The sequence below is a fragment of the Paenibacillus sp. P46E genome (assembly GCF_001909095.1).
In the GTDB taxonomy this organism is placed as follows: Bacteria; Bacillota; Bacilli; order Paenibacillales; family Paenibacillaceae; genus Paenibacillus_AQ; species Paenibacillus_AQ helianthi.
The window spans coordinates 1-115,343 of the sequence record NZ_LVYZ01000055.1 but is presented as its reverse complement, the minus strand read 5'-3'; the positions used below and the strand labels follow the sequence as shown (position 1 = coordinate 115,343).

Below are 115,343 nucleotides of genomic sequence, written 5' to 3'. Positions count from 1 at the left end.
TACTGTAGCAGGGATATTCTCTTTACGCAGTTGGTTCAAGAACGTATCTTGGATGTTAATGGACTTGTTCATATGACGTACCCCCAATGGTTCAATTAGATTGTTCAGAAGTATATTCGAGACCTTAGAGAAACTTTCCTGCTATTATAGCACGTATTCAGCCATTACATCAATGAAGTTAAATCGAAGCTATTCTCCACTCTATTTTGTTCTAACCTTGATGCTTTTGGCCTTTTCTAAAAAAACCTCTTTAAGCTATTTTAAGCACAAATGTGATTTTTACGTGATTTCCCACGGCTCCTTCTCTATCTGATTATAGGTGGAATCTAAATCTCTTCTATATAGTTCTCTCACATATATGTTAAATCTAAGGCACCCTTCCCGTCAATCTCATTGCTTCGAGCAGGGAACACTGGAGAAGGCATTGCAATAAATAAAAGATAAATAAGCCTAGTCAATACAATAAATATGTAATTGATATGTATCTTGCATTAACCCACGCTGGATGGCTTGACCTGCCTTCAAATATTCCCGTTAAGGATGTTCTGGAGTTCTCGATCTCCTTTAGGATCTACATGGTGGAGTTGCTGCTTCTCATACTGCTCAACATGCTCGTTTATGATCATAAGAATACGCGCTGCGTGCCAGTGTTCAGACAAGTGGCCCGAATGCGCCCGTCATGGATGCCGTTCACTTCGATTTTCCGCTGCGTAATCTCCAAGCTTTGTCCCAATATATAATTTCGATGGTTTGGCCGATGCTCATTTTCATGATTGATCGCCTCCGATAAAAAAAGAACGTTTGTTCGCATAAAAACAAACATACGTTCTTTAAATAATGAGTAAGATATTCTTTGATTGGGAGAATAAAGAATTTAATCGTATTCACTCACTTTATTGCAGATATAGACATATATGTTTAGACATTCCTCATATCCACTTGTAGAATACATTAATAAATCAATTTGAAAGCGTGGTATTATTATGAAAAAAACTTTATTTCCTGTTCTCCTTTCGTTTTTATTGATTTTTTGCGTGTCATCAAGTATTTTTGCTGAAGGAGAACCCACCCCCACAAACCTCATTCCCATAATGACATCGAACGATGCCCCTTTAGGTCATGCAACTGCAAGCAGTGTTTGGATCAGTGGTGATGGCGTAGCTCACCACCAACCATTTAAACTTTTTGATGGAGATATGAGCGATGTTATTGGGTGGGCGAGTAGTGTAAATAATAATTCTGGATGGATCGCATATGAATTTAATAAGCCGGTTGTAGTCAACCAATATGCATTATTGCCTCGTCCAGGTATTGCACAAGGTGATTATAAAGGTGAAACACCTAAAGATTTCACTTTCGAAGCATGGAATGGAAGCAACTGGATTACACTCGACTCTGAAACAAACATAACGGACTGGAAGCCAAACGTAAAAAAAGTGTTTACTTTTACGAATGAAAAGCCTTATACAAAATTCAGACTAAATATTATCAAAAATAATGGTTTAAATTCATTTACTGCATTAGGCGCACTGGAAATGTACAATATTGCCACAGTGACTCCCTCACCAACTGCAACGCCTGTTCCATCAACAACACCAGTGCCAACTGCTACTCCTGCACCAACATCAAGCCCTTCACCAACTGCTACACCGACTCCGAAACCAACAGTAGCGCCTGAACAACCAACCGGTGATAGAGCTATCCTTACAATTACATTCGTAAATGGATCTGAAAAAGAATATGAACTCCCAATTGCTGAAGTTGATGCCTTTTTAACCTGGTACGATAACCGAGATGCAGGCAGAGGCCCAGGTATGTATGCAATTGACAAGCACACAAACAATAAAGGGCCCTTTAAAAAGCGTAAAGATTATGTTGTCTTTGATAAAATCCTTACCTATGAAGTAAGTGAGTATACCGTAGCTGAATAATCCTTCCCAACACTTACCTCCTCTATCCAATTATAGCCAAACGCTATAATTGAATAGAGGGAGTTTTTTTATGTTTATATCTCCTATGTTATTACAAACCGCTGTTTGTCCATTCAGCAACGGTAATTATATATTTGAACCAAAGATAGACGGCCATCGGCTAATCTACTCCCAGCAGGCCGGGAATGTCCGGCTGTACACCGCCACAGTCACGATGCACTCGGCTGTACCCCGAACTACAGATTCCCTTTCTGACGATGTGATCCTGGATGGTTGGGTAGCTGCGTAGATCCATCCACCGGAGTATCAGATTCCGAGGCTGTCATGAGACGTTTTCAGGCCCGACGGGCAGACAAGATAATAAAGCTCACGACCACCATGCCGGCCTATTAAGGCATCTTTGATATCTTGATGTATAATGGTCAGGACCTCTCTGGTTTGTAGCTGTTAAACCGCAAGGAGATACGGGCAGGATTATCCCTACCATCTGGCAGCTACAACAAAATGACGAATATAAACAGTGCAGGCGAGGCGCTATTTGAACAGATTGTAGGACGAGGGGAGATCAATCAAACGGATTCATTTCTAGTTAACAGGCGTGAAGTTTTTATAATGTTTGATTATTTTATGGCCATGATCTTCAACAATCGAGTCCGAATGCGGAGGATTAAAGAGAATACAGTTCTATTACTTTTTCTAAGAGAGTTTGATTCAGAATACTCATATCAACAAAATAGGGTAACTGCCATTTTTGAGTTTTCATCGCTTGTTTACTACTCGGACTATCCCAGCTAGGATAAACTCTTATTGCCATTTTGCCCTTTGTTGAAGCAGACCTAAGAATGTTCTGTTTTAATAGAATATCTTTTGGAAAAACAAATTGCCCAAACTCATTTTCATTTTTAAAGGTTTTTAAGGTTGACGGGATTTTGCCGATTCTATCGGACAGCATACTTCAGTACTTCCAACTCGTGTAAATGGAGAATACCGCGTTTGTCGCATTATGCAAATGAAAAATAGCCCGCCAACTGAAACCCCTGGGCAAAATTCCAAAGAATGATAACCTGCAGAGGCTAAATCGGGGGCACCCTGATTTGAATGATGATGTAATGTCATGCCCATCATGAGGAACCAAAAAGGTTCCCTATTATCTAATTTTTATCTTTTTATTTCCCTGCTATCCGATCTCAATATATACATACTCACTAGAATGACTGCCAAATAAACAAAAAAATGGTTTGATTTGACTTCTCCATAAATCATTAATTGAAACACTCCAATAATAGCCAGGAGCAAAGGAATATACGCTATTTTTTTCTTTGAAATATCATTATTTTTCTTAAAAAACATTCTCGACAGAATGATAAATAGGAAGGTAATGAAAGTAACAAAAGGCATAATTATCGCATATGCAGTTATCATTTGCCCCCCATTTTCTTAATAATTATTTTATCGAATTGTCTATGATAGTCGCTCCAGTTGCTTCCAAGAGTGCAACGACAGAGCCAAGCTAAGCAGGTGGAATTGATGCAACCGTCGCCGCTAATTAAGTCGCTGCAGCAGCTGTTTGTTGTTCATTCCAAGACTTTGTATGTGGCGGACAAATAATCAGATCCTAACCACTCGATACAAACTGAACAACCCCAATTACTGTAAGAATAATAAAAATCCCAATTATAATGCTCACTGTGGTCCAAACAAGCTTCCGAGGTCCAGTAGCAGATGATTTCTCAAGTATTGAAATTCGTTCTTCCAGCTCATTTATCTTTTTTTCTGGATCATTATTCAAATGATTCCCTCCAAACGTGGAATTTCCTAACGTTGAACTTAGATTGATTATACTTAATTTGGAACAATATGTATATGAACTCCAAGTCTATTGTAAATCCTCCACCCGCTGGAGAAGTACTGGTGCTTTTATGAGTTTTAACTTAAGGGTAATTTTACCGGGAATTTGGGGATTCCTATACCAATTATCGATACCATCAGAAAATACTGGCGTGTTTGAACTCAATCAGTCGATGATTCAGAAGGATTTTTTTATGATAATTTTATCAGGATTGGATGGGGGGATTAAATCACCTAACCTCTTGGACAACCTTCTGCCAGTTAGATGCCTTCCCCCGCCGTTCCGGGCGGTATCCACAACAGCGCTCAATCAGTACCATAGTAGAAGCGCATAACACAATCTGAGGGCAAAATAATAGTGTCTGCTTATGCGATTATTCGTTTTCGTAAAAACCACAAGACCGCCTTACATACGGGTGGCTATGTTTGATTCATTAAATATTCTATTTCCCGATGATTTTACTCACTGCATATAATCTCTTTATTCCTTCTGTCCCTACCCACCCACCTGCACTCGCCAAAATGATATTATGGAAAAGCTTCATGGCTATAGAATAGGTCAATGTACCGATGATGATTTCAATAACTAAGAACCTCAGGACAGCTCCTTTGGTTATAATGTAGACTTTGAATTCTTGATTATGGAGTATTGGTCTCATCATCCACCTCATAAGGGTTTATGTAACCAATATGCTTCTATCAGGTTGTCTAATTCCTACTTAGACTCATGACTCATGAGTTGAATCCATTTCAAGTAATGCATTCCAGAAATGGTGTATGAAATCAAAATATTTAAAGTGCCCTAAAGCGATATCAATCCCGTTATTGTTGTCATTCTTGGCAACCAGGAGATCGGCGTCCACTCCGCATACGCAGCAAACGTGCTCTCTTTCCGGACTTTGTTACTAAGGAGAACAAGATCATTTTACTGATTGCCTGATATCGAAGCCAAAGTCACCATCATCGATTGCGGGCCATCAATATCAATAATTCCCGGCCATGCTTCTTATGCTCGATTTTAAAAGAACTTAAGGTAGCAGATTCAGAAATAACTGAAAAAACTGATAATATTAATTTGGTAGCGATTGACAAATAATCGTCGTTTAATACGAGATCAATTTTAACATTGACAGGTGAACAAACTAATCAAGAAACACAGGAAAGAATCATTTATACGAATAAAAAAAAATGAAAACTCAGCTCTAATTGACTTGATTTATTTAAACTCATCAGTCGGTAAAGACATGATTTTCTGGCCAGTATATAACCCTTGACTTCACCCGTCGATACTTTCACTCGCTCATCCCTAGTTCCCCACACAGAATGTAATCATACCCATCCTCATGCTCCAGATAAGACAGCTGAATGATTTCTCTCTCAGGCCAAGGTAGTGGGGGTCTTTGTATATCACTCTATAAATTCTTTTAACATAAATGTAGTTTATTCCATCGCGGTTATCTCCTTGTGGCAAAAAATGGTAATTAGGCATATAACTATTTTGACCACAAAAACACGATGAAAGTAGGAATCGAAAAATGAATTATTATCAATCTGGGTACAACTTTCCTTACCCAGCGCAAACAGCATATCCTCAAACATCAGTAAGCAATTATTCAACGCGAGACAGTACATTTTCAACAGGCCGTATCCAATTTGATGCCGCAGCTGCAGATGGTAACAATTTAGATGTTTTCATTATCACTAATTCACTCGAACAACCGATAGTAACTCTCGCTGACAATAATGGATTCCCCTATGTCAGAGACTTCTATGCTAAGGCTATTGAACATCATGGATATAAAGGAATTCGTTTGACACTTCGTTTTGAAGGAGCAGCCAGCGGAGGTCGAGGATTTGCGGTCAATATTGCACAGCCTGGTATGAGCGGAAACTTCGCTGTTTTTCCGATAAGTTAAGCACTGTTTGTAGTTACTTGAAGACTACATCAGATAATTCAATACAAATATGTTCATGCCCCCTCCAATTCAAGGAGGGGTTCTTTTGGGTTCTCTATTTACAAAAAAAAATGCCTCCGAGAAAGTGAAGATTCACTTCGGAGACATCCTACAGACTGAATTTTAGCAAGAAATGTGATTTTACGTATTTTACAACTTTTGAGAACACGTAAAAACTATATTATCAACAGCTACAATGCTTCATTAAATTTGTCAGCTATTTTAGCACGGATTTTTGCAAAATCCTCTGAAAAGTTTTGGCTCTCATCGACGTCGATCCACTGAATCTCTTTCATGTGGCGGAACCAGGACAACTGTCTTTTGGCGAATCGGCGGGTATCGCGTTTAAGTAGTGTCACTGCTTCGTCCAACGTCATTTCGCCCGCGAGGTATGCGGCAATTTCCTTGTAGCCCAATCCCTGCATGGACACCAGGCTTCTGCTGTAGCCTCGTTGCAGCAGTCCTTCCACCTCAGTGACGAGTCCTTCCGCCAGCATCTGATCAATTCGGTCTTCAATACGTTTATATAGTACTTTCCGGTCCATTGTTAAACCAATCAAGCACAGCTCATACGGGGATTCCTTTGTCTGATCCGCATGGGATTCGGAAAGTGTGACCTTTGTCTGATGGTGAATTTCAAGCGCACGGATGATCCGGCGGCGGTCATTGGGATGCAGTCTGGCAGCGCTGACCGGGTCCACAGCAGCCAGGCGGGCATGCAGCGCCTCAGCTCCATGCGCCTCAGCAAAGGCATCCTGCTCACTGCGGAATGCTTCGTCTGCTACAGCCTCTGAGAAGCGGAAACCGTAGCAAAGGGACTCAATATATAAGCCTGTGCCGCCTACTATAAAAGGAAGTTTCCCCTTCTTGCTGATCTCTTTGATCAGCCGACCGCCCTGTTCCTGAAATTCAGCAGCAGAATAAGAATCCTGAGGATCATGAATATCGATCAGATGATGGGGAATTCCCATCATTTCCTCAGGTTTGATTTTGGCCGTTCCAATGTCCATTCCCCGATAGACCTGCATCGAATCACCGGAGATAATCTCAGCATTATAAGCTTCTGCCATTTCAAGACTAAGCCTGGTTTTGCCGACTGCGGTCGGGCCAAGAAGCACCAGAACTCTCCGTTTTGTCTCAGTTGTCAATGGATATCACCCCGTACGAAGTTTTGGCACTTGCCCGAAGCAGCTCGGTAAAACCAAGCCGTGAGAATTCCCCGCTTAAGGCTTTTTCTTTCAAAAGAACCTTTTTGCGTGCGACTCTGACGGCCTCAGCAACACTCTCCGGTGACAATGCTTCCGCATTCGCGAACTGGCGCAGAGGGGATATCGCTGCCGAATCCGTCAAAGGCACACGGAACATCGGGTCAAAATAGACAATATCGATACTGTGATCCGGCTGTTCCCGCAAATAAGCCAAATGGTCACTATGCACGACACGCACGCGTCGTAGCGCGGCATTCACTTTTTCCTGTCCGGAAATATAGTGGCTCATGCCTTCGAGAAGCAGCGTACAAAGCGGCAGAGAGCTCTCTAGTGCCGTTACCACAGATTCTTCTCCGCCGTGCACCGCAAACAGCAGGGAATCGCTGCCCAGTCCTGCCGTACAATCCAGCACACTGTCGCCCGGCATCATACCGGCGGCTTCCAGCATCGGATCATGCTCACCCCGGATAATCCGTTTAGCCCGGACAAAACCCATGCTGGGATGGAATTCCATCGGTGGCATGCCGGGAGTAATCAGCCGCACTGCCTCCTGCAGAACTACCAGAATCTCTCCGTCCCCGTACCGTTCCACCATCTTGGCCATGGACAATTTGCCTCTTTGCGCATAGATTGTACCCGTTTGTATGGCTAGGTTCTTGGCCCGTATTTCAATTTCCGGGATCGGGTCAAAGCCCGTTGTTATAATCATGTTGCCTCCGTTCCTGCTCACAACAAATTCCATTATTCAATTACATTACACGTTTGAACAGTTTCTCTAAATCATACGAGGAAAAGGATACCACAATCGGCCGCCCATGCGGGCAGGTATAGGGCTGACGGCAAGCAGCCAGACGTGAGAGAAGCGATTCCACTTCATGCTCTGTCAGCTTCTGGTTAGCTTTGATAGAGGCCTTGCAGGAGCAGAGAATGGATGATTTCTCACGCAGTTTCGCAAGGTCGATGGTCCGCTCGTTCAGCACCCACTCCGCCATTTCTTCAATAACCGCCTTCTCGTCCCCCTCCGGGAACCAATATGGAAGGGATCGGACCAGAAAGGTCTGGCCTCCAAAGTGTTCCAGGTACACTCCTGCCTGCTGGAACCAGTGCAGCCGCTCACTGAGCTGCCGGCTCTCGGATGGTGTGAATTCCAGAGTAATAGGCAGCAGCAGCTCCTGTGAAGCGTCCTCGGGACGTCCGAATTTCTCATAATAATATTCGTAATTCACCCGTTCATGCGCAGCATGCTGATCAATCAGATACAGCCCGCTATCATTCTGGGCAATAATATAGGTTCCATGATGCTGGCCGATATAGTTCAGCTCCGGAAACTGCGGAAGACCAGCCTCTGCACTGGAGGGAGGAGCATATAGTTCCTCCGTGGACGGCATCTGACCCCGAGTGGCATTTGACATCGGGAACTGGCGGTAGCTCCCGGCATTCCCTTCATTCGTACGCGTAACGGATGGCGGAGTGCTGCCGCCTCGATAGGCTGTTGCTGTTTCCCGTGCCTGGAAACCCGGTGCTGAGGTATTGCTATAACGCGGTTCTCTTCCGCCAGCAGCTCCTCCGAACAGTGGAGCATCGCTGCCGCCGCTGCTCTCACGGACCTGGGGAACCTGGGACTGGAGGCCGCTTAACGGTCCTTCGCTGCTTGACGAACCACCATGCCACTCTCCTTGGGCAGATTCTATAGTACCGGTTGCAGCAGCAGGACCGCTGCGTGGATTAACCATGTCCTGGTCGATGCGGCTGCCTGTACCATCCTGAGGTGGCGGAACAGCTCCCTTCGAAAAAGCAAATTGCTCTTGAATAAAGGAACTGCTGCCTTTGGAACCGATCATTTCTCTACCGGGCCGGGGGATCAGGCTCTGACCAAGCAATACCTTGCGTATTTCCTGCTCAACAAAAGCGTAGAGCTCCACTTCTTTACTGAATCGTACCTCCAGCTTTGCCGGATGTACGTTAACGTCTACAAGCGAAGGATGCATCTCAAGCTGAAGAACCAAGAGAGGGTACCGGTTGATTGGCAGGAGTGTATGATAGGCCCGCATAATGGCTGCATTCAGGCCATTGCTGCGGATATACCGCCCCCCAACAATGGTAGTGACCGCATTGCGGTTGGAGCGCGTCCACTCCGGCCGGCTAACATAACCGGAGAGCCGGTAATCCGGGTCTTCCGCAGCAACCGGCAGCATTGCCTTAGCGGCGGATGTACCGTATACAGCGGCAATGACCTGCAGCAGATCCCCATTGCCAAGCGTATGCAGCAGCTGATTGCCGTTGTGATGAAGAGTGAAGGATATAGACGGATGAGCCAGTGCCATGCGGTACATCGCGTCTGAAATGTGGCCCAGCTCTGTCTGTACGCTTTTCATATACTTCAGCCTTGCCGGAGTATTGTAAAATAATTCCCTTACTGCAAGATCGCTGCCCTTGCCGGATGGCTCATCCTCATTACGGATCAGCCGGCCGCCTTCGATATCGAGCGCTCTGCCCTTGCCATCCTCGTTGCTTGATGTAAGCAAAGACAGCTTGGACACAGAAGCGATACTGGGCAGAGCTTCCCCGCGGAATCCCAGACTGGTGATTTGAAACAAATCCCTGCCGTTCAGGATCTTACTTGTCGCATGGCGGTAGAAGGCAGTCTCGCAATCCTCGGGATCAATCCCTGAGCCGTTATCCTTCACCCGGATGCTCTGTAGTCCGCCCTCCTCCACCGATACTTCTATGCGGGTGCTTCCGGCATCAATGGCGTTCTCCACAAGCTCCTTCACTACCGAAGCGGGCCGTTCCACCACTTCCCCGGCAGCGATCTGGTTGGCAATATGCTCGTCAAGCACATGAATCTTAGCCATGTTCATTTCACCTCGCGAATAGGCTTTTTATAGATATATTACATTAATTAATTAACAAATAAACGGCCCTTGAAATAGAGCTGCAATGATACTTATAGGGTCAGCTCTTTGGCTTTGATCTTCAACTCGTTCAACAAGCCCATTGCCTGCAGCGGCGTCATATTCATCAGGTCAGCCCCTTGAACGGCGGAGATAAGCTCCTTAAGAAGCGGATTCTCTTTTATTGCTGGTGCTCCAGCTCCACCCTTACGGTTCTTGCGCGGCTCTTCTTCTCCAAAGATAGAGAGCTGTACAACTTCATTGTCCTCTTCCGCTGCGGAAGAAGCAAGTGAGACGGCCGTTTCAAGCTGAGCCGCCGCTGTTGAAGCATGAACACTGCCGCTGCGCGCTGAGGAATAGACATGCCCAGCCGTGGATGGCCCCCCTTCAGCATTTGGCTGCAGAGGTAAGACCTTGTTTTCCTGAATCCCTTGTACAGTATGTTCATTATAGCCCGAGCCATAATTCAGCGAGACGCTTCCCGGAGGGGCGGCCTGCTCAATGCTCTGAAGAAGGCCGTAGGCGCGGTCGATAATGCCTTCTGGAAGACCTGCCAGTCGTGCACAATAAATCCCGTAGCTGCTGTCCGCCGCTCCCGGCACGAGCTTGCGCAGGAAATTTACTTTATCGCCGCTTTCCTGGACGGCCATTGAATAGTTGCGGAGCCCTGCGAGGCTCTGCTCCAGATGGGACAGCTCATGGAAATGCGTGGAGACCAAGGCTTTGCAGGCAATGGTATCGTGCACATATTCGATGACCGCTTGGGCAATCGCCATCCCTTCACTGGTCGAAGTGCCCCGGCCCAGCTCGTCTATGATGATTAGGCTTCGGGCTGTAGCTTTTTCCGTCATCACCTGGATATCGGCCATCTCCACCATAAAAGTGCTCTGGCCGCCGATCAGGTCGTCCGCTGCCCCTATACGCGTAAAGATGCGGTCAATAAGCGGCACCTCGGCACTGCCGGCTGGCACAAAGCAGCCGATCTGGGCCAGGATGCAGATGAGGGCGACCTGGCGCATATAGGTGCTTTTACCCGCCATGTTCGGGCCGGTGATCAGCAGGATATTCCCTTCTGCCTTGCTTAGAGTGCTGCCGTTGGCAATAAACGCGGAATCCTTCAAAACCGCCTCTACTACCGGATGACGTCCGCCTTCCAGCCGCAGATCATAACCGTCGGAGAGATTTGGCTTCACAAAACGGTGCTCGGCGCTGACCGCTGCCAGGCATTGGTAGACGTCAATTTCGGCCACCTTCTCGGCTAGTGCCTGAAGGCGGGGAATCTGCGCGCCGATCCGGTCGCGAAGTTCGATGAACAGGCTGTATTCCAGATCGGTCATTTTATCCTGTGCCTCCAGGATCAGGGCTTCTTTCTCCTTCAATTCCGGTGTAACAAAACGCTCTGCATTTGCCAGTGTCTGCTTGCGTTCATACCGACCTTCCGGCAAAGACGAAAGATTGGAACGGGTAATCTCAATATAGTAGCCAAAAATTTTGTTATAGCCGATCTTTAGGGACTTGATGCCCGTAGCCAGGCGTTCTTTGGCTTCAAGCTCTGCGATCCAGCGTTTGCCGCTGCTGCTCGCTTCCCTCAGCTCATCCAGACGCTCATGGTAGCCTGTTCGGATCATTCCGCCATCACGCACCGATACCGGCGCATCTTCAACGATGGCTGATTCAATATCCTCACGAAGCTCCGCGCATTCATCCATGCTGGCTCCGATCTCCTGCAGAGTGGCCGAACCGGAATCCAGACACATTTCCTTCAGCGCGGGAATCTGGGCGAGCGACAGTTTCAGCGCATTCATATCCCGGCCGTTGGCGCTGCCAAAGGCGATCCGCCCAACCAGCCGTTCCAGATCATAGATCTCTTTCAGTGCACCGCGCAGATCCTCCCGGACGATAAACTGGTTGTACAAATAATCGACAGCCTCCAGCCGGCGCTCAATCGGTGCGCGCTGGAGCAACGGTTTGTCTATTCTGCGGCGCAGCAGACGGGCGCCCATGGAAGTTTCGGTCCGGTCGAGCAGCCACAGCAGCGAGCCTTTTTTGGAACGCTCACGCACCGTTTCGGTCAGTTCAAGGTTGCGCCGGGTGAACGGATCGAGAATCATATAGTTGCCCGGCTCGTATGGCGAAATCTGGCTCAGCTGGCCCAGGGACCGCCGCTGGGTTTCGCTCAGATATGAGATCAACAGCGCAAGGCATTGGCCTCGCTCCTTCTCCAGGCGTACCCAGGCAGCTTCACCGAACTGCCGGCGCGCCAGCTCCTCTTCGCGTTTCTCCCATGGTGTATATACGACCGGTTTTGCGAGCAGCGAGGCCTCACTCCGCAGCATGTCCAGCAGCGCTGCATCCCCGATAATCTCGGCAGGTTCATAGATGCCGATCTCATCCCGCAGCCATTCATTACCCGCGAGCACGGAAGTGACGTACAGCTCACCCGTAGTCAAATCACAGGCAGCCAGCGCCATCATCCCGTCCTCCTCGGTCACACAGACGAGGTAATTGTTATTTTTGTCGGAGATGATCTTGCCGTCCATTACCGTGCCCGGTGTCACTACGCGGACGATGTCACGACGGACCATCCCCTTTGTGACTGCAGGATCGTCCAATTGCTCGCAGATGGCTACCTTGTAGCCTTTTTCAATCAGGCGCTGTATGTAACCTTCAGCGGCATGATAAGGCACTCCACACATGGGAATGCGCTCTTCGCCTCCGCCTTCGCGGCCCGTTAATGTAATCTCAAGCTCCTTGGAGGCCAGTATCGCATCCTCAAAGAACATTTCGTAGAAATCGCCCAGACGGAAGAAAAGGAAAGCGTCCTTGGCTCCTTCCTTTACTTTTAAATACTGCTGTATCATCGGCGTATAATTTGCCATCTTCAACCTCCATACCTGCATCATACTGTTCTCTATTATAGCAGAAACTCGCCCGGCAAAGTCACCCTGTGCATGTTCGTCACACCTGTGGCCTCTGCTCCTGAGCTGAAATTCCATCTGCACCGCAGGCTGTAATCCACTGTGAAAACAAAGTAATCCTTGGGCCGCAAGGCTTGGAATGGTGTGCTTTTTAGTCCTGATGCAGTAAAATCACTATAGAAGATGAACTTAAAAAAACAAAAATGGACAAAAGCCATAATAATAATCCAGAGTTCAACTTCGTAAGTGTTTTAACATTTCATAGATAGATCCGAGGAGGGAATCAGCATGATCCGTAAACTAGGTGAGGCCGACCGGGAGCCGTTGATGTCGCTGCTAAGCAACGATCCCGCAATCAATTTGTTTATTATCGGAGATGTAGAGAACTTTGGGTTTGAACAGGACTTCATGGAGCTCTGGGGTGAGTTCAGAGAAAATGATGGCCGGCTTAACGCCGTGTTGCTGAGGTTTTTCGGCAGTTTTCTGCCCTATGCGGACGGCCCCTTCGATGCCGCGGGATTTGCAGCGCTGATGAAGAGGAGTCAAAAATTCGAGATGGTATCAGGTTCTGCGAAGGTGGTTAGGGCTGTTGCCGAACATTTGAGCATCCGGACGGAGAAACAAATGAGGTTCGCCGAACTCCGCAAGCTCAGCAGTACAGTACATACAGCCGCAGCATCAGCACATGTTATCCAGAAGGCAACCGTTTCCGATGTGGAAGCGATCTGTTCGCTTACGGATCAAATTGAGGAATTCATAAGCAACCCGGACGATTCGCGCAAAAGTCTGCGAAAAACACTGGAGACCGGCACAGGCCGGACCTATTATATCGAACAGAATGGCCAGGTAATTGCTACGGCCTCCACCTCAGCAGAAAGCTCCATGTCAGCGATGATCGTGGCCGTTGCCACCCACCCCGCATTCAGAGGACAAGGATTAGCCAGCCAGGTAGTAGCCCGCTTATGCACCGACATGAAGACAGAAGGCAAAACGCCTTGCTTGTTCTACGACAATCCGCAGGCCGGTCTGATCTATCACAAACTTGGTTTTCAGGATATTGGGTTTTGGACGATGCTGTACATGTAAAAAAAGACAGACACTATCGAAATCAAGAAATAGACGGGCACCTAGAACACGCTTGCGGAGTGTTCATAGGTGCTTTTTGCCGCACCAAAGCCCGCGAATGTCGCGTGATTCATCCCAGGTCTGTTCAGCGGCAATAGAGCTGAACAGAGGCTCTATATATCGTGCGGCCTGCTCATAGCCAGGCAAGGCGCGAATCTGCGCTGCAAGCGGCGGGAACGCAGCGCGCAGCGGGGACTTGTCGCCGCTGTAGTAGGCGGCATGCAGGTCATCCCGGTCGAGCGGGCGCAGCCTCAGGTCTTCATAGCGGCTCACGATCAGGTGAGCCAGGAAGACCGCCCCCTTCGCGATGACCGGGGACACCAGGAAGCTCGGCAGGGTCCGGTATTCAAAGCCGCCATGCGGCTGAAGCCGGAAATCGCCGAGCCCCCCGTATCTGGGACGCCGTGCCGCTGCACGGGCGTCCTCCAAGAGCATCAGCGGCAGCGCGAGATAGTTGTCGAGCGCGCGCAGGAGCGGCGCGCACAGCGTCACGCCGCTGAAGTGCAAATGGCCGCCGAGGGCCCAGCCCGCCAGCGGCATGCCTCCCGCCCGCCAGCGCAGCGAGCGGTCGGCGATGAGCCGGTCCGCCGTGCGCGCGGCGGACATCAGCTGCGCCAGCAGCGCGCGCGGTTCCCGGCGCGGCGCAGGGCGCAGCTCGGCGACCGGGAACGTGCCCCGCGTTCCCGGAGGTCCGGCGTCGCAGCCGGCGACGCCGTCCGTGGGCAGGTACCGCGACGCCGGCACGACGCGGCCCGTGGATTCCCGGAGCAGGAGGAACTCCGGGTCCATGCCCAGCATCAGCCCGGGACGGCCGGGCTGCTCCAGAGACAGGGAGTGCATCAGCGCCAGCGATGCTGCGCGGTATGGCTCCGGCAATGCCCCGCTGGCGGCAGCCGTAAGCGGGATCACCTTATCTACTCTGTAGCTGCGGCCACCCATAGCTTTCAGCAGCAGCTCACCGCTGTCCAGCCCAAGGCAGTACAACGCCTTCACCGCGGTGTCTCCCATTTTCCCCGCCGCACCGCGCCGGTGGCCGGAGGATGCAGGATAGGATGATAATCTATGTTCTGTCTCTGCTGCCCCACCACACTCTCCTGAGAAGCCGCGGGGCCATTCTCCATCTATCAAAACTTCCAGCGCCCTTCCTTCATCCATCCCGGAAGGCCCCAGTCTGCCGGCCGTACCTATACCTTTTACTGGAGGTAATGACGCCGGATTCATCGCCGCACCCGTCCCCAGAGGCAGAATTTCAAGAACCGTCAGATTATATACAAGGACCCGATAGTACTGACTGTAAAGAAGTTCTCCCTGTGCCTTTTCATATGTATTCTCCCCGGAGCCTGAATTCCCGCCCTGTGTAAGCAAAGCTTCCAGGCCACTGCGCCGAAGCCTGTCTTCCCGCTGGGCAGCAGACAATTTCTGGTAGACCCGAAGACCTTCATTCATATCTCCGCCTCCTTCTGGAAACTACCGCATTAAGGCAGCATCGTCCTATAATTTGCAACTGCTGCACGCAGATAAATAAAATAAAAAAAGGAGGGCATTCGCCCTCTCGCCGCCGCCCCCACTACATATAATGGATCATAACCCATTCGATAATCAGTTGGCGGCGGCGCTCCTCTTCCTTACAGCTCATCATCCAGGGCGTCAGGGTCCAGATCCTCATAATCGAAGCTTTCACCGTCAAAGTCATAATCCTTGTCTTCCGGATCGTCGCTTTGATCGGTGACAAACACGCGGACTTTGGTCTCAGCCACCAGTTCCGCCTCGAACTCCCGTTCTACACGCAGCGTCACACTTCCTCCTCCTGGAGAAACGCCCGCTTCCACACAGTTGGGTTCCTGCGTTGCCTCCGCAGAAACCTCGACCGTGGAAGCACGGTGTCTGGGATCCAGGTATGACAGTGGAATAAGTTCCACATAGGAGACCGTTTCCTTGGCTACCTCGGTCTGCTTGTTCTTGTCATACGAGTACCAGATGTTCACATCGTAAGTACCAATTACTTCGATTCCGTTCCCGGCGGCAACCGCTTCGTACTGGTGGTTGATAATCCAAGCCCCCAGAATACTCGTCGGATGGTGTGGCGGAGTTACGGTATGGGTTGCTGTAGAGAACTTACGACCTTTGCCGCAAATTGCCTTCGTAATGATCTCCCTTGTTTGACGTTTATGGCTTAATGACATCTTTAAACCTCCTCCATACAATCATTCACTATCAAGTGTATGCACGTTCTGGGCATTTGTTGATTGTTAGAGTAGAAATAAATTTGGGTAAGCCCTCCAAGCGGCTGCCCGGGAAGAGTTATACTTCATTTTATTGTGAAATTTGTCTGGATATGAGTACATAATCGAATTCCCGCCTCAAGAAAAAAGAGAAAATACCATTTTCACCCGCACCCTCCTGAAAATCACCAATTCACAAAAAACCCCGCAAATACTCTGCGGGGGTCCTTTTCATCTATTCTATTGCGGTAGAACACGTACAATACCAAGGGTTCTGTGCTTGCTGAGATCAATGAAATCCTCACCGATATTTATTAAAGGACGAAGCGGATCATGTGCCAGGATCATAATAATTTTACCAATCTGTCCGTCTGTTAGAAGTGCGTCGTTGCCTATCATGGACTGCATCAGCTTATTGATAAATACACTGCAAATATAAGGATCTAGCTTACCGAATGAGTTATCCTCCATCTGTTTAAGGACTTCATACAGCGGAGCGGCTGAACGGTAATAACGGTCGGAAGTCATGGCATGAAATATATCCGTGATAGCTACGATTTTGCTAAATTCCGTAATGCGGTGTCCCAGTACTCCGAACGGATAGCCGCTGCCGTCCATTCTTTCGTGGTGCTGAAGTGCTACGAGTGCCTGCATATGCGAAGTTCCTACCGTATCTCTGATCATTTCGTAGCCGAGCGTAGTATGCTTTTTCATGATGGCAAATTCCTCTTCATTTAGAGGCCCCGGTTTGGTAAGGATTTCGGCCGGAATCATGATTTTGCCGATATCATGAAGGGTTGCGGCAATCGTCAGCATGCCCAGGTCATCCGGGCTGAGCTTAAGCCACTTCCCAAGAAGTGTGGATAATATGCCTACAGCAACATTATGTCTGTATGTATAGTCATCTTTAGACTGCAGTGCAGCTAATATCCCGAAAAAATCATTCTTCTCGCTGACTTGCTGGATGAACGGAATGACTTCGTTTCTTAGCTCCAGCATTGGAAGCCGTTTGCTCTTGGTATAGCGGAACTGCTCAAAAATATTCTCCATAGCTTCAGTACAGTCATCCACTGCCAGTTGATAGAAAGCCTCACTGTCCAACTGAATCACATCATGCGGCTGGAGAATAATCCGATGCTGGGTGATTAGCCGGATATGCTCCGAGCTCAGCAGCGTCATAGCAGGTAATACAAAGACACCGTTGTGATTAAAAAGATTGTCTATAAGCTGTTTGCCTATATATTGTTCATTGCTGTTATTCATCTTCCTCACCTGCCAGTGCAGAATTATTCACAAGATGTGAAGTAGCTGCTGTAATTTGGAATATATGCCGCCCCATTCAGCTTGTTATACTATGATATCCTGGCCTTGAATTCTATTGAACGCAGCATTAAATAAGCACACGGATTTTGCTCCTATATCTTTTATCGTTATTTCTTACCCAAAGATGAATACCTAAATTTTTCCTTCAGGAGTTGGAATCCATCATTATCTGCCGCTTACCTAGTTTCCTTTAGCTGTACTAGGCCGTTTCACCGGTTTGATATCGACCGGCATTTTATACCTTTTGGCGATATTCAGATACAGTGAGAGCTCACGGCATAACTGCAGAATGGCTGAACGGACCTCGAATTCCTCACGGGTTTCCGGAAGATCCATTTTTTGAAATTCCTGTTCTAATACTTCCAGCAGTTTTTCGGTCCGGCCCGTATATTCTTCAGCCAGCACATCATTGCTGAGTTGATCGAACAAATCTGCAACCATGTCCCCGTGAGGCAGCTGCCGGTAGACCTGTGAGAGGAGCTGCATCATATTCTGAATCGATTCCAGCTGTTCCTTGCGCATATAAAAGTAAACATTCCAGGCTTCATCCGGATGGATCACATGGTTCTCCATTTCCCGGGAGGCTGCAGTCAGCCCACGCTGCACCGCTTCATTCGCACCGATTAGTTCCTTTCCGTCCCAGAGATATCCCGGGTCACGGAGTGTCCGAGCCATCTGAGTAAAAATAACCGAAAAGTAGCCGTCTACCTCTTTACGGATGGCAGCAATGACACTTCCGGTCTGAGGCATATAAATCAAATTAATCAATCCGGCAGATCCAAGGCCGATGAATAAGAGCTCGATCTGCTGCAGCAGTACATGTACCGACAGCTCGGCTTGTCCAAATACCCGGAACACGATAACCGAGCTGGTAACAATCCCCTCCTTGTAGCCGGATTTTACGATCATCGGGAACCCGATAAGTACATACATCCCGAGCACCCAATAATGGAATCCCAGGAAGAAAAACAAAATACAACCGAAAAAGAGTCCCACCAGCGATGCCAGAAACCGTGCTGTGATCGTACGCAGACTTCTTTTGCGTGTGGTTTCCACACCCAGAATCGCGAGCAGACCCGCACTTTGCGCATTCGGGATGCCCACAGCGGCTGCCAGCAGGATCGACAGCAGTGTAGCAGCCGCTGTTTTGATAACTCGAAATCCCATGAAAATACCTCTCCTTGCGGTCTTGTAAGTCAAGCGGTTCCAATTTAGATTCATTCGAAGTATTGACCGGAAACGCCAGCTTATCATATGAACTATAACTTTCAAGTGAAGATATAGACATGGTACAAGATTTTGCGAAGCTGCACAATATGACATATTTTTCACCGTCGCGACAAAATCAGCTTCTCCACATATACCACCAGTTGATACATGGCGGTGGCCACGGCGGCAATAATCAGCAGACTGGACATCACAAGTGTGAAATTGAATACCTGAAAGCCGTAGATAATCAGATACCCAAGACCGGTTTTGGCCACCAAAAACTCGCCAACAATGACACCCACCCAAGACATGCCGACATTTACCTTGAGCGTAGATACGACCGTGGGGAAGGAAGCCGGCAGGATCACCTTACTGAATACCTGAACCCGCGAAGCCCCAAACGACTTTGCCACCTTCACCAGATTCGGGTCCACGCTGCAAAAGCTGTTATACACCACCAGTGTTGTAATAATTACCGTGATAGACAACGTCGTTACCACTATGGCCGTAAAGCCCGCACCGAACATCACGATAAAAATCGGCCCCAGCGCGACCTTCGGCATACTATTAAATACAACCATATACGGATCAAGCACTGCCGATAAAAAAGGCGACCACCAGATCACGATGGCAAGAAGTGTGCCTAGAAGTGTCCCCAACACAAAGCCTACAACCGTTTCGCCAACCGTCATGCCCAGATGCGGCCACAGACTCCCGCTAACCATATCATTCCAAATTTGCCTAAAAACTTTGGTGGGGTAGCTGAACAACAGTTCATCCAGCCAACCCAGCCTTGCCCCTGCTTCCCAAAGAACAAAGAACAGCACGAGCAGACTGCCGCGGACACCCGTGACACGGGCGCGCCATCGCCGCTTTTTCTTCTGATACTGGGCATGCTTCTCTTCCAGCCATGACGCACGGGAGGCAGCTAATTCAATTTGCTCCACCGATTTCATACGCCTTCCCTCCCTGCAAGCTCCATTTCCTTCCACACTTCATGAAAAAGCTCCGCGAACCCCGGCAAATCCCGTGCGTATAGCGGAGGTGTGCGTCTGATCGCTTCGGGCACGATAAATATCTTGCGGATCTTTCCGGGATTCGGCTGAAGCAGGATCACCCGGCTGCTGACAGCAATCGCCTCTGACAGATCATGGGTAACCAGAATAGCCGTTGTTCCGCGGCTGCGAAGCGTCTCTGAGACCAGATCCTCAAGCTGCAGCTTAATCTGGTAATCCAGTGCGGAGAAAGGCTCATCCAGCAGCAGCAGTCCCGGGTCCGTAGCAAGAGTCCGAACCAGTGCCACCCGCTGGCGCATCCCTCCTGACAGCTGAGCCGGGTAGGAATGCTCTTTGCCGGCCAGCCCCATTTCACTAAGCCGTTCTATGGTTTTCCGCCTGGAGTTCTCATTGAGATTACCCGTCAGCTCCAGCCCCAGCAGGGCATTATCCAGAATGGTCCGCCAGGGAAACAGGTAGTCCTGCTGCAGCATGTACCCTACCTCAGGAGAAGGGCCGCTAACCGCGTGTCCGCTCACGGACACTTCCCCGCGCGATGGCTGCAGCAGTCCGGCGATGATCGACAGGAGCGTGGTTTTGCCGCAGCCGCTGGGTCCGACCAGACTGACAAATTCACCCGCTTCCACATTCAGACTGAAGTTCTCGATAACAAGCGACGCCTCGCGGTCCCCCAAATAGGCATGCGTCACTTCCTTTAACTGCACAATGGGAAGCATATCACCCCTCCTAAAAGTTTTGTTAGCATCAGCTACTCTGATCTGCTTCGTGCAAAACTAGCTTCGTAGGCAAACTCGAATCACTTTATGCTGGCTTCGGCTTTTTCGGCAAAACTGTTGTTGACGATCTTGGCTGCCGGAACCCGCTCCTTCAATTCACCGGCGTTGTCCATAACGTCCAGCAGATTATTCCATTCTTTATCGTCGATGACCGGATTAACAGCGTAAGTATCCTGTTCCTTGTAGCGCTCGACCGAAGAAATCACAATATCCCGGTCTGTTTTTTCAAAGTATGGCAGGATCGCATCGGCAATTTCCTCCGGGCTGTGCGCCTTCACCCAAAGCTGGGCCCGCTGGATCGCGTTCGTGTATTTCTGTACCGTATCGCTGTTTTTGCTGATATAACTTTGTTTGGACATAAAGACCGTATAAGGCAAATAGCCGCTTTCCAATCCAAAGGAAGCTACCACCCCGCCACGCTTCTCGCGCTCAAATATGGAGGCCGTTGGTTCAAAGAGCTGCACATAATCTCCCGTACCTGACGCGAAAGCCCCGGCAATATTGGCAAAATCAATATTTTGAATCAGGGTAAGGTCCTTCCCTGAATCAATCCCCTTCTCCAGAAGCGTAAATGCGCCCGCCATTTGCGGCATTCCCCCTTTTCTTTGGCCCAGGAATGTACTCCCCTTCAATTTGTCCCATTTGAAATCCGCATCCGGCTTACGCGCGAACAGGAATGTGCCGTCCCGTTGTGTCAATTGGGCGAAATTAATGACAGGATCATTCGCTCCCTGCTGAAAGACATAAATAGAAGTTTCAGATCCTACGAGTGCTACATCAATAGCCCCGGACAGCAGGGCAGTCATGGTTTTATCTCCGCCCGGAATCGTCTGCAGCTCTACCGCCAGCCCTTCATCTTTGAAGAAATTCTGCGACAATGCCACATATTCAGGCGCATAAAAAACCGAACGGGTAACTTCACCGACCTTTACTTTCACTTCAGCAGAGTCTCCTCCACATCCGGCGAGCACAGAAAAACATAAAGTGATGATCATGAGCGACAATGAAATTTTTTTCCTGATATTCATCCTTCATTCCCCTTTCCTTCAGGGTCTTCGCCCTTGCTTAAGCATATGCGCCCGCCTAAAGAATGGTTAACTGACATCGTGTGCAACGTTTGCACTACATTCAAGCTGGTTTTATAGGCATTTTGCTGTGGATACTCAAGTGTTCCTTTCGGTGATGCTTCAAAATCATTAAATAAACTGTGATAAACGGAAAAATAGAGAGATAATCATAGATAATTCAGCTTAATCGCTTCACATTCAAGTGAATACTTGTTATTCGATCGTTTTCAATGTGTGCAAACGTTTTACCTTAAACGATTTTTCTACTATTATATTTATTAAGCGCTTACTTAAATACATATTAAAGTTGTTATCCGTTTGAAAGGGGAATCCTCTTATGATTCATTTATTTAAAAGTGCCGGCGCTCGGTGCCTTCTGTCTGTAGCTGCCATCACGGGCCTCTCTGCCGCTTTGCTTGCCGGATGTTCTGGAGGCCGCGCCTCAGAAGCCGGTGCTTCACCTCATCATTCAGCTTCGACTAAGCCCTCTGCTTCCCCCCGCTCCTTATCTGCTTCACCGGCTTCCCCATCCCATTCATCCGTTAGCTCCTCTACGGCGGTTGATGAACAGCCCTCTACGGTTTTTTATGAAATTTTTGTCCGATCCTTCTATGACTCTGATGGTGACGGTATTGGCGATCTTAAGGGGATCACTGAGAAGCTTGACTATCTCAATGACGGTAATCCTGCGACAAAAGACGATCTCGGAATCGGGGGCATCTGGCTGATGCCGATAAATCCATCCCCCAGCTATCACGGTTATGATGTTACAGACTACCGAAGCATCAACCCTGATTACGGAACTATAGAGGATATGAAGAATCTGCTCACAGAAGCGCACAAGCGTGGGATAAAGGTCATTATGGATCTGGTAGTTAATCACACCTCCAGAATGCATCCATGGTTCGTGGACTCCGCCAAAAATAAGGAGGGAAAATACAGGAATTGGTATGTTTGGGCGGAGGACCAGCATCGTCCTGTAAGCGGAACAAGTGCGGCGGGCAGCGGCAATCCGTGGCATCCTCTCTTAGGCAGCCATTACATGGGTACCTTCTGGGATGGTATGCCGGATCTGAACTTCGATAATCCGCAAGTCCGGAGCGAGATGAAAGATATCGGAACGTTTTGGCTGAAGCAAGGGGTGGACGGTTTCCGTCTGGATGCTGCAAAACACATATATGAGGATCTGTTATCAGATAAAAGTGCAGCCACAACGGCAAAAAACGTTGCCTGGTGGCAGGAATTCCGTCAGTCCATGAGTAAAGTGAATCCGGAGGCCTATATCGTGGGTGAGGTGTGGGAGAATTCCGCAGTTTCCGTGGGAGCTTATCTGGATCATGCCTTCAATTCAGGGTTTAATTTCGGATTAGCTGAATCGTTGATAAATTCTGCCAAAACAGAGAAAGACAGCGGCGTAGCCTTTACACTTGAACGAACCTACAAACTATATTCCCAGCTCTCAGGTAATGCTTTCACAGACGCAACCTTTCTGACCAACCATGACCAGAACAGAGTCATGAGCCAGCTGCAGAACCAGCCTCAGCATGCAAAAATGGCTGCGTCCATGCTACTGACCTTGCCCGGCAACCCTTTTATATACTATGGTGAGGAGATTGGAATGCTTGGTGTCAAACCGGACGAAGGTATCCGGGAACCCATGCGCTGGGCAGCAGGCCAACCGGCCAATGGACAAACGACTTGGGAACCTGGAAGCAACAACGATGCTAAGACCGGTGTTAATGTAGAAAGTCAGCTGAATAATAGCGACTCACTGCTCGAACGATACCGGCAGCTCATTTCAATTCGGGGTGAAATCCCGGCGCTGCGGGATGGAGACATCCGTGATTATCCTTCTGGTAATTCAGGAGTTATGGCTTACGAGCGGATTACTTCAGGACAGCAAATCTTGGTTGCCCATAACCTGACAGGTGAATCGTTGTCCATCGCGATCCGTCCGGGAACCGGCAAACATCCGTATGTGAAGATTATAAAAGTAATTCCTGGCACAGCCCGCCTGAATCAGGCAACACTCACAATTCCACCCTACACTTCTGTCATTATGGAGTAAATACTTGTGATGGCCTAACTAACCATTTATGTAATGCAGAGCATATCTGTGGTCTGGTGAACGGTGCAGCAATCAGCCAGTCCTCCGAAACTCTGGAACTGATCCGTATCAGCCAGCTATCGGCAATATCCTCAAGATAGGAAGCCCGTTCAAAAGACCAGGAACCTTTTGTCCGTGTGCAGAACCTAAGCTCACTGGTGGCGGAGGGACTTTTCATTGCCTTAGCCAACAAGTGAGAATGAACAACATCACCTGTCTCTGCTGCCAGTCGTTCAGACAAAAAATACAATGTACAGGTGCCTGCTTGTTTTTGCAGTTCCTCATACTTGCGTCTTGACATCAACAGGGCTGGGCTTTCCTGACCCATGTCGGCTGTCTGTTGAAAGCAGTTCATCAGATAATAGCAAGCTCGTTTAATTTCTTCCGGTGTCTTAAGCTCATAGCTGAAGGCATCGGGGTCTTTTAGATAGGATAAATGCACTTTGTCCTTGTAGGCCAGCAGGCATAAATCCTGTGTGTAATCCCCTTCGCTAAATTCCAAACGGCATATCCTGTCCGCTAAGACTCCTTTTTGCAGTACCTCCTTAACTCTTTTATCACCCGATGTTTCAGGGAACAGAAAATGCGCTAAATATAACGTATCATGGTTATTCACATCAATATTTCCTTCCCGGAAAAGGCTTAAGCTATAAAACTTGTAATCTTTATGTTATCATAAGCTAATTTTAAGGTAAAATTAAGAAAGTAAGGGTATGATCAATAACATGAAATACTTGTAGCGAGGTGATTTCAATGAGAATGCTCATCAGTTTTCAGAACAAGATTGTACCTGTGTACTTCACTACAGAAAACAAACAGCCCACCCAAAAAGTACTTCGACTGCTTAACAGTACGCTGGAACTCAAAATTCAAAAGGGCAAAAGCGCCCTGCAGAAATGTTTGAATTCTCTGATTAGTATCGAAATTAAAGGCTCTGAAGCTATATTGCACAGTTACAGTGAAAATGATTCATTGGCATTATCCCTCTATTAATAGAGGGATTTTTTTTGTTCACCTCAAGAAAAAGAGCACGATCCTTATTCAAGGAACATGCTCTGCTGTATATATTGGGCAGTATTTCTTATGAGTGAGACGTGAGACTAACTGATCCGATGGAGAATGGTTTTCTCTTGTTTTTCGGCTTTCTGAATCCGCAGCTTGAACAGCTTCACTAGGTTACGCCGGGTATGCTCTTCGTGACAGCTGTCCAATTTTTTTATTATAAAACGGTCAATGGACATGTCAATCGCTCCTTTGTTTGGATTCCTTTACAGCTGTGTCGGAGAGGAAATCATTTCCTGATCCCCTGTAACTCCTATTTAACCGGGACCCCGTTTCCTTAAACCCGGCCTAAAAACGCTTAAAAATTTTGTGAATACTGCAAATACTATATATTGGGTTGCAGTACCCAAAACCATTCAACATGCCCGGAGATGTGGTAGCTGTGCAAAGAAAAGTACTTTGGTGTCGAATAAAAAAAATTTTATCTTATGGATATTTACAAACAAATAATTAAATGCTATATTAACGTTAGTTAATAAATAAACGAAACTTAAGGAGAAATCATAATGTCAAATGTACTTTTCATTAAAGCAAATAACCGTCCAGCAGATCAAGCAGTAAGTGTTCAACTGTATAACGCTTTCCTGGCAAGCTACAAGGAAACTCATCCGCAGGACACAATTACCGAGCTTGATTTGTTCGCTGAACAACTTCCATACTACGATAACACATTGATTACTGGGATGTACAAGGCTGGTCAAGGCTATGAAGCTACTCCTGAAGAAGCTGCCGGCGCTGCTGTAGTTAGAAAATATATTGATCAATTCCTGGCTGCAGATAAAGTAGTGTTTGCCTTCCCATTGTGGAACTTGACTGTTCCAGCTGTGCTGCATACGTACATCGACTACTTGAGCCAAGCTGGCATTACATTCAAATACACCGCTGAAGGTCCAGTGGGTCTGGTGACTGACAAAAAAGCAGTAATCCTGAATGCCAGAGGCGGCGTTTATTCTGAAGGTCCAGCTGCTACTGCAGAAATGGCTGTGAATTATGTAGCAGGCATGCTGAACTTCTGGGGCTTCAAGGAAACTACTCAGGTGATCATCGAAGGACACAACCAGAATCCGCAGCAATCTGCAGAAATTATCAATAACGGCCTGGAATTGGCTAAATCTGCAGCTGCATCGTTCTAAATGGTGAGACAGCGTTAAAAGTCCGGTAAGAATTTAAGTATCCGCACTTTTTACAGATATCTCCTCTTTCACATCATCCGGACTTTTATTTATATATAGTTTGGCGGGCTGCTAATTTAGCCATTTCCGCCAGACAAAAATCAAGGGACCCTTGCAGCCGTTCAACGGCTGCAAGGGTCCCTTTCGTACTATGCAGAACCTTCGATCATAAATCGTCCAGCTCACGGCGCCAGCTTGAATTCCGGGTACGGCTGCTTCCCGCCTTCGTTGCAGCAGCAGCAGTTTTCCGCTTCTGCTTCACTTCCTTGCTGCTCTGATATTGCAGTTCACGCTGGGTTTTGCGGTAATTCCAGAGCCGTTTCTCATCCAGTTCCCCGCTTGCCACAGCCGCAAGTACAGCACAGCCTTCTTCCTGATCATGCCTGCAGTCACTGAAACGGCATCCGGCGGCAAGTACGCTGATATCGCTGAAGGCAAGATCAAGTCCGCCTTCGTCCTCCCATAGCTGCAGCTCACGCATTCCTGGAGTATCCACAATGATTCCTCCATCCGGCAAAATGAACATTTCCCGGTGGGTTGTCGTATGCCGTCCCCGGCTGTCTCCTTCTCTTACGTCCTGGGTAAGCTGTAGATTACGGCCGCTTAGCCAGTTGACCATCGTTGATTTGCCGCAGCCTGAGGAACCGGTAAGAGCTACGGTCTGCCCTGGGCTGATATATGGCAGCAGTTCTTCCCGCCCGTCCCCAAGCAAAGCACTGACTGCATGGATGGCTACACCTGGCGCCGTCCGCTCCATCTCCGCGATTTTACTCTCCGCATCCTGGCAGAGATCAGCTTTGGTTAACAAAATGACCGGATTCGCCCCGCTGTTCCAAGCCATAATCAGGTATCTCTCCATCCGCCGGACATTGAAATCATCATTCAAGGCGCTGACCAGGAACAATGTATCAACATTGGAGGCTACGATCTGCTCATCCAGCGTATTTCCTGCTACCTTCCGGGAGATTACACTATGACGGGGCAAGACCCCATGAATCACGGCATGTTCGCCGCCATCCTGCATCACCAGAACCACCCAATCGCCGATGGCCGGATATTCCCCGGAGTCCGTCAGTGTGTGTCTAAGCTTGCCGGCCAGTTCGCCCCAAGTTTCCCCGGTCTCTGCCATCACGCGGTACTTGCTGCCGAAGTCCCCGATAATTCTTCCCGGTACATATTCCTTCCCTTCATATCCATTAAGTTTATCATTCCACTTGCTCTGCCAGCTCTTGTTCCAGCCGTATTGTTCTATTGTCATTATTGCCTCCTGAATGTTTTTGTTTTGAATTTTTAAATGCAACCTGACTGATACTGTCTCTTTCACATACTTCCCGGAACACAAAAAAACCGCCGGAATCCTCATTCCGGCGGCAGCTCTCACATAGCAATTCTTTTGCCTTTGGCAAAGAAATTGCTTATAAAAGCATATACGAAAAGTACGGGCTCTCCCCTGTGAAGGGACAGTCCAGTAATTTCCGTGCGCGGCATTACAGCAAAAATCAAACGCTGCAATATACACACGCAAAAAAGCCGCCGGAACCGATACGGTTCCCGGCGGCTCTATAAGGCATCATAGAGCTTGCCTGCTAAGCTGCAATCCTTACACTGCAGCCGCTGTTCCCGGAAGACACGTATCCTGAGCAGTATTTACCGATAACGAAGTAACCGTATAAACTGTCATATAACATCGTCTCCTTCCGAACTAATATGGTGTAATGATAAACGGAGCTGCATTATATTGTCAACCCCGCAATCATATGCCGCTATATTATAGTCTTCAGTTCATCCAGCTCATGAATGGTTTTCCAAGGATGGGCATCCAGCTGTTCATCCCACGGATGATTGCGTTTTAGCCATATGGTCTGCATTCCAGCCTTGGCTGCTCCCCAGATATCATTCACCGGATGGTCCCCGATAAACAAGGTTTCTTCTGCGGTTGCACCCAGCCTTTCCAGTGCAAGCAGGTAGATCTCCGGATCAGGCTTGCTGATCCCAACCTCTCCTGAGATCACGATCGCCTTGAAGTAACCGCGAAGCTGAAGCAGATCGATTTTGCCATATTGGATATCCTTCTTGCCGTTCGTCACCAAACCCAGGATATATCCGCGCTCCCGGCAATATTCCAGAATATGGGCAGCATGCTTCATAAGCGCTCCGTGAGTAATATAAGTCTTGTCATAATAAGCACGTATGTCTATAGCTGATAGTGGTTTTTGCCAGGGCAGTACGTCACTTAATTCGGCAAAAAAACCATCTTTATCCCGGTATCCGTCCGCATCTCTGAGGATGATGTCCTCCACAACCCGCTCTGCCTCTCCTGGCTCCAAATGGCCCAGAAAATCCTGCACGAACTTCCGGATGAAGCTGCGAAATGTATGGTCGCGGTCCATTAACGTGTTATCCAGATCAAACAGCAAAGCTTGTACTTTTCTCATTCCAGTTCCCCTTGTTCCTTGAATTTCATTCCGTATCCAGTCAGAAATCCATTGTACTATGGGGGAACGCGCAAAGAAAAGACCATTCCGGTAAAAGAGGTCTTATCCCTCTTCAACTGAACAGTCCGCGGATTCGTATCCCGTTATTCAAAATGCTCCGGCCGATGCGTAAGCATCATTTCCTCTTCGGTAATATATAAGGGAAAAGGCGGAGTTTCCTTCAGATACCGTTCACTGGCGAGCAGCCGGTAATGCACCTCAGGCAGCCAGGCATCCTCAATCAGCGGGAGCTTGCCGGTATCACTGATATAGTTATCTACAGCTGATTGGACCAAATCCAGATAATAAGGCACGAGCTTGTCAGCTTCCTCAAAAATCTCAAAGGTCTCGCGGGACATATAAAACTTTTGCTGGGGTATACCGCCTAAATAACGGGTAAGCCGGCTTAGATCAATGCTTTTATCCTCTAATAATAGAGCCGTACGGTTGATTGGAGCGGGCATATCTTCTTCAAATTGCCTTACAGCCTGCTTGATCTGCGGTAAGGTAACAGTGATAGGGACAGTGGACGTATTTTTCTTGGCGCGCTTGAATATCATACTGAAAGTCTCCTTTCGAAGTATATGTCAGATAACGCTTACAATTCCATTTTATTCGTTATTCAGACATTTAATCAGCTTGCCTGTCTTTTGTCACAGAAAATACCCAATCTTTAGATCATTATTTGACATTTTCCCAATGTGTCCACAACTCGGGCGGATTCAGTTCATAGTGTTCATTCTGCCGGTACATGAATTGATGCATAATGAACTCGCGGCGAATGGTTGCATAGTCTTCATGAAATGGTTTAATGAACTCGTTAATCTCTTTCTCCGTATAGACTACGCCCGGCTCCAGCTTTTCGACCATATACTGCAGAGCGATCAGCTTCTTCTTGTACTGAGCGGGGATCTGCCGCAAACGTCCGTCTTTGGCGAAGAAATTACGCAGCACCGAATCCTTCAGGCTTGTATCTGGCGACTCTTTCTCCATATCTTCCACCCCCTTGGAAAAAATAAACTTTAGTGATGCCTCCGAACCGGCCTGAATAAACTCGGGATTCAGCATAAAATATACTGTGTTCTTGTCTCTACGCTCTGTGATTAGCGCGGCTTCCCGCAGTTTCGCGGCGTGATGCGTCACGGTGGGTTGCGACAAATTCAGCTTTTCTGCCAAGGCCTGCCCGTGAACCTCCCCTTTGGACAGCAACAGAAGAATCCGTAAACGTGTCGGGTCAGACAAAGCTTTGTGGTAATTTACAATTTTATCAAGCTGCAATGAGGGCACTCTCCTATACAATACAATTATCCAAAATTCACAGGACGAATATAGTTTAGATATATATCTAATTATATCTCATTCCATGGACTGGAGCAAGTGCTATCACCCGGATTTACGGGAAGAATGGCGAAAATTTTAAATTTAGGGTACGCTTTATAGAAAAGCAAGTTATTATTCGGGAGGCTTGAAGCTTAATGAAAGATGTCATCATAATCGGTGCAGGTCCATGCGGATTGTCCGCTGCTATTGAATGCCAACGCCAAGGATTGTCCAGCCTGATCATCGAAAAGAATTTCATTGTCCATTCCATCTATCTCTATCCGACCAACATGCAATTCTTCAGCACCACTGCGCTGCTGGAAATCGGAAATGTTCCATTCACCTCACCCAATGACAAACCTTTCCGCCATGAAGCTCTGGTCTACTACCGGCGCGCTGCGGAACAGCATGGTCTGGAAATTGCCGCTTACGAGGAAGCCTTATCTGTTCAACCAATGGAAGATGGGACCTTTACCGTACATACCTGCAACAAACGGGGAGAAACTCTTACCCGGACGGCTGCCAACATAGTGATCTCTACAGGATATTTTGACCAGCCGAACCTGATTGGAATTCCAGGAGAGGAGCTTCCCAAGGTTACCCATTATTTTGGAGAAGCCCATCCCTATACGGGGATGAAGGTAACCGTAATCGGCGGCAGTAATTCTGCTGTCGATGCTGCACTGGAGCTCGTACGCGTTGGAGCCAAAGTGGATATGGTGTACCGGGGAGCCAGCATATCTGAGAATATTAAGCCCTGGGTTCGTCCGATCTTCGAGAGCATGGTTCAGAAGGAGAAGATTGTTCTGCACGTCGAGTCACGGGTGACTGAAATTACTCCAGGATCAGTAATCATCACTAGCCACAGCGGCGATGTAACTGAACTGGATAATGACTTTGTGCTGGCCTTAACAGGATTTAGACCCAGCAGGACGTTACTCTCCTCCGCTGGTGTAAGCATGGACGATAGCCAAGATAAACCGGCCTTTAATCCCTCTACCATGGAGAGTAATGTACCCGGACTTTACATCGCAGGGGTCATTGCCTCCGGACGCAATGCCAATGAGGTATTCATCGAAACCGGTCGCGGGCACGGTCAGTTGATCGCGGATCATATCGTCTCCAAACGTCTGGCCGAGTAAGTTCCGCCTCATAAAAATACGCATAGCTCGATCTAAATGGTTGTTAAAGCATTGGGCATATTAGAAAAAAAGGAGTGTGCCGCCTGCTATGGATATAACCTCTTTATTACTTCTCGGATTTGCAGCACTGGGCATTATCAGTAAAAATTCACCCATCACTATCGCAATGGTTGTTCTGCTGCTGCTGCGGGTACTTGGACTTCAACAGACTTTTCCCTGGCTGGAAAAGTACGGTCTGACGGTCGGAATTATCATCCTGACCATCGGTGTGATGACTCCGTTGGCCAGCGGTAAAATCTCGCTGGATACCATTTGGCACTCCTTCCTGCATTGGAAGTCGCTTGCAGCAATTGCTGTCGGCATCCTGGTGGCCTATCTTGGAGGCCGGGGAGCTCTTCTTATGGGCAGTCAGCCTACAATTATTGCCGGTCTTTTGATCGGGACCGTACTCGGAGTAGCTTTATTTAAAGGAGTTCCCGTAGGACCGCTGATCGCTGCCGGGATTTTGTCGCTGCTGATCGGAAGAGGATAATAATTTACTCTGCGATTACCAAGAAGGCTGCAGGTTCGCTCAAAAGCGTCCGCAGCCTTTTTTAGATTAATGGTATCCTTCAACCCTGTACTTCTTCTCCAATTCAGACTGGTAATAAGGATCATAACGAATTTGCCTTCCAGGTGTACAGTCTAGCAGCTCTTTATTCCCATGATGATTAGAATGCTTAGTGTTATGCGGATAATGTTCTTTTACTTTTTGGACGATCTCATCATCCATAAGGGGCAGACCCGCCTCTTCTTCATTTGAGATCATGAGAGGAACAGGGAGTGAATATTCCCGTTCCTCGCCACTTTCCTCCACACAGGACACCGTTATTATTAGCTCTGTCCATCCGCAGCCAATCGGCTGTAATGTATAGATCTCCAGCAATAACTCGCTTGGTGATTGCAGGGACTCAAGGATAATTTGACGGTCTGCACCCACAAGGTATTCTCCGGCAGCTCCAGTCCAGTAGATCCCCTTGGGAAGCTGCAGCCGGACTTCTGCTCGTTTCACACCGGTTAACGGGGCCAGGCGGATCCACAGATGATTCATTCCTTCTTCATGCTCAAGAAAGGACTTGGCGAAGCGGATCTCCAGCGGAAGTGAATTTTCAATCATTGTTTGTTCTCTCCTTTCAGCAGCCGGGTCACAGCCTCAATCATCTCTGATTTCAGTTGCGGTGTGATTTGCGGACTTACCGTGAGCATTACATCTTCGTTAATCACCAGCGTCTCGTGCTGCAGAATGTGCTCCGGCTGGTAGAACCTTAGCCGGGCACCGATGCTGGCAACTTCCTCGGCAGTGAGCGCAGACAGCTTCATTTGAATATCCGCCAGGGACTCGCCGCTCTTGGATAAGGTCAGAATCGCCCGCAAAGATTCCAAGTGTCTGTCGGTATATACTCTTTTATTCCCCACTAGCTCCAGGGGCGGCAGCATCCCTATCTGAGTATAATACCGGACCGTTCTTAAATTTATATCCGCATCCTCCTGCTGGAGAATATCAGCCAATTGCTTACCGGTGTACACATTCATCAGGTTCATCCCCCGTTATAAAACGTCTTATCACAAAAAGTTACACTCAAGTGTTTCGGTTACAGTATACTGTAACTATAATCGAAATGCAACGGTTTTGCTGGAAAGATCAAGTTCACAAAAAAACGGCCCCCACAGGGACCGCTTCGTCTTGACTTACACAACCTTAAGCATCCAACCTCTGTACATTAAACAGCCGGGCATAACTCCCGTCAAGCGCCATAAGTTCCTCATGAGTTCCCCGTTCGGTAATTTCCCCATTCTCCAAAACGACGATCTGATCCGCATGGGTGATCGTAGATAGCCTATGAGCCACAATAAGTGTAGTACGCTCCGAAGCCAGCGATTGCAGCGCCTGCTGGATCAGATGCTCGGATTCCAAATCAAGTGCTGAAGTGGCCTCGTCAAGAATCAACACTTTGGGATCTTTCAGGAAAACACGTGCGATAGAGACGCGCTGCTTCTGTCCACCGGATAGCTTCACTCCGCGTTCTCCCACCTCCGTGTCATACCCATCCGGCAGCTGCATAATGAAATCATGAGCATTCGCAGCCCGTGCAGACGCGACAATCTCCTGCTCCCCCGCTACGGGATTGCCAAAAAGGATGTTATCGCGCACCGAGCCGCTGAAGAGAAAGTTATCCTGGAGCACCATCCCTACGGTCCGCCTCAGGCTCTCCTGTGTTAGACTTCTAACATCCTGGCCGTCCATGCACAGACTGCCTTCTGTAATATCGTAGAATCGCGGAATTAGACTGATCAAAGAGGATTTCCCTCCTCCGCTCATCCCGACAAAAGCCACTGTCTGTCCCGGATCGATGCGAAGTTCAATATTTTTCAATACCCAGTCATTCTCATCGTTGTATTTGAACCACACCTTCCGGAACTCTATAGCTCCAGATGGCGCCACTAGTGGCTTGGCACCCGGTTCATCGATGATATCATAAGGTTCATCCAGAAGCTCCATTACCCGTTCAAGTGATGCGGACGCTTGGGTCAGCACGGTTGAGGAATTGATCAGACGACGCAGAGGCGCGTACATCCGGTCCAGATAGCCGAAGAACGCCACAAAGGTCCCGAGCGATAAACTGCCGTGAATAACCTGATACCCCCCGTACCCGATTACCAGCAGTGGCGCGATGTCTGTAAGGGTGTTGATAATGGCAAAAGTAATTGCATTCCAGCGCGTCTGGGCCATCGCCTTTTCCAGGAATTTACCATTGATGTCTTCGAACTGCTTCTTGTCCACCTTCTCCATAGTAAAGCTGCGGATAATCGCAATCCCCTGAATCCGTTCATGCAAATACCCTTGAATCGCCGCAAGCGCCTGGGAACGGTCCTTAGTTAGCAGCTTAAGACGCTTGTAAAGCGTGTTCACTGCAATGCCATACAGTGGCAGTATAGCAATCGATACAAGGGCCAGCACCGGATTCAGATAGAACATAAAGGCCAGGGCGAACACCAGTGTGAACATATCCAGCCAGACATTCATCATGCCGACTTCAACGAGATTTTTACTTTGTTCAACGTCATTGATAAATCTGGAGATCGCTTCACCGACTTTAGTATTCTGGTAATAGCGAAGCGAGAGCCGCTGCAGATGTCCATACAGTCTGTTACGCATGTCAAACAACACTCTGCTGGTAATCAGCTGAGCAAAATACTGGCGGTAATACTCTACCGGACCCCGGATAATCACGAACAGCACAAGTGAGCCCCCGAGTACAGTCATAAGCTTCGATACTCTCGCTGCAACCGTGAGCGCCGGATTGTTCAACAGGTCATCGACCACATACTTCAGAATAAGAGGCAGGGTAAGCGGAATACTGAACTTGATCATGCCGATGAACAGGGTGAGGACAATCCATTTCATGTAGGGCCGTACAAAAGTATAATAAGATTTCCATTGCTTCACAGGAAGTAGCGTCCTTTCTCTTTACCGTGTTGATTGGGTACTGTTGACATTTTCGTTCCACAGTGTTTTTATATTTTTAAGTCCATAGGTACGCGTTCAACTCTAAATAGCAGTACCCGAACTTCAGGAGGATAACGATGTCCAGACAATTTGTGACCGAAGCCGTCATGATGGCGATTTACGGCCAGCTTCTCATTCCGCGGAGCCCCGTAGAATATATAGTGCCTTACACTACCGTGATGGAATTATACGAACTGCGGGACAGCGACGAACCTCTGATGAGCCATGCGGAGGATGACCAGCATGTGAAGCTCAAAATCCGCGAGCTTATTGCTTATTTCGAGGAGCCGCTGAATTCCAAAAAAATCAACCGCTGTCTGAACATCCCCTGGGCCAAAAGCTCCGGCATCCTGCTGGGAAGCCACGCACTAGTCACTATTATCAACAGTGTCGATAACGCAACGTATGGAGAAACGTTCGATCCCATTGAAACGGAGCTGCTGCTGACCTCACAGAGGGAGAAAGTGCCGGTTCTAACCGATCAATTCGAGCTGATTCAGCGCATCATTGAAGGTGGTGTCCCTGTTCAGGTGTTTGATATTGATGATTTTGATTTTGCCATGGAGGAAGAAACCTTCCGCAGCTCGCACTAAGCTCCTCCCGCTCTAGCCGCCACACAAAAAGCCCTGCCTTTTGGCAAGGGCTTTTTGTCCATATCAGTATCCCCGCTGCATCATTCGTTCTGAACCCCCGCTACCGCCTCAGGTTTATACACATAGTCAATATCATCCTCGGATTCCGAATACACAATGGACAGGCTATAACCCTCCATATACCACAGATCCTGCTCTTCCATATAAAAAATAATTCCCGCCTGATCCGTCTGCACAGCAGGACGGCCAGGAGGCTCATCTGCAATCCCCAGCGAGAAGCCTGGATGCAGTCCTCCTCCTGAGCTGTAGCGGGGAAATAAACGGAGATAAGCCCCGTCCTGAAGTGATAGTTCCCGCTTGAACCAGGCGGCGGCATCTTTGCTGATTTCCATCTTCATCTGTTTTAGCACCTCCTGTATATACTAATCATACTGAAATTATATCGATATTCCAAATCATTTAAGCGGATATCATTCTACAGCTTATTCGAAAATTATTCAAAATTACATTTGACAATTCTTCAGGCCGGGTGATAAACTCGGAACATAACGAATCGTCTTCAAGTTATTACCAAAATTAATGAAAGGGGTGAGCGCGGTGTTTAACCTTGTACCTGTATATTTCCTCACTATTGTCGGCACGCATACTCAACTGAATACCGAAGCAGCCCCAGCAGTGGAAACCTCCTGAGATTCATGCGCGTTATGCGTAGCGTGTGAAATCAAATTAGGCAAGTCTCTTCCATGTCTCTGTGCTGCATTACAGCACCGTGGACATGATAGCTGATGTAAATTACAGGCATATCATCCGTTACCGGATGGTATGCCTTTTTGTATGCTGGTAAGAGTTGCCACTTTCATTAATCACTACCGTCTTGAGCGTTTCTTAAAAGCCGACAATCATTTCAACACGAAAGGAAGGGATTTCCCTTGTTCTCCGTTCTCCGCAATCTCGGCTGGTTTTTCCGCCGCGAAAAAAAACGCTATGCTATTGGACTTATTTTACTGATTGTTGCCGGTGTTCTGGAGCTTCTGCCCCCCCGCCTGCTGGGTAATGCCATTGATGACATTGTCAGCGGTTCAATCACCGCAAGTTCACTCATGAAGTACATTGGCATGATTGTTCTCATGCTGCTGATTATCTATTGGATCACCTACATATGGATGCACAAGCTTTTCGGAGGGTCCAACCTGGTAGAGCGTCTTCTGCGCTCCCGATTCATGAATCACCTGATGACCATGACTCCTTCGTTCTTTGAACGCAACCGTACGGGTGACCTGATGGCCCGTGCCACCAATGATATCCGGGCTGTCTCGGCAACCGTTGGCTTCGGGATGCTTACACTTGTCGATTCAACCATTTTTCTCACTGTCGTGCTGCTCGCCATGGGTTTCCTCGTCAGCTGGAAGTTGACCCTTGCGGCTGTACTGCCGCTGCCGCTTATTGCGATCGCTATGATCTTCTACGGAAAAGCCATTCATGACCGTTACAGTCTGGCGCAAGATGCTTTCGGAGATATGAACGATCAGGTGCTGGAGTCAGTATCCGGTATTCGCGTCATCCGCGCTTATGTACAGGAACGGCATGACGAGAAGCGTTTTAGCGACATTACGGAAGATGTCTACCGCAAAAATATGGCCGTAGCACGGGTTGACTCCTTCTTCGAGCCAACCATCCGGCTGTGCGTCGGACTCAGTTACATTATCGCTCTTACTTATGGGATCTATCTTGTTTTCCGCAACCAGATCACCTTGGGAGACCTGGTCTCTTTCAATATGTATCTCGGGATGATCGTCTGGCCTATGTTCGCCATTGGTGAGCTGATCAACATTATGCAGCGCGGCGGCGCTTCACTGGAACGGATCGACGAAACATTGAATTCAAAACCGGATGTGCAGGATATTCCCTATCCGGTTCCTGTGGTTCAGCCCGCCACTATCGAATTAAAGGACGTAACCTTCCGTTATCCTTCCTCAACGATCGATAATCTCAGCGGGGTCAGCTTCTCGCTTACCCAAGGCCAGACACTTGGCGTTGTCGGACGTACCGGGAGTGGTAAATCCACCCTGCTCAAGCAGCTGCTGCATGAATATCCGACAGGCCAAGGGGAAATTCTGATTTCGGATGTGCCTATTGGGCAGATTGCTTTGGATCAGCTTCACAGCTGGATGGGGTATGTACCGCAGGAACAGATTCTATTCTCCAAATCCGTACGTGAAAACATCCAGTTTGGTCACCACGGAGCCAGCGATGACCGCATTATGGATGCAATCACAGCAGCGGCATTCCAGAACGATCTCGGTACCTTGTCCGACGGTCTGGATACCTTGGTCGGTGAACGCGGTGTCTCCCTCTCCGGGGGGCAGAAACAGCGGGTATCGATCTCCAGAGCCTTTATTGCCAATCCCGACATTCTAATTCTGGATGACGCACTATCCGCCGTTGACGCACGGACTGAAGCCAAAATTATTGAGAACATCCGTGAGGAACGGGCTGGTAAAACTACATTAATCTCGACACACCGCCTGTCCGCGATTGAGCATGCCGACTTGATTGTCGTACTGGATAATGGACAGATCACCGAGCGCGGGACCCATCAGGAGCTGCTGGACATGAACGGCTGGTACCGTGAGCAATTCGACCGGCAGCAGGTAGAGAACAACCTGACCAATGAATAATGGGTTATGTCCATCCAAGATGCAATACAACAAAACTTAAGCGTATGCTTACGAAGCGAGTTTTGTACGTAGTGAACTCCATCAAAATACGCTTACAAACTTTTAGGAGGTGTCACCGTTGACACAGAGTACAGGCAAACGCCTGCTGCAGTATGCTTTAACTGCCAAAAAGACTTTTATCGCAGCCCTATTGCTGCTTACTATCGGAGTGGCGGCTGAGCTTGCAGGCCCTTTTATCGCCAAGAGCATGATTGATAACCACATGCTGGGCATCGAGAAGCCCTACTTCCAGACCCCTTCATCCGACGAAGCAGCTGAATATAACAACATCTACTACAAACGCGGTGACCGTTTTGCGCCGGGTGAGGCCAAAGGCCAGGAGGTCCGCCTGCTTCAGGAAGGCAGATCCTTCTACTTCATCAATGAACCGGTAGCGCAGCCTGACGGCGAGCGGACCTACCGTGATGGCTCACTATATATCAAGCATGGAGATTCAGAAGCTGTCTACCCGGCTGTGAAGCTGTCGGCGGACGAACTGTTTTCCTTTTACAAACCCGAACTACCTGGAATCTACGAGCTTGTAGGCTTGTATGCCCTGTTCCTGGTGATTTCGATCTTTGCGGAATTCGGTAAAACCTACTGGCTGCAATCCTCGGCCAATCAGGTGATCCGTAAGCTGCGGACCGATGTGTATGCGCACATCCAGCGGCTGCCGGTTTACTTTTTTGACAACTTGCCTGCCGGCAAAGTCGTGTCACGGGTGACGAATGATACGGAAGCGGTAAAAGATTTGTTCATTGCCGTACTGTCTAACTTCAGCACAGGGATTATCAATATCTTAGGCGTGTACGTAGCCCTGTTCCTGTTGGATATCCGTCTTGGCCTGGTAAGCTTGTTCATCGTGCCGATTGTGGTTCTCTGGATCATCCTGTACCGCAAGGTTGCCACCAAATACAATACCATTATCCGATCACGCCTTAGTGAGATTAACGCCATTATCAATGAATCGATTCAGGGGATGTCAATCATCCGTATCTTCCGCCGCCAGAAGCAGAGTAAGGAAGAATTCGAGAAACTCAATGACGATTATTTGAAATATCAGAACAAAATGCTGAATCTGAACGCCTTTACTTCCCACAATCTGGTGAATTCGCTGCGCAGCCTCTCCTTTGTGCTCGTCCTGTGGTACTTCGGCTTCGGCAGTCTGGGTGGTTCTACCTTTGTGTCACTAGGTGTGCTGTATGCTTTTGTTGATGTACTCGGACGGATGTTTCAGCCAATTACCGGGATGGTCAACCAGCTTGCCAACCTTGACAGCTCCATGGTTTCTGCGGGGCGGGTGTTCACGCTGATGGATGAACCCGGTGAACCGGTCACCGATGGAAGTATGCCGCGTTACAAAGGAAATGTGGTATTCAAGGATGTCTCTTTTGCCTATAAAAAAGACTTCGTCCTGAAGGACATCTCCTTCGAAGCGCGTCCCGGTGAGACTGTGGCCCTTGTAGGCCATACCGGATCCGGCAAAAGCTCGATCATCAACTTACTGTTCCGCTTTTATGATCCGCAGCGCGGCACCATTACGATTGACGGAGAGGAGGTTAAAGGCATACCGAAGCAGTGGCTGCGCAGTCACATGGGTATTGTATTGCAAGACCCTTACCTCTTCACTGGCACCATCGCTTCAAATGTAAGTCTTGGAGATGAGCGAATTTCACGTGAACGTGTGGAACGGGCACTGCGCGAAGTGGGTGCAGATAAACTGCTGGCTCATTTGCCTCAAGGCTTCGACGAGCCGGTGGTCGAGAAAGGCAGCACCTTGTCGGCAGGCCAGCGACAGCTGATTTCATTCGCCAGAGCGTTATCCTTTGATCCGGCGATTCTGATCCTGGATGAAGCCACCTCCAATATCGACACGGAAACAGAGAGTCTGATTCAGGAAGCGCTCGAAGTGCTCAAGAAGGGCCGCACTACCTTCATCATTGCCCACCGCCTCTCCACCATCCGCAGTGCGGACCAGATTCTGGTTCTGCACCGGGGAGAGATCGTTGAGCGCGGCAGCCATGATGAATTAATGGCCCTCGGCGGAAGATACTTCCGCATGTATCAGCTGCAGCTCGGTGCTGGGGGAGGCTCAGAGCTTCCGGCTCCCGGTCCGGATCACCGGTTAGAAGCAGTCCTACAGCCATCCATAAAACAAGTCTAATAGCGCGGGCATCGTTCTCTAAGATGAAGCCCACCAAAAAAAGCCCTTGATGCAGAGCTATCGCATCAGGGGCTTTTGAATGCTTGTGCAGGGAACGTTTGTTCCGTATAATGAAAGCAATACGTAAGATCGGGGTGGAAACAATGATCACTTATTCGCTCAGTAAGCGGCAAGCCCGGCAGTTCCTGCTTCAGCATCAACGGCTAGTCTCCGGCGGCTCAGCTCATGGTAAGGCTGCCATTTACGACTTCATCCGCCATGTGGGCTGCATTCAATATGATCCGCTCCGAATTGCCGGTCATAATCATGAGCTCGTACTGCAGGCGCGGATTCCGGGGTTTGTCCCTGAGCTTGCCTCTGAGCTGCTCTACAAGGACAGACTTCTGGTCGACGGCTGGGACAAGAATATGTCGATCTACTGCACGGAGGACTGGCCGTACTTTCAGCGCCGCAGAGATATGGCTGCAGAACGCTATCAGGGCAATGAGGCACTCGGAGCTATGGTGTCGCATGTACGAGAAGAATTGATCGGGCGCGGCCCCCTCTCTTCACTGGATCTGGAGAGCAAAGATAAGATTGATTGGGCCTGGGCTCCGGCACGGCTATCCCGTGCGGCTATGGAGAGTATGTATTTCTGGGGTGAAATCTCCGTACATCACCGCATACACACTCGCCGTTATTATGATTTCACGGCAAAATTGCTACCAGAGCCCCTGCTCAGTACCGAGGACCCTAATGTGACTTTTGAGCAGTACTACGACTGGTATGTGCTGCGCAGAATAGGCAGCATCGGCCTGCAGTGGAACAAATCCGGGGACGGCTGGCTGGGGATCGCAGGCTTGAAGAGTAAGGAACGGACAGCCGCAATCGATCGGTTGCTGCACAGGGACTCGCTCCGCGAGGTCCGCGTCGATGGCCTGAAGCTTCCGCTATACATGCGGACCTCAGATGCCCACGTATTGGAAGAGATATTAGCAGACGGCGATACTCTTAATCATAACGAAGCCGGCGTTGATTTCGCCGCTGCACTGGCTCCGCTAGATAATCTGCTCTGGGACAGAGAACTGATCAAGCAATTGTTCGGATTCACTTACCGCTGGGAAGTATACAAACCCGTTGCTGAACGAGAGTACGGTTATTATGTGCTGCCACTGCTCTACGGAGACCGTTTCATTGCGCGCTTCGAACCGGTAATGGACAATAAAAATGGTGTACTGAACATTTTGCGCTGGTGGTGGGAAGCGGATATGAGCTTGAGCGCAGAGATGATCCCTGCGCTTACAGCCGCTCTAGATGCGCTTGCAAAGTGTACGCGGGCCTCATCGATCCGGTTCGCTCCCGGAGTGGCGGTGAGCAATGGGCTTCAGGCCCTGGAATCCCGCTTCCAACAATAATCCCCCTATTCAAATCAGCTTTTCCTCTTCAAGACCCAGTTTGCTGTACATCTCAGTGCAGTAGCCCTGTAGCTTGATCTCAAGCCTGCGGGCTTTATTCTTGAAACGCTTTAGTTCACGGATCATATGTGCTCTGCCAGCAGGTGTGAATGTCTCCTGAATTCGCTCTTTGAAATAGTCGTGTACAATATGATTACGCTGCTTCCATACAGCCTGAAGCTGGTTGGTTTCCTCTTCCGAAAAAGGGAAGTGATGCTGGATTTCTTTGATGAGTTGGCCGAGTGAATTGCTGAGCTTGCGCTGATACAGTTCAGCAAGATCTGCTTCTGTAGGCGTTTCTCCCTGAGATAGCTTCGTTAGTAGCAGCAGGTTAGTTAACTGCTGCTCCAGTGCCTGGCAGTAGTAGACAGCTAGGCCGAAATAAGCAAATAGCTCTTTGGATTGTTCACTCTCCGGTAGGTGTGTATCCTTCATCTTTCCTCCCGTTCCTCTTTCTGTCTAGTATTTTACATCATTATAAGCTTTTGCTGTCATCCATACGGCTGGAGCGGTATAGATTGAATCCAGTGAACAGCACAATATAGATCAATGCATGCATGAAAACACCCAGCAATTGTATAAGGGGCAAATCATCCGCATTCATTAGGGCATCCATAACCGGATATGACGGTGGTAGCAGAATATAAACGAAGGGACCTGGAATGAGCTCACTCAGCTTCTGGCTGCCAATGGATAAAATTACAACTGTAAGCATTAGTCCCGCGGCATAACTCGTTTTGGTTACCCAGGAAGCCTGGAGGTACAAGGATATCGTCACACCCAGCAATCCCAGGAGCGCATGCCCGGCGAATGCGATAACTATCCTGTATAGACCTGCCGGTTCATCAAATTGTCCTGTAAGCACCGGATAACCCACAACCAGCAGATCAAGCAGCAAGATCAACGCGCCTAAGGTAAGGAGAGTACCGGTGTTATATCGGAGCTTGCTCCTTGCCTGAACGATTGAAACCTGCCGTTGCACCGGGTGCTCATGATTCAACAAGCTTAACCCTAACCAGGCAGAACCTACAAACAGGATAATCGTTGTGGCGGCAAAGCTGTTCATCACAGGATTAGGTTTATAGGAATAAAGGAGCAGCACAGCAATGATTGTAAACGCAACAGGACCAAAGTACCGCTGTGAAGCAGTATAGCTGCGAAGCATATAAAAAACAATCCACCTCATCCCTTTGCTCCCCCTTTGACTGGTTTGGGGTCCATCCATTGCTCCAGACCACCAGCACTTAAACCGCCGCAAGGTTCTACTGATACTACTGACCCTTCTGCCTGCAGGATGTGGCGAAGATAATTATCTGCCGCTGCAATCTCTAGAGTCGCTGCTAAATAATTCCCCGGTGTACCCTCCAGTGCATGTATGGAAGTAACCCCGGGTATGTCCATAATCCCTGCTTTTCGTTGCTCTGAAATGCCTTTGCAAACTATGTAAACAGCGGGTGTCACCCGCATTTCCTCTTGGCTATGGATGGTTGTAACCGTTCTGCCAGCATGCAGGACATGTACGTTGTCAGCCAGAGCTTCAATCGTCTGCGGCTCATGGATGGAGAATACAATCCCGTCCCGCCGCGCTTCAGCTCCTTCAGATGGCCGATAAGTGCATGCTGTGCGGGAAGATCAAGTCCTGACATCGGCTCGTAGAGCAGCAGCAGCTGCGGGCGTGCAATCAGACTTTGAATTAAGTTCACTTTTTGCAGCATTCCTTTGGAAAACCCGTCCATCCGCTGCCTGCGAAACTCTTCCAGATGAAAAATCTCCAGCAATTCTGCCATTCTGGCTTCCGCTTCTGCAGATGCAAGTCCCGCAATCCTGGCCATGCTGAGTAAATAATGCTCTGCTGACATCTTTAGCCCCGGAAAAGCTTCAGGGGCATACCCCGTGGCACCCCTGCGCCCGCTGCGCACTATGATCCCGGAGGATAACTTTGTCAATCCGGCAAGAATGGAGAGCAGCGTGCTCTTACCGGATCCATTCCGGCCAATCAGGGCCGTTGCCATTCCACCTTCCACAAGCAAGGATATCTCACTCAACACAGGACGTCGGTCATATAGCTTCGTGGCCCGGCTCAGCTCAATAATTGGCACAAATGGACCGTCCGACTGCTGGCTTGTACCGATCCCTGTAAGAGTCATACCGCTATATCCTCCTCTTCACATTCTTCATACCATAAATTCGCCGGGGCAGCTTCGATCTCCTTTTAAACCTGACAAATGATTCATAATTACAACAAAAAACCAGAACCCCACAGTATGGACTGCTGGAGCCTCTGGTTTTGGAATAACTCAGCTAGAACCTTATATAAAGGGATTGGAAACAGGATTAAGCGTATACCTCTACTGCTCCACTGATCAACCGGCAGGCGATAGCAGTGGCACGGCAGGAATCAATACATCCCTGACAATGGGTATGTACATGCTTGCTGCTCTCATCGGCACAACGTTCGCAAATTTCAGCGCACAGGCGGAGAATTTCTGCAACGAATGGACTTTGACGGGTCATGGCCTGGACAGCAAAAGAGCAAATATCCGCACACTCCCTGTCCAGCCTGATGCTCTCACGAAGTGAGGCAAGATCGTATTCTTTTAGGCTTGCGACGTAGCTATAGTTACAGGCGTTCATGGTTTGAATACAAGCATCGATGCACTCCTGATATTGAATTCGGGTCATAGCCTTTTACCTCCTGCAATTTTATAGGGTATGCCTATGTATTAACCTGCAAGAATAGGAACGAACCATTCTCCTGCTTGGAGGAATTCCCCTACAAACTTCTCTTTACAGCCGCGGGTCTAGCCAATATACGCTTCTCCAGCTGGAGGAGTCGGGTCCGAAGTTCACTGGAAGCAAAGTGCTCACCGATGAATACCGCCACATCCGGCACTTCGCCCTGAGGGGTAATTTTCATGAAATCAGCCTCTCTATAGGCATACTGGAACAAAAACCGGCTGGAGGTATCACTGAAGGTAACAATCCCTTTTGCACGGTAGACATCCCTGGGGAGCTCCTTGATAAACTGTTCGAATTCCTCGCTGTTCACTGGACGTTTGAAATAGTGGGTATACGCCATCACATGGTCATGGGTGGAATGTGAAGCACCCGTCAATTGAGTATCCTTACTTGTAAGATCCTGATCTTCTGACTCCTGAAGCTCATCGCCTTCCCCGAAGCGGGCTTCGGTATGAATGCCGCCAAGACCATCAAGCAGCTCTTCTGGATCAAGCGCGCAGCGGACCGCAGGCAGGATTTCCGCATAAGCGTTCCATTTGCGCAGAATCTCAGTAACCTCTTCCGCTTCCTCCTTCGTCACCCGGTCGGTTTTGTTCAGAATCAGCACTGAAGCGCAGCGGATCTGCTCTTGCATCAGCCGGTAAGTGGCACCTTGCTGGGAGCGGTACAGCTCAATCAGATGTGCAGCATCCACTACAGTGATCAGACCTTTCAGCTCCACCAATTGATACAATGAGATTTCAGTAACTGCATCTACAATCTCAAGCGGATTCGCCGCACCGGTCGCTTCAATAACAACAACATCGGGCGACTCTTTCTTAATCAGCGTAGCAAGCTCTGTGCTGAGATCGCCGCGGATGGAGCAGCAGATGCAACCGCCGAGCATTTCCGCCATCGGGACCGACTGCTCTACCAGTAGACCGTCCAGATTCACCTCACCCAACTCGTTCATCACTACCGCGGGTTTGAGCCCCAGGCCTTTCCAGTGGTCCAATAGGCGCTGCAGTAATGTTGTTTTGCCGCTTCCCAGAAATCCAGATAATATATAAACTGGCATAGCCTGTTCCATGTTTCATCTCTCCCTGACAAATTTCCGTTATGGTAGCGAGTGTACTACAAGTGCCTTTACGGTGCAAGGCAACAGCTGAAGTATAGTGTCCATAATCAGCCCCCTCCAGCTTGTCTTTGCTAACTCAATCCCCTATCATGAGGAATACATTGATAAATTGATGAAGAAGGAGCTGGTTCGCTTGTCATCCGTTGATGAACACCGGCGCGAAGCGCCTCAAAGTGTGGCCTGTTATGTCATTACGGTCTCGGACACCCGCACACAGGAAACCGATACCGGAGGCGCGCTGATCAGAACCATGCTCGAAGAAGCAGGATATGTGGTCATCGGCAGTACGATCGTCAAGGACGATTATGAAGATATCCGCGAGCTGGTCTATAAAAGCTCCGTTCACTCAGGCATCGAAGCCGTGCTCTTGACCGGTGGAACGGGAATCTCTCCCCGGGATACCACTTATGAGGCTGTGGCTTCCTTACTGGACAAAACACTCCCGGGATTCGGAGAAATCTTCCGGCTGCTCAGCTTCACCGAGGACATCGGCTCCGCAGCTATCCTCAGCCGGGCGATTGCCGGTACCATCGGCAGCACAGCAGTCTTCTCCATGCCCGGTTCAACTGGTGCGATCAAGCTCGCTATGGAGCGGTTGATCATCCCTGAGCTAAGACATGTCATGCGGGAGATCTATAAACGTTCGTAGGAGATTGAGATTGAGTTCCCTGTTCTATGGACAGAAGTACACTCAGGAGGTTTCATTCATGGAAGAATGCTTGATTTGCCAGCGGATCGGGATGATAGAAGCGGGGACGAACCCATATTTAGTACGCGAACTTGAAACAGGCTATGTGGTCCTTGGAGATCATCAATTTTTCGAAGGGTATACCCTGTTTCTCTGTAAGGAACACAAATGTGAGCTTCATGAACTGGATAACGACTTCAAACAGAAATTTCTCATTGAAATGAGCAAGGTTGCTGAAGCGGTGTACCGGGCGTTCAAGCCGAACAAACTGAATTATGAGCTGCTTGGGAACGGCGATTCCCATATGCACTGGCATATTTTCCCCAGAAGGTTAAGCGAACCGAACCCCCATTCACCCGTATGGCGTACGCCAAAGGAAATTATGTATGCAGAGAATGCCAAACCAAGCGATGAAGTGCTGGAACAATTGAAGAAAAGTCTGTTGGCTGAGCTGGACGAGATATTGTAATTCAATAAGATTTGTCCATTCTCCTAAACGTTATAAACCCTAACAACCCGCCTGTATCCGTGGTGGCTTACCACTCCCATTTTTACAGGCGGGCTGTTGAAGAACAAGCTTTGGCAAAATGTGCTGACTTCTTTTTACTCCTCGGGAGGGTCTGTATGAATATCCGTATCTGGAGCTGTGTTCACCCAACGCAAGAACGTTACCTTGAGTCCGGCGCGGGTGGGGGCGCAGACAAACGGGCCTGCCTTTTTCCCATTCTCATATGGAAAACGAGCCACCCGGATCGTTCGCCAAGGATGGTTCTCTGTTCTGGCCCTGATGACTACTGCATCATTCATCCGTGAGGCCCGGATCGTAACCACCTCTCCAGCCCATTCCGCTACAGGTGACAGCGACCAATCGGAATAAACGTCGGTCACAACCGCACCGATATGCGGAACACCGTCGTTCAGCTCAATTCCGGCTTTGATCCAAACCTCATGATTGAGCCACAGCATGATTCCTGCCTGATCATACAGCTCTGTAAACCCCTGCAGTGAAAAGCTGACCTCAACAGCATCACTGTCCTCCCAGGGAGCCAGTAGGGCGTGTCCATTGTCATGCTGGAATCCGTACATTGTTTTTTCCCAATAATCGCTGCCCTCTGCTGCTGTTACAACAAATGCTCCATCCTGTACCTCTGCGGAGACTGGTTGATTACTCCAATCTCCACTCTGCCAATCCACTGCTCTAATCATATAGAGACCTCATCTTTCCGCTTATTCATCACAGCATTGATCTTCTCTGAGCTAATAAGCATTATAACAATATATCCCACAAGCATGAACGGAAGAATCACAAACGAGCTGCGGGCGGCAATCCATCCCAATAACGGCGGCAGAAATGCACCTCCTGTATACGCCATAGCCATTTGATAGCCCATAATTCTTTGGGAATGTTCCTTCCCGAAGCGGGCGGGTGTCTCATGAAGCATACACGGAAATATGGGTGCCGATCCGAGTCCCACAAGAATAAATCCAAACAGGGAATATACAGCCGGCAAAGGCAGTAACAGCAGCAGCGCACCCAGCAGCGAGATCAATATACCGGTACGAATAAGCTGGCGGTTATTAAATCTGAAAGTGACAAAACCGGTGACCAGTCTGCCCACTGTTATCCCCCCATAATAGAGAGATACCCAGCCAGCGGCCGTTGCTGCTGACAGTCCCTTCTCATTGACCAGAAAGCTGCTGCCCCAGAGTCCAAGCGTCGCTTCTACCCCGCAGTAAAAAAGAAAGGTAACCAGCGCCAGCTTCACACCCTTGATGCGCAGTATACCTGCTACAGGAATCTGCGGCGAGATGACTTCCTGCTGAACATCTGTTGCTGCTGCCATTGATTCACCCGTCGGTTCTGCCCGCTTCCAGAGCGGTAGGGAAATGAACAGCAGTATAACCAGCACGAACTGAATCAGGCTGACCGTCAAATATCCTTGCCGCCAGGAATCACCCGCAGCAATATAACGCGACATAATAATAGGCCCAAGCATAGCGCCTACACCCCAGAAGCAGTGAAGCCAGCTCATGTGGTGGGCTTTGTAGTGGGTAGCTACATAATTATTCAGCCCGGCATCAATGGAGCCGGCGCCAAGTCCAAGCGGAAGGCATAATACAGCCAGCCAGATGATTGAAGGCGAATACGTAAAACCAAGTAATGCGAGTGCGGTCACAGCAACGCTGATAAAAGTAACTTTCCCCGTGCCCAGCTTCTGCAGCACCATCCCGCTGGCTAGACTGGAAATGATTGTACCCGCGACAACGATCATGGATAGCAATCCCGCAGCATCCACCGGGGCTGCGAAATCGGGACGCATCATCGGCCAAGCCGCCCCAAGCATCGAATCCGGTAAGCCAAGACTGATAAAAGCCAAATAAATAATAATGAGAAAAATAGTAGCCATGAATGTCAACCGCCTATACTCCAGATTTGGTCAATTGCAGCCCTGTCTCCAGGGTTGATAGTGTTGAAACGATCATTCCTTGCAAATAATCTCCAGCGAAATCCATACTGAGCACAAGATGAGGAACCGCACCGGGCGGCAGCAGCTTTGCACATTGTTCTGTAATACCTGTCAGATGCCCCTCCTGCAAAAAACTTCCATATAGTACCACCGTCCCGGGGTTTAGCACACTGCTGACAGCAGACACCAGCCTGGCAATGGCGATAGTCAGCTTCTCCGTTGAGGACTGCCATTCGCTGCTGCTCCAATCAATACCCAATGGGATATTGGCCACTTCCCCGGCAAAACCGCTTTTTCCTTTCTGAAGCCTGCCGTTCGTGATAATCCCAGCCCCTGGTGGAAAACGGTCAGGAAAGTATAAATAGATTGCTGGAGCGTCTGTCTCCATCGCAGTTCTGCTGTAGTTTCCGATTGCCGCAGCATTCACATCATTCTCGATAATTACCTGCTTCCGGTAACGCTGTCTGAAATGCTCCGCTACTGGAATGCCACGCAGAGTATCATAATCTGATACCACCAGTCTGCCATCCGCTTCAGCACCCGGTAGTCCAAAACCAATTGCCCCTATAGCAGGAAATAGCTTCAACACTTCATCGATGATGTCTTCGAAGCAGGCGAGATTAACCTTTTGCACAGGTATGCTCTCCTCATGCAGACAACGCCCAAAGAGCGTAACCACGGTGCAGCGGATACTGATCCCTCCAAGCTCTTCAAATGGAAACAGGATCAATGCCAAGGCATACTCATCATTGTATATGTACTGCTGGGCAGGTCTTCCCCCGCTGGATGAGATTAGCCCCGCCTCCACCACCTCAGTATGCTGGATTAAAATTTCAAGCACTGTACCGACTGTAACGATACTCAGGCCTGTTCCCTCGGCAATCTGCCGTTTGGTGGCTTGTTTACATTCCTTCAAGACACGCCGAACCAGGTTGATATTCACTTCCTTAATTACCAGAGCGTTTCCTCCGATATTCTTCATTTCTGTTCACCTCGCTTATTATAATACTTTATAAAAGTGTTTTATTAAACAGTTTTTTTCGTGAGATCCTGACAAAAAAAAAGCCCGGCAGATAAATTCTGCCAGGCCTGTGTTTTTTATTTATGAGTACAGATTATATAAATCCTACAAATCCGGGTGCTCGTGTTTGGCTTTGAGACGGTTCCAGCGGCGCTGTACTTCACCCTCGAAGGCGCGCAGCGCCGGTTCGTTTTCGGGCTTGAGAAGATGACGCGTTTTGCCCATTGTTTTCAGCCATGCAGCAACTTCCACCCGCTTGTCCTTCTCTTCCGGATTGTACGTAATCGTCGTCGTGCCCTGCTCAACTTCATAGAGCGGGAAGAAGCAGGATTCTACTGCCAGCGATACAATATTCGTACCGTCCTTGTCTTCACTCATCCAGTTCAGCGGACAAGCAATAAGAATCTTGCCATAGACCAGACCTTCATTCTGGGCATACCACTGGGCTTTGGCGGCCTTCTTGAGCAGATCCTGCGGATAAGCCTCACAGCCGGTAAATACATAAGGGATGTTGGTGGCTGCCATAATCTGCGCGGTATCCTTATGCTGGGTTACTTTACCCTGCTGTGTTTTGCCGATGCTTGAAGTCGATGTCCGGTGGCCGAGAGGTGTGGAATACGACTGTTGGGCGCCTGTATTCATATATCCCTCGTTATCGTACTCAACAATAATCATCTTGTGACCACGCAATGCAGCACCGATGGCCGGACCCATGCCGATATCCATTCCCCCGTCACCAGTTACCATGACAAAGGTAAAGTCTTCCTGCAGTCCCAGTCCATCCAGTTCTCCGCGGCGTTTGCGTTCCCAGAACATCTCCACGACACCGGACAACGTAGCTGCACCATTCTGGAACAAGTTGTGGATGAATGTCGATTTATGAGCTGAATAAGGATAACCGGTCGTTGTGACCATTGCACAGCCTGTGTGATACAGGGCAACAATATCCCCTTCAATGCCTTTGAAGAACAGCTCCAGTCCGGAGAAAATGCCACAGCCCGGACATGCGCCGTGTCCCGGTGATAACCGTCTTGGTTTCTTCATCAGGCTGCGGATTGGCGGAACCTTCACACTAAGCTTGCCTGTCTCTTCGTTCTGCTTCACGGTTATAAGACCTGTCTTCAGTGATTCAAAACTCATCGGCTTCAGCAGACGCTTCGGCGCTTTGTCCGGCGTTCCAGGATTGTGGCCATAGTAATCAAACGGAATTTCCACACGGTCAGCAACAACTGCATCCATTGCCAATTGGAAGAAATGATGTCCGTCTTCGGCATAGAAGTCCTTGCCTCCCAGTCCATAAATCCGGCTGATTACTTTGGTGGTGGTATTTCCGTAAGTAAACAGTGCTGCCTTGATCTCGTTAACCATGTTGCCGCCATGTCCGCCGACAGAATCTGCACGGTCACCGACCGTAATAGCCTTCACATTCTTCAGTGCTTCAGCGATTTGCTTCTGCGGGAATGGGCGGATCATATTCGGGGAGATGGCCCCGGCTTTGATCCCTTGGAGGCGAAGCTGGTCTACAACATCCTTGATGATCTCCGAAGCGGAGTTCATCAGAAATACAGCAACATCGGCATCTTCCATCCGGTACTGCTCGATCATCGGATAGTGGCGTCCGGTCAGCTCAGCGAATTCCTGGGCAATCTCTTCGAATACCTCTCCGGCATTGTACATGGCAACGGATTGCTGGTAACGGTTATTAATATAATCCGGTTCGTTCATGTACGGTCCTACGGTAACCGGATTGTTGCGGTCCAAGGTGTCTGTGAAGCCCACTGGGGGCTGTTCACCAACAAACTTATGAACATCCTCCCGATGGGCAAAAGCTTGTACACGACGCTTCTGGTGAGATGTGAAATAGCCGTCAGATGCGACCATTACCGGAAGGCGGACCTTGGCGTGTTCAGCCAGCTTCAGGGCCATCAGATTCATGTCGTAGACAGACTGAGGATCACGGCACATCAGAATCGGCCAGCCGGTATTGAGGGCAAAATACAGATCGGAGTGGTCACCGTGAATATTAAGGGGACCGGAGATCGAGCGGCAGATCAGGTTCATGACCATTGGCATGCGCGTACCTGCTTGTACAGGCAGTTGCTCCAGCATGAACATATAGCCTTGGGCACTGGTTGCGTTGAATACGCGTCCGCCTGCCGTCGATGCGCCGTAACAGATCCCCGCAGAGCTATGTTCGCCATCGGACGGTACAAGCATGATGTCGTGCTGTCCGCTAGCTTTCATAGTATCCAGGAACTGGGCCACTTCAGTAGATGGCGAAATCGGAAAATAGCCCATCACGTGATAGTTGATCTGATGAGCAGCATATGCAGCCATTTCATTACCGGATTCATATAGGAATTTCTGCTCCACTTTGGTGGAGCCTACTTCTTGTTCATAATCAATAGCCATTATTCATTCCACCTTTCTTCCAAGGATTAAACCTGTGTAATCAGATCAAATTGGTGATGCACTGTGTGGGTGTCCGCATAGCCTTCCTTCTCACGCTGGCTTGACAGTGCGGATGTCGGACAGGCATCGACACATTTCAGGCAACCCTTGCAATATTGATAATCGATACCCGTCAGGAACATTTGTGAACGGCCCTTGCGGTCAATCCGTTCTTCCCATACAAAGCACTGATCCGGACATACCGTATCGCACTGAGCACAGTGGATGCACGCTTCGTTCTCATACGCCGGGATCATACCGGAGCGGGAAATACTCAAATTTTTCAGAAAGGTGCTCCCTGGATTAATAATAGATCCGCCAATCGGCTGTGTATCATAACCCAGAACTCCAATATCGGAACGGACATATTCAGGCATGCTATCCCCTGCAGCCAGCTCAAATTGCATAAACTTCACTTCATTATAGCCGCGGTCAAACGTTGTGATGGCTGACTCGACTGCCTGGGGATATTTTTTGCCAAGGGACTTCTCAATAACATCCTTCATCGTTGCAGTATCAAGAAACGGACAGAGCCGGAACAACGCGCCCAGCATTGCCATATTCACACGATTCTTCTCTTTCAGTGCAATGCTAGTTGCATCAATCACGGCAATGGTTCCGGCTTTCATCTTCAGCAGCTCTTTCAGTTCCTCCGGCGTTTTGGCCGAATTCACAAGAACAGTGCTCTGCTCATGAATACCACTGGTCACGTTGACTGTCTTGGCCAGCGCTTCATGGAATACACCCACAACATGCGGACGTTCCACAGGAGAGGTATCGCGGATAGGTGTGTTCAGATCGCAGAAACGGATATGAGCCTTAACAGCAGACCCCTTCTTCTCCGAGCCGTAAGACGAGAAACTGACGCCATTAAGACCCGCTCCGACCACCCCTGCTTCTGCAAGCATTTTACCAGCCAGGTTCGCACCTAAGCCTCCAATGGACTCCAGACGAATCTCAAAAAATCCGAGATCGTTAACGATTGGTAATTGTACCACCGACATAACCCCTTTCTTAGTGTCAAGTAGAATAACATCCTTATGACTTTTTCAACGATTGTAACTTGATTTTGCAAGTCGCGAAGTGACATATCTTGCATTTTCCACGCCTCAGGAATCACAATAATTTATGGATTTCAATCGATTTCTTTATACGCGACAGTGCTGCGTTACTTTAATAGAAGATAATCTGCCATAAAAACGACAACATGTGAATATTGTGTGTTAACCCGCACTTCCCAAGTCGAATGTGGAACAAATGTCACCCTTAATTTAGCAATAAAATTAAAAATTAAGATGTTAAAAATGTCACATAAAACATGGTCGGATCATAGTATGAGCAAAATCGTCAATGATCTTTATTCCTTTGACAGGCAGTTTTTTTTGCGTTCGATTATTATCACTAATTTCCTTGAAAAACCCGTTATCCCGGATGCGTTTCGATTCCTTTTTCCGCCTTTTTAACGCATTCCGTTAGTGTCTCATAACCAAACTATAATGCACAAAAAAGCCCGCCAGCATAAAATCACTGACGGGACAATGTTTATGTATTCACTTGATGTTAATATCACAGAAATTTCCGTATACAGCGCAAATAAATATACCCCCCTGTAACCGCAAAAAATAAAACACCAATACATAAAAATCGCCACAGACTGATAATGTTTTCTGAAGGGGGAGTCGAAAGGGCCATTCCTAGAAGTATGCAAATTCCGAATGTTAAATCACATAGCAAAGGTTTCACAACCCTCTTTAAGTTCACTTTTGAGAAGAATAACACTTTAATATTCCAAATAGAAGCCATTGTTTCAAGCAACAGAATTGCAAGAGCAGCCCCCTTATATTCATAACCAGGGATTGCCACCAAAAAATATTGGACCATGATTGAACATACAATTCCAGTAAGTATCCCCATGAAAGGATTCTTCCGGTTATCCTGCGCCCATAAAATACTGGTAGAAATCTCTCGAAAACCAACGATAAGCGGGATTGGGGATAGATATCTAATCACATTACTTGCGTTATCACTATGAAAGATGTAATAAGATAACTCGTCCGAGTAGAAAAACAAAAACAAACTTGTTAGGCCTCCCCATAACCAACATGTACATATGGCTGTATTACAAAGACTATTGAATTTCCTCTGGTTACCTTGCTGCCATTCCGCAACTATTTGACTGGTTAAGATATGACTCAGTGCTCCAATAAATAACGTAGGCGCATAAACCACAATAACAGCCATTCCATAAATAACTCCGTATATAGCGGTAGCTTCAGAAGCGCTGTTTCCTGCTGCGACCAGACGATCAGGAATAATTAGTGCATCAAGGAATTCCGAAAATGGAATTAACAGGCGGGTAGCTGAGATCGCTAACGAAGTGTTCACGAACCAGGACGTCGTTAATAATTGATCTGGAGCCCTGTTAAGGGGGAACTCTGCTTTTTTAAGAGAAATGCATGCAATCATTATAATTAAGGAGAGGAACGCACCTAAAAAAGTACCGTATAGTCCATATCCAACTGCCCGTTCTACACCGAGTGACAGTAGCTGTCCAACAATCAACAGCATGAATACCGTTCTGAAAGCCTGCTCAGCGATCTCAGACAGGGCGATGATCCCGATTTGCTTCAACCCTTGCAAGTATCCTCTAATTAATCCGAGAAGGGGAACTATCCACAAGGATGGGGCAAGGCTGCGAATTGCATATGTTAGTCCAGGGTTTCCAAGCAACTGGCCAATAGTGGCTGAATTCTTAAAAATGCTCAGACCAAGAACGCAACCGGAAAGAATGAGACAGAGGAACACTACCTTAAAAATCCTCCAACCCTGCTTAGGTGCTTTAGCTGTTGCAATTGCAAGCGTTGTTGGAAGACCGCTGGTGAGCATCAAAATGAAGCCGTAAAAGGAATAGGCAATTTGGTACAGTCCTATTCCTTCAGCACCAACGATTCTTGTAAGGATCACACGGCCAGCCAGTCCAATCAATTTCACTATGAACATGGCACCGGCTCTGATTATAAATTGATTGAGAAGCCGCGGTATCCCCATGATTCCCTCCAGCATAAAAATAGATTCTATCTCTATATTTATGACTGTGAACCCGCGATATGCTGACAAGCATTAACTTACTCAATCTTTGATATGAAATAACTGATATTTGGTATCCCGATCCCACCCTAAATCAAAAGGGACACGATACCGGTCTGCGGTGTGCGAATTGACCAAAGGATAACCATAATCATCAAACCCGACTACAACAGAAAAGTGGTCCGTATCGTTATGCCGCAATATATAGCCTATAAGATCACCAGCCTGCAGCTGGGAAATGGCTCCCCCGGGATATTTTTGCGAAGGAGTGACAATATGATGGTAATCGCCTTTGGCAATCAGAGCTCCATACCCGGATCTGGTTAAGTAATTACTAAAGGCATCCGTCTGTACCCAGGTTTGCGTTCCTCCTGAATTCGGAAAATAACGCCAGCCTCCCGCCATATTCAACCCCCCTCCTTCCTCTGGGTCACCAATAACTTGTGAAGCAAAATTGGTACAGTCTCCCCCCTTACCCGTGTAATCCAGGTATTTTTTATTATAGTGATGCTTATTTCCTGCTCCCCAAGCAGCACCAGCGTATTTATTGGCATAATGTACAGCCCGTTTCCGTTTATACTTTTGTCCGTCTGCAGGCTCGGACTTTGCCCGAACTGCTGGGGCTATGCCCTCAGGTCCATCTGCAATTTTGGCAGGGTTCTCATCCAGCGGATCGAGGTACCATTCCCGGGCGATCTTCCAACGGCCTTCACTTTTCTTTAATGTGAGAAAGTGCCTCGTTCCAACACCGAAGACTTGCTCCTGCATGACTTTATTGATATATACATATCCTACTTTATGAGATTGTACCAAGGAGATTCGGGCCTTATCCTCAACAATGCTCTGACGGATAATACGAATACTTGACTCTGAGCTCGTCAACTTCAACGCCCTTTTCTCGGCCCACTTGTTTACATACTCTTCCCGCAAATGCTCATGCTGCAGTGCCATTTGGCTAGCTTTTTCCGGAAGGTAATATTTATTAATGGACTCCGGGTGCGGATGAATGAATGCCTCCGCCCGGGCCTTGAACATTTCGTTCAGCTCCGCTTCTATTTCATGCTTGTCCGGTTCAGCCTTTGCACCGGGTAACGGAAAAAACAATGTGGCCGCAAAAATAATGCCTGCGGCAGCACAGATATACATCTTTCTTGTGAACTGTTTCATAGTTTCTCACCTATCTTCGCAAAGATGACTAATCTTTGTTCATGTTCTTTCTTCTTTCTGCTATACCTTCCTGTACAGGTGATCAGATTCATGCGGTATTCATCGGTATTCCCAAATATCCGCTCCACTGGTGCTTCTGCCGGGGTAAAAACCTCTGCTGATTCGACTGTGTAGGTTAACCTGTGTTTCAGCTGGTCAGAGACAATAATCAGATCCCCCTGCTTCAGTTTTTTCAGCTTGTAAAAAACCGCCGGCCCAGTATAGCTGTCCACATGTCCGTCGATAATAACATTTCCCTTTTCCCCGGGTAAAATTCCGGGATATAGTATTCCCGTCACACCCGTGTTCTTAGGCACGTCCATTTGGCCATTTGCAAGGATGGTAACAGGCTTGATTACTGCCTTAACTGAAATGGAGGGGATTTCTATTATATCCGGCAAAAATTTCACCGGAGGAACTTCAGACTTCTTGACCTCCAAAATCTCCGGCTTATCTGAAGGAGCCGGGGAAACTTCGGGGATTAAGGTTTCCGCTTTCTCATGGTTGCCGGAGTGGTTGTCCATGCAACCGGCAAGACTAATGCAAATGAATATCACAAAAAATAAAGCAGCCCATTTTCTCATGTTTAGAAAAGAAAGAGGGGGAAGTGATCCGCCCTCTTTCGTCCTCCTATTCCATTTGCTCACTGGCACCGCCAAAACCGGATTTTGGCAGTTTGGTTGCTTTTATTTTTATTCCTTTGGCTTCCATGCTTTTTGCCTTCATGCTTTTCTCTTTCGTGATTTTCTCTTTCATGCTTTTCTCTTTCATGCTTTTCTCTTTAGTGCTTTTTGCTTTGATTCCTTTAGTCTCATGTTGTTGCATATGCATTTTCTTTTCGTGTTGAGTCTCACTAGGTGATGCTTGTACCGCAGAAGCAGTAGATAGCATAAGACATACTGACATAATCGCTATTGAGATCTTTTTCATTTATAACCCTCCTTAAAAATTGTTCCCCGCATAATAATATCTCCATAATGATTTATTTTAGTGGAGTAAATTCATCCCATTCCTTCGGGACCCATCATTTCTCATATGTACAAAAAAAAGCCCATCCGTTGCCGGATAGGCCGATGCTTCATTTGTGACACGTATAGTTTAGTAGGTCCACCAGTTACCGGACATCACAATCATTGAGAACAGCTTGATGCTGTCTTCGTAATAATCTTCCGCTGCGCTGCCAGAGGTATGACTCCAGAGAGAATTGAGCCAAGACTGATTGGCTGAGGAGGTCATTGCGCTTACGCCAAAAGGAGCATAAAAAGCGCCGCTGTTATAGCTTCCAAATGTTGACCCGTTCAGCTTGTAACCGTCCTTAATATTGCCCGGAGTGCTGCTGACCTTCGTTTTGATCCAGCCGTTGAGCTGGTTCAATGGATTCAAGGCGCGGGTATCCCCGGTGAGCAGATAGTCCGTTGTAATCCGCCATGGTGTGCGGCAGGAGTTATAATTGTAATTCCCGTCATTCGCATCTTCCAGAAAGCCCCCTGCAGCCGGTTTGTAGACGCCTCCGGAGTACACAACGAAGTCAGGTAAGAGACCGGTGCTGGGGCTGTATCCAGTGTAAAGACTATTAATAATGGTATAGGTTTTGTCCGTTACGTTCTGCCAACGAGAATCTCCCGTCGCGGCCTGGAAGGCTTTTAAATGATTCAGCATGAAGTCTGAAGGACGTGTGGCCGTATTATACGTACCGCTATTGGCCCAATCCCCAAGCCGGATCGTCCACTGGGTCAAATTAATTTCGTTATCCATAATAGCGTCAATAATCTGATTAGCCGCCTGCAGATAGTTGACCGTTCCATTGCTGCCCCACTGCTTATGGGCAAGCAGAAGGGAGAATGCAATGTCCATGTCACCGTCGGTTGCGGAGTCTTCGCCTTCAATATTCTGGAAGCTGCTGTTTTGTTTCCAGGACATTAAATAAGGGTTGATCGCACTCGGATGCGCAGTGTAATAGTTATAGAGCCCGTTATAGTATGTCTGCGCGTTGCTGTCGTAGCCGGCCATTAGCACCGTGAACAGCATGCCATAACCATGCGCCTCTGATACTGTTTCCCCGTCCGAATTATATTTGACATAATATTTGCCCGTACCTGCCGGCTTGAGATATGCTGCTTTCCATGCGTCCCATTTGGTCTTCACGGCATTGTCCATCACGGTTTGAGTTACATTATTCGGCTTGATCGTCCCGCTAGTATACGTAGTATGCTGTGGAAACGGTTTGTTCACAGCTGCAAATGCAGAGCCCGCAGGCAGAATAAATATGGCCAGACATAACAATACTAGCGATTTCCAGTGCAACCTGCGCTTTCCTTGATTTTCCATCAACAATCACTCCTCAAAGTTTGGTAGACATCGGCTTCATCAATGAGCTTTGTGTAAAACACGCCTTGGAAGCATACCCGTGAGTAAGAAACTTTTCGGACCAAATATCATACAGACTGGACCCTCACCTCCCTGGCAGCCTAGAAAACAGCAGCTTCCGGGACGCAAAAGTTAAAGCGCTTTAACTTTTGCGACAAAAAAATAAAACATTACTACCTGATAATTTGAAAACTACCTGATAATTTGAAAATAAGAACATAATTAATATATTATTCCAACGCTCTGATGTAAATAGGCAGATTGTCCTATGGAATAAATTTACCAGGTAAAGTGTGGATAGCTGAATTGTAGGGATACTGCTTTTCTACATATAAAAAAGGCCGTTCCACAGAGAAGCTCTACTGCAGGAACGGCCTCGCCGTCATCGCTCACTATTGGGTTTCAGCTCATTTCATCGTTCGGGTCCGGCATCAAATGCTCTGCAATCAGCTGCTGCTTGCGGGTCCATACCTGCTCACTGAGATTCACGCGGTATACTTCGGGATTCAGCTTGCGGAGATACTCCGGCCAGAACAAATCAATCTGTTCCTGATGATAGCGGCGGATTTCATCCAGATCCGGCAAAGTATAGACCTGGAACCCGTTCACAAAGATCGGCTCGAGCATCGGCATAGCCTTATATTTCTCTACATACTTCTGCAGATAGGGATGCAGCGGGTTGAACAGCTTCAGGCGGGCACCGCTCTGCGGCTCTTTTTCCCCGGGGAAGCTGATATAGTCAGCGAGAGCTTTGCCTTTGGGCCCGATGATCCGGAAAACATCCTTTTTGCCTGGAGAGGATACTTTCTCCGGGTTGGATGAAATCTTGATCGTCGGGACCATTTCGCCGGAAGGCGATTCAATTTCGACAAGTTTGTATACACCGCCCAAGGATGGCTGATCCGAAGCCGTGATGAGTTGTGTACCGACACCCCAAGTATCAATGGCCGCTCCCTGGGATTTCAGGTTCATAATCGTATTTTCATCCAGATCATTGGAGGCTACGATCTTCACGTAGTCCAGTCCGGCTTCATCCAGCATTTTGCGCGCCTGGATGGACAAATAAGCCAAGTCACCGCTGTCCAGCCGGATACCGTTCATCCGCTTGCCTGCCGCTTCCAGCTTCTTAGCCGTATTGATCGCATGCGGCACACCGCTACGCAGCGTATCGAACGTATCCACCAGCAGGGTAACACCATCTGGCATCACCTTGGCATAAGCATCGAAGGCCTCCTGCTCGCTGGCAAAGCTCTGTACCCAGGAATGAGCATGGGTTCCCTTTGTGGGGATACCGAACTTTTTGCCGGCCAGCATATTCGAGGTTGCATGGAAGCCCCCGATATAAGCTGCCCGTGCGCCCCATACAGCTGCATCTGCTTCCTGCGCACGCCGTGTACCGAACTCCAGAAGTGTATCCTTCGGAGCTACCTGCTTAATCCGCGAGGCCTTTGTGGCAATCAGAGTCTGGTAGTTCATAAAGTTCAGAATAGCTGTTTCTACCAGCTGCGCCTCCATGATCGTCCCCTCGACGCGGATAAGCGGCTCATCCGGGAAAACCAGGGCACCCTCCTTCATGGAATGTATACTGCCCTGGAAATGGAACTGCAGCAGCTCTTCGAGAAAAGCAGGTGCATAATTCTCTTCCTGCTCCGACAGGTAGCGGATATCATCCTCCGTGAAACGCAACTCGGCTATATACTGGGTTATACGCTCCAGCCCGGCGAATACGGCAAAGCCATTCCCAAAAGGAAGCTTGCGGAAATAGGCTTCAAACACGGCTCTGCGCTTATGACTTCCGTTCACCCAATGGGCGTACATCATATTGATTTGATATTTGTCTGTATGTAGAGCAAGTTCTCTCCTCAAAATCCTCATCTCCTAGCTTTTCGCTGATGCTCTCTATAAATGGTGAACTGGTGGTTATTCTGCTGCTACAACGTTAGCTCCGAGGCTTCCGATGAAATGTCCAAGCGCCCAGGCATGCCCTTCCGGATTGAAGCTGGCCACCGCATCCTTGTGAACGACAATACTGAAGCCCTTGTTATAGGCATCCACTGCGGTATGCAATACACAGATATCTGTACATACTCCGGTTAGGTGCAGCTCGGTAATCCCCCGTTCACGCAGCTTCAGTTCCAGATCCGTACCACAAAAGGCGCTGTAACGTGTTTTGTCCATCCAATATATTAAATCCTGATTCTGATCGTATACGTCTTTCAGACTGCCGTATAGCTCACGACCCCCGGTACCCCGCAGATTATGCGGCGGAAACAGCTTGCTCTCCGGATGATAGGGATCATTCTCCTCATGCAGATCGACAGCCATCACCACGTAATCCCCATTATCCACGAACCTCTGTGTAAGCTCACTGATCCGTGGTGCAATATCTATACCGGGCTGCCCCACGGGCAGACTGCCGTCCACAAAATCATTAGTGAAGTCAATTACGATCAAGGCTCTCATTTCACTATCCCTCCTAGGTATAGATTGATAACAAAGGCTCATGATCCGTGAACATGTAGAGCTGAGCCGGACGCTGCGAATACTGGTTGGAGCTGACCGGATTGCCGGCTTCATCCCGTACTTCCTTTAATATGCCCTGACGGCTGCGGGTTGAAGTGATTTTGCGGATAAAATTGGGCTCTTTGAATTCAGGTACGACAGTCTGGATCACCTGATACAGTTCACTTAGTGTGAAGTGACGCGGCAGAAACTGCCTGGCAATCGTCGTCTGCAGCATTTGCTGCTGAATCCGCAAATAAGCATCCGAAATAATGTCATGATGGTCAAAAGCAAGCTCAAGCTCCTCAAGCGCTTCCTGCAGCGTGAACAGTCCAACCTCATCCGCATCATCGGAAGCTTGTCTATGCTCCAGCATCCATTCTTCCACCAGCGCAAAGAACGCATGGCTGATGATCCATCCGCGCGGATCGCGTCCGGGCTTACTGTAGACGCCCAGATATTCCAAATGTCCGCCGTCTACACCGGTTTCTTCCTTCAGCTCACGGGTCGCGGCATCATAGATGGACTCATCTTCCTGGCAAAAGCCGCCCGGCAGCGCCCACATCCCGGCACACGGCCATTTTTTGCGTTTCACGAGCATGACCTTCAGTTCACGCAGCGGAAGCGTCTTGGTCACGGTCTTCCGCTCGCGTTTGGTCAGGGTAAACATGACAATATCGGCCGGAACACCGTCCGGCGTGCGGTATTTTTTGACGTTATAGGTTTGTTCCCCGTTCTCACTCACAATGAATCATCCTTTGCCGCAGCTTATTTAATGTGGTCTATTCTTGATTTAGTCACCACAGGTCGAAGGAGGAGCTTCGGTACCCGCTTCTACATTGATTTTCTCCGAGACGGTGTCCCGGATCACAGAAATGACGAGCTGCAGCAGATAGTTAATGTCGCTCTGGCTTTGCTGGAACTCATTTACGACCGGAATTCCGTCAATCTCATCCTGCAGGACTTCAATTTCGCGTTCGATTTTGGCGACCATTTCCTTGTTCTTGAAGCTTTCAAACGCCACAATCTCTTTCTGTTTCTTCTTGATTGTAGCGATGAGGCCTTGCACCCGTTCATGATTCTGTATCTTCTGCTCAGCCTGCTGGAAATGCTTCACTTCTTCGCTGGTGGAAATGAGCGAGGCAAGCTCCTTGGCTTTGCCCATAATATCCTCTCGCACAATCAGGTCACGGGTATTGTAGGTGTTCATTCCGTATTGGTTCACACGCGGTTCTTCCTGGCTCATTTCTATCGCCCCATTCCTCTATGATTATAGAATTGCCGCAGCTTCAGCTACGCAATCCCCTTTGATATACCATGTCTTCGTATCGGTAATTCTAACGTGAACAAAGGTTCCGATCCATTCCTTCGGCCCTTCAAAATGCACCAGTTTGTTGGCGCGGCTGCGTCCGGACAGCACATTCGAATTGTTCTTGCTCTCGCCTTCCACCAGCACCTCGACGATCTCGCCAAGCATCCGGTCATTGCTGTCCCGGCTCTGCTCCTTGATCAGATTATTCAACCGTTGCAGACGTTCACTCTTGACCTCCAGAGGCACATTGTCCTCCATGGAAGCTGCCGGTGTACCTTCACGCGGAGAATAAATGAAAGTATATGCCATATCATAGCCCACTTCGCGTACCAGGGACAATGTATCCCCGAACTGCTCTTCGGTTTCACCAGGGAAGCCAACAATAATATCTGTAGTCAGCACGGCATTCGGCACGCTGGCCTTGATTTTCCGGACAAGCTCCAGATACGTCTCGCGGCTGTATTTCCGGCTCATTTTCTTCAGCACCTCGGTACTTCCCGACTGCACCGGCAAATGGATATGCTCCGTCAGATTCCCGCCTTTGCCGAGCACTTCAATTAATTTATCGTCAAAATCGCGGGGGTGCGATGTCATGAAGCGGATGCGCGGAATATCAATCTTCCGCATATCGTCCATCAGGTCCCCGAATGTATAGTCTATATCAGTAAAATCCTTGCCGTAGGCATTAACATTCTGCCCCAGCAATGTTACTTCCTTAAAGCCTTGCCGTGCCAGCTCACGCATCTCAGCAATTACATCTTCAGGACGGCGGCTGCGCTCCTTACCCCGCGTAAACGGTACAATGCAATAGGTACAGAACTTGTCGCAGCCATACATGATGTTCACCCATGCACGCATGCCCTCCCGCTTCTTGGGCAGGTTCTCAATAATGTCGCCTTCCTTGGACCAGACCTCTACGACGAGTTCTTTGCTAAAGTACGCTTCCTTCACAAGGTGAGGCAGGCGGTGGATGTTATGGGTACCGAAAATCATATCCACAAACCCATGCTTGGACATTATCCGCTTAACCACGCCTTCCTCCTGGGACATGCAGCCGCAGACGCCAAGCAAAAGACCCGGTTTCTCCAGCTTCAGATTCTTCAGGTGTCCAAGCTCGCCGAATACCTTATCTTCCGCATTCTCCCGGATGGCGCAGGTGTTCAACAGAATGATATCCGCCTGATTACGGTCCTCGGTGCCGAGATATCCCATCTGCTCCAGGAGCCCCTTCATGGTTTCAGTGTCATGCTCATTCATCTGGCAGCCGTAGGTGGCTATGGAGTAATAATGCTGCTTGTGCCGGTTGATCTCTCTGAATTCTTCCATAATCCGGTTCGTTTCCGTGTTCTCGAAGTCAATAACCTCAATTTCCTGCTTGCCCCGGCGTTTGCCTTCCTTGTAATCCGGGTTGGAATTGATCTGAACAGTACGGCCCTTGATCCGGTAGGTGGTTTTGCCTTCTTCCTCACTGATGACTTTGGCATCAGAGAAATCAAAATATTTCGAGTAATCCTTCGAACTACCCTTGCCGGATTTTAAGTCCGGTGAGTTATTCCCCATTGTCATGGTTTCACGTCCTTTATTCATGAAGCTCTGCAGTATCTGCAAGGCTGAAATTGTAATGCTCAAGTAAAAATTATAGCATAAATCATCCATTCCGGTAATCAGCGGGCCAAGTGGAAACGGTTTCGCCGTCCTTTTTTAAGGACGGCACCGTTTCAGCGAGAAAGAGAAGGATAACTTTATAGCGTGAAACATATAAATTCTTATCTTTTTAAAGAAAAAACCGCCCTGGCCAGGGCGGCTATAAATTCAGTATATCCTAACCACTTTAATATAGAGTCTTCGTCGCTTCAGAAGTAAAAGCAATAATCTCGTCTGTTCTGCCACTCTGTACCTTTGCAGGCCAGGCAGGATCACTGATAAGAGCTCTGCCGACAGCAACTAAGTCGAATTCAGCATTTTCGAGTTTCTCCAGCAGACGTTCGATATTATCTTCTTCATTTTTTTCGGTAACTGCGGTTACGAACTCACTGTTCAAACCAACAGAACCAACAGTAATTGTTGGTTTTCCAGTGATTTTCTTCGTCCAGCCCGCCAGATTCAGCTCGGAGCCCTCAAATTCAGGCAGCCAGAAGCGGCGCGTCGAGCAGTGGAAAATATCCACACCGGCATTGCTAAGCGGAGTGAGGAAACGAGCAAGTTCTTCCGGTGTCTGCGCCAGCTTGGCGGAGTAGTCCCCGCTCTTCCACTGCGAAAAACGGAGAATGATTGGAAAATCCGGACCGACCGCGCGGCGGCAGGCATCGATGATTTCAACGGCAAATGTCGTCCGTGCTTCCAGATCGCCGCCGTACTCATCCGTCCGTTTATTGGTTTTTTCCCAGAAAAATTGGTCGATCAGGTAGCCGTGTGCACCATGCAGCTCAATTCCGTCGAAGCCTGCTGCTTTGGCATCAGCAGCAGCCCGGGCGAAGGCAGCTACAATTCCGTCAATTTCCGGCTTGGTCATTGGTTCTGTAATCTGTTCACCAGCCAGGTCCAGTCCGGAAGGGCCAACCGGCAGTGCCTCTACATTCGGTAACTGGCCAATGGAACGGGCCATGCCGACATGCCAGAGTTGTGGAACGATCTTGCCGCCAGCGGCATGAACCTCTTCCACAACTTGTGCCCAGCCTTTAAGTGAGGCTTCCCCGTGAAAATTCGGGATATTCTGATGGCTGACCGCTGACGGATGGTTGATCGCCGTCCCTTCGGTAATGATCAGGCCCACTCCGCCTTCAGCACGGCGGCGGTAATAGGCAGCAACCTCTTCACCAGGGACGCCATTCGGCGAATACACGCGGGTCATAGGTGCCATTACGATACGATTGGGAAGGGACAAGCTTCCTGCCTGAAATGGAGCAAACAATTTATCAGTGTTCATATTCAGCCTCCGTTAATTAATATAATTACTTTAAGTAAGCATATTATGCCTGTTGTAACTATTAAAAGCAAATGAAGGAGCTGGGGGACTATGCACACACAAACCGGACACAACAGTTCACTGTTGTGTCCGGCCATAGGATTCAGATAAAGTCTCTGCTTCAGGATTCGTTACAATTCTATAATTCCAAAATTCCTGCTTTTGGCGTTACGCGGAAGGCTGCGGCCAGATCGGCCAGTTGCCGGTCCGTAATCTTCTGTTTGATTTCTCTGCCGCCAATCAGATTGTAGACAATTGCCGCCTTTTCGATTGTTTCCACGAGCCCGAAGGTAGCATCCATGGTTGCACCGGTGACAAATATCCCGTGCTGCGGCCAGATCACCACGCGATATTCTTTCATTTTGTCGGCGGTAGCCCGGCCGATTTCACTGCTGCCCGGAACGATCCAAGGAATGACACTGACACCATCCGGGAAAACAACCAGACATTCCGTGCACATTTCCCAGAGGGTTTTGGTGAATTTCAGCTCATCCAGATCATGGGTGAATGTCATAGCGATGACATTCGTAGCATGAGTATGCAGCACAATGCGGTGCGTAGGATCGACCTTAAGACGTTCAATATGGCTCATGAAATGCGAAGCCAACTCACTTGTCGGCACTGCTCCGTCACGAAGGCCCCACAGCACTTCTACACTCTCTCCGCTGTCACTGACACGCAGGACGCCGAGATTCGCTTCCGGATCCTTGATCACATTGCGGAAGTATTTGCCCGAACCAGTGACGATGAAATATTTCCCAGCCAGCTCCTGTACCGGAAAAGTCAGCTTAATCGTCCGTAAAGACTCGCGGATGTTGATATACTTCGCTACCTCTTCCTCATCCAGCAAGTAACTCACGTTGCCGCCGTTCAGCTCATCCCAGCCGAGCGACCACATGTGATGGGTAATTTCCGACATCTCCTGTATAAATGGCGCTTCTATAGAGGCAATATAACCTTTAGATTCAATTACGGATGTACTCATATGTTTTCTCTCCTTTGTATGCATTGCTAGCCGTAGCCCATTACTTCGGATCAGCCGTTATCTTGCGGACAGCACTTCCTGCTCATAGCTCTTCACTTCAGCCAGCCATTGTTCGCGTACCGGTGTATTCTGCGAAGCGCAGTAATAATCCCAGACGGCACCAAATGGATATGACTTGAATTCCTCGACCAGGGCCAGACGGGAGGTATAGTCTCCTGCCAACTCCACAGCCTTCAGCTCTGCCACCGGCTCAAGCATGGCACGCAGCAGCGCCTTGATGGTATTGCGTGTGCCTATAACCCAAGCTGCGATATGATTGATGCTGCCGTCAAAGAAATCCAGACCGATATTCGTGCGGTCCAGCAAATCTCCGCGAACGAGCTCACGTGCGATTTCAAGCAGCTCATCATCCATAGTGACTACATGGTCGCTGTCCCAACGGACCGGGCGGCTGACATGCAGCAGGAGTTGTTCGCTGAACATCAGAATCGAGGACAATTTATTAGAAATCACTTCTGTCGGATGGAAATGTCCGGCATCCAGGCAGATCGCCTTGCCGCGAGTCAATCCATAGCCCATATAGAATTCATGAGATCCAACCACATAACTCTCCGAACCAATTCCGAACAGCTTGCTCTCTACCGCATCGATGTTGTACTTAGGATCAATCTCTTCACTGAACACCTCATCGAGAGATTCCTTCAGCCGTACGCGCGGGGACAGGCGGTCTACGGGAGTATCCTTGTAACCGTCCGGTACCCAGAAGTTCGTCACACAGGTCTGTCCCAGCTCGCGGCCAAAATATTCGGAAATCTTGCGCGAAGCCTTGCAATGCTTGATCCAGAAGCTGCGGATTTCCTCATCCGCGTGGCTTAAGGTGAAGCCGTCTGCCGCTTTGGGATGGGAGAAGCAGGTTGGATTGAAATCCAGACCCAGCCCCTGTTCCTTCGCCCAGTCGACCCAAGGTGCAAAATGGCGCGGTTCCAGCTCATCCAGATCCACCTGTTCATCCGTGTCGGCATAGATGGCATGCAGATTTACTTTGTGTTTGCCTGGAATCAGCGACAAGGCTTTTTCCAAATCCTTACGCAGCTCATCCGGCGAACCGGCACGGCCAGGGTAACTGCCGGTTACAGCAATCCCCCCGCTCAGCTCCTTGTCTTTGAAAAGAAATCCTTTGACGTCGTCCCCTTGCCAGCAGTGGAGTGAAATTTTGATCTGTGCAAGCTTCTCCAAAACCTCATCCACGTTGATTCCATGGGCGGCATATAATTTTTGGGCTTCGTGATAACTGTTGATGATGCTCTGATCCATGCTGTAGCCTCCTAAAAGTATTGTGAGCATCCGCTCTTTGATTTCACTTCGTATAAAATGGCTGCAAAAACAAAAAACCATTATTTGGTGATCATGCACTGCCTAATGGATATCGGGTACAAGAAGGGCCTCCCAGCGCTCCAGCAGATGCTGCAGCTCAGGGACCGGTTGAGGGGTATAAGATGCAATCGGAAAAGAGTTCCCGATGATCTCTCTGGCTTCAGCTATATGGGTCACACTGCCCTCATGAATCAGCTGAACCGCGAGATTCCCCAGTGCTGTCGACTCCGTCGGACCAGCCAGCACTTCCCTGCCGATAACGTTGGCGGTCAGCTGGCACAGCAGTCCGTTATTCGCACCGCCGCCTACGATTTGCAGCACCTCAACCGCCGTTCCCGTCAGAGCTTCAAGCTCCTGCAGATAACTCTGGTAAGACAAGGCCAGGCTGTCAAATATACAGCGGGCTAGCTGTCCCGGTGTCTGCGGCTCAGGCTGGCCACTCTCCACACAAGCGGCACGGATTTCCTCAATCATATGATCCGGGTTCAGGAACCGCGGATCGTTGCAGGGAATCAGACTGCGGAAGCCTTCGGCTTCCCCGGCCAGCCGGGCCAGCTCGGCGAAGCTGTAGCGTTCGCCGTCCAATCTGCGCACCTCCTGGATCAGCCACAGTCCCATGATGTTCTTGAGGAACCGGTAGGTACCGAAAGCTCCCCATTCGTTAGTATAATTGGCTGCCATCGCATGCGGATTGTTAATGGGTTGGTCAAGCTCCACACCCAGCAGCGACCAGGTTCCGCTACTAAGATAAGCGGATGAGCGGCCTTTTGGCACAGGTACACCAAGCACTGCAGAAGCAGTGTCATGGGTAGCTACACATATCAGTTCGCACCGGGGCAGATCATAACGGTTTACGAGCGGCTGCTGAATGTATCCTAGACTCTGGCCAGGTGCTGTCAGTACGGCAAACTGTTCTCTTCGCAGATGAAGTAGGGACAGCAGTTCAGCGTCGAAATCTCCAGTCTGCAAATTTAGCAATTGAGTGGTCGAGGCATTGGTAACCTCATTGATCTTCCGACCGCCTAATCTATAGTAGAGATAATCCGGCACCAGCAGAATTTGTTCTGCTGCAGCCCGTTCATTTCGGTCATGGGCATACAGCTGGTATAGCGTATTAAAGGTTAATTGCTGAATCCCTGTTTTGGCATACACCGTCTCTGGCGGAATGAGCGCAGCCACTTCCTCCATCATTCCTTCCGTCCGGCAATCCCGGTAGGCATACACCTCCTGGATGCGGTTGCCTTCCGCGTCCAGGAGCACATAATCCACCGCCCAGGTATCGATGCCTAACGTGCACTCTGTAATGCCATGTGCCTTGGCTTTCTGAAGACCCGTAATAATCTGGTCGAATAAATAATCAATATCCCAGAAGCAGGAGCCTTCATGCTCGGTGAATCCATTACTGAACCGGTGGAGCTCTTCCAGTGTCAGGATACCGTCCCTGAGGGTCCCAAGCACAAGCCGGCCGCTGGAGGCGCCGATATCGACGGCGATATGTTTGTTCATAGAAGCTCTCCTTACTAAATGTTGTACTAGAGAATTTTGCGGAACAGGGCAATTACTTCTTCTTTGGTAGGTATAAAAGGATTACCAGGAGCACAGGCGTCCTTCATCGAGTTCTCAGCGAGCAGATCCAGGTCAACTTCATCTACGCCAAGCTCAGACAATTTGGACGGGATGCCCACTTCCCTGGACAACGCCTTGATGGATTCTATAACGAATGCCGCACATTCCTGATCGGTTTTGCCTTCAATCTGCAGTCCAATCGCTTTGGCAATACTTCTGAATTTCTCGGGTACATGTTTTGCATTTTCTTCTTCCACATATGGCAGCAGCATTGCATTGCATACACCGTGGGGCAGATCATATACGCCGCCCAGCTGATGCGCCATCGCATGCACGTAGCCGAGACCCGCATTATTGAAGGCCAGACCGCCCAGGAAAATGGCATAGACCATTTGCTCCCTCGCTTCAATATCATGTCCGTTCTTCACGGTCCTCGCCAGATTGGCGAAGATCAGCTCCACTGCAGCCAGTGCAGTAGCATCGGTTACCGGATAGGCTCCAGGCGTCACCAGTGCTTCGATGGCATGGGTGAGCGCATCCATTCCTGTCGCGGCGGTTAGCGCGGCCGGTTTGTCGATCATCAGCTCAGGATCATTCACAGAAATGGTAGCGATGCTGTTTTTGTCGACCATAACCATCTTCACTTTGCGTTCTTCATCGGTAATTACGTAATTAATAGTGACTTCGGCAGAAGTACCGGCAGTTGTATTGACTGCTACGATTGGCAGAGATTTATGTTTGGATTTATGAACGCCTTCATAATCTTTGATATGCCCGCCATTGGTGGCAATAATTCCAATCGCTTTGGCAGTATCCTGCGGTGAGCCGCCGCCGATGGAGATCAGATAATCACAGCCCTGCGCATTCAGAAAATCCACACCGTCATGGACATTTTTACACGTTGGATTAGGTTTGACATCATCATAGAGGGCATATTGAATCTCCGCTTCATCCAGCACAGCCAGCAATTTGCCGGCAATGCCGCTCTTGACCAGAAATTTGTCGGTGACCACAAGCGCCTTCTTCAAATTCAATTCCTGAATGTAAGGACCTATTTCCTTCAGACAGCCTTTACCCATAATGTTGGTGGACGGAACATAATAGACATGAGTACTCATTGATTGACCAGCCTCCCAGGCAATTTAGTTATAACGGTGTTATTCGGATTAATGTTCTTCTTCGTAAGCCTCAAGCTATATGCCGTCTTCAGCACCTCAGGCTGGTCTCTGAGCATATCAGCCGACCGGCAATGGCGCCTCTCCAAAAGGTATCGCTTACAGTCAGAGCATTAACATCCTCATCGTATCTTCATAAATCTTTGTTGTCAACATATAAAATAATATTAATGTTGTTTTTATTTGTTTAATGTCCGTTTCACGAAGAAACATATATATAATACCTGTGGTTTTCGTTAATTTTCTTGCAAAACACAGATATTGAAGTCTATAGTTAGACCATAACGTTCCGGAAAGGGGATACATATGCTGGCAGCCGAAAGACGCAAGAAAATCATAGATCTTGTACATCAGGATAAACGGGTCCTCGTCTCCGATCTCAGCCGAATGTTCGAGGTAACCGAAGAAACGATCCGCAGAGATCTGGAGAAGCTGGAGAAAGACGGCATTCTAAACCGGACTTATGGCGGTGCCATGCTGAATAGGCATACGAATGAGGACCTGCCTTTTGTGACGCGCAATGCGCTCAACACCGATATCAAACGAAATATTGCGCTTAAAGCGCTGGACCTGATTAATGATGGGGATACACTGATGGTCGACCCTAGCTCTACCTCTTTTGAATTTCTGAAGCTGCTGGGTAACAAGAACAATCTGACGATCATCACCAATTCCATTAATATTCTGCATGAGTTCGCGAACTCCGGCCTGAATATCATTTCCTCCGGCGGTTCACTGCGCCACCGTTCACTCTCGCTGGTCGGGCCGGTCGCCCATGATACCATCCAGCGCTATAATGTGGATACCGCAGTCATTAGCTGCAAAGGTATTGATATGGAACGGGGAATTACCGATTCCAATGAACCGGAGTGTGAGTTGAAGAAACACATGCTCCGTCAGGCGGAAAGGGTTGTGCTGCTTGCCGACCATACCAAGTTTGACAAAACCGCCTTTACAAGGCTGGTTGCACTTGGCAGCATCGATGTGCTGATTACGGACCGCAGACCTGCAGATCCTTGGCTGAAGCGGCTTGCTGAAGAGAATATCGAGGTATTGTATTAAAAAGACCGCCCGGTCTCCTGTGTTTACTGCGCAGGGAACCGGGCGGTCTTGTATTTAAGTATGAAAACGCATGTTTTATTCGGGGGCGGTAAGGATTGTAAAATTATACAGCTACAGCACTCCGCCTTTGGAGAGCATGATGTTCAAGATTGTAGCATCGGTATCCGCCAGGCCTTCATGAACCAGACGCTCCATGTTGCGGATCGTGTCTTCCACCTCTTCAAAGATCACACCATCCTTCGTCGTTGGCCCAATGTTGTTCATTGCCAGCGTAGCTGCCTGAATAGCCGCATTGGTAGAGGTAGAGATTTTGAGCGCACAGGTTGATTTCGCCCCGTCGCAGATCATGCCTGAAAGGGAAGCAATGGTATTCTGTATGCCAAACTTAATCTGGGCAAGGGTTCCGCCCATAAGAAATAGAATTCCGCTGTTCGCTCCTACTCCGCCGGCAATCCCTGAACCGCAAAGCGGCGATAGCCGCCCGATGTAATGCTTAATATGGACAGTAACCAGATTGCTCAGCGCAAGCGCCCGGGCCAGCATTTCCTCATCCTTGCCCAGCAGCTCTGCCAAAGCAATCACAGGAAGCGTGCAGGCGATGCCCTGGTTGCCGCTGCCTGCCGTAGTCATTACCGGCATTGCGCTGCCGTCCATTCTCGCATCGGAGGCGGCAGCCGTCGCGGCGATGATTTTGCTTGCCACATCATTGCCGAACAAGTTCACCGCCGATTGCTGGCTCATTTTCTTGCCCACCTGCAAGCCGTAATCCCCGCGCAATCCTTCATCGGATATAGCTTTGTTCATTCTGGCTCCTTCCAGAAGAAAACGGATATCCTGGAAAGGAACGGTGCGGACAAACTCAAAGATCCCTTCAACAGAACCCGCATACGTCTCTGAATCTGACCGTCCGGGTTTGCCGCAATCTGCCTTGGACTTGGCCGGTGTAATTTTCTCCCCATCCAGTGCCAAAAAATCTACATGAGTGTGTTCTCCGGTAATAATGGCAGTCGCTAAATGGTTATGCGAATATACCTGGGCTTCAATATACAACTTCTCAGGGGTATCCTTCAATTCTACTTCAAGAAGTCCCCGTTCTAACAGATCATTAGCCTGCTTCAGTTCGGCCGGAGTCAGGCCAGACAAGATTTCCAGCTCTTTGTGGGAACGGCCGACCACCGCTCCGAGTGCTGCTGCGATCGGGAGTCCGGTCTGACCTGTACCGGGAATGCCCACACCCATTGCGTTCTTAATGATATTTCCGCTAAGCTGCAGCCGGATGGCCGTGATATCTTCCTCAAGAAGCTCTGCCGCCAAGGAGACAGCATACGCAACCGCAATCGGCTCAGTACACCCTTCTGCCGGGACAACTTCCTTGTGCAAAATCTCCAATAAGCTGGACATGTATGGGTTCCCTACTCTCTATATTCCCTCTGCATTCTCTCTTTTCCAGAAGTTCATTTCTATATAGTATATCAGCGGAAAGCTCCAAGGGAACCCCCTTGTCTACAGTATTTAGTATTGGAGGGTTAGTAATTGCAGGAATCATTATTCTGGCTGAAGTCCTGCTTCTATCCGTGCAGTTACCAGTTTAACGAAGATTTTGAGCGGTAACTATGCCGTTGTGAAAATATGCTAAAAGGGGACGGGATTACAATCCCGCTCCCCGCTCTTTATGCTAGATTTACTTACCCGCCAGATTATACTCTGTCTTCACATCTTCTGGTGTGAGTACATTGCTGTATATCTTAAGTTCGTCCATAAGTCCCTTATAAGGCGTATCCCAATAATTCACACCCAGTGAGAATACTCCATTATTGTTTGTAAAAATGCTCGGGAAGCCTATGCCGGAAAATTTTTCCCCTCCATTGATATAGACCTTAACCGTCCCGTTATTCACGGTAAACACAACATGTGTCCACTGATGGGCCGGAATTTTCATCCCTGTATCCGCTTCATATGCCGCGTTGGACCATAACATCGTCTTGTCCGAAGGACTCTGTGGAACCAGGCTGATCCAGTTGCTGTTCGTTCTGGCTCCGAAGAAGGCTGTCGTAAAATTCGTAAGCTGATCTGGATTCAGCCACATGGATACAGAGTAGGTGTCCGTGTTAATCAGCCCATCCGGCAGGCGTATCCCTGTTGCACCGTCGAACAGCGCTGCCTGGCCGGAAACGCCATCGCCGTAAGTGACGCTACCCACAGTAGCGCTGGTAATCAGCATGCCTGTAGCCCGGCCCTCCCCAGCCAGCAGAAGCGAATCCTTCAAATTGCCGTCAAAAGCGTAGTAGGCCACTTTTCCATCCGTTACCGTTACTGTATAGCTAGCACTTACACCGCTGCCGTCGGCAGCTGTTGCGGTAATCAATGCTCCGCCCATAGCCTTGGCAGTCACTACACCGGTAACCGCATCAACTGCTGCCACTTCAGCGGCGCTTGAGCTCCAGACTAGACCCCGGGCGCCTGCGTTGGCCGGCAGAATCGTGGTCTGTGGTGTATACATATTGCCTAATGCTATGCTCTTAACTGCATCGGTGAAAGAAATGGAACTAACCTTGACCCCGGTATCCGGCTCGCCGTTCACCAGCCAGCCGACCACTTCAGGAGTCACTGCCTTCTCGTAGACCCGGAACTTGTCAATCATCCCTTTGTAAGGGACATCCCAGTAATTAACACCCAGAGCGAATACACTATCTGTCCCTTGGAACACATCGGTATATGATGTTCCGGTGTATTTCAGTACGCCGTTAATATACAATTTGGCTGTGCCGGCATCGTACGTGAAGGCCACATGCGACCACTGCCCCGTTGGAATCTGCACGCCTGCGTCTGCATCAAGCCAGGTTTCGCTGCCGAACCACATCCGCGAGGTAGCTCCCGCATTGCCGTAAGGCAGAAGGCTGACCCAGTTGGTTCCGGTTTTGGCACCGAAGAAAGCAGGCGTATAGGCTGTGAGCTGCTCTGGCTTCAGCCATAAGCTAATCGTATATGCTTTGCCGTTGATCAGGCCGTCAGGCAGGCGGATGCCGGAGCTGCCGTTCAGCTTAACCGCCTGGCCGTCCTCACCCTCCTCATAGGTTACGGTTCCATCTGTGGTGTTGAGGAATTTGCCGGTTACCTGTCCTGCAGCAAGGCGTTCTCCGCTCTCGGCAAGGTTCCCTTCAAAATCATAGGCTGCAGTCAATCCGTCCTCCAGCAGTTTGCCGCTTAGTTCAACCACAACAATAGTAAAAGTTTTGGTGGCCTTAGCTGAGCCAAGCGTAACTGTCGCTGTCAACTCAACGGCTGTATTTCCCGTCCCCGCTTCCGGACGGGTTACCTTGCCGTTTGCTCCAACCACGGCTTCATTAGTAGAAGCCCAAGTTATTGCCGAGCCGTGCACACCCGCTATAGGAAGATCTAGATCCTTATAAACCTTGCTTGTGTCACCAAGGGTCAGCCCAGCAGCTACATTGACCACCAGCTGTTCGTCACTTAGCTGCTCTATCGCGCTGCCCCAGACCATTACCCCTTGATCCGACATGGCTGTAAACGCCATCACATTGGTATTTCGCGAGGAGTCCCACTGCTTCACGAATACACCTTTGTACAGTCTTTGGACCGGGCTGCCATTATCTGTTTCGTCAAGAAGCAGATGGACGTAATAATCATCCTTCAACTCCCAGGTGCCGGTTACAGAGCCGGCAATCGTACCATCCTCAAGCAGTTGGACATCAACGGTTGATTTTATCTTAGCTGAGGTATCCTTGCCGTGATTGACAAACTGATAGGCTCCGGTAACCTCGCTGCGCTCTACCTTTCCAAGGGTTTCACCGGAATAGCGGTGAGGTGCAACAACGGGCCAGGCATCCTCGTTCATGAACATTTGATGTACCCGCAGTTCATGGGTTTCTCCCCGTGCCGGGAAACGGGTATGGAAGAAATTGAAGAGTTTTCCTTCTTGCTCATCGTAATATACCGAATTATGGCCGGAGGATACATATCCATAGGCATGGAAATCAGCAACTCCATTCAGATTACTGAACATGAAGTTTCCCAGCAGCTTGTTCCCAATAGCCGAGTGGTCTCCATCGGTGGACAGCACAGCATTTTGACCCGCCGCATCCTTATATGGGCCATCCGGGTTTGCCGAACGGAACAGCCGCATGTTATATCCGCCATCGGAGGCAAGCCCGCCATAGGTTACATACAAATAGTAATAATCGGTATTCTTGTCATAGACAACATAGGGACCTTCTCCTGATTTATAGTTGCCGCCCGAAATCTTGGTTCCGAAGTAACGGTCAATGAGCCGGCCGTCGGAAGTCGTACCGTCTTTGCCAGGGAACTTCGGTTCACCGGTAAGCGGATCGATCTCCAGGGTGAAGATACCGCCCGACCACGAGCCATAAGTCATCCACAACTTACCGCTCTTGTCATAGAACAGGTTAGGGTCAATCGCATTCGTGTACACTTTGTTCATATAAGAACCGTCTGCATTGAACCAGCTGGGGTTCACCCCATCCAATGTGCCATCGCCGATGAGTGCCTGAATGTTTGTATGTGTCCATTTTTTGTTGATGGAACTGTTCGTATCATACTGCTCATCCTTGGTAAACCCGGAGTATACAATTGTATCCGCATAGACATAAGGTCCTTCGATATTCCGGGATACTGCAAAACCGATCGCTGACCTGATATAGGTGGAAGAAGTGCAGTAATAGATCATGAATGCGCCTTTGGTTCCATCCGTATTCACATAATCCCCATTCCAGAATACAAATGGTGCCCACACCGAGAAGCCGCCTTTACTGTCCGAGTCATTCTCACCCGCCCAGGCAAAGGAACCCGCCAGATTCGCAGACAGATCCCCATAGAGCGCATTATCCGGAGTTGAATATCCGTTCGTGAAGGTGGACCAGTTCATCAGATCTTCTGACTTGGCCGCTTCAATATGGGAACCGAAGACATAATAGGTTCCGCCATTTTTCACAACCGAGGGGTCATGAACGGATACGTTAGAGAATACTGGTGCTGTAGCTGCCGGTATAGTTCCGGGATTATCCGATGGTGCCGCTGTTGGCGCTGCTGTTGCTATCGGTGTTGCTATCGGTGTTGCTATTGGCGTGGCTGTTGCAGTTGGTGGAGTGGCTGTTGGCGCGGATGTCGCGTTTCCACCTCCAATTCCGTTAGAAACAGGATTAGCCGATCCAGTAGCTGTTGCCTGCGGGGTTTCGAATCTGACGTTCCCGCTGAATTTGCTGTCAAAAGAAACTTTTCCAGTGCCCTGAATCAGAATCTGCTCGTTCACTCCGAGAACCAGATTGCCGATTGCCGCTTGGGAATCTACACGCAGCCCGGCCTTTTGGTTCAAGGTCAGTTGATTGATGCTTCCCCGGGATAAATACAGCAAAGGGTTGCCAAGCGCTTGCACATCGACTGACTCGAAGACTCCGCCAAGCTGGATTATCGAATTCTCCGGCAATTGCTTCTCAATGATGATCCGGTTGAAACCGGCTCCGGGAACGGTGCTGTCTTCCTCCAATTTGACCCCGGACTGAACCCGGACCGAGGGAACGGCACTATTACCTTGAGCCAAAATACGCAACTGGCCATTCTTCTTATTCACAACGATTTCGGAAGCGTTAACATCATTTAAAATGACACTATTCCCGCCTCCGCCGGACACGTATATTTTGCCTGTGACTTCAACGCTATCCAGTGTAATGTTCCCTTCGGCAATGCCCTCAGTGAGATATAGGTTACCGTTGATGGTGGAATTCTTCAATTCAATACCCGGACGGCTGATGACCATATTCCGGGTTGCAATCTCCGAATACGTACCTGCTTGCAGAATGCTTTCACCTGTCAGCTTACCGATCATCCGCAACGCTTCTGCTCTTGTAACCGGGTGAGCCCCCTTGAAGCTGCCATCCTCATACCCGCTCAAATAGCCCTCTCCAAGCAGCGTGAGTACGGCATCCCGGCTCCACACCGGCAAATCCGCGGCATCCTTAGGCGCAGTTGTATCAGGCGAAGCATTAAGCCGGAATAGCCGGAACAGCATGACGGCTGCTTCCTGCCGGCTTATCTCCTGGTTCGGGCGAAAGGTGCCGTCGCTGTAGCCCGATACATATCCGGCCGCTGCCGCTCTATGGATATCCGTGTAATACGTGCTGGACTCCGCAACATCTGAGAATCCGCTTTCATTTTCTGCCTGTAAATTGAAAACCCGGTTGATCAGAACCACCCATTCTGCACGGGTAATCGCCTGATCAGGCTTAAAGTTACCATTTCCGTATCCCGTAATCAGACCTTTGTCTGCCCATGTCTGAAAGTCTTTCTGTGCCCAGTGGCCCATATAGTCTGTGACCTGCTTGTGCACTTTTACTCCATCCGTCTGCCCGCTAGATTCGCCGCTTGCCGCCATAGTCAGCGGCGGAGGCACTAGCAGCACCAGTGCCAGAAGTGCGGCAGATAGCTTACCCGTCGTTCTTCCCACAGATCATCGTCCTCCCTTTGAATAAAAAGATTAGCTTAAATAGATCAAAATGTTCCAAAAAAATGCACCTAATGATTAAAGCCCGTCCTCCTTTCTTGATGAAATTCATATAAAACGCTTACATCTTCTTTTTTTGAAAAGACATCCTTCATAAATTTGATTTTATTTTAAATTTTCATAAAACAATTTATAGAAAAATGCCTTTGACGGTTATATTCTAATGGCTAAAACAGCTATTAGTCAATTAGAAATTTTAAAACAACTAAATTGATTCATATTTATGTTGACTATAATTCACATAACATAATGATCATCGGCACAGCACAAAAAAGCTCCGGGCTTTCTGCTGGATTCCAGAAAACGAGGAGCCTTTAGCTGTTGCTATACTATTCCTTCTGCCGTACTAGTCCGCTCTATACTCAAAGTAGTCAAAATACGCTGCTTTTGCCTGCTGATCCAGATCCTGAGCGCAGATTCCGGCATAGGAGCCAGTGAAGCCGAGTTTGCCGCCGTATTCATCGGACAATGTGCCGAAATCAAGCGGCGTGCACATCGTGGTCCACTCTTCTCCGTCCGGGGAAGCATAAAATATAATGTCCCGGCCTTTGATCTCCGCCTTCAGGTAGTAACGCTCCCAGTCCTTCACCGATATCTGCATCGAGGAGACTTCGTCATATACCCCCGCTCTGCACATTACAACGCCAAGGCTTACCCCTCTGATCTCGTCAGCGGTCACCCGCAGATAATAGTAGTCACTATCGTCATAATAAAGGACTAGTCCGGCCATCTGCATGAAGGAATCGGGTTTGAACTCCAGACAGGTGGATACCGTGCAGGCAAAATGCTGTATTGGACGTCCTATCAGACTCTGGTCATGCAGCGAGGCCAGCGATTCCCTCCCCCGCAGCCGTAGAAAGCCGGGCCGCTCTGTCAGACTGACCCAGGAAGGATCAAAAGGAACCCGCAGACTCTGATATGGATAGCCCAGCGTCTCCTCATCGAAATCATCCCGCTCCGGCAGTTCCGGAAACGGGTGCGGCGGTAGCTCCGGTGCTTCAACCGTCAGCGCAGGTAGCTTGCCGCCGTGGGCCAGGCGCAGCCAGCCGTCATCCGTCCATACAACACGCTGAATAGCCGTCTCCCGGCCCAGAGGATTCATCTTCCCGGTTCCCGGAATTGGCCGTGTACAGAGATGAGCCATATACCACTCACCGGACTGTGTCTCGACCAATGAGCCATGTCCCGCCTGCTGGAACGGAAAGGTCAGATCATGTGCAGTGGTCATGACCGGGAAATCCGGATCTGTTTCAAAGGGCCCTGTCCGGTTGCGGCTGCGGGCCAGCGTAACCATATGATTGATGCCAGTCCCGCCTTCGGCCACAAGCAGATAGTAATAGCCGTTTCTTTGATAGAGCTGCGGGCCTTCGGTTACCCCTATCGGTGTACCTTTGTATAATTCATGGACAGGCCCTGTCAGACTACGGCTCTCAGGATCATACTGCTGCATGATGATGCCGGAGAAGTTATTGTGCTGTTTGCGGAAATCCCAGCGCATATTGAGCAGCCATTTGGTGCCGTCCGTGTCATGGAACAAGAACGGATCGAAACCGCTGCCATTCAGCCGTACCGGCTTGCTCCAGGGTCCAGTAATATCTGCAGCAGTGATGAGATAATTATGCAGATCCTTGTAGACACTCTTGCGTGATTTCACATCGGTAAAAAGCAGATAATAGACCCCGTTATCGTAAGATAATGCCGGCGCCCAAATTGAACCGGAGCTCCCGTTGCCGCGCAGGTCCACTTGTGATGCTTCCGTCAGGACCCGGGTTAGCGAGTGCCAATGCACTAAATCGCGGGAATGGTGGATTTCCACACCCGGAAACCATTCGAAGGTGGAAGTGGCAATATAGTAGTCATTCCCGACACGGAGAAACGACGGATCGGGATGAAAGCCAGTCAGAACCGGATTCAGAATCGTTGAAGCCATGGATTTTACCCTCCTGTTAGTAAGTAGCTAAATATTCAATTCATGAGGAATATCTACCTTTCATTGTAGCGGTTACCACTTATAAAAGTTATAATGAGTTTTAAGAAAATGTTTATATTTTGTCATGATGGAGGAGCTATGAAGCAGCTGTTCGAACCTGTCATTTTTGCGGACCACAAGTCACTGATTTGGGACTATCAGATCTATACTGACGATTATTACAAGGGGTATTACCACTGGCATCAGTGCTGTGAAGTGATGTATGTCCACAGCGGCCAGGGGAATGTTGTAGTTAATCAGCAGATGTACGATATCCGCTCCGGAATGCTGTTCTTTTTCCAGCCCTACCAGCTGCACCGGATCTTTTCAGAGGTCTCTCCCGAGTGTCCTTTTAAGCGTACGATTTTCTATGTTGATCCGCATACCGCCGAGAATCTGCTCCAGGGCTTCGCCAAACGCAAGGCCATCTTCTCCGCTCTATGGCAGGGCCAGAATACCAGCTGCGGCTTCGATCTCAGTGGCAGCACTGAAGCAGTGGAATGGATCTACAAGAATTACAACCAGTGCCGCAACAGCGCCATGGAAGAAGATCCGGAGGACATCACGATGATGCTTCTTCAGCTGCTGAGCTGTCTCGGAACCGAGAACTCCCTCATTCATCCGGAGGAACGGAGGAATCTCCGTTATTCCGAACAGATCATGAACTGGATTGAGGAGCATTACCAGGAGGAAGTGAATCTGGCACAGCTCGCTGCCGAGACTCATTTGTCCAAGTCCTATGTCTCCAGAGTGTTTCATCAGGAAACGGGCGGACGTCTGGTAGATTACCTGACAGCCCGGCGGATTAAGCAGGCCTGCCGACTGCTCGCCACTACGGATATGCCGGTGGAGCAGATTGGCATCAAGGTCGGTTTTCCGAATGCCTCTTACTTTAACCAGCTCTTCAAAAGAGTCCTGGGAACCACGCCACTGAAGTATAGAAAAAGCAATTAAAGAGCTTCTTCGATTGTAAACGTTACATTCCGCGCATAGGCATTCACCAGAATGAGGTCTGTGCGCGCTTCCTCTACCTTTTCCCCATGGATCTGCAGGTTGATGAATTCTACTCCATTCACACCACGGTCTTCATCGTACCCGTAAATGCGCGAAGGCTGTGCTATTCCCCCATCGTAGCGGACATTGCGAAACGTGATATTTTCGATGCCAGTACCGGGCTCGGGATTGTAATCCTTGTTCCTCACTACCCGCAGATCAAACAGCTGTCCTTGCTCAATCCTCTCCACCCGTATGTCGCTGTACAGCACATTCCGCACCAGGTTGCGGTCCCCTGCATTAATGGCCAATGCTCCCCAATAGTTCTCCTGCGGCTCGTGATGCTCCAGGATGTCTATGGTTTCATACACGATATTCTCAATCGTATCCCCGCCGCGCCGGTGATCGCCATGTGTGCCAATCATGAGTGGATGGGCCACATCCGCCCACAGAACAGAGTCGCGCACACTGATGTTACGGCTGTCACCATAGAAATCCCATCTGGAGCCGTAAATGGCGATGCAGTCATCCGAATTACGCATGAATACATCCCGGATCTCAACACAGCTGCTGGACATAATGTCAATGCCGTCACTCCAGCCGCGCGTGCTGAATGCTTTGAAATTCGTGATATCAATGTCTGCGGACTGGCCGATAAGAACACTGTAGTGCGGCGGGTCCATTACCGTTATCCCTTCAATACTCACCCGGCGCGAATAGACGATCCGCACTCCGCGAAAAGCTGAAAACCGGTGAAAATCCGCCAAGTATACTACGCCCCGGCCTCGAATCACAATGTCCTCCACATGCTCGCAGACGAAAGAACCAACAAACGCCGCACCGCCAGCTAAATAGATGACCGTTCCGGACGGAACAGCAAATACAGTTTCTTCTATGTAATGGGTTCCGGGGGCAAAATAGAGTGTCTGCGGCTGCCGGTTCATCTGCACTTCCGTTGACTTCAGCAAGGCCAGAAGATCCGGCGAACGGTGTATCCCAGGCTGAATCAGATGGACACCCGCACCATCCGGCCGGGGCGGACGAACCTCCAAGGGGTTGGCAAAAAGGTGCAGATTACGGAAACGGTCACCGTTAATCTCGATCGAAAGCTTTTGCGGACCGTTCAGCTTGAAGCTGATCTTGCGCCCGTCATGGGTAAAGTCTACTCCGCGTGCACCCGGGGAAATGTTCACACTATCAATCCTTGAATACAGGCAGGTAATCTCTACGTCCGCTTCTCCCTCAAAATCAAAAAATGCCATTGACGCCGGACGGACCTCATGCATGTCTACTTTGACCTCATAAACAAACAGCATCTGCCAGTCTTCACCCGGCTTCCTTACCTTCACCTGATAATCCTGCCGGCCCGGAATATTCTTAGGCGCTTCATACACTTGCAGCTGATTCATTGTCCAATAACCTCCCTGGGATGTTCAATGTCTCAAGCATACCGTTCTTCTTCGATTTATAGTTTGGCTGGGTTACACAGAAATGTTGGTATTTTGTCGCAATAACAGCGTTAACATAAACTATTAAGGTTGGAAATCTTCCTGAGGAACATGACAAGATTTCGATATTTTGGGATATAAAATTGCAACTTCCTTAAGCTCCTTCACGATATACTCAGGACACATTCTTATATATTGGAGGCATCCGCAATGAGCACAGCCTATTGGCAGGAAGTTATGGACAAACTGGATACAAAGGTTACACGCATGGTAGAACAAATCGGCGGCAAATGTCCGCATTATGCCGGTAAAGACGGCAAATTCGATGATATCGGATCAGACTGGTGGACTTCAGGCTTCTGGCCGGGACTACTCTGGATCATGCATGATATGACCGGAAAAGACGTATATAAAGAGGCTGCCTGGCATTGGGACGCTACCCTGGAGGAATGGTTCGTCAAGCCGACTGAGGAATTGCACCATGATGTGGGCTTTCAGTTCCTGCCTACTGCTGTCATCAAGCATACATTGACCGGCGATGAGGATGGTCTGCGTAGAGGAATCGAGGCCGCCAACTTCCTGGCCGCCCGCTATAATCCTGCCGGCAGGTTCATCCGTGCCTGGAATGCGGACAAATACGGCTGGGTGATCATCGACTGCATGCTGAACATCTCGCTCCTGTTCTGGGCCAGCAAGGTTACCGGTGATCCCCGTTACAAGCACATTGCAATCAGCCATGCGGAAACAACGATGCAGTACGGGATTCGGGAGGATGGTTCCACGAAGCATATCCTCTCCTTTGATGCGGAGACCGGCGCGTATATTGAGAACTTCGGCGGACAGGGATATTCGCCAGAGTCCTGCTGGAGCCGCGGAGCCTCTTGGGGCCTCTACGGATTCATCAATACGTACCGGCATACCGGAGATGTGCGCTTTCTCCATACCGCCAAACGGATTGCCCATTATTTCATCGCGGCGCTGCCGGAGGATCAGGTTCCTTACTGGGATTTTCGAACCGGAAATGACGAACGTAAATATAGGGACAGCTCGGCTGCAGCCATTGCCGCTTCCGGCCTGCTGGAGCTTGCCGATCTGGTTCCACTGGGTGAAAAGAGCCTGTATGCCGATGCGGCGGAACGTATCCTCCGCTCATTAACAGAGAATTACGCCACCTGGAATCAGCCGGAACATGAAGCGATCCTTACCAAAGGTACTGGCAGCGGGGATTCCTTCATCGAAGTCTCGCTGATCTATGCAGACTACTACTATATTGAAGCGGTCTCCAAGCTGAACGGATGGAAACACCGGATTTTCTAGCTGCAGAGCAAAAATAGCAGTCTGTCGGTTTAAGAAAGACCCACAGGCTGCTTTTGTCTGAATTCTAACGTTCTTCTTATGTTCGGGAACCGTAGCACAGCCATATTTCTAGTGCTCACTTTTCCACATAACGGCTATTACCCTTACATGTCAGCCTCCAGATGGAAGCAGCTTTTTATTCCATTCCATGAAGATCTACCGTTTGATCAAAGAAAACGGAAAAAAGATAACGGCCTTTCATTCCAACTTTATCATGTCCCGTATTATCCAGACAGAGAATCCTGCTTGTATAGGGTGCATGTATCTGGAGGAGAATGGCATGAAACCAGGAGCGAGTCAGGCATGACGTCCCTCGTCATTGTAAGTGTAGAGCTGAATCCGGCCGCATATATGTCTTCAATATAAAGAAGGGCCGGGTAAAATCATTTACTAACAATGATTTTACCCGGCCCTTAGATCTTACGGAGCTTACCCCTTGGTTGCCCCTGAAGCAATTCCTTTGACAAAGTACTTCTGCAGGAAAATGAACACGATCAGCACCGGTATCACCGACATGGCTGTTCCGGCAAAAATCATATCCCAGCGCGAGGAGAATTCACCGATGTACCGGTAGATTTCCACGACCATCGTCTTCGGCTCGCCCGAAGGCAGCACCAGCATCGGCATCAGGAAGTCATTCCAGATGCCCAGACCGTTCAGCACAACCATACTTGCCGTAACCGGGCCCAGCAGCGGGAAGACGATTTTCCAGAAGATCCCGTACCGGCTGCAGCCGTCAATCTCCGCCGCCTCCTCGATCTCCTTCGGAATCCCTTTGACAAAGCTTGTATAGAGCAGACATCCGAAACCAACCGCACCGGCAACATAGACGAGAATTGGGCCGACTAGACTTCCATATAAACCGAACCCTCTCAGTTCTTTGAACAATGGAATCATGTACGCCTGAAAAGGAATCATCATCCCTGCCAGGAAATACAGGAATACCATCTTCGTCCACCGGCTATCCCTGCGTTCTATCGCATACCCGGCCATCGGAATAATCAGCACCTGTGCCACAATGGACACCAGTGTCAGAATGAGACTGTTCACTATGGCCCGGGGGAATTCCGTTTCTGTTAGCAGATATTTGAAACTGTCCAAATACATTCCTTTCGGAAATGCGATGGCATCCTTCATAATTTCCGCATTGCTCTTGAAGGCTGACATCAGGTTGAAGAAGATTGGAAAAAAGAACAGGATAGCCAGCAGAAGAGTTACCGTAAGCAGGGCAATTTCTCCCCATCTTTTCTTGGCTTGTAGTGTCATATTACATCTGCACCTCCCGTTTCCGGAGGAATTTCACTTGGATGACGGTAATGAGCATGATGATCAGGAACAGAACCATGGCGAGTGCCGTACCAAAACCCTGCCGCAGTTCGCCAAAGCCTACCTTGTAAATAATATAAGTCAATGTCTCGGTCTCAAAGCCCGGCCCCCCATCGGTCATCACAGCAATCTGATCAAAAATCTTCAGCGCGCTAATCATAGAGAGCACCAGACATACCGTCATTGAACCGGCAAGCAGCGGGAAGGTTATATGGCGGAATTGCTGAAGTCCGTTGGCTCCGTCGATGCTCGCCGCTTCATTCAGCTCTGCTGGAATGCCCTGCAGTCCTGCCAGATAGATGATCATGTAATAACCCGCGCCTTTCCAAACCGTAGACAAAATGATCGAAAGCATGGCATACTTCGGATTTCCGAGCCAATCCACCACCCAGCTACCCAACCCGATGGAATCCAGAATCTGATTGAACACGCCGAAGTTGTAATTCAGAATCATGGCCCAGACGAACCCCATGACTATGCCGCTGAGGAGCGTTGGGAAATAAAAAATACTTCTGAACAACTTCCGGAACCAGCGGACCTTATCGACAAGCATAGCCAGTACAATCGCAGCAATATTTTCCAGCAGCACGAGGCTTATCGTCATGACCATCGTGTTCTTCAAGGCATTATGAACCCGGGGACTATGCAAAATCTCTACAAAATTGGCGAAGCCGATATACCGCACATCTTCACTAATGCCGTCCCATGAGGTAAAGCTCAAATAGATGCTGCCTACCGTAGGAACGATTACAAACAGGGTATAGATTAAAAATGAAGGTAAAATAAACAACAGTGCATAGGACTGCCATTTCTTCTCTTTCTTCGGTATGGCTGCCGTCAGCGGCTTGTCTGCTCTTTCTATTGCTGTAGCCATGGTTACTCTCCCTCCTGTGCTGTTCCGGTAGAGGAGCCTGCGCGTTCATGCACAGCCGCTCCCCGCCGGACCCTTTTTTTGTTTACTGTGCGTTGGCTTTTACTTGGGCATCATATTCAGTATCCGCCTGCTTCATGTAGTCGGCTACGTTCCCGTTCTTAACAACCAGATCCTGCAGCAGCTTGTAATACCAATTGCGGAATTGCGGCGGAATCTGGTTAGCTCCCCACCAGTTATTGATGGCCAGGGACTTAGTTACATTAGGGTCGGCAATCAGGCCCAGAGCCACTTTCATTTGCTCTCCGGTTTCATAGGTCACTTTTTCTTTTGTGGACGGAATGGCATTGATGCTTGCCAAGTAAGTGGCGTATTGCTCAGGTGCAAAGAAGAAACGGATGAAATCTTTAATCGCCTGTGTTTTATCGGCATCCTTGGCTGCCTCAGCAGACAGTGACCATCCGGCTGGAGACGGCAGACCAACAACATTGACTTTGCCTTCACGGTCAGGTATGGCATAGAAGCCAAATTCAAAGCTAGGGTCGATTTCCTTGATTTGCGAGAACATCCAGGTTCCGGAGAACAGTTGAGCCGCTTTACCTGATACGAGGATAGAGGCAGTCTGGTTATCTCCCGTGCTGAGCCAGCCCTTATCGACATATTTGATGAACAGATCCTTGAAATCGGTCATGGCTTGAATGACATTAGGATCGGTGAAGCTGACAGTCTTGGCCGTACGCTTAGAGTTCCAGTCCGGATCTTTGGAATAGACATCATCAATCAGGAATTTGTTCACCCAGAAGCCCATGTGGAAAATATCCTTACCTCCGACCACGAGCGGCGTGACTCCACTTGTTTTGAGTTTTTCCTGAATAGTCAGGAATTCATCATAGGTTTTGGGAAGCTCGGTAATGCCTGCATCCGCATACGCCTTCTTGCTGTAGATAATGCCCTGAGGCACGTTTACGGACAATGGAGCATTCCACACCTTGCCTTCAACCTGCGGTGGATCACTGAAAAGATCCAGCAGATCACTAGGCAGCTCAACAATTTTTCCTGCATCGGCAAAAACCTCAGTATCACGCATTTCCACAAGATCCGGGAATTCTCCTACCGCATCCTTGGTCTTCAGCCAATCCAGATAAGCCGATGAGCTGGTTTCGCTGATATCCTTGATCTTCACATTTGGATTAGCGTCCATGAACGCTTTTACCGTAGCCGCGATGGCCTGTTTGGTGGCAGGGTCGCCGGATGCATAACCGATGGAGAAGGTCACTTCTTTTTTACCATCTGCTGCAGTGGTACCCGGTGATTGCGAGGCAGCCGACTTTCCGCCAGTAGTACTGTTATTGTTGTTGCTGCCGCAAGCCGACAAGATCGTCGTGGTCGCCAGCAGCAGGACCGACAGTTTCGTTATCGTTTTCTTTTGCATATGAAGAGTAACCCCCTATAAGTTTCAGTTCGAATGTGTGGTTAGCTTAGTCTTGTTAAAATGGGTCAGAAACCAGGTCTCGATGTGCGCATCATCGTTCGAAAGCGTTTCCTTGCTACAAGAATAGCATTCCTAAACTAGCGTTAGAATGAACTTTTTTAAGGGTCATGTGCGGTGAATTTAAGAGGAATACTTCCCCAGGCGACAAAAAAAACGAAGGACCACGGGTCCCCCTTTTGAGTTACTATGTTATGCAGTTATTGTTAATTGGCACTTCCTAAATCTTCAGAGCTACTTCTGATTGTCCTGCACCTGCCTGTCATACTCCCGGTCTGCCCGTTTCATATACTCGGTAACATCCCCATCCCTGATAATCATCTCCTGCAGCAGCTTGTAGAACCAGTTGCGGAAATCCGGCGGAATCAGATTATCCCCCCACCAGTTGTTGATCATCAGCGACTTGGTAACGTCAGGATCTGCCATCAGACTCAAGGCTGTTTGCATCTGCTCCCCCGTTTCATAGGTTACCTTCTCCTTCGTGGATGGAAGACCATTGATGCTGGCCAAGAATTTCGAGTAGGGTTCAGGGTCAAAAAAGAAACGGATGAACTCTTTAATCGCTTCCGTTTTATCCGGATCTTCGGCGGTTTCTGCTGACAGCGACCACCCGGCTGGCGAGGGCAGACCCACTACGTTTCGATTACCCTCACGATCAGGCAGCGCATAGAAGCCGTATTCAAATCCGGGGTCAGCTTCCTCGATCTGTGTGAACATCCAGGTTCCCGAATAGAGCTGGACAGCTTGGCCGGATACAAGCATAGAAGCCGTTTGGTTATCACTGGTACTCAGCCAGCCTTCATTGATATCCGTTTGAAACAGCTCCTTGAAATCAGTCATGGCCTGAACCACAGGTTCATCGGTAAAACTGACCTCCCTAGCCGTACGTTTGGCGTTCCAATCCGGATCTTTGGCATAAACTTCATCAATCAGGAACTTGTTCACCCAAAAGCCGATATGGAAAATATCCTTCCCGCCGACGACCAGCGGAGTCATCCCGTCAGCTCTCAGCTTTTTCTGGATGTCCAGGAATTCACCGTAGGTTTGCGGCAGCCGGGTGATTCCTGCGTGGGCGTACGCTTGTTTACTGTATATGATGCCTTGAGGCGCACTAACGAACAGAGGGGCATTCCATACTTTTCCATTCACCTGCGGAAGGGTGTCGAACAATTCCAGCAGGTCAGAGGGCAGCTCCACAATTTTATCGGCACTTGCAAAAGCATCCGTATCCCGGATTTCCACCAGGTCCGGGAACTCGCCCACCGCGTCCTTGATCTTCAGCCAATCCAGGTAACCGCTGGAGGACAGCTCGCTGGTATCTTGAATTATGATATTCGGACGGGCATTCATGAAGGCTTTGATGGTGGCCGCGATGGCCTGCTTGGTCGCCGGGTCCCCCGTAGCATAAGCGATGGTGAAATGCACTTCTTTCTTGCTGCCAGTTGCTCCGTCCTGCGCCTGCGTACCGGCAGAAATACCTGTATCGTTGTTCCTGCAAGCAGTCAGGAGGAGTATAGCGCCCAGAAGCACAGTCCACCGCCGCATCCATTTTTTCTTCTGCATTTGTAGCGGTCATCTCCTGCAAATCTTGTGATGTGACGCTGAACAAGGTCTCTTTCTCCACTTAAAGTTCACGGATTCAGTCTGTAATCGGAAACAGCAGCGTTACCGAGGTTCCGACATGCTCCCGGCTGTTGATGGACAGCCCGTATTCTTCTCCAAAAGTCGAACGTATCCGCTCATGCACATTTTTCAGACCCACATTCTTGCTGGGTGCATTGGGATCTTCAAGTGTTTGAAAGATCCTCGCCAAATCTTCCCGGCTCATCCCTACGCCATCATCATAAATGGTGATCGCAAGCATCCGGTCCTTCTGTTCCATGGTAATCCCCACGGTTCCCTTTCCCTTACGACGAAGTCCATGCTGAACCGCATTTTCTACGATCGGCTGGAGCGAGAGCTTCAGAATCGGCCAATCCAAATGAACCTCCTGGGCAATATCCAGCTGAAGCTCGAACCGGTTCTCGAAGCGTACAGAGATAATGTAGAAATAGTTCTGCAGATGCTCCAGCTCGCTGCGAATGCTTACCCGGTCTTCTCCATAGTCGATCACATATTTCAATTCGTTGGACAGGGCAAGAATCATATCTGCGACCTCACCAGCTTCCTTATCCACGGCGTTCATCCGGATCACTTCCAGGGTGTTATACAAATAATGGGGCCGGATCTGGCTTTTCAGGGCATTCAGTTCCGTCTGCTTCTGCTTGATCTGGGCCACATACGCCTCATTGATATAGATCTGAAGCCGCTCCACCATCCGGTTGAACCCGTGGGCGAGCCTGCCCATTTCGTCATTTGTGTTCACAGACAGCTGAGTATCCAGGTTGCCGGATTCCACTATAGTCATCTGCTTAATTAATTCGCGGATTGGAGCCGCAAGACGCCTGGAGAACCACGCCCCCATCACAATCATGACCAATGCGCAGATCAAAATGGCTATGTAGACGGTGGCTCTGGCCGATAACAGCTGCTCGAACAGGCTGCCGCGGTGAATCCGCGCAATCACCTTGCCATTCAAAAAAGGGATATCTTCACTGAGCTCGATCATTTCGCTGTCCCTTTTAAGGGCTTCCACAATGCTTCCCGCAGGAAGGTTCTGATTGCTGAAGTACACTTTACCCTCCCCATCCAGAAGGTATAGCTCGTCCTTGGCGCCCAGGCTCAGTTCCCTGAAGAATTGTTCAAACATTGAAGTATCGATATCCAGAAATAACGTACCAACCACCTTGGGTTCTCGAGTCACTTTTCCCGAAGTATCGATCAGGCTGCGGCCAATCGTAAACACCTTTCTGCTGGAGCGGAAGAAATATGAATCCGAATGTGTAGGGAAAATAGCTACCTCTGACGGATTGGGAGCCATCGTCTTCAGCCATTCGGCTGCAGGAAAAGAATTATTATCCAGCGACCGGTTTTCCTTTTCCTGGGCATACATTTTGCCATCGGATTGGCGGACAAACACGGCGCTTGAGATATACGGATCACTGAATAGCACCGTCTTCAAATAAGAGTCTATCGGAATGGTGTTAATCTGCTCCAGCTCATTGACATTGGTGGTCTGGTCCTGCTTATAGCTGTCAATGAAACCTTCGTAACGTCCGGTATACATCAGCTTGGAAATTTCATTGTACTGATTGAACGCGGAGTTCAGATTATAGCTCATATACAGCACCATCTGCTGCAGATTACTGGTGGTATACCGCTCTACATAGCTGGAGAAGGTCTTCACTGAGAAGAAACTGAGTGCCAGCAGGGGAATTAGTCCGACCAGCAGGAATGATGCGGAGAATTTGACGAAAATACTTTTGGACCTTCTCCCCCAGATCAGCAAGAACATCCCTCTTTTCTCTGAATAAGAACTTGGCTTTTAACGCTTAAGCGATTGTTTATATTCCTGGGGCAGCTTGCCGAATTGCTTCTTGAACATATCACTGAAATGCCGGGCGTTATTGTAGCCGACACGTTCCGCAATCTCATAGACCATTAGATCACTATGAAGCAGTAACCGCAGCGCATGCCCCATTCTGACCTCAGTAATATAATTTTTGAAATTCTGACCTGTATGCTTCTTGAAAAAACTGCTGAAATAGTAGGGATTCATAAAGACCAGGGCCGCCATCGACTCCAGGGTAATATTCTCCGCATAATGCTCTTCGACAAAAGCCTTCACCTGCAGCAGCTGAGGCATTTCTCTTCCATTCATTTTATATGCCAGCTGGTCAGCCAGTCTCTTCAGCACATCTAGATACAGCTGCTTCAAAGCCTCAAAAGTCGGGGTATCCGTAAGCATTTCAAGCAACGGCTTATCTTCCGGGTCCTTAAGCCCCCCGCCCGCTCCAATACCGGCAAGCTCTTGTTCCAGCTGTAGGATGGAGTTATACACATGAGATACAGCCTGATTCCTGCTATCTCCGGACAGAACCCGAACCGTTTCCAGCAGTCTTCCAGCCAAGACAGGCAGTTGTTCCATGTCGAGTGATTTAAGCGCATCTGTTAAAGAAGCTTGAGCCGCTGTCCATTCGGCTACTGCTCTAGGACCTTCCTGATGACCCTCGCGGTCTGCAAGCACTTGGTTAAGTCCGGCAAAATACCTGGTTTTGAGCGCTTTCAAAGCGCTGCGGTAGGATTCATCAGCCTCTTCTATTCCGGTGACCGGCCACCCAATGCCGATGGAGACCTGAAGCTTTAGGTAGCTGTTGATTTGGTGATGGAGATCCTGCATAATCTGTTCCGGCCCAGTTGCCTGCTCATGCTGCAGCAGAACTGCGAAACGCTCCCCTTTGCGGAAAACATAGCCATTGCCTGCGGCATCCACCGTTTCTTTGATAATATTGGACAGGGCAAATTCCACAAGCTTGCGTTCACGTTCTTCCCAGCGCGAGGTCTGGCTGCTATATTCATCCGTTTCGATCACACATATGCTCGCATAACGGGTGATTGCAAGATTTCCCATACGGGCCAATGCAGACGCTGCCCCTTTGTTGCCATCGGTTAAGAGCTGTAAGAGTTCCTCTATAGTTATAGAATGATTTTTGCGTTCATAGGATTTGAGCATTTCCTTGTTCCGCTCTTCTTGGGATTCCTGGCGGATCACTGCCACAGCTCTCTCTACCACCTGCTCCAGCTGGCCTGTGTTCACGGGTTTGACGATATAGTCAAGCGCCCCATATTGCACAGCCTGCCGGGCGTATGAAAATTCCTGGTAAGCGCTTATAAAAACAACCTTGACCGGGCGGCCCGACTCATGAATATCCCGGATAATATCAATACCGCTCAATCCCGGCATGCTGATATCACTGATGACCAGATCCGGTGTACAGGAGTCGATCAATGCCTTCAATTCGATCCCGTCCCGCGCTTCTCCTACAATATCCAGGCCAAGCGTATCCCAGGAAATCAGCTTCTTCAGTCCACGCAGTATAACCGGTTCATCATCTGCCAGCAGCACGCGTATATTCCTGTTCACTGCTATCCCTCCGCAAGTCGTCATTTATCTGTCTACAAGGAGGCTACTCCCCGTATCACTATCATACCAAACCTCGCCTCACCTTTGTGTGCTGCAATCCCATTGCTCAAGATTTCCCATTAGCTCTTTTAAGGAATAGAGCGTTCCTACATTACTGTAGCATGTCAGACCCGGAAGAGAAGTGAAGCTTTTTAATATAAAACAGCAGTTTTTTTAGAACCCTGTACATACCGGAAAAGATGAAAAGACGGTTCCCATTTAGCGAACGAATGGAAAACCGTCTTCCGTGGACAATATTCACTATAGACGAACTTCACTCAGATTGATCTTACGGATCTTATCGAGCGGAACCTTGGGCTTGCGGTCCTCCGTCAATAGGCCATTCACTTCCTGCTGTACATCGCTGACCTGGGTGTAGCAGTAGCCGCTGATGTATGGCGTTGCTTTGATCGCCTCAGTAATTGCCTGAAAGCGCTCCAGGAACTCCTGCTCTGTCTTCACCTGATTTCCATAACCCCAGCCGCTCTCCGTCTGAAAGGCAATGCCGCCGAACTCACTGACAATCACCGGCTGGCCTGTATAGGCGTACCCTTCGGCGAAGGCAAATTTGAAGTTATTGAAGGAAATTCCATTATCCACGATGGAAGTCTTGTCGGTATAAGCAGCCAGGAATTGTTCTCCGGCTTCCACATAATCATGCAGCGTCAGAATATCCGAAACCGTATGCTCCCAGCCGTCATTGGTTATAACGGGACGGTAAGGATCAATGGCTTTGGTCAAGTGGTAGATGCCTTCCGTGAATTTCTGCTGTCTGACATCGTTGGCAATGGCGGGAACTCCCCATGATTCGTTGAACGGAACCCAGGTGATGATGCATGGATGATTGTACTGCTGTGGCACAATTTCCAGCCATTCCCGGGTAAAACGTTCAACAGCGAGATCATTAAATTCATAGGTAGCAGCCATCTCTGACCATACCAGCATCCCTTTCACATCACACCAATACAAAAACCGCGCATCCTCAATTTTCATATGCTTGCGGAGACCATTGTAGCCCATTTCCGCGATCCGTTCGATATCGTCGATTAGTGCCTGTTCATTCGGCGGTGTCAAATGACTCTCACTCCAGTACCCCTGATCCAGAATCAGGCGCTGGTAGAGCGGTCTATTGTTGAGGAGAATCTGTCCGTTTTCAATAGATATTTTGCGCATCCCGAAATATGAGTACACATGGTCTACGGTCTCTGATCCCTGAAGCAGCTTAAACTCAACGTCATACAAATTCGGGGCCTCTGGTGACCACAGTGATTGCATCCATGATCCTCCCGCTTCATGCCATACGTCTACTTCAATACTCATCAGATCGCGGTCAGCACTCAGGCTGAACCGTTTCACCTGCCGTCCTTTCAGGGTAATCAGCGAATCAACTGTCAGGTCCATTCCTTTCTTAAGGCCTGTAATCCGAAAATCGAAACGGATCATGTGCCGGTCGATATCAGGCGTCATTTTCACAGAATCAATCCGGACTTCACTAACACATTCCAGCCAGACCGGTTTCCAAATTCCGGTCGTCTGCACGTAGAAACATTCAAAATTGTCGGCTACCCAGCGCTGCTTGCCCCGGGGCTGAGTGCAGTCCATACTATCCTCCGCCTTGAGCACAATCCGGTTGGCAGCACCATAGGTCACAAATGGAGTAATGTCAAAGGAAAAGGCGGCATATCCGCCTTCATGCTGGCCGACATAGGAACCATTCACCCAGCATTTCGCCCGGTAATCAACGCCCTGAAAATGCAGGATTGCCCTTTGGCCGGCATTTTCTGCCGGAAGCTCCAGTGTTCTCTGATACCAGACATTGGGGTGGAACTCCTGAATACCGATGCCGCTGGCAATAGTCTCATAAGTAAATGGAACCGTAATCAGCCGGGCGTCCGGAAATTTTGCATACCATTCCTCCGCCTCACCGCGATTGGCATCATCGAAACTGAAACTCCATTCTCCGTTTAGATCATGCCATGCCTTGCGTACAAACTGTGGTCTTGGATAATTGGGGATATATGCTTGAGTAGTCATGTAAATAACACCCGCCCTCTCAAATGCCTCTCTTAAAAACGATTTTTTTGTTTTATTTCTGAATTTTTGTATTTAATACCGATTATAAGAATATAAACACGTTATGTCAACGCTTTCATGTTGTTTTCTGATGCTATACAACGCAAAAAAACCATTAGATACAGATTATCTGTATCTAATGGTCCTGTTCTTCTTCGCCCCGTGTAAAGCTTAGCTTCATCAAGATTTCCTGAGCATAGTCACCAAACCCCCGCCCGAACAGATTGACGCCGCCTTGATGGACCGAATCCGGGCTGACACCGATCCGCAGCCGGATTTTCGGGCTTTGTGCCAGATTAAGCTGGCTTAGGCTCACATCGGATACTTTTTCCATATCCAGTGTGGTCTGGTCCTTGTCGATCCGCCATGTCTTAAGCAGGCCATACTGTGTGGAGGAATCTCTCCACCAGGCCGGATTCAGCTTGCCCCGCCGGCCGCCGAAGTCGCCGGGACTTGTCCACATGCCGATCTTCACCCCGTTGATCCAGACCGATATATCTGATGGCCAGTTATTGTCGTAATTGGGGGCTTCCGAGCATATTTCCATCGACAGTTCCAGCGTTTCGACTCTCGCTCCCTTCGGAACCTCCAGCGGAAGCAAATATTCGAGATAACCCTTGCGGAACCAGATGATCTGAGCGCCAATATGCTTGGGATGGTAAAAGCCGGAGGGTTCATCCTCCCGGATCAGCATCTCCTCTTCATCGGCCATGCCGCAGGTAGGTGATACGTCGCAATCACTGTAATGGCCAATCGGCACCTCAATTTCGTATACACGTACAGCCCCTTTAGGGACAGCTTTCTCCTCATTCAAAGCAATATGTATATCGTCGTAATTGCGGCTGCAGACCTTCATCGCCCCGCGGGAAGCTGGCAGCAGCTCCGTATGAATCAGCCGGGCCGCTTCAAGCACCTTCACATTGTTGGCCACTGTGGACACCGGCAGCTTCAGTGCTTCAGCAATTTCAATCACATTCAAATTCCGGGAATTTAATAAATGGAGAATATCAACCCGGGAACGGGTCGACAATGCATGTGCCACTGCCACCAGCTTCCCCGGATCATCAAAACCAAGCTCCAGCACGGACTACACTCCTTCGAACCCTAAGTAATACCATTATAGTACGTGCTTAGTGACACAAAATCAACCGATATTCACGGGAAAGCAGACTCCTATACATCCGCAGCCGCTAGGCCTGCTTCCACTGAACATGGTACAATATGTGCAGCAATTATACATAATGAGGTGAATTCGTTGATTTATTTCATAAAATCCGTCTACAGCTTCATGCTTCCGCCAGGTCTCTTCGTCGTACTGCTCCTGGGTGTGACAATCTGGCTGTGGCGGCAGAGCCGCCGTAAGTCACTGGCCTTGTTCGGCATTACTATCCTGCTCTACCTCTCCATGACTCCCTTGATCGGTGATCTGCTGATGAGCAGCCTGGAGCGGCAGTATGATAAGCCCGAGCTGATTCAAGGCGATGTAATCGTCGTCCTGGGCGGGGGGGCTACTTCGGGAACTCCTGATATCGACGGGGAAGGCAATTTGTACGGTTCGGCGGCGAACCGGCTGCTGACCGCAGTGCGGTTGTACCGTGAGACGGGACTGCCGATCCTGTTCTCGGGCGGCCAAGTATTCGCAGACAGCGGCAACGAAGCAAACATCGCGAAGCGCCAGCTAATGGGCCTTGGTGTCCCGGAGACCGATATTCTGACCGAGAACCGGTCACTGAATACGGAGCAGAACGCCGCCCATACAGCGCTCCTCATGAAAAGCAAGGGACTCAGCCACCCGATACTGGTTACCTCGGCATTTCATATGCCCCGTGCCATGATCCATTTTAAGAATAAAGGGCTTATGCCGCTGGCGTATCCGACGGATTATACTGTTAGCCTTGACCGGCGACTCTATTTAGCCAGATTCACTCCATCTCCCGGTGCAATGAATAATACCGGGACGGCACTTAAAGAATATTTGGGCTACCTTGCCGCCCGTTTCTAATTAGAGGGTAGCCCTTTGAACAGCAAAAAGCAGTGGACCGGATGAATCCTTTTATCGGTCACTGCTTTTTGGTTGGAGACTTTATCTCGAACCTCACTTAACCAGCTCGCTGAATTTAGCGCCTATAGCTCCGGCGAGCTGCTCGGGTGCCAGTTCCATCTGCATCCCGATCTTCCCGCCGCTCACCGCCATAGTTGCCAGCGTCTCGGCACTGCTGTCGATAAAGGTCGGATAGAGCTTTTTCATCCCTACCGGAGAACAGCCACCGCGCACATAGCCGGTCCATTTCAGCAGATCCTTCACCGGGAGCATCTCAATCTTTTTTTCACCTGCCGCCTTGGCGGCTTTTTTCAAATCAAGCTCTTCAGCCACCGGAATGACAAACACATACAGGTTCGGTCCGTTATGCGCGACTAGCGTTTTAAAGACCGTTTCAGGCGGCAGACCCACTTTCTCAGCTACCGCAGTTCCATGAATCTGGCCGTCCTCGTTGTCGTACTGATGAACCTCATAGGCTATTTTTCGGGTATCAAGAATCCGCATGGCGTTCGTTTTGGTGATTTGCATCATTCATCGACCTTTCGGCTGCGTTCTATCTGCTTACCTGCTAATCTCTCGGGTAATCCAAGGCCATTATGTCCATAAATGGAACCTTGAACAGTTCCTCATTAAAACTCACATGCACCTTGCCGGTACGCGAATCCATGCCAACGATCGTCCCGCGGACCTGCTCCTCTTTGCCCCAGACGGTCAATAAAATCTCGGAGACCTCCTGCATGGCTTCTGTCAGCTGATTGCCGATTTCCTCCAGCACAAATTCATCTCTTGTCGGCCGTTTGGCCACCTTCGCTTTTGCCACGCTACTCCTCCAATAAGTCATTACAGGGATAAATTCAGTCTCGTATGAATGCTCCTGAATATTATACCATGGACGCGCATTTCATTGAACCTTATCCCCTGTTTGTGCGGGTGAACCGGAATCCCTCCACCAGCCGGGTATACTCGGTGAACCATTGCTCCCATACCGTCTTGCGGTTTCGCAGTTCCTCCCCGTCCAGAAGTGCACCTATTACATCCAGACAGACATGCCAGCCTGAGAGGTCTTTGGCTGTATGACTGGTAATTGCACTGATGCTCTCGATCAGCAGAAGTCTGGTGCCATCTGTATCGGGGCTTAATTCAAAACGCACGCTGTCATTTCCCCAGACATACTCCAGAACGGAATTGACCTTGATATCCTTAATTCCCATGACTATTGAGCTGCCGTCCGCCAGGTTAAATATCATGCTTCCCCCTGCCGACAAGTCCTGGGCTCTTAACTCGGGAAACCACTTAGCCAGCAGCGCATTATCCGTCAGCATCGCCCACACCTTGTCCACCGGTTGCGTATAATAGCGTTCAAATGTTGCAGTTGCCCCCATTGGGGCTGCTTGCAGTGTAGCAATCAATTGAATAACCTCCCTGAATTGAATGATGTTTCTTTCTGGTTTCCCTGGTCAGGTAATTTGCAACCTTGTGCAGAAAGACATCGTTATTTAAACTGTAAAGGATAACCAGTTTTTAGGCAAATGGAGGCAGGATTACGGACATGCACAGACAAATAAAGGGCCCCTGCAACATGAGGGTATAATCTAAAAAGAACCCGCATGGGATCGCATCCTGCCTGCGGGTTCTTTGGCAATTCCAGAATTTCTGATTAGCTTCCGCTAACGGTATAATGCTCCAATGAGATCGGGCTGCCGTTCAGCAGAGCTTGCGTTGCTATATGTTCACCTGTGCTTAATTGCAGCTGATCTCCTTCGATATTGTTATATTGAACAGCCAAGATAGCTCCTGTCTCAAAAGAGGGTGCATGTGCTGCCCGTTCTGCTGCAAACAACATTAAATCGCTGATCCCCCGTTCCATAGCCTCCTTGACACTTATAGCCTCGACCACTACTCCGCCCGGCATCCCTTGGGCTGACACTTCGAGATAAGCTTCCCGGTCAATAAGCTGGTAACCGCGGGAAAGGTACACGGCAAAATAGACATCACCCGCCTTGCCGAACAGCGCAGAGGACTCCTTCACCCACTCGCCTTTGGGTAGTACGCCAATTATCGTGTCTGCTTCACCCTCCGGTACAGGGAACAAAGAGAGGATGGCGCTCCGGTGATACAGCACCTCCATATATCGGCTCTGGTGACGGGGATCACCTTCGTGATAGCCTTGACCAGGATGGAAGAAGTAGAGCCGGTTCACAGCATATTCAGGAGACACTGGCAGTGAAAACGCCCAGCGGAGCTGTTCGTTATCGAACTCCTCTACCCGCTCCCATAGACCTCCTGCGGCGAAGCTTCCGGTAATATAAGCATAGGAATGAATTAGCGGCTGCGGTTTCGGATCTTCTGGATGGACTTTTTGCGTCACTTTGGTTACTTCCACTGGATTCTGGCGGTTTAGTACGGCTGCCCGCACCTGAGCAGGAGCTTCATAGAACAGAAACCCAGCATACTCCGTGCGTGGCATACTCTGCGGCAGCTGGAAATCCCCAAATTGTACATAGTCGTGAAGTACGTTGCCATCGGCCGGAACGTCATGCGGCAAGCCGCGGGAATGCGTACCTGCCCAGGCTCCCTGCAGATAGAATTGTCCCCGTTCATTCCACAGGTAATCCAGCATTTCTCCGAGCGTGTTCTTAATCCCTATATCTTCCTCCAGCGACCAGGCACAGGTGAATGCCTGCACCCAGTGCCAGAACCAGGGCAGGCTCCCGTACTCCGGCATTCCCTTCTCCCGGATGTACGCCAGTGTATTCTCCAGACTCTGGCGCCCGTCTGCCAGCAGTGCCTCATCATCGAACAGCCGGCCGAAGATCAGCTTCGCCGCCGTATATTTGGCCTCATGATGTCCAAGGTGAACCACCGGCTTACGATAGAAGCCGCTGCGGTAGATATGTCCGATTGCCGTGTGAAAAGCAATCCGCAGTCCGGCATTCAGTCTGCTCCCGTAATGCTTGAAGAACCAGACCAACAGGCTTCCCATGATCTCCACCGGCAGCTCATGCGGCGCTGCCTCGCGTGGTAGAGGATGCAGTCCCAGCGGCCAATGGCCGTATAATCGGGTTCCAGGCTGCCGGTTTTGCAGCAGCACGGTTTCGAGCATCACGGCCTCTGCCTTGCGTTTGGCCTCCTCACGCTCAAAAGGCAGCTCCAAACCAGGATCCACCGCCGCAGCAAAAAGGTAAGATGCATAATAAAAGTTATTGCGGACATCATCATGGAACCAAAGCCCGCTGTCCAGCAAAGGACGCTGTTCAGCCCGGATAGCAATATTATAGATGATTTCCTTTTGGCGGGCCTGATATGGACCCGGTGCAGACTTAAGTTCTCCCACTTTCGTTCTCCCTCCAGCATTTCTTAATATGTTATGGCATGCGGCGGAAAGTTCATACCTACTGAGATCGTAGCTTATTACAGTATGGTACTGAATTCATTCCCGGAACTGCGTTTACCACCTGTATAACCCCCCCATGGGTACGTCCTTCCCTCTTCTCGTCGGATCTGCTTCAGCAAAACCCTGGAACTGGAAATCCATTCTTATTTTAGTTCTATTGTGCACGCTTTCAGTTCATATAGCAACGCCAAAACACATTAAATGAACTAAATTAAACGCACTAAAAAAGATTATCACTTGCCAAATGAACTTATATGGATTAAATTGTACCTATACGAACGAAAATATGTTTGCGAAGGAGATTGAATATTCAATGGAAAGACGTTTCGCATCCCATCCTAATGAAGTTAAGCAATTTGACACTGAGCGCTTGCGCAAGGAGTTCCACATTCCTGTCATTTTTGCTCCGGATGAACTGAAGCTTGTCCTGACCCATGAAGACCGAATGATCGTCGGCGGTGCTAATCCCGTAAATAAAGATGTCGTGCTCACTACTGATCTGAAAGAGCTTGGAGTTACTTACTTCCTCGAACGCCGCGAACTGGGTGTTATCAATGTTGGAGGCAAGGGTTCAGTGGTTGTAGACGGAACAGAATATGAGATAGATTTCAAGGAATGTCTGTACGTTGGACAAGGCGCCAAAGATGTTATCTTCAAAAGCGCTGACAGCGCAAAGCCTGCGAAGTTCTACCTGAATTCTGCACCTGCACATCAATCTTACCCTACTACCAAAACTACGCTGGCTGAATCCGAATCCGGCGCAATGGGCGGCCTGGAAAACTCCAATGAACGTACCATTCACCGCTTCATTCACACCAATGGTGTGCAAAGTGCTCAGCTCGTTATGGGTATGACCCAGCTGAAACCGGGCAGCATGTGGAATACAATGCCATCCCACACTCACCCGCGCCGGATGGAAGCTTATTTCTACTTCGATCTTCCGGATGATTCCATTGTATTCCATCTCATGGGCGAACCTACAGAGACCCGTCACATCGTAATGCACAATGAACAGGCGGTAATTTCTCCAAGCTGGTCGATCCACAGCGGCGTAGGCACACACAACTACACCTTCATCTGGAGCATGGCTGGAGACAATAAGCGTTATGATGATATGGACCCCGTAGGCATGAAAGAATTACAATAGAACAAAAACAACTACGGAAAGACGAGGCAGGCGGATGAACCCGATACGGCGACACGAGATGATTATGGAAGTAATGCTGAACCAGAAGGATGTAACAGTGAACGAACTGAGTGATAAGCTCCAGGTCACGGGTAAAACAATCCGCGAGGATTTAAGCAAGCTCGAGGAACAAGGACTGATTATGCGTGTCCACGGTGGAGCCGTGCTGGCTCAAAGCGATCAGTTCGGCATTCTGCCCTTGAGGAATCCGCTGGATAAATACTCCGATGAAAAAACGGAGATTGCTCAGCTGGCGCTGGCCCATATCGCAGAGGATGATATTATTGCACTGGATGGCGGCAGTACCACGCTTGAAATTGCCCGGAGGCTGGAGAATCTTCCGCTGACGGTCATCACCAATGATGTGTACATCATCAGCGAGCTGGTTCAGAAAGATAACATCCGTCTCGTCGTTCCGGGAGGTTACCGGGTCCGCAATATGCTGGCCGGTCCCGAAGCGGTCTCTTATGTCCAAAAGCTTAATATAGAAAAAGCCTTTCTGTCGGCTACAGCCGTTCATATTGAACACGGGCTGTCGATTTACACCGGTGATTTCATCGATTTCAAACAAGCCTTAGTATCCACAGCCCGCAAGGTATTCGCCGTCTGCGATCATCACAAATTCGGACATACCGCACTGCGCACGTTCGCTTCACTGCAGGAAGTGGACGTGCTGCTGACAGACAGCGGACTTGCGGCCGAAGCCGTAAGCCAGTTCCGAAACGCAGGCATCAACATCGAATGCGGGTAGTTTAAATACACATTTAAGCCATATCAAGATACTCATCAACGTTTTTTAAAAGGAGAGAATAATCATATGTCATCTTTATTCAGTTTGGCAGGTAAAACAGCTATCGTAACAGGTGCGGCCCAAGGTCTTGGTCAAGGGATTGCTCTTGCCTTTGCCGAAGCAGGCGCAGACGTTATCTCCGCTTCCCTCAATGCCAGTGATGAAACTGTAGCAGCTGCTGAAGCCTTTGGCGTAAAAGCACTCAGCATCGCTTGCGACCTGAGCGACCACTCCAAGCTTCAAGGTATGTTCGACGAAGCCGTTGCCTTCACAGGCCACGTTGACATTCTTGTCAACTGCGCAGGTATGATCCGTCGTACACCTGCCAAGGACCACAGTGAAAAAGACTGGTTCGATGTCATCAACCTCAACCAGAACACGGTCTTCCTGCTGTCGCAGATCGCCGGCCGCCACTTCCTGGAAAGAGGCAACGGTAAAATCATCAACATCTGCTCCATGCTCTCGTATCAGGGCGGCATCAATGTACCGGGCTATACAGCAAGTAAGCACGCTGTAGCTGGTCTGACTAAAGCTTTTGCCAATGAATGGGCTGGCTCCGGTCTGAACATCAACGCAATCGCTCCTGGATACATGGCTACGGAGAATACAGCTCCGATCCGTGCCGACCAGAACCGTTCCGATTCTATCCTTGACCGCATTCCTGCCGGACGCTGGGGAACCGCTGAAGATGTTAAAGGACCTGCTGTGTTCCTGGCATCCGCTGCTTCCGACTACCTGAACGGCCACATTTTGAACGTGGATGGCGGATGGTTGGCTAGATAATACCCGGCTATTCTCTTCCTAAACATTATGGTTAGCAAGCTTATTATATAGACATACACATACAAATGGGCTGCTGGCGCGTTAGATATGACATCGGCTTACTCTGCCGGCAGCTGCTGCTATCCACATCACAACCCAAAAAGCTGGATCATCCCAACAGAGGACGGTCCAGTTTATTTGCATTTTCCGGTGAATAGCTCCGGGAACCCGTTTCATGAATCAAGCCCTCTTGAACAGTTAAGCTTTTGCGGCGGAAAGAGCTGTCGCACCTGACACATAGACACCATAATCTGCGGCATAGCTCTCCAGCTGTTCATCACTTACTTCGCGAATTCCGCTTACTACAAAAGGTTGGCGGTAGATCATCCCGGTCAGGTTAGCGGATTGCTGAAACGGCCGCAACAGCTCGCTGTAAGAGTAATTATGAAGCCCCCCTGCCTGGTACATATTTTGAGCGCCTCCGGAAGAGACCGCTATCAGAAGCTCCTTGCCATTCAGTTTGTCTCCCCCTTTGCCGTGAGCCCAGCCATGCTCGAATACTTCATCCATCCATTTCTTCAGCAAGGCAGGCGAGCTATACCAAAAGAATGGAAATTGAAGCACGATACGCTCATGAGCTGTTAACAGTGCCTGCTCATGAGCTATGTCGATTTTTTCGTCCGGATAACTCTCGTACAACCGGTGAACGGTAACATTACCTATTCCGTCAATCTCGGCCGCCAACCGCTTGTTAATCCGGGATGTCTCCAAATGTGGATGGGCAACGATAACGAGGGTTGCCTGGCTGGCAGAAGGTTTGGATGGGGTGGTCACATGGAACAGCTCCTTTTGTAATCACACAATTCGTGATATGTCGATGTATAGAGCAAAAATTAAATAATTTACATATCACGAATTATCGATTTGTTTTGTATTTAAAAACTGAATTCACATGTTTGAATTCAGTCTTTCTTCTCTAGAGATCCTTCTGAATGTAAGCGGCTATTTGAGATAATGCTGCTTCATCTCTTTGGTAATATGTCCATTTCCCCAGCCGGGTTGCATGCACAAGCCCTGCCCGCTGCAGAACAGACAAGTATTGAGAGGTGGTGGATTGGGTCATATTCAGCTTAGCTGTAATCTGGCTTACACAAACCCCGACTTCGATAAGATCAACCCCTCCTTGGGGTCCAAAATGAGCTGCAGGATCTTTTAACCACTCCAAAATTTGAAGTCGTGCTTCATTCGAAAGTGCCTTAAATACATCAATCGGGCTAATTGGTTTCATGTCATCATTATATCGACATTTCCCGATATGTCAACTCATTAAAAATTTCCGCTTCTTTGCAAAACCCCACCATTCATCCGATGAATTCCACGAACTCGTCCGGGTGGGCACGGATATATTCAGCGATAACGTTATGGGTATTCGGGATTAGCCGCTTAAAGCGCGCATACAGGCCATTGACTATCTCCAGCAGTTCAGCATCGGTTTCGATATCGTTCAGCCGAGCATCGCCCCATCCCAAACCCAATCTTCGGTTTCTGGTTTCCAGCCTCTTCCGTGTCTCTTCAAGCAGCTCAAACATGGCATCATCTGCAAAAAAACGCACACCCTCCAGCACTCCGTTCCAAGTTCCCTGCTGGTCCAGCAGGTAAGAGCTCCATGCATAAAACTCTGCTGATGATTTATAGCTATGGTCATACATGATGCGGAACATGCAAAGTGCTGTCTGCCCCTTGCCCAACTGCTTGATTGCCGCAGCCTTCACTTCCGGTGATTTTCCGCGGATCAGCTTGAAGGTTGGCTCCATGCAAACCCAGCCGAGTCTTTCATCCGTTAATGAATTGAATTCTTTCCTGTCTATCCCCACGTGCATGCTTTTCCCCTCCTGTGCCATATTATATCTTTCTGAACCATGATTGCCGAGCATTATCCTATTTTTTGTGATAGTGTTATTAGGAACTGGGCAAATGAGGAGAATCCACATGTCAGACGAAATTCTTACTACATATGATGCACAGGGCCAGGTGACGGGCACCGCCCCGCGCGATGAAGTGCACCGGTACGGGCTTTGGCATGAGACCTTTCACTGCTGGTTCGTAGAACAGCGTGCAGATTCGCTCTATATCTATCTTCAGCTGCGGAGCAAGGACAAGCGGGACTATGCCGGCTTGCTTGATATTACTGCGGCCGGACATTTACTGGCGGGAGAGACGGCCATGGACGGCATCCGTGAGGTGGAGGAAGAGCTGGGGCTCCAGATTACTTATGACGAGCTCATCCCGCTAGGAGTCATCCCCTATACCATGGTTAAGGATGGGATGATCGATAGGGAGCGGGCAAATGTTTTCCTGTATAACAATTCTTACCCCTTGGACCAATTCCATCTGCAGCCGGAAGAAGTTGCCGGGATCGTCACCGCAAAGTTTGACTCCTTCCGCAAATTCTGGCAGGGAGATCTGCAGCAGCTAGATGTCTCCGGTTTTCGTATCACGGAATGCGGTGAGCGGATTGACGTCCAAGAAAAGGTAGGCATCAGTCATTTTGTACCGCATGACACGGACTATTATCTGCAGATTATCGCAGGAATCGAAGCGGCTTTCCTCTAAGTGGCTGACAGCTACAACTATGATCACAGCCCAAAAAAGGCAGGACCCGGCACTACCGGGTCCTGCCTTTTAACTATTAGCTTGCCTGATGAACTAGTGTGCCCGTTTCAGAATTGCCAGGCCATGAACCGGAAGTGTAAGTACCGCTGGAACTGGCTCACCGGATTCTAATACCGTATACGTTCTGGCATCCATCGCTATGGACTGCTCCACGCCGCTGAAATTCTGCACAAATACATAATCAATGTCTCCGTCGGTCCGCAGTTGAGCAGTGACGCCTGCGGGCAGCTCGGTATCCAGTGTACGGATTATTCCCGCTTTCTTGGTAATTGCTGCATACAGCTCTACATAGAAACCAGCATCCTTCACACGTGTAGCCAGGTGGTACGCCCGGCCTTCACCCAGACGGTTCAGCGTCAGTGCAGGTCGTCCCGCATAGAAGTCCGTACGATACATTCCCAGTACCTCTGCTCCTTCGAGGTGGATCAGCTCGGCAATTTCATGTGCATCATAGTCTCCATCAAGACACAGCGCATTGCCGGAATTCATCACCAGGCCGTTCAGATCCCGGCTGTGCAGGCCTTCTGTCTCTTCCGCCCAGATCCCCAGCGTCCGGCGGAGCGGACCCGGGAATCCGCCCAAATGGCAGAGATCCGTCTCTCCGACTATACCTGACCAGTAAGTCCCCAGGAAGGTCCCCCCCTGTTCGACATACTTCTCAATCCGTTTGCCGTTATCTTCGCTGATCAGGTACAGCATAGGTGCAATCACCAGTTTGTAGGCGGAGAGGTCCTCTTCCGAACCGATAATATCCACCGGAATTCCCAGCTCCCATAGTGCCTGGTAGTGCTGAAGCACGGTTTCTTCATATTTCAGACCGGAGTTGCGGATACCCTGCGCATCCTTAATCGCCCAGCGGTTGTCCCAATCATAAATAATTGCAGTCTGTACAGGTGTAGTAGTGCCTACTACCGCTTGCAGCTCTGAGAGCGTCCGGCCCACTTCGGCAACATCGCGGAAGACGCGGGTTTCGGCGTGCCCGCTATGGTCAATAACAGCGCCGTGGAATTTCTCACTCGAGCCGCGGCTTTTGCGCCACTGGAAATATTGCACGGAGTCCGATCCGTGTGCAACTGCCTGCAGCGAGGACAGCTTGTGCATGCCCGGCCGCTTCAGCTTACTGACACTCTGCCAGTTCAGCAGCGATGGTGTGCTCTCCATCAGCAAGAATGGCTTATGCTTGAAGGTCCGGTACATATCGTGATGCATTGCTGCCCAAGCAGCGAGACGAGCGTCGTCGTCATCATCCGAGTAGCCCCAGGAAGGATAGGAATCCCAGGAAACTACGTCGAGAATCTTGGCCAGCTTGCGGTAATCCACGCCGTCAATATTGTGCATATTGGTCGTTACCGGCAGCTCAGGGTTATAATCACGCACAGAATCAATTTCGTGTTGACAGAAATCAATGGTAGATTCGCTTACGAAGCGGCGCCAGTCCAGGTTCAGTCCGTGAACCTGCGTCTCCCCATGCGGGGCCGGGGATTCCACTTGATCCCATGAGGTATACGTGTGACTCCAGAACGTAGCCCACCAAGCATGATTCAATTCTTCCAGGCTGTTGTTGTATTTCACCTTCAGCCATTCCCTGAAGCTAGCCTGACACAGGTCACAGTGGCATTCGCCGCCGTATTCATTCGAGATATGCCATCCGATAACTGCCGGATGATGTGCATAGCGCTCTGCCAGCTTGCCGTTCAGTAGTGCCGTCTTCTGACGGTACACAGGTGAAGTATAGCAATGATTGTGCCGGACGCCATGCAAATTACGCACGCGGTTTCCTTCTACACGCAGTACTTCAGGATATTTCTCCGACATCCAGGCCGGGCGTGCCCCGCTTGGTGTAGCCAGGAAAGCATAAATATCGTTCTCGGCAAAGGTATCCAGGATGTTGTCCAGCCAACCGAAGGTGAATACGCCTTCTTCCGGCTCCAGGGATACCCATGAAAAGATTCCAACAGACATTACATTGCAATTGGCAAGCTTCATCATGCGGATATCTTCTTGCAGCACCTCAGGGTACTTCAACCATTGTTCGGGATTATAGTCGGCTCCATGCAGCATGACTGGAATCTTGCTGCTGACTGGAGGTAATTTCATATTCATGGGTGGGTTCATCCTTTCGGTATGTGGTCCATGTCCGGATGGGATTATTCTCTGATACATTCTGAGATTAAGTCCTGTCCATTTCATGAATCATTCTTTATACTGTATATCATATAGGATAAATCCATTCAGGCAGTAGGAATATACACTCGCTTTACTAGTACAAAATGAATACGAGGTGAACATCATGCTACCTTTCTCCCTAATTGAAATGCCGCGCGACCTGAACCGTTTCCCCTTGTATCCCTATTCAGTCGGCCGCCATATCCAGTATCATCATGTTCGTCCAGGCGGCTTCCCCGTATACCAAATTTTTCTGATCCGCAGTGGAAAAGGCCTGTTCCGGGACCTGGAGAACGGAAATGAAACGATTTTGGAACCCGGTATGGCCTTCGCCTATCCGCCCGACAGGGGCCATGAGTATTACCCGCTGTCGCTCACCCCTTGGCATGTAGGCTTCATCGGTTTTCATGGCGAGTTATCACCGGGCCTGCTCGAAGGGATTGGCATTCTGCCAGGCGCCCCGCCGCTGCGTCCCGAGCATTTTGAGGAATGCTGGGAACAGATCGGCAGCATCTGGCACACGGTGAATCAGCAAGCAAGCCGCCAGGACGAGCATGTGATGCAAGAGCTCTCTGTGGCGCTCTACCGGCTCCTTCTGTTACTCCGCCGCAATGCCTCTGAATCAGGACCCGCAGGCCGTCTTGAGCTGGAGAGCGTTCGCAACGAGGCTTTGCAGAAGGCGGTCAGCCTGATTAATGAGCATTTTACCGAACCGCTGCTGGTCTCAAATCTCGCTGCTGCGGTAGGCTACTCTGTACAGCATTTCCAACGGCTGTTCCTGCAGGAGTATGGGATCACACCGCATAAATATTTGCAGAACCTCCGCCTCGAACGTGCACTGCAGCTCATCCGGGAGAATGCCGATACACCGGTACAGGATATCGCCCTGCAACTGGGCATGGAGACCAATTATTTCATCCGGGTCTTCCGGAATACTTACGGCTGTACGCCGGGGATGATGCGCAAGCGGCTGCATGAATCCTAAGAACCAGTACCCTACCTCACGGGAAAGCAACATTGCAATCCAATACACAAATAAGGTGGTTAATGCTTTTGGAAATCTTTGAGTTCATTTTACTGATGCTGGCGGCAATCGCATTATCCAATCTGGTCAACCGGTTTATTCCTTCTGTATCTGTCCCCATTATTCAAATTATACTCGGAGTCGTAATTACCTACCTGCCTCTCCATTTCGAGTTAAAGCTCAATCCCGAGTTGTTTTTACTATTATTCATTGCCCCCCTGCTGTTTAATGATGGGCGGCAATCGGACAAGGAGGCCCTTTGGCGATTAAAGAAACCGATACTTTTATTGGCACTTGGGTTGGTATTCATGACTGTAGCCATCCTGGGCTTCTTTCTGAATTGGCTGCTTCCCGTCATTCCGCTCGCTGCAGCTTTTGCTCTTGCCGCGGCACTGGCTCCTACAGATGCTGTAGCGGTCGGAGCGCTGGAGGAAAAGATTAAAATCCCCCACCACACGATGAAAATCCTGGAGGGAGAATCGCTCATCAATGATGCATCCGGGCTGGTATCCTTTCAATTCGCCGCAGCCGCAATGGTAACTGGCGCGTTCTCCTTACGTTCGGCCAGCTTCAGCTTTGCGGCGATCTCCCTCGGCGGTATTCTGCTAGGACTTCTAATGACTCTAGTGAAATATGTATTTGTAAAGTGGCTGCGGAGACTGGGGATGGAGAATGTTACACTGCACATGCTGATCGAGGTGTTAACTCCCTTTGCTGTTTTTCTGATGGCCGAGGAGCTTGGGGTCAACGGAATTCTGGCGGCAGTCAGCGCGGGTATTGCCCACTCTTTTGGATATAAAAAATTAAATCCCGAGATCGCCCGTCTGAATATCGTTTCCAAGAGCACCTGGTCTGTAATTATTTATGTATTGAATGGATTGGTTTTCCTGCTTCTCGGCACACAGCTCCCAGAGATTATCCGGACCATCTGGAACAGCTCCAGTCTTAGTCATGCTCAGGTGATTCTCTATACACTGGTCTTGACACTTGCTCTACTGGCCCTGCGCTTTGTCTGGGTTCTTGTAATGACGCTGCCCGGTACCGGATATCAGCAACCAGCCCCGGGACATGCAATCAAAAACGCGCTCATTCTCACCCTGTCCGGGGTACGGGGAACGATCACGCTGGCAAGTACCTTGTCACTGCCCTTTTTCCTGGATAACGGAAATCCGTTCCCGGAGCGGGATCTGATCATCTTTTTGGCGGCAGGTGTCATTCTGTGGACCTTACTGGCATCCAACTACCTGTTGCCTCTTCTAATAGGAGATGATGCGGAAGCCGCCCAGGTCAACGATGAGACTCTAATTGAAATGGAAATTCTGCGCAATGTGGTGATTGCCTTAAGTGAACAGACCAATGACGACAATAAAGCTGCCATCGGCAGAATTATTAATACGTACCATTCTAGAATCCGCAAGCTGAAAAAAGACGAAGCTGCCGAAAGACTGCAGCGGCCATTGCTTATCGACACACTCAAATGGCAAAGGGAAAGCACTCTCTTGGCGATCAAGAACAAAGAAGTGAATCTTTTTATCGCTTACCGCACTCTGCATAGGCTCAATAGAACACTGTTCCGGTTCACCAAGGATGACCAATACAAAACTAACCTGCTGGCACTCCGGCAATGGATGGAGGTATCCGGTATGCTTAACCAGGCGACTCTAAGCTTCCAGGAAAAACGGGAGGCCCTGGATGCCTTCAGAGTGCGCAATATCAAGTATGTTATTGAAAAATTAAATGCCGTACTGCCTACGGCCGGCACAGAAGTTGAGGACGTCAGCTCTTCGATTCTGCGTTACGAGCGAATGCTCAGCAGATATAGCAGACGTGAATCCTCTTCCTCTTCCTCTTCCAGGCAGGACTTCGACACCACTCTGGATGAATTGGCACGAGTAGGCATCCAGCTGGAACGAGATCAGATTCAGCTCAAGTTTGAATCGGGCCAGCTGTCGCGGGCCGGAATGAAGGATATGAAAAATAATCTGTTGCTGATGGAGCATGACCTCAGGGAATTGACCATTTGAATCCGCTGGCGGCTACACCGCCGCAAACTGGCTGTTGTATAGTCTGGCGTAATGGCCAGCACCCTTAAGCAATTCTTCGTGCGTGCCGCTCTCGACGATATCACCGTCTTTCATGTACAGAATGACATCTGCCTCACGGATGGTGGACAGGCGGTGGGCAATCACGAAGCTGGTACGGCCGGAGATCATCGTGAGAAAAGCCTTCTGGATACGAACCTCCGTCAGCGTGTCGATACTACTGGTAGCTTCGTCCAAAATCAGCATCGGCGGATCGGCAAGCATGACGCGGGCGATCGTGAGCAGCTGCTTCTGTCCCTGGGACAGGTTATCCCCTGATCCGGAAATCTTTGTCGCATAGCCCTCGGGCAGCCGTTTGATGAAGCTGTGGGCGTTCGCGGCCTTGGCAGCGGCAACCACTTCTTCATCATCCGCCTCCGGCTTGCCATAAGCAATATTATCGCGGATCGAACCGCCATACAGCCAGGTATCCTGCAGCACCATCCCGAAATTGCGGCGCAGGCTGTCGCGGGTAATCGCCCGGATATCTGTGCCGTCAATCCTGATGCTCCCGCTGTCCACGTCATAAAAGCGCATCAACAGGTTGACCAGTGTTGTTTTGCCTGCACCGGTCTGTCCGACGATAGCTACCCGGGTGCCGGGTTTGACCTCCAGACTGAAGTTCCGTATCAGCGGACGCTCAGGGGAATAGGCGAAGCTTACCTTATCAAAAGCGATCGTACCTTGTCTTATCCCCATTACCTGTGCATCCTCTGCATCCTGGGTTTCCGGCGGCAGGTCAAGAATGGCAAAGATCCGCTGCGCCGAAGCCGTAGCTGATTGAAGCTGAGTGATCACACCGGTTATTTCATTGAACGGCTTGGCGAAGAGATTCGAATAGATTAGAAAACTGGATAGGTCCCCCACCGAGAAATGGCCCCCGATTACCAGTGCGCTGCCGATCATCGCAATCACAGAAAAGGTAATATTGTTCACCAGACGGGTGCTTGGATTGGACAGCGAGCCGTAGAACTGGGATTTGATGCCCGTATGGTACAGCTCGTTATTCCGTTCAGAGAAACGGGCGAAGCTGTGGTCTTCGTATCGGAATGCCTGCACCACCTTCTGACCGCCTACGACTTCTTCCATATACCCGTTCAGTCCGCCGAGAATTTTGGCCTGCTCCCGGAACAGCTTCTGGGAACGGGTTGTGATGAAACGTGCGACATAAAAGGTTGCCGGTGCCGAGAGCAGCACTACAAGTGTCATCACCGGACTGATGTAGAGCATTAGTCCAATGGCTCCGGCAATAGTGACCACGCCGGTCAACAGCGTAGAGAAACCCTGCAGCAAACCATCCGAGACAGCATCCATGTCGTTGACGAACCGGCTGATGCTATCCCCCTGGGGATGATTATCATGGAACTTCAGCGGCAGTACGTTCAGCTTGTCGAACAGCTCACTCCGCATATCATAAACCGTCCGGTAGGCGATCCGGTTGGTATAGTAAGTCAGCAGCCAGCCAAAAAAGCTGCCGACAATATAAACCACAGCCAAGATCAGCAGCAGCCGGAGGATCTGGTCAAAGTCCACTTGTCCAGGACCCACCATCTGGTCAACAGTCCGTCCGATCAGCAGCGGGCCGATCAGGCTGGCAACGACACTCAATATGGCGCAGCAAACGGCGGCGATGGCGATGCCTCTATGCTGTTTGGTATAGTTAAACATTCTTTTCCAGGTTGATCCGGAGCTCATCGCGTATCTACCTCCTCACTTGAAAGCTGGGATTGACAAATTTCCTGGTACACTCCACAGGTCTGCAATAATGCTTCATGTGTACCAACACCCGAGATCCGTCCTTCATCAAAGACGATGATCAGATCCGCCTGACGGACTGTGCTCACACGCTGGGAGACCAGCAGAACAGTAGTATCTCCGCTGCTCTCCTTCAGCGCACGTCGAAGCGCCGCATCCGTGGCAAAATCGAGTGCACTTGCCGAATCATCCAGAATCAGGATCTGCGGACGCATCACCACGGCACGGGCGATGGCCAGCCGCTGTTTTTGCCCGCCGGACAGGTTCAGACCTCCTCGGGCGACTGGAGTATCCAACCCTTCAGGCAGCTTTTGGATGAACTCCTCGGCCTGGGCTACTGAAGCAGCAGCTATTAACTCTACGTGTGAGGCTTCTTGCCTGCCCCAGCGGATATTGTCAGCAATGGTACCGCTGAACAGCGTTGCCTTCTGCGGCACGATGCCGATCTTGCTTCGCAGCTCCTCCAGTCCATAATTTCTGACATTCACCCCGTCAACCCGGATTTCCCCTTCAACAGCGTCATAGAAACGCGGGATCAGGTTCACAAAAGTAGACTTGCCGGAGCCGGTACTGCCAATCAGTCCCACGGTCTCTCCTCGTTGAATGGTTACTGAAATATCGTGCAATGCCAGCTCACCTGTAGTGTTGTATCCAAATGAGACATGCTCGAAGGCAATCGCAGGAGCCTGGTTCTCTGCCGGTGGAAGGCCCTGATTCCCTATATCCGCAACAGAGGATATTGTATCCAGCACTTCATTCACACGGTTCGCCGATGATGAGGCCTTGGTGAAAAGAATCACCAGATTTGAGACCACGATCAGTGCCAGCAGGATCTGGGTCACATAGTTGATAAAAGCGATAATCTCGCCCTGTGACAGCCGTCCGGCATCAATGTGGATGCCGCCTGCCCACAATATGGCGATAATCGCTGCATTCACCACCAGCGTTGTCATGGGCCCCAGCCACGCAGAGATGCGGGCAACGCGGATTGCTGTCGCCGTCAGATCCTCCGAAGCAGCGTTAAATCGCTGTTTTTCACTGCGGCTCTTGGCAAATGCGCGGATCACCCGGATTCCGGACAGATTCTCACTGAGTACCAGGGCCAGATGATCCAGCTTCTGCTGGTATTTGCGGTAGAGCGGCGAGCTGCGCGTGATGATGAAATACAGAATCACACCAAATACCGGAGTCGCCGCGAGCAGAATCAGTGAGAGCCGGAAGTCGAGAATCATAGACATGATAATGGCTCCGATGCAGATAAACGGAGCGCGAATGACTAGCCGGATCAGCATTGCTACGGCGAGCTGCAGCTGATTCACATCATTCGTGATCCGGTTGATCAGCGAAGGCGTACCGAAGGTATCCAGCTCAGCATAGGAGAGGGCCGAAATATGTTTGAACATTTTGTTGCGAAGTGAAGTGCCGAAGCCTTGCGAAGCCCGGGCGGCATAATATTGACAAACCATGGAACAGCCAAATCCGAGCAAGGACATCAGCACCATCAGCCCTCCCATCCGGTACACATAGGCGCTGTCATGGCGGCCGATGCCGTTATTGACGATCAGTGCAACAATGGTGGGCAGTAAGAGTTCAAGAATGGCCTCCAGCAGCTTGAAGATCGGCCCCAGTGTCACTTCTTTCCTATAAGGCTTAAGAAATACAGCAATTTTGAACAAAGTAATCCTCACCTAACCTATGTAGTATGTAATAGCTAGAAAAATAGAATAAGACCCGTTATGATTATGTCATACCTGTTTACATATTAATAATATTGGTTTCGTATCCATGCGATACGATCCGCATATGGCAGCGAGCTCAATACGGAGGTTAACTTATGGATATCCGCCAACTGAAATATTTCATGGCTATTGCCGAAGAAGGACAAATTACCTCAGCGGCGAGAAAGCTGCAAATGGCCCAGCCGCCGCTTAGCCAGCAGCTGAAGCTGTTGGAGGAGGAGCTGGGGGTGAAGCTGGTAGAACGCGGGCCGCGCAGTATCCAGCTTACCGAAGCCGGAATCATTCTGCGGGGCCGGGCACAGCAAATTCTTGAATTAACCGATTCTACTACCCGGGAGCTGAAGGATTTTGTCAAAGGTTTCTCGGGCACCCTATCCATCGGCACCGTCTCTTCTTCTGCGGCAACCCTGCTTCAGGAGCGGCTGCTGGAGTTCCATCAGGTCTACTCCGGGGTGAAATTCGAGATTCACGAAGGCAATACCTATCGCGTTCTCGATTTGCTGAACAAGGGTATCGTCGAAGTCGGCATTGTCCGCACTCCTTTCAACTCCGCAGGCCTTGAGTGTGTATACACCTCATCGGAACCTATGATTGCCGTGATGGCACCTGAATATGACTGGACAGGCGGAGAGCCCGAAATTGAGATTGGGGAGCTCCGTAAGCAGCCGCTCATTATATACCGCCGCTTCGAACAGCTGATCCGCGAGACCTGTCTGGAGCATGGCTTCGATCCCCAGGTCTTCTGTATGAACGATGACGCCCGCACCACCCTGCTCTGGGCCAATGCAGCGCTCGGTATCGGTATCATTCCAAGGTCTGCTTTTATCCTTGCCAATAACAGCAATGTTCTGTCCAAGGAAATTCGCAGCGATTCACTGAATACCCGGGTGGCCGCAGTCTGGATAAAGGACAAATACTTGTCTTCCCTGGCCGAGAAGTTTATTGAGAACTTCAAGAAGTAACAGCATTCATATATCTGGCAGAACAATTTTATAAAGAGATCAGTAGGGTAAGACGAGGGATTACTCCCTCGGACTCCCCGTCAAACCGTGCATGCAGATTTCCCGCACACGGCTTTCCTTCGTCAGTTCCCCATCTTCAGGAGTGAGTTTCCTTCATCCGTCGCCGGATTGCCTATTTCACTCCTGAATTAGGAACGTGTGGTGAGTAAACTTGTTAGAAAGACCATTCCGGCTGATTCCAATGCTTTAATTGGAATCAGCCGATTTGACACCGTAGATTTCTTTTTGCGCATAAAGGCTCGCACCCTCATTCGCATCCATTTATCCAGACGTTCAAACT

Annotated in this window: 97 protein-coding genes (1 of these 97 running past the window's edge); 25 read left to right on the top strand and 72 right to left on the bottom strand. The window is 49.3% G+C overall.

From position 1 onward, the window contains the following. Nucleotides 1-72 carry the 5' portion of an RNA chaperone Hfq gene (gene hfq / locus A3849_RS21050; RefSeq protein ID WP_025703341.1) on the bottom strand. Its footprint begins 168 nt before the window's first position, so 72 of the gene's 240 nt are visible here — the first part of the coding sequence; it begins with the start codon at nucleotides 70-72; the stop codon falls past the left edge of the window. Between the two features lie 911 nt (nucleotides 73-983). Between hfq and A3849_RS21045 the strand changes: the two genes are divergently transcribed. After that, nucleotides 984-1,931, top strand: a complete 948-nt coding sequence (locus A3849_RS21045; RefSeq protein WP_074113183.1) for a discoidin domain-containing protein — start codon at nucleotides 984-986, stop codon at nucleotides 1,929-1,931. A 667-nt stretch (nucleotides 1,932-2,598) separates the two neighbouring features. Here the strand turns inward: A3849_RS21045 and A3849_RS21035 are convergent. Continuing rightward, a complete protein-coding gene (locus tag A3849_RS21035; protein WP_074113181.1) occupies nucleotides 2,599-2,883 on the bottom strand; it encodes a MepB family protein in 285 nt (94 codons plus the stop codon). 663 nt (nucleotides 2,884-3,546) lie between these two features. Next, nucleotides 3,547-3,720 (bottom strand): hypothetical protein, encoded by a 174-nt coding sequence (locus A3849_RS33040; RefSeq protein WP_178382764.1) that lies wholly within the window; start codon nucleotides 3,718-3,720, stop codon nucleotides 3,547-3,549. 1,594 nt (nucleotides 3,721-5,314) lie between these two features. On the opposite strand from A3849_RS33040, the gene A3849_RS21020 reads away from it, so the two are divergent. Next, nucleotides 5,315-5,695, top strand: a complete 381-nt coding sequence (locus A3849_RS21020; RefSeq protein WP_074113178.1) for a hypothetical protein — start codon at nucleotides 5,315-5,317, stop codon at nucleotides 5,693-5,695. Nucleotides 5,696-5,925: 230 nt separating this feature from the next. On the opposite strand, the gene miaA is transcribed toward A3849_RS21020, so the two are convergent. The 4 genes from miaA to mutS all read right to left on the bottom strand — a co-directional run bounded on the left by miaA (nucleotide 5,926) and on the right by mutS (nucleotide 12,715). Then, entirely contained in the window at nucleotides 5,926-6,882 is a 957-nt protein-coding gene (gene miaA / locus A3849_RS21015; RefSeq protein ID WP_074113177.1) for a tRNA (adenosine(37)-N6)-dimethylallyltransferase MiaA, read from the bottom strand. Beyond that, entirely contained in the window at nucleotides 6,872-7,651 is a 780-nt protein-coding gene (locus A3849_RS21010) for a class I SAM-dependent methyltransferase (RefSeq protein ID WP_074113176.1), read from the bottom strand. Before A3849_RS21010 ends, miaA begins: the two co-directional genes overlap by 11 nt. A gap of 40 nt (nucleotides 7,652-7,691) precedes the next feature. Further along, the gene (gene mutL, locus A3849_RS21005; protein WP_074113175.1) at nucleotides 7,692-9,797 is read right to left on the bottom strand and encodes a DNA mismatch repair endonuclease MutL; all 2,106 of its coding nucleotides are present in this window, start codon (nucleotides 9,795-9,797) and stop codon (nucleotides 7,692-7,694) included. Nucleotides 9,798-9,889: 92 nt separating this feature from the next. After that, complete coding sequence (gene mutS / locus A3849_RS21000; RefSeq protein ID WP_074113174.1) at nucleotides 9,890-12,715, bottom strand: DNA mismatch repair protein MutS; 2,826 nt, start codon at nucleotides 12,713-12,715, stop codon at nucleotides 9,890-9,892. Between the two features lie 327 nt (nucleotides 12,716-13,042). Between mutS and A3849_RS20995 the strand changes: the two genes are divergently transcribed. Continuing rightward, nucleotides 13,043-13,840, top strand: a complete 798-nt coding sequence (locus A3849_RS20995; RefSeq protein ID WP_074113173.1) for a GNAT family N-acetyltransferase — start codon at nucleotides 13,043-13,045, stop codon at nucleotides 13,838-13,840. Nucleotides 13,841-13,903: 63 nt separating this feature from the next. Here A3849_RS20995 and A3849_RS33365 read toward each other — a convergent pair whose 3' ends face one another. The 7 genes from A3849_RS33365 to A3849_RS20960 form a co-directional block, all read right to left on the bottom strand. Next, complete coding sequence (locus A3849_RS33365; protein ID WP_074113172.1) at nucleotides 13,904-15,325, bottom strand: putative amidoligase domain-containing protein; 1,422 nt, start codon at nucleotides 15,323-15,325, stop codon at nucleotides 13,904-13,906. Between the two features lie 179 nt (nucleotides 15,326-15,504). Next, nucleotides 15,505-16,062 (bottom strand): outer spore coat protein CotE, encoded by a 558-nt coding sequence (locus A3849_RS20985; protein WP_074086226.1) that lies wholly within the window; start codon nucleotides 16,060-16,062, stop codon nucleotides 15,505-15,507. A gap of 279 nt (nucleotides 16,063-16,341) precedes the next feature. After that, complete coding sequence (locus tag A3849_RS20980) at nucleotides 16,342-17,364, bottom strand: HD-GYP domain-containing protein (protein WP_074113171.1); 1,023 nt, start codon at nucleotides 17,362-17,364, stop codon at nucleotides 16,342-16,344. Nucleotides 17,365-17,604: 240 nt separating this feature from the next. Beyond that, entirely contained in the window at nucleotides 17,605-18,591 is a 987-nt protein-coding gene (locus A3849_RS20975) for an aromatic acid exporter family protein (protein ID WP_074113170.1), read from the bottom strand. 161 nt (nucleotides 18,592-18,752) lie between these two features. Next, nucleotides 18,753-19,589 (bottom strand): ABC transporter permease, encoded by an 837-nt coding sequence (locus A3849_RS20970; RefSeq protein ID WP_074113169.1) that lies wholly within the window; start codon nucleotides 19,587-19,589, stop codon nucleotides 18,753-18,755. Further along, on the bottom strand, nucleotides 19,586-20,365 hold the full coding sequence (locus A3849_RS20965; protein ID WP_074113168.1) for an ABC transporter ATP-binding protein: 780 nt from the start codon (nucleotides 20,363-20,365) through the stop codon (nucleotides 19,586-19,588). The genes A3849_RS20970 and A3849_RS20965 overlap by 4 nt, the downstream gene beginning before the upstream one ends. An 80-nt stretch (nucleotides 20,366-20,445) precedes the next feature. Beyond that, nucleotides 20,446-21,453, bottom strand: coding sequence for an ABC transporter substrate-binding protein (locus A3849_RS20960; RefSeq protein WP_074113167.1), 1,008 nt, complete (start codon nucleotides 21,451-21,453; stop codon nucleotides 20,446-20,448). 376 nt (nucleotides 21,454-21,829) lie between these two features. Here A3849_RS20960 and A3849_RS20955 point away from each other — a divergent pair, with 376 nt between their 5' ends. Next, complete coding sequence (locus A3849_RS20955; protein WP_083613610.1) at nucleotides 21,830-23,560, top strand: alpha-amylase family glycosyl hydrolase; 1,731 nt, start codon at nucleotides 21,830-21,832, stop codon at nucleotides 23,558-23,560. On the opposite strand, the gene A3849_RS20950 is transcribed toward A3849_RS20955, so the two are convergent. Next, nucleotides 23,550-24,215, bottom strand: coding sequence for a hypothetical protein (locus tag A3849_RS20950; RefSeq protein ID WP_074113166.1), 666 nt, complete (start codon nucleotides 24,213-24,215; stop codon nucleotides 23,550-23,552). The two genes, A3849_RS20955 and A3849_RS20950, sit on opposite strands and share 11 nt — an antisense overlap. Nucleotides 24,216-24,352: 137 nt before the next feature. Here A3849_RS20950 and A3849_RS33650 point away from each other — a divergent pair, with 137 nt between their 5' ends. Then, on the top strand, nucleotides 24,353-24,592 hold the full coding sequence (locus tag A3849_RS33650) for a hypothetical protein (RefSeq protein ID WP_074086218.1): 240 nt from the start codon (nucleotides 24,353-24,355) through the stop codon (nucleotides 24,590-24,592). Between the two features lie 107 nt (nucleotides 24,593-24,699). On the opposite strand, the gene A3849_RS33025 is transcribed toward A3849_RS33650, so the two are convergent. Next, complete coding sequence (locus A3849_RS33025) at nucleotides 24,700-24,840, bottom strand: hypothetical protein (protein WP_178382761.1); 141 nt, start codon at nucleotides 24,838-24,840, stop codon at nucleotides 24,700-24,702. 327 nt (nucleotides 24,841-25,167) lie between these two features. Between A3849_RS33025 and A3849_RS20940 the strand changes: the two genes are divergently transcribed. Beyond that, on the top strand, nucleotides 25,168-25,794 hold the full coding sequence (locus A3849_RS20940; protein WP_074113165.1) for an FMN-dependent NADH-azoreductase: 627 nt from the start codon (nucleotides 25,168-25,170) through the stop codon (nucleotides 25,792-25,794). 205 nt (nucleotides 25,795-25,999) lie between these two features. On the opposite strand, the gene rsgA is transcribed toward A3849_RS20940, so the two are convergent. The 4 genes from rsgA to A3849_RS20920 all read right to left on the bottom strand — a co-directional run bounded on the left by rsgA (nucleotide 26,000) and on the right by A3849_RS20920 (nucleotide 29,585). Further along, the gene (gene rsgA, locus A3849_RS20935) at nucleotides 26,000-27,091 is read right to left on the bottom strand and encodes a ribosome small subunit-dependent GTPase A (protein WP_074113164.1); all 1,092 of its coding nucleotides are present in this window, start codon (nucleotides 27,089-27,091) and stop codon (nucleotides 26,000-26,002) included. Nucleotides 27,092-27,596: 505 nt separating this feature from the next. Further along, nucleotides 27,597-28,268 (bottom strand): HAD family hydrolase, encoded by a 672-nt coding sequence (locus tag A3849_RS20930; protein ID WP_074113163.1) that lies wholly within the window; start codon nucleotides 28,266-28,268, stop codon nucleotides 27,597-27,599. Between the two features lie 143 nt (nucleotides 28,269-28,411). Beyond that, nucleotides 28,412-28,867, bottom strand: a complete 456-nt coding sequence (locus A3849_RS20925) for a DUF3939 domain-containing protein (protein ID WP_074086214.1) — start codon at nucleotides 28,865-28,867, stop codon at nucleotides 28,412-28,414. A gap of 121 nt (nucleotides 28,868-28,988) precedes the next feature. Further along, entirely contained in the window at nucleotides 28,989-29,585 is a 597-nt protein-coding gene (locus tag A3849_RS20920; protein WP_074107143.1) for a DUF2087 domain-containing protein, read from the bottom strand. Nucleotides 29,586-29,782: 197 nt separating this feature from the next. Between A3849_RS20920 and A3849_RS20915 the strand changes: the two genes are divergently transcribed. Both A3849_RS20915 and A3849_RS20910 read left to right on the top strand, forming a co-directional pair. Continuing rightward, nucleotides 29,783-30,769 (top strand): YpdA family putative bacillithiol disulfide reductase, encoded by a 987-nt coding sequence (locus tag A3849_RS20915; RefSeq protein ID WP_074113162.1) that lies wholly within the window; start codon nucleotides 29,783-29,785, stop codon nucleotides 30,767-30,769. Nucleotides 30,770-30,857: 88 nt separating this feature from the next. Then, nucleotides 30,858-31,301 (top strand): DUF441 domain-containing protein, encoded by a 444-nt coding sequence (locus A3849_RS20910; RefSeq protein ID WP_074113161.1) that lies wholly within the window; start codon nucleotides 30,858-30,860, stop codon nucleotides 31,299-31,301. A 66-nt stretch (nucleotides 31,302-31,367) separates the two neighbouring features. On the opposite strand, the gene A3849_RS20905 is transcribed toward A3849_RS20910, so the two are convergent. From A3849_RS20905 to A3849_RS20895, 3 genes are all read right to left on the bottom strand, one after another. Next, complete coding sequence (locus A3849_RS20905; RefSeq protein WP_074113160.1) at nucleotides 31,368-31,925, bottom strand: hypothetical protein; 558 nt, start codon at nucleotides 31,923-31,925, stop codon at nucleotides 31,368-31,370. Further along, complete coding sequence (locus A3849_RS20900; protein ID WP_074113159.1) at nucleotides 31,922-32,341, bottom strand: MerR family transcriptional regulator; 420 nt, start codon at nucleotides 32,339-32,341, stop codon at nucleotides 31,922-31,924. Before A3849_RS20900 ends, A3849_RS20905 begins: the two co-directional genes overlap by 4 nt. A 166-nt stretch (nucleotides 32,342-32,507) precedes the next feature. Then, a complete protein-coding gene (locus A3849_RS20895) occupies nucleotides 32,508-34,256 on the bottom strand; it encodes an ABC transporter ATP-binding protein (RefSeq protein ID WP_074113158.1) in 1,749 nt (582 codons plus the stop codon). 137 nt (nucleotides 34,257-34,393) lie between these two features. On the opposite strand from A3849_RS20895, the gene A3849_RS20890 reads away from it, so the two are divergent. Next, the gene (locus A3849_RS20890) at nucleotides 34,394-34,909 is read left to right on the top strand and encodes an ADP-heptose synthase (protein WP_074113157.1); all 516 of its coding nucleotides are present in this window, start codon (nucleotides 34,394-34,396) and stop codon (nucleotides 34,907-34,909) included. Nucleotides 34,910-34,989: 80 nt separating this feature from the next. Here the strand turns inward: A3849_RS20890 and A3849_RS20885 are convergent, their stop codons facing one another. Beyond that, complete coding sequence (locus A3849_RS20885; RefSeq protein WP_074113156.1) at nucleotides 34,990-35,307, bottom strand: HesB/YadR/YfhF family protein; 318 nt, start codon at nucleotides 35,305-35,307, stop codon at nucleotides 34,990-34,992. Between the two features lie 531 nt (nucleotides 35,308-35,838). Here A3849_RS20885 and A3849_RS20880 point away from each other — a divergent pair. The 3 genes from A3849_RS20880 to A3849_RS20870 all read left to right on the top strand — a co-directional run bounded on the left by A3849_RS20880 (nucleotide 35,839) and on the right by A3849_RS20870 (nucleotide 41,184). Then, nucleotides 35,839-37,587: an ABC transporter ATP-binding protein gene (locus tag A3849_RS20880; protein WP_074113155.1), complete on the top strand. Its 1,749-nt coding sequence runs from the start codon at nucleotides 35,839-35,841 to the stop codon at nucleotides 37,585-37,587. Between the two features lie 118 nt (nucleotides 37,588-37,705). Continuing rightward, on the top strand, nucleotides 37,706-39,790 hold the full coding sequence (locus A3849_RS20875) for an ABC transporter ATP-binding protein (protein WP_074113154.1): 2,085 nt from the start codon (nucleotides 37,706-37,708) through the stop codon (nucleotides 39,788-39,790). 143 nt (nucleotides 39,791-39,933) lie between these two features. Continuing rightward, nucleotides 39,934-41,184 carry a DNA glycosylase AlkZ-like family protein gene (locus A3849_RS20870; protein ID WP_074113153.1) on the top strand — a complete coding sequence of 417 codons (1,251 nt, stop codon included), beginning with the start codon at nucleotides 39,934-39,936 and terminating at the stop codon, nucleotides 41,182-41,184. A gap of 9 nt (nucleotides 41,185-41,193) precedes the next feature. Here A3849_RS20870 and A3849_RS20865 read toward each other — a convergent pair whose 3' ends face one another. The 6 genes from A3849_RS20865 to A3849_RS20840 all read right to left on the bottom strand — a co-directional run bounded on the left by A3849_RS20865 (nucleotide 41,194) and on the right by A3849_RS20840 (nucleotide 45,031). Next, a complete protein-coding gene (locus A3849_RS20865) occupies nucleotides 41,194-41,658 on the bottom strand; it encodes a hypothetical protein (RefSeq protein ID WP_074113152.1) in 465 nt (154 codons plus the stop codon). Between the two features lie 40 nt (nucleotides 41,659-41,698). Then, on the bottom strand, nucleotides 41,699-42,409 hold the full coding sequence (locus A3849_RS20860; RefSeq protein WP_074113151.1) for a hypothetical protein: 711 nt from the start codon (nucleotides 42,407-42,409) through the stop codon (nucleotides 41,699-41,701). Beyond that, the gene (locus A3849_RS20855) at nucleotides 42,406-42,624 is read right to left on the bottom strand and encodes a hypothetical protein (RefSeq protein WP_143191877.1); all 219 of its coding nucleotides are present in this window, start codon (nucleotides 42,622-42,624) and stop codon (nucleotides 42,406-42,408) included. The genes A3849_RS20860 and A3849_RS20855 overlap by 4 nt, the downstream gene beginning before the upstream one ends. Before the next feature lie 56 nt (nucleotides 42,625-42,680). Next, complete coding sequence (locus A3849_RS20850) at nucleotides 42,681-43,370, bottom strand: ATP-binding cassette domain-containing protein (protein ID WP_074113149.1); 690 nt, start codon at nucleotides 43,368-43,370, stop codon at nucleotides 42,681-42,683. 187 nt (nucleotides 43,371-43,557) lie between these two features. Continuing rightward, entirely contained in the window at nucleotides 43,558-43,905 is a 348-nt protein-coding gene (locus tag A3849_RS20845) for a four-helix bundle copper-binding protein (protein WP_074113148.1), read from the bottom strand. A gap of 91 nt (nucleotides 43,906-43,996) precedes the next feature. Next, a complete protein-coding gene (locus A3849_RS20840) occupies nucleotides 43,997-45,031 on the bottom strand; it encodes a CobW family GTP-binding protein (RefSeq protein WP_074113147.1) in 1,035 nt (344 codons plus the stop codon). A 160-nt stretch (nucleotides 45,032-45,191) separates the two neighbouring features. Between A3849_RS20840 and A3849_RS20835 the strand changes: the two genes are divergently transcribed. Both A3849_RS20835 and A3849_RS20830 read left to right on the top strand, forming a co-directional pair. Continuing rightward, nucleotides 45,192-45,728, top strand: coding sequence for a MogA/MoaB family molybdenum cofactor biosynthesis protein (locus tag A3849_RS20835; RefSeq protein ID WP_074113146.1), 537 nt, complete (start codon nucleotides 45,192-45,194; stop codon nucleotides 45,726-45,728). Nucleotides 45,729-45,786: 58 nt separating this feature from the next. Then, entirely contained in the window at nucleotides 45,787-46,236 is a 450-nt protein-coding gene (locus A3849_RS20830; RefSeq protein ID WP_074113145.1) for an HIT family protein, read from the top strand. A gap of 134 nt (nucleotides 46,237-46,370) precedes the next feature. Here the strand turns inward: A3849_RS20830 and A3849_RS20825 are convergent, their stop codons facing one another. The 20 genes from A3849_RS20825 to A3849_RS20730 form a co-directional block, all read right to left on the bottom strand. Beyond that, nucleotides 46,371-46,973, bottom strand: coding sequence for a DUF1349 domain-containing protein (locus tag A3849_RS20825; protein WP_074113144.1), 603 nt, complete (start codon nucleotides 46,971-46,973; stop codon nucleotides 46,371-46,373). Beyond that, nucleotides 46,970-48,175: an MFS transporter gene (locus tag A3849_RS20820; RefSeq protein ID WP_074113143.1), complete on the bottom strand. Its 1,206-nt coding sequence runs from the start codon at nucleotides 48,173-48,175 to the stop codon at nucleotides 46,970-46,972. The genes A3849_RS20825 and A3849_RS20820 overlap by 4 nt, the downstream gene beginning before the upstream one ends. A gap of 13 nt (nucleotides 48,176-48,188) precedes the next feature. After that, entirely contained in the window at nucleotides 48,189-49,217 is a 1,029-nt protein-coding gene (locus tag A3849_RS20815) for an ROK family transcriptional regulator (RefSeq protein WP_074113142.1), read from the bottom strand. A 144-nt stretch (nucleotides 49,218-49,361) separates the two neighbouring features. Continuing rightward, the gene (locus tag A3849_RS20810; RefSeq protein ID WP_074113141.1) at nucleotides 49,362-51,668 is read right to left on the bottom strand and encodes a thiamine pyrophosphate-dependent enzyme; all 2,307 of its coding nucleotides are present in this window, start codon (nucleotides 51,666-51,668) and stop codon (nucleotides 49,362-49,364) included. Between the two features lie 26 nt (nucleotides 51,669-51,694). Next, entirely contained in the window at nucleotides 51,695-52,705 is a 1,011-nt protein-coding gene (locus A3849_RS20805) for a 2-oxoacid:acceptor oxidoreductase family protein (RefSeq protein WP_074113140.1), read from the bottom strand. 568 nt (nucleotides 52,706-53,273) lie between these two features. Further along, nucleotides 53,274-54,755, bottom strand: coding sequence for an oligosaccharide flippase family protein (locus A3849_RS20800; protein WP_074113139.1), 1,482 nt, complete (start codon nucleotides 54,753-54,755; stop codon nucleotides 53,274-53,276). Nucleotides 54,756-54,836: 81 nt separating this feature from the next. Further along, a complete protein-coding gene (locus tag A3849_RS20795; protein WP_074113138.1) occupies nucleotides 54,837-55,961 on the bottom strand; it encodes an amidase domain-containing protein in 1,125 nt (374 codons plus the stop codon). After that, nucleotides 55,958-56,647, bottom strand: a complete 690-nt coding sequence (locus A3849_RS20790; protein WP_143191876.1) for a class F sortase — start codon at nucleotides 56,645-56,647, stop codon at nucleotides 55,958-55,960. Before A3849_RS20790 ends, A3849_RS20795 begins: the two co-directional genes overlap by 4 nt. Further along, complete coding sequence (locus A3849_RS20785; protein WP_074113136.1) at nucleotides 56,631-56,930, bottom strand: hypothetical protein; 300 nt, start codon at nucleotides 56,928-56,930, stop codon at nucleotides 56,631-56,633. The genes A3849_RS20790 and A3849_RS20785 overlap by 17 nt, the downstream gene beginning before the upstream one ends. A 168-nt stretch (nucleotides 56,931-57,098) precedes the next feature. Further along, the gene (locus A3849_RS20780; RefSeq protein ID WP_074113135.1) at nucleotides 57,099-58,328 is read right to left on the bottom strand and encodes a family 8 glycosyl hydrolase; all 1,230 of its coding nucleotides are present in this window, start codon (nucleotides 58,326-58,328) and stop codon (nucleotides 57,099-57,101) included. A gap of 441 nt (nucleotides 58,329-58,769) precedes the next feature. Continuing rightward, complete coding sequence (locus A3849_RS20775) at nucleotides 58,770-60,242, bottom strand: nicotinate phosphoribosyltransferase (RefSeq protein ID WP_074113134.1); 1,473 nt, start codon at nucleotides 60,240-60,242, stop codon at nucleotides 58,770-58,772. Between the two features lie 45 nt (nucleotides 60,243-60,287). Continuing rightward, nucleotides 60,288-60,830 (bottom strand): cysteine hydrolase family protein, encoded by a 543-nt coding sequence (locus tag A3849_RS20770; protein WP_074113133.1) that lies wholly within the window; start codon nucleotides 60,828-60,830, stop codon nucleotides 60,288-60,290. Nucleotides 60,831-60,843: 13 nt separating this feature from the next. Continuing rightward, complete coding sequence (locus A3849_RS20765) at nucleotides 60,844-61,614, bottom strand: NUDIX domain-containing protein (protein ID WP_371916018.1); 771 nt, start codon at nucleotides 61,612-61,614, stop codon at nucleotides 60,844-60,846. Nucleotides 61,615-61,662: 48 nt separating this feature from the next. Further along, nucleotides 61,663-62,115 carry a YlbF/YmcA family competence regulator gene (locus A3849_RS20760; RefSeq protein WP_074113132.1) on the bottom strand — a complete coding sequence of 151 codons (453 nt, stop codon included), beginning with the start codon at nucleotides 62,113-62,115 and terminating at the stop codon, nucleotides 61,663-61,665. 24 nt (nucleotides 62,116-62,139) lie between these two features. Beyond that, nucleotides 62,140-63,747: a tRNA (N6-isopentenyl adenosine(37)-C2)-methylthiotransferase MiaB gene (gene miaB / locus A3849_RS20755; RefSeq protein WP_074113270.1), complete on the bottom strand. Its 1,608-nt coding sequence runs from the start codon at nucleotides 63,745-63,747 to the stop codon at nucleotides 62,140-62,142. Nucleotides 63,748-64,012: 265 nt separating this feature from the next. Beyond that, nucleotides 64,013-65,107, bottom strand: coding sequence for an NADH:flavin oxidoreductase (locus A3849_RS20750; protein WP_074113131.1), 1,095 nt, complete (start codon nucleotides 65,105-65,107; stop codon nucleotides 64,013-64,015). Nucleotides 65,108-65,285: 178 nt separating this feature from the next. Continuing rightward, a complete protein-coding gene (rhaD, locus tag A3849_RS20745) occupies nucleotides 65,286-66,131 on the bottom strand; it encodes a rhamnulose-1-phosphate aldolase (RefSeq protein ID WP_074113130.1) in 846 nt (281 codons plus the stop codon). A 57-nt stretch (nucleotides 66,132-66,188) separates the two neighbouring features. Continuing rightward, nucleotides 66,189-67,445, bottom strand: coding sequence for an L-rhamnose isomerase (gene rhaA, locus A3849_RS20740; RefSeq protein WP_074113129.1), 1,257 nt, complete (start codon nucleotides 67,443-67,445; stop codon nucleotides 66,189-66,191). A gap of 102 nt (nucleotides 67,446-67,547) precedes the next feature. Then, the gene (gene rhaB / locus A3849_RS20735; protein ID WP_074113128.1) at nucleotides 67,548-69,011 is read right to left on the bottom strand and encodes a rhamnulokinase; all 1,464 of its coding nucleotides are present in this window, start codon (nucleotides 69,009-69,011) and stop codon (nucleotides 67,548-67,550) included. 26 nt (nucleotides 69,012-69,037) lie between these two features. After that, nucleotides 69,038-70,189, bottom strand: coding sequence for an iron-containing alcohol dehydrogenase (locus tag A3849_RS20730; protein WP_074113127.1), 1,152 nt, complete (start codon nucleotides 70,187-70,189; stop codon nucleotides 69,038-69,040). 363 nt (nucleotides 70,190-70,552) lie between these two features. On the opposite strand from A3849_RS20730, the gene A3849_RS20725 reads away from it, so the two are divergent. After that, the gene (locus A3849_RS20725; protein ID WP_074113126.1) at nucleotides 70,553-71,308 is read left to right on the top strand and encodes a DeoR/GlpR family DNA-binding transcription regulator; all 756 of its coding nucleotides are present in this window, start codon (nucleotides 70,553-70,555) and stop codon (nucleotides 71,306-71,308) included. Nucleotides 71,309-71,419: 111 nt separating this feature from the next. Here A3849_RS20725 and A3849_RS20720 read toward each other — a convergent pair whose 3' ends face one another. The 3 genes from A3849_RS20720 to A3849_RS20710 form a co-directional block, all read right to left on the bottom strand. Next, entirely contained in the window at nucleotides 71,420-72,709 is a 1,290-nt protein-coding gene (locus A3849_RS20720) for an L-cysteine desulfidase family protein (protein WP_074113125.1), read from the bottom strand. Nucleotides 72,710-72,989: 280 nt separating this feature from the next. Beyond that, nucleotides 72,990-77,786 carry a LamG-like jellyroll fold domain-containing protein gene (locus A3849_RS20715; protein ID WP_074113124.1) on the bottom strand — a complete coding sequence of 1,599 codons (4,797 nt, stop codon included), beginning with the start codon at nucleotides 77,784-77,786 and terminating at the stop codon, nucleotides 72,990-72,992. 403 nt (nucleotides 77,787-78,189) lie between these two features. Further along, on the bottom strand, nucleotides 78,190-79,773 hold the full coding sequence (locus A3849_RS20710) for a glycoside hydrolase family 43 protein (protein WP_074113123.1): 1,584 nt from the start codon (nucleotides 79,771-79,773) through the stop codon (nucleotides 78,190-78,192). A 138-nt stretch (nucleotides 79,774-79,911) separates the two neighbouring features. On the opposite strand from A3849_RS20710, the gene A3849_RS20705 reads away from it, so the two are divergent. Continuing rightward, nucleotides 79,912-80,766 (top strand): AraC family transcriptional regulator, encoded by an 855-nt coding sequence (locus tag A3849_RS20705; RefSeq protein ID WP_074113122.1) that lies wholly within the window; start codon nucleotides 79,912-79,914, stop codon nucleotides 80,764-80,766. Here the strand turns inward: A3849_RS20705 and A3849_RS20700 are convergent. Further along, nucleotides 80,763-82,214, bottom strand: a complete 1,452-nt coding sequence (locus A3849_RS20700; RefSeq protein ID WP_074113121.1) for a glycosyl hydrolase family 28 protein — start codon at nucleotides 82,212-82,214, stop codon at nucleotides 80,763-80,765. The genes A3849_RS20705 and A3849_RS20700 overlap by 4 nt on opposite strands. Before the next feature lie 249 nt (nucleotides 82,215-82,463). Between A3849_RS20700 and A3849_RS20695 the strand changes: the two genes are divergently transcribed. Further along, nucleotides 82,464-83,570, top strand: coding sequence for a glycoside hydrolase family 88 protein (locus A3849_RS20695; RefSeq protein WP_074113120.1), 1,107 nt, complete (start codon nucleotides 82,464-82,466; stop codon nucleotides 83,568-83,570). A 468-nt stretch (nucleotides 83,571-84,038) separates the two neighbouring features. Here A3849_RS20695 and A3849_RS20690 read toward each other — a convergent pair whose 3' ends face one another. From A3849_RS20690 to A3849_RS20655, 8 genes are all read right to left on the bottom strand, one after another. Beyond that, nucleotides 84,039-84,875, bottom strand: a complete 837-nt coding sequence (locus A3849_RS20690) for a carbohydrate ABC transporter permease (protein ID WP_074113119.1) — start codon at nucleotides 84,873-84,875, stop codon at nucleotides 84,039-84,041. A 1-nt stretch (nucleotide 84,876) separates the two neighbouring features. Continuing rightward, nucleotides 84,877-85,809, bottom strand: a complete 933-nt coding sequence (locus A3849_RS20685) for a carbohydrate ABC transporter permease (protein WP_074113118.1) — start codon at nucleotides 85,807-85,809, stop codon at nucleotides 84,877-84,879. 82 nt (nucleotides 85,810-85,891) lie between these two features. Continuing rightward, nucleotides 85,892-87,238, bottom strand: a complete 1,347-nt coding sequence (locus A3849_RS20680; protein ID WP_074113117.1) for an ABC transporter substrate-binding protein — start codon at nucleotides 87,236-87,238, stop codon at nucleotides 85,892-85,894. 291 nt (nucleotides 87,239-87,529) lie between these two features. Further along, a complete protein-coding gene (locus tag A3849_RS20675; RefSeq protein ID WP_074113116.1) occupies nucleotides 87,530-88,858 on the bottom strand; it encodes an ABC transporter substrate-binding protein in 1,329 nt (442 codons plus the stop codon). Nucleotides 88,859-88,934: 76 nt separating this feature from the next. Then, nucleotides 88,935-90,683, bottom strand: a complete 1,749-nt coding sequence (locus A3849_RS20670) for a cache domain-containing sensor histidine kinase (RefSeq protein WP_083613607.1) — start codon at nucleotides 90,681-90,683, stop codon at nucleotides 88,935-88,937. Between the two features lie 36 nt (nucleotides 90,684-90,719). Then, on the bottom strand, nucleotides 90,720-92,318 hold the full coding sequence (locus tag A3849_RS20665) for a response regulator transcription factor (RefSeq protein WP_256700835.1): 1,599 nt from the start codon (nucleotides 92,316-92,318) through the stop codon (nucleotides 90,720-90,722). 300 nt (nucleotides 92,319-92,618) lie between these two features. Continuing rightward, the gene (locus A3849_RS20660; RefSeq protein WP_074113113.1) at nucleotides 92,619-94,391 is read right to left on the bottom strand and encodes a glycoside hydrolase family 2 protein; all 1,773 of its coding nucleotides are present in this window, start codon (nucleotides 94,389-94,391) and stop codon (nucleotides 92,619-92,621) included. A 175-nt stretch (nucleotides 94,392-94,566) separates the two neighbouring features. Further along, on the bottom strand, nucleotides 94,567-95,514 hold the full coding sequence (locus tag A3849_RS20655) for an ArsR/SmtB family transcription factor (protein WP_074113112.1): 948 nt from the start codon (nucleotides 95,512-95,514) through the stop codon (nucleotides 94,567-94,569). A 171-nt stretch (nucleotides 95,515-95,685) separates the two neighbouring features. Here A3849_RS20655 and A3849_RS20650 point away from each other — a divergent pair, with 171 nt between their 5' ends. Beyond that, nucleotides 95,686-96,432 (top strand): YdcF family protein, encoded by a 747-nt coding sequence (locus tag A3849_RS20650; RefSeq protein ID WP_074113111.1) that lies wholly within the window; start codon nucleotides 95,686-95,688, stop codon nucleotides 96,430-96,432. Between the two features lie 93 nt (nucleotides 96,433-96,525). Here the strand turns inward: A3849_RS20650 and ybaK are convergent, their stop codons facing one another. The 4 genes from ybaK to A3849_RS20630 all read right to left on the bottom strand — a co-directional run bounded on the left by ybaK (nucleotide 96,526) and on the right by A3849_RS20630 (nucleotide 99,805). Beyond that, nucleotides 96,526-96,999, bottom strand: coding sequence for a Cys-tRNA(Pro) deacylase (gene ybaK / locus A3849_RS20645; protein ID WP_074113269.1), 474 nt, complete (start codon nucleotides 96,997-96,999; stop codon nucleotides 96,526-96,528). 40 nt (nucleotides 97,000-97,039) lie between these two features. Beyond that, a complete protein-coding gene (locus tag A3849_RS20640) occupies nucleotides 97,040-97,291 on the bottom strand; it encodes a YolD-like family protein (RefSeq protein WP_074086161.1) in 252 nt (83 codons plus the stop codon). Nucleotides 97,292-97,382: 91 nt separating this feature from the next. After that, nucleotides 97,383-97,880, bottom strand: coding sequence for an SRPBCC family protein (locus A3849_RS20635; protein WP_074113110.1), 498 nt, complete (start codon nucleotides 97,878-97,880; stop codon nucleotides 97,383-97,385). Between the two features lie 248 nt (nucleotides 97,881-98,128). Further along, nucleotides 98,129-99,805, bottom strand: coding sequence for a hypothetical protein (locus A3849_RS20630; RefSeq protein ID WP_074113109.1), 1,677 nt, complete (start codon nucleotides 99,803-99,805; stop codon nucleotides 98,129-98,131). 373 nt (nucleotides 99,806-100,178) lie between these two features. Here A3849_RS20630 and kduI point away from each other — a divergent pair, with 373 nt between their 5' ends. The 3 genes from kduI (at nucleotide 100,179) to kduD (ending at nucleotide 102,624) form a co-directional block, all read left to right on the top strand. Then, nucleotides 100,179-101,012, top strand: a complete 834-nt coding sequence (kduI, locus tag A3849_RS20625) for a 5-dehydro-4-deoxy-D-glucuronate isomerase (protein WP_074113108.1) — start codon at nucleotides 100,179-100,181, stop codon at nucleotides 101,010-101,012. Nucleotides 101,013-101,046: 34 nt separating this feature from the next. Further along, on the top strand, nucleotides 101,047-101,802 hold the full coding sequence (locus A3849_RS20620) for a DeoR/GlpR family DNA-binding transcription regulator (protein WP_074113107.1): 756 nt from the start codon (nucleotides 101,047-101,049) through the stop codon (nucleotides 101,800-101,802). A gap of 66 nt (nucleotides 101,803-101,868) precedes the next feature. Beyond that, entirely contained in the window at nucleotides 101,869-102,624 is a 756-nt protein-coding gene (gene kduD / locus A3849_RS20615; RefSeq protein ID WP_074113106.1) for a 2-dehydro-3-deoxy-D-gluconate 5-dehydrogenase KduD, read from the top strand. Nucleotides 102,625-102,861: 237 nt separating this feature from the next. Here kduD and A3849_RS20610 read toward each other — a convergent pair whose 3' ends face one another. The 3 genes from A3849_RS20610 to A3849_RS20600 form a co-directional block, all read right to left on the bottom strand. Continuing rightward, on the bottom strand, nucleotides 102,862-103,437 hold the full coding sequence (locus A3849_RS20610) for an NAD(P)H-dependent oxidoreductase (protein WP_074113105.1): 576 nt from the start codon (nucleotides 103,435-103,437) through the stop codon (nucleotides 102,862-102,864). A gap of 142 nt (nucleotides 103,438-103,579) precedes the next feature. Beyond that, entirely contained in the window at nucleotides 103,580-103,882 is a 303-nt protein-coding gene (locus A3849_RS20605) for an ArsR/SmtB family transcription factor (protein WP_074113268.1), read from the bottom strand. Between the two features lie 82 nt (nucleotides 103,883-103,964). After that, on the bottom strand, nucleotides 103,965-104,483 hold the full coding sequence (locus A3849_RS20600; protein ID WP_074113104.1) for a hypothetical protein: 519 nt from the start codon (nucleotides 104,481-104,483) through the stop codon (nucleotides 103,965-103,967). A 109-nt stretch (nucleotides 104,484-104,592) separates the two neighbouring features. Here A3849_RS20600 and A3849_RS20595 point away from each other — a divergent pair, with 109 nt between their 5' ends. Further along, nucleotides 104,593-105,216 (top strand): NUDIX hydrolase, encoded by a 624-nt coding sequence (locus A3849_RS20595; RefSeq protein ID WP_074113103.1) that lies wholly within the window; start codon nucleotides 104,593-104,595, stop codon nucleotides 105,214-105,216. Nucleotides 105,217-105,309: 93 nt separating this feature from the next. On the opposite strand, the gene A3849_RS20590 is transcribed toward A3849_RS20595, so the two are convergent. Next, nucleotides 105,310-107,379, bottom strand: coding sequence for a beta-galactosidase (locus A3849_RS20590; protein ID WP_074113102.1), 2,070 nt, complete (start codon nucleotides 107,377-107,379; stop codon nucleotides 105,310-105,312). A 187-nt stretch (nucleotides 107,380-107,566) separates the two neighbouring features. Between A3849_RS20590 and A3849_RS20585 the strand changes: the two genes are divergently transcribed. Beyond that, nucleotides 107,567-108,427, top strand: a complete 861-nt coding sequence (locus tag A3849_RS20585; protein ID WP_074113101.1) for an AraC family transcriptional regulator — start codon at nucleotides 107,567-107,569, stop codon at nucleotides 108,425-108,427. Between the two features lie 68 nt (nucleotides 108,428-108,495). After that, a complete protein-coding gene (locus tag A3849_RS20580; protein WP_074113100.1) occupies nucleotides 108,496-110,490 on the top strand; it encodes a Na+/H+ antiporter in 1,995 nt (664 codons plus the stop codon). Nucleotides 110,491-110,502: 12 nt separating this feature from the next. Here A3849_RS20580 and A3849_RS20575 read toward each other — a convergent pair whose 3' ends face one another. Both A3849_RS20575 and A3849_RS20570 read right to left on the bottom strand, forming a co-directional pair. Further along, nucleotides 110,503-112,242 carry an ABC transporter ATP-binding protein gene (locus A3849_RS20575; RefSeq protein WP_074113099.1) on the bottom strand — a complete coding sequence of 580 codons (1,740 nt, stop codon included), beginning with the start codon at nucleotides 112,240-112,242 and terminating at the stop codon, nucleotides 110,503-110,505. Further along, the gene (locus A3849_RS20570; RefSeq protein ID WP_074113098.1) at nucleotides 112,239-113,978 is read right to left on the bottom strand and encodes an ABC transporter ATP-binding protein; all 1,740 of its coding nucleotides are present in this window, start codon (nucleotides 113,976-113,978) and stop codon (nucleotides 112,239-112,241) included. The genes A3849_RS20575 and A3849_RS20570 overlap by 4 nt, the downstream gene beginning before the upstream one ends. Before the next feature lie 158 nt (nucleotides 113,979-114,136). On the opposite strand from A3849_RS20570, the gene A3849_RS20565 reads away from it, so the two are divergent. Next, complete coding sequence (locus tag A3849_RS20565; RefSeq protein ID WP_074113097.1) at nucleotides 114,137-115,003, top strand: LysR family transcriptional regulator; 867 nt, start codon at nucleotides 114,137-114,139, stop codon at nucleotides 115,001-115,003. Nucleotides 115,004-115,343: the final 340 nt, after the last annotated feature.

Bases quoted from the DNA above. Each gene is read 5' to 3' on its own strand.
- A3849_RS21045 (WP_074113183.1), top strand. From the start codon at position 984: ATGAAAAAAACTTTATTTCCTGTTCTCCTTTCGTTTTTATTGATTTTT.
- A3849_RS21035 (WP_074113181.1), bottom strand. From the start codon at position 2,883: ATGCTGTCCGATAGAATCGGCAAAATCCCGTCAACCTTAAAAACCTTT.
- A3849_RS21020 (WP_074113178.1), top strand. From the start codon at position 5,315: ATGAATTATTATCAATCTGGGTACAACTTTCCTTACCCAGCGCAAACA.
- A3849_RS21010 (WP_074113176.1), bottom strand. From the start codon at position 7,651: ATGATTATAACAACGGGCTTTGACCCGATCCCGGAAATTGAAATACGG.
- mutL (WP_074113175.1), bottom strand. From the start codon at position 9,797: ATGGCTAAGATTCATGTGCTTGACGAGCATATTGCCAACCAGATCGCT.
- mutS (WP_074113174.1), bottom strand. From the start codon at position 12,715: ATGGCAAATTATACGCCGATGATACAGCAGTATTTAAAAGTAAAGGAA.
- A3849_RS20995 (WP_074113173.1), top strand. From the start codon at position 13,043: ATGATCCGTAAACTAGGTGAGGCCGACCGGGAGCCGTTGATGTCGCTG.
- A3849_RS33365 (WP_074113172.1), bottom strand. From the start codon at position 15,325: ATGAATGAAGGTCTTCGGGTCTACCAGAAATTGTCTGCTGCCCAGCGG.
- A3849_RS20985 (WP_074086226.1), bottom strand. From the start codon at position 16,062: ATGTCATTAAGCCATAAACGTCAAACAAGGGAGATCATTACGAAGGCA.
- A3849_RS20980 (WP_074113171.1), bottom strand. From the start codon at position 17,364: ATGAATAACAGCAATGAACAATATATAGGCAAACAGCTTATAGACAAT.
- A3849_RS20975 (WP_074113170.1), bottom strand. From the start codon at position 18,591: ATGGGATTTCGAGTTATCAAAACAGCGGCTGCTACACTGCTGTCGATC.
- A3849_RS20970 (WP_074113169.1), bottom strand. From the start codon at position 19,589: ATGAAATCGGTGGAGCAAATTGAATTAGCTGCCTCCCGTGCGTCATGG.
- A3849_RS20965 (WP_074113168.1), bottom strand. From the start codon at position 20,365: ATGCTTCCCATTGTGCAGTTAAAGGAAGTGACGCATGCCTATTTGGGG.
- A3849_RS20960 (WP_074113167.1), bottom strand. From the start codon at position 21,453: ATGAATATCAGGAAAAAAATTTCATTGTCGCTCATGATCATCACTTTA.
- A3849_RS20955 (WP_083613610.1), top strand. From the start codon at position 21,830: ATGATTCATTTATTTAAAAGTGCCGGCGCTCGGTGCCTTCTGTCTGTA.
- A3849_RS33650 (WP_074086218.1), top strand. From the start codon at position 24,353: ATGAGAATGCTCATCAGTTTTCAGAACAAGATTGTACCTGTGTACTTC.
- A3849_RS33025 (WP_178382761.1), bottom strand. From the start codon at position 24,840: ATGTCCATTGACCGTTTTATAATAAAAAAATTGGACAGCTGTCACGAA.
- A3849_RS20940 (WP_074113165.1), top strand. From the start codon at position 25,168: ATGTCAAATGTACTTTTCATTAAAGCAAATAACCGTCCAGCAGATCAA.
- rsgA (WP_074113164.1), bottom strand. From the start codon at position 27,091: ATGACAATAGAACAATACGGCTGGAACAAGAGCTGGCAGAGCAAGTGG.
- A3849_RS20930 (WP_074113163.1), bottom strand. From the start codon at position 28,268: ATGAGAAAAGTACAAGCTTTGCTGTTTGATCTGGATAACACGTTAATG.
- A3849_RS20925 (WP_074086214.1), bottom strand. From the start codon at position 28,867: ATGATATTCAAGCGCGCCAAGAAAAATACGTCCACTGTCCCTATCACT.
- A3849_RS20915 (WP_074113162.1), top strand. From the start codon at position 29,783: ATGAAAGATGTCATCATAATCGGTGCAGGTCCATGCGGATTGTCCGCT.
- A3849_RS20910 (WP_074113161.1), top strand. From the start codon at position 30,858: ATGGATATAACCTCTTTATTACTTCTCGGATTTGCAGCACTGGGCATT.
- A3849_RS20905 (WP_074113160.1), bottom strand. From the start codon at position 31,925: ATGATTGAAAATTCACTTCCGCTGGAGATCCGCTTCGCCAAGTCCTTT.
- A3849_RS20900 (WP_074113159.1), bottom strand. From the start codon at position 32,341: ATGAATGTGTACACCGGTAAGCAATTGGCTGATATTCTCCAGCAGGAG.
- A3849_RS20890 (WP_074113157.1), top strand. From the start codon at position 34,394: ATGTCCAGACAATTTGTGACCGAAGCCGTCATGATGGCGATTTACGGC.
- A3849_RS20885 (WP_074113156.1), bottom strand. From the start codon at position 35,307: ATGAAGATGGAAATCAGCAAAGATGCCGCCGCCTGGTTCAAGCGGGAA.
- A3849_RS20870 (WP_074113153.1), top strand. From the start codon at position 39,934: ATGATCACTTATTCGCTCAGTAAGCGGCAAGCCCGGCAGTTCCTGCTT.
- A3849_RS20865 (WP_074113152.1), bottom strand. From the start codon at position 41,658: ATGAAGGATACACACCTACCGGAGAGTGAACAATCCAAAGAGCTATTT.
- A3849_RS20860 (WP_074113151.1), bottom strand. From the start codon at position 42,409: ATGAGGTGGATTGTTTTTTATATGCTTCGCAGCTATACTGCTTCACAG.
- A3849_RS20855 (WP_143191877.1), bottom strand. From the start codon at position 42,624: ATGGACATACCCGGGGTTACTTCCATACATGCACTGGAGGGTACACCG.
- A3849_RS20850 (WP_074113149.1), bottom strand. From the start codon at position 43,370: ATGACTCTTACAGGGATCGGTACAAGCCAGCAGTCGGACGGTCCATTT.
- A3849_RS20845 (WP_074113148.1), bottom strand. From the start codon at position 43,905: ATGACCCGAATTCAATATCAGGAGTGCATCGATGCTTGTATTCAAACC.
- A3849_RS20840 (WP_074113147.1), bottom strand. From the start codon at position 45,031: ATGGAACAGGCTATGCCAGTTTATATATTATCTGGATTTCTGGGAAGC.
- A3849_RS20835 (WP_074113146.1), top strand. From the start codon at position 45,192: ATGAAGAAGGAGCTGGTTCGCTTGTCATCCGTTGATGAACACCGGCGC.
- A3849_RS20830 (WP_074113145.1), top strand. From the start codon at position 45,787: ATGGAAGAATGCTTGATTTGCCAGCGGATCGGGATGATAGAAGCGGGG.
- A3849_RS20825 (WP_074113144.1), bottom strand. From the start codon at position 46,973: ATGATTAGAGCAGTGGATTGGCAGAGTGGAGATTGGAGTAATCAACCA.
- A3849_RS20820 (WP_074113143.1), bottom strand. From the start codon at position 48,175: ATGGCTACTATTTTTCTCATTATTATTTATTTGGCTTTTATCAGTCTT.
- A3849_RS20815 (WP_074113142.1), bottom strand. From the start codon at position 49,217: ATGAAGAATATCGGAGGAAACGCTCTGGTAATTAAGGAAGTGAATATC.
- A3849_RS20810 (WP_074113141.1), bottom strand. From the start codon at position 51,668: ATGGCTATTGATTATGAACAAGAAGTAGGCTCCACCAAAGTGGAGCAG.
- A3849_RS20800 (WP_074113139.1), bottom strand. From the start codon at position 54,755: ATGGGGATACCGCGGCTTCTCAATCAATTTATAATCAGAGCCGGTGCC.
- A3849_RS20795 (WP_074113138.1), bottom strand. From the start codon at position 55,961: ATGAAACAGTTCACAAGAAAGATGTATATCTGTGCTGCCGCAGGCATT.
- A3849_RS20785 (WP_074113136.1), bottom strand. From the start codon at position 56,930: ATGAAAAAGATCTCAATAGCGATTATGTCAGTATGTCTTATGCTATCT.
- A3849_RS20780 (WP_074113135.1), bottom strand. From the start codon at position 58,328: ATGGAAAATCAAGGAAAGCGCAGGTTGCACTGGAAATCGCTAGTATTG.
- A3849_RS20775 (WP_074113134.1), bottom strand. From the start codon at position 60,242: ATGAGGATTTTGAGGAGAGAACTTGCTCTACATACAGACAAATATCAA.
- A3849_RS20770 (WP_074113133.1), bottom strand. From the start codon at position 60,830: ATGAGAGCCTTGATCGTAATTGACTTCACTAATGATTTTGTGGACGGC.
- A3849_RS20760 (WP_074113132.1), bottom strand. From the start codon at position 62,115: ATGAGCCAGGAAGAACCGCGTGTGAACCAATACGGAATGAACACCTAC.
- miaB (WP_074113270.1), bottom strand. From the start codon at position 63,747: ATGACAATGGGGAATAACTCACCGGACTTAAAATCCGGCAAGGGTAGT.
- A3849_RS20750 (WP_074113131.1), bottom strand. From the start codon at position 65,107: ATGAACACTGATAAATTGTTTGCTCCATTTCAGGCAGGAAGCTTGTCC.
- rhaD (WP_074113130.1), bottom strand. From the start codon at position 66,131: ATGAGTACATCCGTAATTGAATCTAAAGGTTATATTGCCTCTATAGAA.
- rhaA (WP_074113129.1), bottom strand. From the start codon at position 67,445: ATGGATCAGAGCATCATCAACAGTTATCACGAAGCCCAAAAATTATAT.
- rhaB (WP_074113128.1), bottom strand. From the start codon at position 69,011: ATGAACAAACATATCGCCGTCGATATCGGCGCCTCCAGCGGCCGGCTT.
- A3849_RS20730 (WP_074113127.1), bottom strand. From the start codon at position 70,189: ATGAGTACTCATGTCTATTATGTTCCGTCCACCAACATTATGGGTAAA.
- A3849_RS20725 (WP_074113126.1), top strand. From the start codon at position 70,553: ATGCTGGCAGCCGAAAGACGCAAGAAAATCATAGATCTTGTACATCAG.
- A3849_RS20720 (WP_074113125.1), bottom strand. From the start codon at position 72,709: ATGTCCAGCTTATTGGAGATTTTGCACAAGGAAGTTGTCCCGGCAGAA.
- A3849_RS20710 (WP_074113123.1), bottom strand. From the start codon at position 79,773: ATGGCTTCAACGATTCTGAATCCGGTTCTGACTGGCTTTCATCCCGAT.
- A3849_RS20705 (WP_074113122.1), top strand. From the start codon at position 79,912: ATGAAGCAGCTGTTCGAACCTGTCATTTTTGCGGACCACAAGTCACTG.
- A3849_RS20700 (WP_074113121.1), bottom strand. From the start codon at position 82,214: ATGAATCAGCTGCAAGTGTATGAAGCGCCTAAGAATATTCCGGGCCGG.
- A3849_RS20695 (WP_074113120.1), top strand. From the start codon at position 82,464: ATGAGCACAGCCTATTGGCAGGAAGTTATGGACAAACTGGATACAAAG.
- A3849_RS20690 (WP_074113119.1), bottom strand. From the start codon at position 84,875: ATGACACTACAAGCCAAGAAAAGATGGGGAGAAATTGCCCTGCTTACG.
- A3849_RS20685 (WP_074113118.1), bottom strand. From the start codon at position 85,809: ATGGCTACAGCAATAGAAAGAGCAGACAAGCCGCTGACGGCAGCCATA.
- A3849_RS20680 (WP_074113117.1), bottom strand. From the start codon at position 87,238: ATGCAAAAGAAAACGATAACGAAACTGTCGGTCCTGCTGCTGGCGACC.
- A3849_RS20675 (WP_074113116.1), bottom strand. From the start codon at position 88,858: ATGCAGAAGAAAAAATGGATGCGGCGGTGGACTGTGCTTCTGGGCGCT.
- A3849_RS20660 (WP_074113113.1), bottom strand. From the start codon at position 94,391: ATGACTACTCAAGCATATATCCCCAATTATCCAAGACCACAGTTTGTA.
- ybaK (WP_074113269.1), bottom strand. From the start codon at position 96,999: ATGCAAATCACCAAAACGAACGCCATGCGGATTCTTGATACCCGAAAA.
- kduI (WP_074113108.1), top strand. From the start codon at position 100,179: ATGGAAAGACGTTTCGCATCCCATCCTAATGAAGTTAAGCAATTTGAC.
- A3849_RS20620 (WP_074113107.1), top strand. From the start codon at position 101,047: ATGAACCCGATACGGCGACACGAGATGATTATGGAAGTAATGCTGAAC.
- kduD (WP_074113106.1), top strand. From the start codon at position 101,869: ATGTCATCTTTATTCAGTTTGGCAGGTAAAACAGCTATCGTAACAGGT.
- A3849_RS20600 (WP_074113104.1), bottom strand. From the start codon at position 104,483: ATGCACGTGGGGATAGACAGGAAAGAATTCAATTCATTAACGGATGAA.
- A3849_RS20595 (WP_074113103.1), top strand. From the start codon at position 104,593: ATGTCAGACGAAATTCTTACTACATATGATGCACAGGGCCAGGTGACG.
- A3849_RS20590 (WP_074113102.1), bottom strand. From the start codon at position 107,379: ATGAATATGAAATTACCTCCAGTCAGCAGCAAGATTCCAGTCATGCTG.
- A3849_RS20585 (WP_074113101.1), top strand. From the start codon at position 107,567: ATGCTACCTTTCTCCCTAATTGAAATGCCGCGCGACCTGAACCGTTTC.
- A3849_RS20575 (WP_074113099.1), bottom strand. From the start codon at position 112,242: ATGAGCTCCGGATCAACCTGGAAAAGAATGTTTAACTATACCAAACAG.
- A3849_RS20565 (WP_074113097.1), top strand. From the start codon at position 114,137: ATGGATATCCGCCAACTGAAATATTTCATGGCTATTGCCGAAGAAGGA.